Consider the following 115,343-nt stretch of genomic DNA (forward strand, 5'->3'; position numbering starts at 1 on the left):
TTTTGCTACTGGCATCCCTTCCCGTTCTTCTCCTTTACAGAAATTGCAGGTTCTCAAGCTTTTTACAAAGTTTCCAACTGGATAACATGCCAACCCAACACTTTCAAATTCTTCTATGGTTTCCTCTTTTCTATTCTCCGGAATTTCTATATAGAGTTGTTGAAAAGTAGTTAACTCAAGTTCATCATCTTCACTCATATATTTTGAGATTGTCACAAGTTGCTTGGGATTTAGTTTTGCCCCGAACCCTATTCCACCATTTACCGCGATTTTCGTTTTTTTGACATCGGTATTCATATTTCTCCCTCTTTTCATTAAAATTACCTTACATAGGAAGGGTATAATTTAATAAAAAAACCTCCCCAACATACCTAGTTATTAAATGTCAGCTATCTTACATTTAATAACTGCTTAATTTCATCCTTATTTCTCTCAAACCCTATCATGCTCTTCGGTTTTCTCCTCAAACCCAAAAGGGACGGCTTAGAAAATACGAGCCCCGGAACGATTCTATTTCCTGTTATCTTTATAAGATCCTTCTCTTTTAATGGTTGTTTTGCTAAATCATATTCTTTATGAGGAATATGATGAACTTGCAAGAATTTCTTCAAGTCTTGGCAATCAGAGCAAGTGGGCCTGGTGTAGACTTCAAGGTGAAAGTTTTTCACTCTACCCTTACCTCCCTTTAGTTTATAAAAATGCGCGTTAAAAATAGCCCCAGGTCAATTGCTATTGACCATAAAGGTACAAAATTTTGTTAAAAGGGGATCGCTCTGCGTAAGCACGATCATCCTACTTAGGCAACATCGTATCCCTGTTCTTCAATAACCTCTATAATATCTTTCAAATTCACTTTATCTGGATCAAAGATTACATCGACTTTTCCATCTTGCAAATGAACCTTTAGCGTTTCAACACCGTTCAGTTCTCCTACACTCTCCTCAATAGAGTTCACGCAATGTCCGCAAGACATGCCTTGTACGTTAAGTGTTTTATTTGTCATTTAAATTACCTCCTATTTTTAATTCTTTTTTACCTTACCATACCCCAGTTAGGTATTGTCAAGTGTAAAATTTATTTCGTTATCTCGAAGTTCTTTTGGTACGACTACCATTCCTAGTTCATCTAATTTACGGGGTAGCGTCAGGAAAATGCGGATTTACAACGTTAAGGAAATTCCCAAATTAAAAAGCCCAATTTATAACATATATATACGCCTTTTTCGTTACTCCGTTAAAGCGCCCGATACTAAAATATTATTAAAGCTACTTTTTACTTTAATAAGAACTTTCCTTTACCTTTTAGGCGAACTTATAAAATAAACAAAAGTCCGAACCCTGTTGCAGTGACGTAAGGTTAAAGCGTATAATATATATTACAAAATGAGTGAAATATATAAATACACATAATTTTAAAATTAATTAGAGGGTTTTCGAAATGAAAAAGCATATTTTTACTGTTAAAGATATTGTACGGATAACAGGTGTCACTGCTAGAACACTACATTACTATGATAAAATAGATTTATTAAAACCAATTCGCTTGTCTAATAATGGTTATCGAGCATATAGCCGTGAAGATTTGGAAAGCCTTCGAACTATTTTATTTTTTAAAGAAATGGATATTTCTTTAAAAGAAATATCAGATATTATGCAGCTATCGAAACAAGAACAACTACAAATTTTAAAAATACATGATCAAACACTGATCGAAAAACAACAACGTTTAGGTGCAATTATTAGTGACTTAGAGGATTATGTATCAGGAAAAGATATATTTAATTTGAATATCTTTAATAACTCACCAATTTTGCCACTATCAGAACAATATAGCCGTGAAGCCAAAATGGTATTTGGTGAAACAGAGAAATATAAAGAGTATGAGAAGAATATAGAAAAACTATCTGATAAGGAAAAAGAAAATTTATATGATGAATTTGCAAACAATATGGAAAAAGTATTTAAAAAATTAGCAGAACAAATACATAAACTTCCTTCTTCTAAGGATATACAGAAACTAATAGTAGAATGGAAAAATTACATGGAACAAAATATGACTTGTGATACAGAAATTTTAAAATGTATTGCTAATACCTATAAATCTGATAAGAGATGGAAAAACTATATCAACCAATTTAGTGATGAAGATTTGAGTGGATTCGTTTATCGAGCAATTATGTATTATTGCAAAACTATTAGGTAGTAATAAAGCATGCTGCACAATCAGCATGCTTTATTACATTAATTTAATTTTCAAAATAGCCAGATGCCTTTATGATTTCATCGCCATCAGTAATCGTAGCCTTTTCTATTGAAATACCAGGCTTTCTCAGATATGCCTGTACTGCATGATATCCTACAGCATAGCCTCCACAGAAAGGCATTCCGAAGTCTTGAGTCTCTGGCATCATTGGGTGCTCCCCGAATATATATTTACGAACTTCCATAAACCCTCTGACATCAAGTGATTTTGAAATTATTCTTCTCGCGGTTTCCAAATCCGCTCCTTGTACACCTGTTACCCAGGGGCCAATATGCTCTTCTCCAAACATACTAGCTGCAAAGCTTTCAGCCAAGCCTTCAATAGCAGGTATCTTCCAACTGTTATGTCAGTCATAAAATTCCAATTTGTATTATGGAAAAGCACATTGTGATGAAACTCGTGGGCAATACATGCATTCAGCTTTGGAAGATTCTTTTCGTTCGGATCTATCATTATTAATATATATCCAGGTATAGATCCCATACCCGTGTATCCTTCAAACATTGCTAAGTGTTCTGGGTCTCCTAAAAAGATTCCTACAACAACTTTTTCCGGTAAGGGAATGCCGGCATTTTCAAAGCGAGATGCTGCAGCTTCAATCGTCCTTTTTGCATTATTCCATGCATCAGTCTTTTCGAGCTTATCTAACATTTCTATCATCTTGGAATCGCGTCCAGAAATCTCAATACATCCCATGGCTTCAGGCATCTTAGGCATATGCATGATTTCAAACATCCTATTAAAAGGTTTAATTAACTCTTCGCTAAAAAATTCACTTCTCTCGCCTTCTGGTAACTTAAGCATGTCTTTATAAAGATTTAATGTATCTTGTATAATTATTTCCATTCAAATTATCTCCTTATTATTCAATTGAAAACGTGATATCACTTAGAACAATTTCGATTATAAGCTATGACGTTACGTCAATGTCAATTGTAATTAGAGGAGAAATATTATTCCACAAACTGGCTCTATAACAGAAGGAGCATTATTCAAATACAATCATTTCTCCAACATCTATAAACTCAAATGTCTTATAGGTTTTCTTCCCATCACTGAAGCCTGTAATACAACTGGTTTTTGTTTGATCCTCTGGTATTTAAAAGAAATTGAAACATTTCGCTGCCAAAGCCTTTATCTCTAAACGTTTCCTTTGTCATCACATCATAAATACCGAACTATCTTTGGTTTCTATTAATAAACCAGTACTTACAGTCATTTCATCAATGCTTCCAATAAACATTTGAACTGCTGCACCTAATTTTGCTTGTGAAAACTTGTTAACGCATCTTTTTCAGGTGAACCTGGCCCAACAATGGTGATTGGGACGCTGCTTTTATTCCAGAACAGCACCCGTTAACGGCATAACCGACAGCTTGTAAATTGCGTGTCACATAATATTAACACTGTCACCTATTTCACATTCAAAAAATTAATCCGTTATACCTGTCATGTCATTTATGATAAATTATTAACTCTTATGATCTATCACTGTACCTAAACCCGGGTAAGCTTATCTGGGTTTCGTACAATATAGATCTTGGCAAGTTTTCCGCGATGGAGTTGTAGAAATATTGCGGCAACAATTTCGTCCACCGAACGAAGTATTATACCAGTCTCACCATTTAAAGGGGCGACCTCGAAGTGAAGCTCATGATAATAGGGCTTTATGCTGTCGAACGCGCTGGCCAGGATGCGGGAAACATAATCGCGCGTTTGTATCGGACGCTTAAACGCGATTGTTTTTCCGCCTCCGTCGGAGACGAGCGTGACATCCTCGCTCAGCAAAGACATCACATGATCAACGTTCCCTTGCTCAAGGGATGTGATGAATCGGCTAACCCATTTCAAATCGGCCGTTTTGGCCGTGACTCGCTCCTCCTCGGATATTCCCACCTTGCTTCTCGCACGGCTCATCAGCTTACGGCAATTCGTCTCTCTCTTGTCAAGCAGATCGGCGATTTCGGGATAATTGAAACCCAGTGCCTCACGCAAGATGAAAACCGCCCGTTCTGTTGGCGTCAGCCGCTCCAGCAGTACAAGGATAGCGTAAGACAGCATATCGTGGCGTAAGACCGTTTGGAGAGTATCCGCTTTGGGTGTCCGAATCGGTTCGGGGAGCCACGGACCGATGTACACTTCCCTCCTCTTCCGCGCCGATTTCTGCAGATCGAGACAGCGATTGGTTACCATTTTGCACAAGTATGCCTTTGGCTCTTCCAAACGTTCGAGATGTATGTCATACGCCTTTAAAAACACGTCCTGTACCGCATCTTCCGCGTCAGTAGCAGAGCCTGTAAACTGATAAGCCAGCGTGAAAAGCAGTGCTCTATATTGATCGTACAGTTCTTCCATTCGCCTGTCTCTCCTTTTCCTGGCTGTTAGAAAGTATTGCAAGCTTGTCTCTTTGTTTCTATCGTAGCATGCTGGCGTAATCCTCTACCAGGTTCTTAATTTTCCCCGGAACCTTACCTGTCATGGTCATATCAAGTCCCCATTTGCGTATCCAAAAAAACCCGTTTTGCCCCAAGCCAATATTGAAGTAGTCCATATTTGATTTGACCGATTTGTGAATTGGCGCGGGACGGTCTTCCAAATCGGCCATCACGATTTTCCCCAGTCGAATCCCTTGCATTCCAGCTTCAAGACACGTCATCTGATCCGCTTTGTCCGTTCTTGGATCGATGATTCTCGCACAGTCACCAATGCTGTATACGTCCGGCATTCCCTGGACACGGTAACATTCATCCACCAGTACCTGGCCTTCAGTAGTAAGCGGCAAGCCCATACCTTGAAGGACCGGATTCGGCATCAGACCAATCGTCCATATACATAGGCCAGCCGCCAGGTAATCGCCATTGTTCAACATCACGATTCCTGTTTCCTCCCGCATTGCCTTACGATTGTGAAGCACTGTCACTCCACATTGGCTGAGCTTTTGATCCAACTTTCGTCCAACTTTCTCCGCCCCTTCTGGGGGGAGTCGTTCCTGTGCATTCAGCAAATAGACGGAGATATCAGCCGAATTCAGCCTTAGCGTCGCTGCTTCCTTCCGCATAGCGAGTGCCAGCTCGGCGGATGTCTCGATGCCACTGATGCCCGCCCCCGCGACCGTTATTGTCATCAGTCTTTTTCGTTCCTCAGGGTCCCTTTCGTCAACAGCCTTCCGCAGATTGGTACGCCAGTGTTCCCGGATGTCTTCTGCTGCTTGCGGTTCGATCAAGGCGATGCCGCCCTGCTCGGCATTCAATCGCCGAACGGTGCTACCCACTGCTACGACTAAAAGGTCATAACAAATTCGGGCTTCATTTCCTATTGCATTCGTATATCGAATTCTTTTTCCCCTACTATTCACGGACGTAACCGTACCTTGCACGAATTCGAATCCTTCTAGAAGCAATTGCTTCCAGGGGATCATAATCTCTTCCTCGGCCGTGGTCGGACGGAACAACCTTAATTTGCGCAAGTGACCGGGCTGCTTGTCGATCAAAACAAATCGAATCCGCCGTCCTTTTTTCTCCATGCCCCGGAATTTTTTCTTTATTGCCTTAAGCGCGGCAAGCCCCGCATAACCGCCTCCGATAATAATACATGTCAAATCCTTCATCGTTCCCCAGCTCCTTTTTACGTTTTACACTTATAACGATATAAGGCACTGATTTGTGACAGATGTCATAAACATAATGTCTGTTGGCACACTAGTCTGGGGTTGTCCTTTTTATCCATAATCTGTGTTGCTTTAAAATAAAGCTTATCGATCATTTACTGCATGAGTTATTCAATTTTTCGCGCCCTTTTCTTGAATAGTCTTTTCTGATATTAGTTGCTATTGTTAAAGTGCACGCTACAGCCATGCTGCATAAAAACCCCGACGGGGAAGTCTACAACCGCCTTTTATTATCATCATCAGCGATTATGAGATTAAATATATAAAGTTGGCCGCCTACACTTTGATGTTTTAACGATTGAAGCCGATGTTTAAAATTAATGTCAATTGTCCTATGTTCATTAGCATCAAGTTTTAATTGGTGGTCTTTCAGATTAATTATGTCCATTACATTGAAACTACTGTGATCATATTTTTGGTCTATTGAAACACGAAAAGAAACAGGATCGCTACTACACAATGGAGATTTTACAATTGCCTTCAACAATATCTGAATCATTTGTATCATATTCACAATTGCTTCCGTCCTGTTGGAATTCTAACGCATAAATACCATTTGCAAAGTTTGATTGCTACACGGTTGCAAACAAGTTAGTGGGTATGAGTATCATTGCAAGAAAGAAAACGAAAAATCATTTTACCGCTGTATCGTTTGACCAGAAAAAACAGACCTACGAATAATAGTATAAGAGAAATAATTCTAATATGAAAACCACTATTACCACCATTAGACCACGCAGTTACACCAATCAAGCCAAGCAACCGATCAACAACAGGTTCGCTATATATGAATTTCCACCTGAACAAAAAAGCAAAGGCGAGCAACACAAAACCTGTGATAGTAAATGGTCTTGTTTGCTTTTTTTTATCCATTCTTATCCCTCCTCTTTCTCAATTAAATGGCCCTATTGCTGAAAGATTAAGCACCCCACATACATTGCAGGGTGCATTCATTTACTTAATATATATTTCATTTGCATTTGAAGGTAATTTTCTAACATGTTTAAGGTATTTAGTCATGTTTCTATCATCTTTAATTGGATATGTGAAATTAAAATGTTCAGCAACATCTTGAGATAGAATTCTAAACAATTCACAAGTAACAAAGATTGATTCCCACATATTTGTATAATCAGAATTAGAATAGTTTCTTTGTACAACTTCCAAAAGATTCTGGAAGGTATTCTTTAAAATATTTCCCTAAATTTCCTGTAGTAATTTCAAAATCTTGCTGTATGCCAATCCACCAAGAAACCATTTTAACTAAAGAAGCTCTCATAGTATTTTCATACATTTGTTTTGCATATGGGAGTTCATCACGTCAAATGCTTTTCGCAACGTTTTGTGAACACCACCAGAAATCATTCGTAAAATGATCATATTCCTCTTTAGTTGGCTTGTCGACATGGTAATCTAAATCGGTAGTACTAGGGATTGAAGGTAAAAGATTGTCTTTATCCACTATTGGAAGAGTAAGCATATCTTCTCCATACCTATCTAACGTCATTTCTTTTGTTTCAAGAGTAAGATTTATTCGGTTTCCATCTATAAAGAGCATTAAAAAACCATAAGACTTAGTGAAATCGACATTCATCTCCCTGTTGACATCATTCTTGTCAGGTTCTTGCATCATGAGTATCTCTCCAAAAGCATGAACCCAACTCTTATCTTGTATAAAAGATGCTGTTTCTGTTACCACATAAACGATAACATAGTCCTGAAAAATATCTTTTGGCACATTAGAATTGGTTCGGGAACCGTTCATATATACGGCCCTAATTCGCTCATTATCCTTCGCTGTGTTTAAGATTAAGTTCATCATTTCTTGTTCATTTCTCATATTATATCCCTCCGAAAATTAATAATTTTAATAGATAGTTGATTCATGCTGGAGGGCCCTTGAATGATGTAAACCTAACCTTTCACATTGAGTTTATAATTTATCGAATCTCTTTTTCATGCTATTCTTCCTTTCTAATTAGGAATACTCCTTATTTACATTATTCTATATATAGACACCGATTCCTCCTAGGTAGTGCCAATGGCCACAATTCGTTATTCAACAAATAGCGCTTTTTTCAATATCGGGCCTCAATCCTTGTTCCACAATTTCTCCCCGATTGAGGAATAAACTAAATTAGTTTTTTCACAAAACAAATACACTCGTGAACTCGCTTAAATTTACTCTTCACACACTCTCTATCTTCACCAAGATAATGTGCGAATGCTTGGACTGGATACAATTTTGGAACCTCACTTTTTAGAACTGACTTTAATTCTTCTTTTTGATCCAAATATACATGCAGATACGATTCTACTTTTTCAAACTGATTAGCCTCATACCAACTATTTACCCAGTAATCTCTTGTCCATGCTTCAAGACGATTCAGGCCAATATCCTTGGACATTTCCTCAGCCTTTAGGAGTAGTTTTTTACCTATTCCTCTCCTGCGGAAATCTGGATGGACTGCTACATGCCATATCATTCCACCTATTCCATTTCCTCTTGAACAGACCGCCCCTTCTTTTGTCTCATATTCAATATCTATTAAACCAACAATTTCGTTATCAATCACCGCCACTAATTCAATTGATGGATTTTCATACTTTTCCTTTTCACTGAAAACGTTATCATAATATGCTGTATCCAAAAAAGAAAGCACTCTACATCGAACCCATCCCAATTCATCATCTACACTGTATTTCCTAATCTTCATAATTACTTCTCTCCTTAAATTGTTATTTTTTGTTAGATACTCTTGGAATAAATAAAGACCTCCGTTAATACGAAGGTCTTTTTAAAAAATAATTTTAAATTTTCAATATTATTAACTTCTTAATGAGGGGGCATAAACCATCGTATGGATTTTTGTTATAATTTTATAGTTTTTCATTTGAATCCCCTCCCTCACCTAATATCCAACAAATTTAATTATACAAATAATTCTTAAAAAAGGGAAGGAATGTCCGAATAACACATTTTCTAACTTGCAATTTCCATTTTGCTCATTTACTTCATGAAGCTAAAATATATTCTACGGGCACGATTGTAGAAAGTCAAAAATGATAATGATTGCTACTCTATCCTGTCGAACTAACTTACCGTTAACTCATTTCTATAAATGTATCTTCTATAAATTGGTATTCTCTGTCTAAGATACTCATAAATACATCTGTTTCATACTTACCTCAATTAAAGCTCCTTCTCTTTCTACACCTTCTTGAATAAAACCACACTTTTCGTAGCACTTTATTGCATGTTTATTATATTGAAGCACCCGCAAATCGACTCGATGTAGGTGAAGTTCTTAAAAAGCATACTGTAATACTAATTGTGTAATCTCTGTTCCTAATCCTAAATTCCAGACGGAGGGGTCAAATAAACCCACAGCATAACGTCACGATTATCAGCTTTATTAATTGATAGCCTTGCTTGTCCAACTAATCGTCCTTCAAATTCTACACACCATTCCAGCTTATTTGATTTTATGGCATCTATGAAATTTTTCGCTAGTTCCATAGTCTTTGGGGATATATTTTTTGTATCTCCACCGTACATTTTGACAAGTTCTTTGCTTACCTCAACATTAAAAAAATCCTCAACATCTTTCTCTATTGGTTGCCGTAAAAACACTTCATTTCCTTTAATTAGTGGAGCTACATTTATATTTCCCCTCCAAAGATTAGACTTTTCTTCAGCAACTGCGCCCTTATATTGAAATAAATGTATATTATGCTTTCTCCAATAATCTTGCAGCCTCAGCAGCTGTTGGAACTTCAAGCACGTTCTTTTCAGCAAACTCCTTCCCCTGTGGGTCTCCGCTTCTTTTGATCCATTTTGCAGCCATTTCAAAATCGTATGTCGTCCGACGAAATTCAACTCCCATTGGACTAAGTAGAAGCCAGTATGCTCCTGGTTCATCAGCGAATGGCATCCCTACACTACCAGCATTTAAAATACGTATATCACCTGCTTGTCTCTCAAATTGCATGTGAGTATGACCACAAACGACAATCTTTTGCTGGACATCTGAGAAAATATTGGTGATCCGTTCCTGCGAGGTAGGCGGCGTAAATATTTCTTCATCACTACTCGGCGTAGCATGACAAAATAAAACGTCGCCTAATCCACCAACGGGAAGCGTTATCGTTGTTGGTAATTCTGATAGAAAATCCCTTTGAGACCGGGTTAACTGACTAGCTACCCATTGTTGGTTTTCACGTCCCTTTTCCGACATAGCAGAGGGGGGTGGTTTACCATCAAAAGCCATCACCACTTCCCTGTCTCCATTTCCACGAATAAAATTAACCGTATCAGCCAATGATAAAACCCGTTCTAAAGACCGCCTAGGCATAGGTCCAGAAACTATATCCCCTCCAACGACAATTGAATCTGGTTTAATTTCTTTAAGTTCCTTTAGTACCGCACTCAACGCTGGTAAGTTCCCATGAATATCATAAAGTGCAGCAATTTTCATACTAAGTCCTCCAATCTAATGTTTTCGTTTTTTTTCGCTTTACTTATGTAAACGAATATTTCAAATAAAAAGATACGCCTTTGTTAAAATTCTCAATGAGGCCGCTGGAATCCTCTTTCACCAATCTAGCTCTACCCTTGAATAAGCAAATGAAATTATCTCTTTGGCTATATTTCAAGCAACAATATGCCTCTATTCAGGAATAACTACGACTTTGATTTAAAGTATATGATTTTAAAATTACCTTCATCCAAATCTTCAATATTAGCTTTAACAAGAGTCTTCATCTTTCCTTCTTTTTAGTTTTTCTCTAAATCCAATAGTCTTAATCTTTTTCTTTTACAGTTAGAAAATTCACCAACTCATCTAAGGTCCCAGTAAACTTTAAAACTTCTGATAAATGATAAAAAGTGCTTGACTATGCAAAGTCATTCCTTTGATCATTTGGTGAATAGAGAATAACTTTCTTATTTAGTCCTAGGGCTATCCCTAACTCAATATGGCTACTTTTTCCTGCTGGTAATAGAATCACTATAAAATCAGATTCAATCACAGCATTCTTTTCTTTTTGACCAATTTGTTTTAATTCTTTAAATGTCGAAGCTCTTTTATTTTTAGTCCAATCATATGTATGGATATAACCCTTATTTTTCAACTGTTCACTAACGTAACGTACTTTATCTATATTTTTGAAACTTGATGCAACATAAAACTTCATTTTGTTCTCCTCTCTTAAGAACAGCATTAAAATTTTATGATTCCCCACAATTAGTTATTCCAGAATCCCCTATTGCAAAATAACCTCCTTTTAGCAATCTGATTCGTTTCAACAATACTGAAAGCATATCCTTTCTTCCAGAAATGTACCCGCCAGACACAACGATTACCCAACAAATGTTAAAGCCAGCAAACTAACAGCAAGTGTAAGAATTGCAACCCCAATGATTATGTACATGACAGACTCAAAAGATGAAAGATTCCTATGCTTCTTCTTATTTGTCAAATCTCTTAAATACATAAAGGAGCTAAAAACTAATATTGCTAAAGCGACTACCAGCAATATTTCTGCAAAGAATATCAAACAAACTCCCCCTTAAATATTCATGGATTACATCTAAAGTTAGAAAATTGATTTAATTTATGAATCGCATGATTGTTTGATTTAAATTGCACCCTTCTTAGGGTGTTACCTATTTGCGATTCGTCCATTAATTTAAATTAACTCTAACAACATCCTTTTACCAATAAGGCTCTTCTTCATTAGACAAACTTAAAACAAATGGATACAAACCTAATACTAAAAATGAAATAAAAATGGCAATAATTAATGATGCGCTTACAGAAATTTCTAACCAAGCGTTTATAGGTAAAAACACTATAGGAATAAGCACGAACACGCCAGCTCTTGTTCTGGATGAAGCGGATTCGTATTGTTTTTTACCACAATATGGACATTTTAATCTAAAGGTAGTTCTAATGGTTTGTTTCCAAGACCATTTTTCACCGCAATTTTGACAAATTGGCATTTTTAATCCCCCTTTATATTAATCTTCACAAAGGAAATGACTGATTTCTTCCGCACGTTTGCTTAATAACAATTGGGCTTTTTTAGAAAGGAATATTTAGCAATTACAAATCATAACGACATTTCCGTCTGGATCTTTTATATTAAACCAGGCTGTATCGCCTACACGCTCTATTTCTCTCACAATTTCAATGCCTTTGTCTTTAATATATTTATACGCTTCCTCAATATTTGGAGCATATAAATTAAAAATTGGGCTTGGGCTTATACTATGTTTGAATTCAGGATCAAACGTATGGTCATCTAGAGTTAGAGAAGTTGTCCCGACTAAAGGTATATTATAGACTGGTGAAACGACTTTATCTAAATCAACATCTAACCCTAACAATTCCGTGTACCATTTTGTTGAGATCTTCAGATTAGTTACGTGAACAAACACCCCATTCATTTGGTTCTTAACTGGTAATGCTTTTTTCATTTTAAACTTCCTCCTTTTCCGCTCTTATTCAAGAAAGGCGCAGATACATAGTCGACGTTTAGCTGGTCATCTTTTCTTCCCTGACTCTTCGTATTGTAATAATTAGTCAGCATAATACCAGAATACTTGAATATTTTATGGTTCACTAATACCTACCGCAAGCAAAAGAAAATAAGCCACTGCTAAAATTGCGCTATTCAGTACGATTCCTGTTATCACAAACTACCATTTTTTAGATATTACAGCAAAAATAATCCCAAATACTGAAAGTCCTGCTTAATACATAGATAACTAGAATCAAGTTTGCATTAGGACCTCTTATTATTAAGAAGAAAAAAACACTCACTACCACTGTTGATAGTGATAGAATCCCCTATACATTCTTTGCTTTTACCTTATGCAAATTTGCAACCTCTTAACTTTGATAAAATCATCTAATCGCGTTTTAAACCTGTTTGTATATATCTAAAAACAGGGAATAAATCGCTCACAAATTCATTCTAATCCTAACCTACATTCTTGGTCTTTTATAAACACTAAAGATTACCAAGCAGATGGTTAATAATAAAATGGTCAGTACCAAAGGGTTATCTTTTCCGAATACACTCGCTAACAGATAACCAAACGTAGGGATTCCAAAGAAGGATAAAATGGACGGAATAATAAACATTCCTAATAAAATGCCAAGAATAAATATCAAAGAAGTTACCTTTTTCCCACTCAAATACATCCCCCTAGATATTCAAATTTATTTAGCAGTCTGTCCGCTTCTTAAGAAATACATTTTTCAATAATTTCTATCTAAAAAAAGAAGCAAATAACTTGCTGAGCAGAGAAAGATTGCAGCTTGAGTTAGGATATAAATAGATAATTCAATGAAAGTTAGCTTTCTTTCTCGCTTTATTTTCTTAAAATGTCTATAATAATAGAAAGAACATAGGAGTAGTAGTATCGCCGATAGTTGAAATATATTCTCCAACAGATTAATCAATAAACCATCTCCTCTGATTAGTCACATACATACCCCACTTTTAAAATAATTTTATAAATTAGCCTTTATCTAAAAACAAATTATTTTAAAATTCAACGTAAAAAGGGTGGCTTTTCTCATTTAAACTATATTGAATTCTCTGCTTGAAATTTTTCCAAGTTACTATTTCCAATGCTTTCTCGATAGGGAAGAAGTTGACTTCCAATGCTTCTGAAGTCGCAGTTAATTCTCCTCCTATTGGTTTACCTAAAAATAATGTATTACATATAGAAGCAGTGACATTTTGAAATACACCACAAAACTGTGTAACCTCAATATCTAAACCGCATTCCTCCTTTGTTTCCCTAACTGCCGCATTCTTTAAGGATTCACCTACTTCAACTTGTCCACCAGGTATTTCCCATCCTCTTTTAGGTCCTTTAATTAATAGTATTTCTTTATGGTCATTTAATACAATAACTGCTGCTGATATAATATGTTTCGGCGATGACATCTTTGATCCCCCGTTCTTAAATTTTAACACTCGATATAGAAAAGTAGTTATTTATCAATGATTATTTCTTGTTTACTAAACATCTCATAAGCAAAATATCTAAATAAATAACCTAATCCAGTTCCTAAACTAACTGTGATTAGTAAAAATACAGGGACAAATATGCCTGAAATTATGCTTATGCTACAACCGCAGAACATTCCTAAAGGTATTAAACTATCTAATAAATATTGAATGCTTTTTAATTTTTTCTTACCTAGGGTACCTTGGTTATATTTATATTTAAGTCTTTCAATTACAAATACTCGATTCCTCCAGCTATTACAACAAGTGCAATTGCCATAAAAAACCCCATTTAGAATCTCCTTCATTAAACTTTATTCTTTAAAATGCTATTTAGTTTAATAGTAACGTTTCGCTTAAAAGATAAATAGCCTGAATAGTAAAAAAGACTAGAAATATTCCAATAAATCCTAGTAAAAGTAAGATGCTACTGATGATGTATTCGCTTGCTAATATTATCCTCTTCTTTCATAACCTAGGCCAACTGAAGAAGGATGTTTCTTTTGCCAGAAAAAATGCCCAATTGCGACTTTATTTAGTTCGCTTTCTTAGATAACGTTATTATAAGCGCGAATAAGATTAAACCGAGTATAGAACCCAAAACAAATCCCCAAGAAAAATAATGAAAAATAAAATATAATAGCAACATCGTAATTAGATATCCTACTAGAATAGCTGGCAAAAACCTCTTTAAATTCATTGCTAATACCTCCTATAAAAAGCATCACTCTATTTCTGACGAAGGTTATTCCAGATATACGTCGATTGTTCTGTTTTAATTTGATTTTTCATCATATTATTGACCAATTTTTAAGTTATTCCACGATCTGTCCCGAGTCTTGAACAATCAAATAGCTTTTTAACATAGGATGCTAAAAGGGAGTACCAAAAGCTGCAACTAAAACATAAAAAAGCTGAACCAATAAAGATTACACTATAACCTATAGCCCAAACAAAGCTAATTATATATTCTTTTTCTTCCTCTATACCTTTTTTATATTCCATCACAGTACGAATACTCATCAGGATTGTTAGAAAACAAAACAATAATACATAAATTGCTATATAGGAAAGAGACAAAGCTGCTATAAGAACACTAAAGATAAAAACAATCAACAAAGTATTTTCTATCCATTTATGGGTATTATTAACCGGTTTATATAGACGGATACCAAAAACAATGTTATGTTTTTTCCTGATGAGTATGTCTAAGCTAAGAGTACCAACCAACCCTACAAGGATAAAGACCCAGCAAGTAATTGCTCATTAAACCTCCCCTTTACAGTTGAATTAATGAAATGTACCTTAAAAAGGGAAACGCTAAGTCGAAGACGAATTCAATAGAGGAGACAAGAAATTCTTCAAAAGATATTTTGAATCAGTTCCTAAAATTAAGTCTCGTATTCATTCAAACAGAAAATAAACCTTCATGTACAAGCCCATTATACTAGATCATCATCACTTCCAATAAATCCCAAATCTCTTTAGATATTTCACTTCTTACTTAACCTATTTCATATAGAAATGAGTAACCTTATCCTATGGTCGAGAACTCTCTAAAATGGACGACCAATTTATTCTGTTCCCTCTCTATTTTATAGCACAGCAGTTGATGAAAAAGGGGGTATTCCTAAAATTATTGTTTAGTATATCGAATCGAGGGGATATCACATTAAAAGAGTGGCACTTGCGCACCGATCGCAGAATAATATTACGCTTCTAACTTAACTGATATGGCTAATGTCCCCCATTCCTTTTCTTTTTCTGGAGTATATATTTTATATGTATTTTCCACCATTTCTTCAACAGACTCGCCAACCGTATCTAAATCGCTAGGGGAAATGTCTTCGTACATTTCTTTGAATGTATTATAATTTCTTAGACCTGTAACTTTCACTGTTACAGCATCGTTTTTGTCAGGGATTTGTACAAATTCAATTTTATCTCCAATATTTAACTTTCTTCTTTTTTCATCATATAAACGAACTTCAACAATTTTTCTACCTAATTTAATGGAGTTAAATGGTATTTCAAATAATCCCATCTTGTGAATCACGATTTCTTCACTCCTTACTAATTCTTGAAAAATACCCATTACTATATTTCAAACACAATCCTTTACCTGGTTCGCACCTTATTCTGAAACACCTAAAAATCGTGGAATAGCATTATTTAAGTCGGTTTTCCAAGGATTCAGTTGCCAGTTTAAGTGCAGTTAAGCGACGCTCATTTATTGTTTTTTGCGAACTGCCTTCTTTTGCTTTTGCTATCTGTTTTTCGATAGATGCAATAAAACCTTGTAAAGTATCCTTAGGGGCCAATATGATTTCTTCGTCATAAAAAAACGCTTCCCCTTTCCAATCGTCTTTGAAACTTTCTAAACCAATTTTTACTGCGTTTCGCCTTTTTTTAACAAGACTTATATTTGACACTTTTTCAGTCATGCTTTTATAAGCAGTTGAAAGTTTATTTAAAGTTGAGTCCAAGGATTTAATGGATAAATCTTGGATTTCTATGCTAGCAACCACCATATACGAACCTCACTTTCTTTTTTTAGTAATTCAAGAATCTGACTGTAAAGCTAATGAAGCTTTTTAAGAGCTGGATTTTCCTGCCCAAGCTCCTTGCATTTTACTTAGGAATACAATTTGCCCTATATGATAGGCGTCGTGCATTGCTAAACTCTTCAGTTCAAGCATTAATGAATTATCTTCTCCTGGAACCTTTCTATACAAATCCTCATGTTCTGATTTTGCTAATATTTTTCCAAGCTCACGATGAACATAAAAGTATTCTTGTTTTGTTTTCTTCCAATTATCTACCGTCTTCGTTGGTAATCGAAAAGTAGATTCATTGTTTTCTGCCTGTGGTTCATTCGCAGTTTCACCAAGAAATCGCATCAGAAATCTCTTTTCATAGAAAAGTAAATGACACACTAATTCCCAAATGGAATTCATTGCCCCATCAGTTGGTTTCCAAATTGCCTGTTCAAAAGTAATATCCTCTAGCGCTTTTTCAAGTGGCGGAAACCAGTCTCTTTCATCTAAGCAGCTTGCCCATTGTTGTAACAAAAGTGTCTTTGCCTCCATTTTCTATTCCCTCCAATTTATTCCTTTTAAAGATAATCCCTCAGGAAATCTCATTTTTGCAAAAATTCATTTTACAATGACTTACTCCAGAATATGGCTCTGTTCTCAAAAATCAGGGACAGTTCTATAATCGAGCATTGTACCCGATTACTTAAGATCGATCCTATTTATAAAGTCATAATGATTTTTATAGTATGTCATTCGGTAAAGATAGCGAGATTCTCCAGTGTGGACATTAAACCTGCATCGTGATCCTCCTTTCGTATTCCTTCAGGTACGTTTTCGCAAACGATAGTGACCTTTGTACCTTCTGAAATGGTTTCCAAAAACCATTTTTGTGTCATCTTACCTGAGAACTCTGGATCCTCGGAATCGAACGTTACGGATTGAACAATTCGCTTGTCTGGAACTAGTTCCAAAAATTTCCCTTGGGCTACATCGGTGTTTTCCGAAGTTTTTCCAGAATTTGAGTGATCCATTTCGTACGTAAGGGTTACTCTATAAGCTCCGCCTTCACGGGGGTCAAACATGTCAATATGACCCGCCATTCCTTTCGGTGGAAGCCAAGAAACCAATGCTTCCGGGTTTATGAATGACTGATAAATGGTTTGTGGTGAAGCCATAATCACTCTTGAAGCAGAATCTATTCTCTTATTATTGGATGGATTCGCCATGATGAAATCCTCCTTTTTTTCGTTATGTCACTGAGTCTTTTTTAGTTTATCACATATAAATGCTCGAAATTTCTTCTCGATTGCTTAAAAATTATCCATTAATCATCAAAATAGCCGTTTGACCCAGTTCTTATCCGAGGGAAGCACCCTATTACAGAATATAGATATATGTTGTAGCCAATAGAAAAGAGCGGCACCTTTACCGACTAATCCAGCAGTACGTGCCACCCTTTTTATTTACTGGGCTATTCCCATATTCTCAATATTATTCCTTTTCCAGTTCAACGTTCTTGACTGGGGAAAAGGTAGAAATCGCATGTTTAAAAATTAATTGTTGCTTCCCATCTGTTTCCATTAACACTGTGAAATTATCAAAAGCCTTAATAACCCCTCTTAATTGAAAACCGTTTGTTAGAAACATGGTAACCGAGATATGGTTCTTCCTTAGCTGATTTAAAAATTGGTCTTGAATGTTAACGGTTTGCGCCATCATACTTCCTCCTCATTTCTGTCTATATATATTAGTTTCTACCTATCTTTTAAGAATCCTGCAAGATCATACAAAATTTTTCTAAATTTTTCATTAATTGTTTCAGGTATGATTGAATACCAATCAACATTCATCTTGTTCCTAAACCAAGTATATTGCCGTTTTGCATATCTTCTGGAATTCTGTTTCAATGTTTCGATTGTTTCAGAGAGGGAGCTCTCACCTTCAAAATAAGGGATAAACTCTTTGTAACCAATTGCTCTCATTGCCTGTTCCTGTGCATACCCAGCTTGGTAAAGGGAACGAACTTCTTCAACTAATCCCTTTTCAATCATCTCGTTGACCCGTTGATTAATCCGGTCATATAACATGGTCCGATCCATTTCTAAACCAATCAGTTTTAAATCGTATGGCGATTCGGTTTGCTGTTGTTTTTGATAAGCTGTCATCGTCTTTCCTGTTGATTCATAGATTTCTAATGCTCTAATTACTCGCCGATGATTGTTTGGGTGAATCCTGCTTGCCTGTTGTGGGTCAATTTGCTGTAAACGCTGATAAGCAGGTTCAATCCCCATCATTTCGATTTCTTTTTCGATTCGTTGAATTATTCTATCATCCTTTTTATGCGTTGGGAAATTATAATTGTATAGAGCTGCTTGAATGTATAAACCACTTCCGCCAACAATAATCGGAATTTTATTTTTACTTGTTATGTGATCAATATACTCCATAACATAATGCTTAAAATCAGCAGCCGAAAAAGACTCATCTGGCTTTTTTATATCAATCAAGTAATGAGGCACCCCTTGCATTTCTTCGTGGGTAATCTTTGCTGTCCCAATATCCATTCCTTGATAAACCTGCATAGAGTCTCCGCTGATAATTTCCCCATTGTATTGCTTTGCAATTGCAATACTTAATTTTGTTTTGCCTACAGCCGTAGGCCCTACGACTGCAATAACCTTTTTTTTCATGAGTATTCCCCTATTTTTATCTCATTATTCATATGCAATGTAAGCTTTTAACATCCAAATATATTTCTCTAATTTCGCTTGAATACCGATAAGTAAATCCTCTGATGGAGCATCATTTAGTTGTCTCGCTTCAGGCAATCCTTGATTTCGAATTTCCGTAATTATTTGTTCAAAATCATGAATTAATTGGCTCATCAGCTCATTCTCTTTATCATCCGCACTGGCTTCCACTAGTGTTGCTTCTTTTAAATACTTTATCATCGTTGCAAATGGCTTCCCATTGATCATTAGAATTCGCTCAGCTACTTCATCAAGGTCTTTCGCCATTTCTTGATACATTTCTTCAAACTGGGAATGTAACTGGAAGAAATGACGACCTTGAACAAACCAATGATAACGATGGAGTTTCACATATAGTACAAATTGATTGGAAAGTAATTGATTCAGGAATTGGATTAATTTTTGGTTTTCCATAGCGTACACCTCACTTATTTTCTATTAGTGTTTGGAGGTGAAGCTATTTTTATACTTTACATGACACGTTTAAACATTTTTTCCAATTCATAGGTTGTAAAATGGACGATAATTGGTCTCCCATGCGGGCATGTAAATGGATCACTGGTTTTCCTCAGATCGTCAAGTAAATGGTACATTTCATCTTGATTCAGGTAGTGATTTGCTTTAATGGATCGTTTACATGACATTAATGTTGCAGCCTCTTCACGAATGGTTTCAACATTAATCTTCTCTTCATTCATAATTTGATCAACCATTTCTCGAATGACTTCTTCTTCAAATCCAGTTGGAAACCAATTAGGATGGGAGCGAATAATATATGTTTGTTGCCCGAATGACTCAAAAAATAAACCAGCAGCTTTTAATTCTTCTTTATACTGATCGATCCATATTGCTTCTTCTTTAGAAAAATCAAAAGTTAACGGGATAAGTAGCTCTTGTAATTCATTCGCTGGCTTTCCTAGTTTCTTTTTAAAGAATTCGTACTTTACCCGTTCTTGTGCTGCATGCTGATCAATCATATATAACCCATTTTCATTTTGTGCCAATATATAGGTCCCTTGTAATTGTCCAATGGGATACATGATAGGTATCCGTGGATCATGTGTATCTTGTATTGAAGGACTATCTTCTTGCTGATAAGTGAAGTCGTTTACCTTATTCCAATTGACATTGCTTTGCATTTCGTTCTGCGCTTCTTGACCATCCGTATACGTTTCTTCTTGAGGTTCTTTTATTATTGGAACTTCGGATTGATTGATCAACGGTTCATTTTGAACGAAAGAAGGTTGAACTGAATCAGTTGAAACATTGGATGCAGCATAGGAGTCATGATCATCAAAATGCATCCGGTGCTGTACGGATTTTTCTTTTGGTTCCGGCCTATGTTGAACCTCTGGAATTAAGGTCTGCTGTCTGAATTTGGAAATTATGGTATGTTCGATCGCTTGAAATAACTCCTTATCTTTACTAAAGCGAACTTCCAGTTTGGTTGGATGAACATTTACATCGACCAGTATTGGATCCATGTGGATCGATAAGACGACAATAGGCGAACGTCCAATTGGTAATAGCGTATGATATGCCCGCATGATCGCCTGGGTTAACGGGATGCTCTTAATATACCTTCCATTAATAATCGTAGAAACATAGTTCCTTGATGCTCTAGTCACTTCCGGCTTTGCAATATAGCCTTCGATTGTAAAATCCAATGTTTCATGTTTTACATAAAGCATTTGGCGCGCAACATTCATTCCATAAACTTGTGAAATAACCTGTAATAAATCGTCTGTTCCTGCCGTCTTAAATAATCCTTTTCCATTATGAGTCACTTCAAAACGAACCTCAGGATGAGATAAAGCCAATCGATTCAGTAAATCTGTAATGTGACCTAACTCGGTATGAATGGTTTTCATATATTTTAAACGAGCAGGTGTATTGAAAAACAAATCACGTATGGTGATTTCTGAACCTTGTCTGGCAGTGGTCTTTTGTTTCTGAGTAATTTTGCCGCCTTCCAATTCCAAATACGTACCTGCTTCATCACCAGTAGAAGTCTGGACCGTTAATCGGCTAACGGAAGCTATACTAGCAAGTGCTTCTCCACGAAAACCAAGTGTTTGAACATGGAATAAATCATTTTCGTTCTTTATTTTACTTGTGGCATGCCTGAGAAATGCATGTTCACAATCTTCTTCCGACATCCCTTCACCATTGTCTGTTACTTTAATTTCTTGTAAGCCTGCTTCCGCTATGTCAATTTTTATCCATGTACTGTTTGCATCTATACTATTTTCTACTAGTTCCTTTACCACAGAAGCAGGTCGCTCCACTACTTCCCCAGCAGCAATTTTATTAGCAAGTGCATCTGGCATCTGCATAATTTTCATGCAAACAATCCTTTCTACTTTCTAAGCTTCTTCTGCAATCGGTACAATTCATTCATGGCGTCCATCGGTGTCATATCAAATAAATCAATATCTTTTAAATCACGTACAATATCAGATTCTTCGGTTGTATGCTGTTTTGGTTTTTGTTTCCCTTCTTCTATAAAAAAGGATAGCTGTCCCGATTCCTCGGTTGCAGCTGTCTCTGACTGTTGAACAGATAGTTGTGACTTAGCTGTACCTTCTAATTCTTGTAATATCGAACTGGCACGTTCAATTAATGACGGTGGTAGTTCAGCTAACTTAGCAACATGAATGCCATAACTTTCATCAGCCGCTCCTTCTTTAATTTGGTGTAAGAAGACAACATTCCCTTCATACTCTTCAGCACGAACATGAATATTTTTCAACCTTGGCAAGGTTTGCTCCAGATCAGTTAATTCGTGATAATGTGTAGAGAAAAGCGTCTTTGCATGAATATGATTGTGGATATATTCAATAATTGCTTGTGCTAAGGCCATACCGTCATACGTACTAGTCCCTCTGCCAATTTCATCAAGCAAGATAAGGCTGCGATCTGTCGCATTCGAAATAGCATGATTTGCTTCAAGCATCTCTACCATAAAAGTACTCTGTCCAGCTACAAGATCATCAGCCGCTCCAATCCGCGTAAAGATTTGATCAAATAAAAGTAAATCAGCGGACGCGCAAGGAACAAAACAGCCAATTTGACCCATAATTACCGTTAGCGCCAATTGACGCATGAATGTACTCTTTCCGGACATATTTGGACCAGTTATTAATAGAATACTTTTATCCTCATTTAAGACAATATCATTTGGAACAAAGGTACCTTCTTTCATTACTTGTTCAATAACTGGATGCCTACTTTTTTCAATGGATAACTGATTCTCTACAAAAGTAGGACGTACATAATTATTCGCTTCACTTACCGTAGCAAATCCTTGTAAGACATCTACATAACTTACCGCTTCGGCTAATTGCTGTAATGCAGGGATATGTTCTTTCATCTTTTCACGAATATCAATAAATAATTGGTATTCTAACTCGACACTCTTTTCTTCCGCTTCTAATATTAATTGTTCTTTTTCCTTTAATTCTGGAGTAATATACCTTTCTGCATTTGTTAGGGTTTGTTTTCGTTCATATTTCCCCTCAGGAAGCAGATGTAAATTGGCTTTAGTTACTTCTATATAGTAGCCAAATACTCGATTATATCCTACCTTTAATGATTTTATATTTGTTTCTTCTTTTTCTTTCCGTTCGAGTTCCGCTATCCATTGTTTTCCGTTTCTCGAAGCATCACGATAAGTATCAAGTTGTTGGTGGTAGCCGTCTTTAATGATCCCTCCCTCTTTAATAGAAATGGGAGGATCCCCTACTAAACTCGTTTCTAATAAATCAACAACCGCTTCCGGGTAATTAAACTGATCTGCCAGATTTTGGACAACAGGCTGTGAAAATTGTTTTAAAATCGTTTTTAATCGAGGAACCTTTGATAATGATTCCTTTAATTGTAGGAGATCACGTGCATTCACGTTGCCAAATGCGATTCTTCCTGCGAGTCTTTCTAAATCATACACTGACTTTAAGGTCTCCCGTAAATCATCACGATCCATAAACTGCTGATAAAAACGATCGACGATTTCAAGTCTCTCTTCTATCAGCTGTTTGTTCAACAATGGGCGCTCTAACCATTTTTTAAGCATTCTTGCTCCCATTGCTGTTACCGTCTTATCCAATACCCATAACAAACTCCCGTATTTTTCTTTCTTCATCATTGTTTCTGTAAGCTCTAAATTCCGTTTGGAATACATGTCCAATGATAAATAGGAACTCAAATGAATTATTTCTGCTGGCTGCATATGTTCAAGTGATCGTTTTTGCGTATACTGTATATAATTTAACAGTCTACTTAGTGATGTTAACAGACGATCATCATGTAAATTCTCACAAAGACTGCGATATTCAGCATTAAAAGTTACTTCATCTTGATAAGATAGGGTGACATGAAGCCGTTCACGCAATTGGTTCTGCAATCCCTCGGGTAAATTGGAGGATATTACAATTTCTTTAATTGGCTGATGATATAATTCATGAAGGACGGCATCCCACCCATTTTCGAATAGAACCAAGCGATTTTCCCCCGTTGATAAATCACTATAAACGATCACGTAGGAATGATTAAAATGGGATAGGCTCGCTATAAAGTTATTTTCCTTCTCATTTAACATATTCTTTTCCATTACTGTTCCAGGTGTAATCAATTGAATAACTTCTCGTTTAACTACGCCTTTTGCAGACTTGGGATCCTCCACCTGTTCACAAATAGCAACCTTATATCCTTTATCAACTAATACTTTTATGTAATTCGCTGCAGAGTGATATGGAACACCACACATTGGGATCGGTTCTTGCTTGCCTGAATCTCGCTTCGTTAAAGTTATCTCTAGTTCTCTAGCCGCTTCAATCGCATCATTAAAGAACATTTCATAAAAATCGCCTAATCGAAAGAAAAGAAATGCATCCTGATGCTCCGCTTTAATTTTTAAATATTGTTCCATCATTGGTGTATTCTTTGTCATGTTTTATCCCCCAAAAATCCCAAGTATTCTTCTGCTATTATAGCATATAATATCGCAGACATTCGATGAATCGATACGATCGATCATTCACATTTCACAAAACAAAAAAATTACGAGGAATAGAATCCCTCGTAATTTTATTTAATCTTTATGAAGAAAATCTGGTTCTACTTCTTCGAGTTCATCATCGGTTAATTCATAATCCCAAACATGGTCATCGTCATCTTCAAATTTTTCCCGTTTAGGGTCTACACGAACGGCTATTTTCGTATCGCCAATTACTTGCACAATAAATTCCCGCTCAATTTCCGCCACAATTTTATGCCCTTTATTTTCAATATTACAGTTTAGACAATTAGGCTGTTGAATCACTTTCGCAATCACATCAAAGTCATCATTTAAACAGTGGTCATCTTTTACAGACAATGGAACCTTTTCGCAATAAGTTACACGCTCTGTAATTGCCTCTGTTTTTGTATTATCATTATACGAATACCAAATATTAATATCGTAGCTGCCATTGATTTCAACTGTGTCTTTGGACTTTTTCTTTGCATTGTATAAATGATTAATTACCCAGCATCCTAGAATACTTGAAGGTCTATGTGATGGCGAAATGGAATGTGTTTCTTGTGAGAATTTGCGACCTTTGCCACATACCGCTTTCGTAATGATCTCTCTATATTCATTATCTAGAAAACTCATAATTACCTTTACCTCCTCTTTTTTCATAGTCATTTTATGCAAGACAAATACCTAAAGTGCATAGCTATTTATGAAAAAGGAAGAAAGGATGGAAAAAAGACAGGAAATTATTTTCCTGTCCAATTGTTAATGGCTGCAGCCGGATTTGTTTTTTAGTTTAGACCCTGTTTCTCCAGCTAGGATATCGCCACCAGTTGATTCTATAACATTATTCGTAACCTCTCTTGCGATGGTTCCAGAAACAAGCTGCAATACATCATTTACTACCACTTGTGATTCTTTAAATTCCTGAACTACTGGAATAGCATCAATCTCAGCTTGAAAAATATCTATTTGCTCTTCTACTTGTTTTAAAGCTTCTTTTTTTCCATAAGCCTGTAAATTAACTGCTTGTTTTTGCAATGCTTTTATCTTTGTAATTAACTGCTGTACTTTTTTGTTTTCATTAATTTTAGCCTCGACTTGCTTAAAGCGGTCAATTTCTTCTGTGCTTGCAAGCATGCCTGCTAATTTCTTGGCCTCATCAAGTACTTGTTTTCGTGTGTATTCAGCCATACTACTCCACCTCAACTGTTTTTTCTACCATTATACCATTTAATGACCACGTTTTCGCTTCTGTTACTTTTACTTCTACAATCTTACCAATTGAAGACGTTGGTCCTTTAAAATTAACCAATTTGTTCTTCTCTGTATAACCGGCTAAAATATCTGGATCTTTCTTACTTTCACCTTCCACAAGGACTTTAACTACTTTATCTTGATACTTCTTCATTGATTCAGCAGATTGTTTGTTTACTAACTCGTTCAAGCGATATAACCGTTGTTTTTTTACTTCTTCTGGAACATCGTCTTTTTTACGTGCTGCTGGTGTTCCTTCACGTGGAGAATAAATAAAGGTATAAGCAGCTTCAAAACCTACTTCTTCAACTAAACTCATTGTTTCTTCAAATTGCTCTTCGGTTTCGTTTGGGAATCCGACAATGATGTCAGTTGTCAAGGTTGCATTAGGCATGGCTTCTCTTATTTTGCGAACGAGTTCCAAATAGGATTCTCTGGTATATTTTCTGTTCATTTTCTTCAATATTTCACTGCTCCCAGATTGGACAGGAAGGTGGATATGATCAAGAAGATTACCACCTTTGGCTAACACTTCGATTAGTCGATCATCAAAATCTCTTGGATGAGAGGTAGTAAATCGAATTCTTGGGATGTCAATCCGGTGAAGATCTTCCATTAAATCACCAAGGCCATATTCCATATCTTCTAAATCTTTTCCATAGGCATTTACATTTTGTCCTAACAAAGTGATTTCCTGATAACCTTGAGCTGCTAAATGACGTACTTCTTGAATAATATCTTCTGGTAAGCGGCTTCGCTCTTTTCCGCGAGTCATTGGTACGATACAATATGTACAAAACTTATCGCAACCATACATAATATTTACCCAAGCTTTAATCTTTCCTTTTCTAGCTTTCGGTAAATTTTCAATAACATCGCCTTCTTTTGACCATACTTCAACAATTTTTTCTTTACCGAACATTGCTTCTTTTACAAGGTGCGGCAGGCGGTGAATATTATGTGTTCCGAATATAAGATCAACATGTTGGTGTTTCTTCATAATCCGGTTTACAACGGATTCTTCCTGCGACATACAGCCGCACACTCCTAAAATCAAGTCAGGTTTTTCTAACTTTAGCGGCTTTAAATGACCAATTTCACCGAACACCTTATTCTCAGCATTCTCTCGGATTGCACAAGTATTCAATAAGATAATATCTGCCTCATTGGTTTCAGAAGTAGGTTCATAGCCCATTTCTGTTAATATTCCCGCCATTACTTCCGTATCATGCTCATTCATTTGGCAGCCATATGTACGTATTAAAAACTTTTTGCCTTTACCGATATTTTCCATATCTTCAGGAATACCAAAATCATAATGAACATTTACTTTATCGCGACCACGTTTTCTAGCTTTGTTTAAATTTGGTGGTTCATAGGTAGTTTCAAAATACTTCGCAAAATCTGCACTAGTCTTTTCACTTAAAGGTTTATCTTGACTGGATCTTTTGTCCATTGGATCGACCTGTTTAATTTGCGCTTGATGATTACGCTGTTCTTCGTTCATGATATATCTCCTTTCTATTGATTGGAAGATAATTTTCCCATTATTACAGTATAAACGTTTCTATTTATTTTAACAATATTAATCTGATGCCTTCCAATAAAAAGACATCTATAGATAAGTTATATCTCCTTATTGTCATAAAAAAAGTGCTACGATTAGTCGTAACACTTTTATTTTCTATTCTTCCGTCATATCTATCTAGGTTCTACAATTAATTTGATTGCGGTACGTTCTTCATCATCAATTAAAATATCAGTAAAAGCTGGAATACAGATAAGGTCTACTCCACTAGGTGCAACAAATCCTCTGGCGATTGCTACTGCCTTCACAGCTTGGTTTAGTGCACCAGCTCCGATGGCCTGAATTTCTGCTGATCCACGTTCTCTTAAGACGTTCGCAAGTGCACCTGCTACTGAATTGGGATTTGATTTTGCTGACACTTTTAATACTTCCATTACTAGTACCTCCTTCATTTACTATTATAGTTCTATACCTACTATATTCCTGGAGATGTTAGCTTATTACCCTATTATGCATTAATAATTCAAAACATTCAAATAATCAAATGAAAAACGGATGGTCATCATTAATTAAAATACGTTCTACACTTTTTGCCCTTCCCGTTTTATCATCAATGGTAACAAAAAAACCATTTAATTGACTTCTTCCCTTTTTTGTAATTTCAAAACGTACTGGCATAGAAGTTAAAAAACGGTTCATTACCGATTCTCTATCAACTCCCAGTATACCATCATACGGGCCTGTCATTCCTACATCAGATATATATGCGGTTCCTGCTGGTAATATACGTTCATCTGCTGTTTGTGTATGGGTATGGGTACCTACTACAGCACTTACTCTACCATCAACATACCAGCCCATCGCTTGTTTCTCACTGGTTGCCTCACCATGAAAATCGATAAAAATGATGTTTGTTCTTTGTTTTGCTTCTTCTATTAATTCATCAGCCTTTGTAAAGGGATCGTCAATTGGCGGCAAAAACGTCCTTCCTTGTAGATTAATTACCGCAACTTCCACACCATTAATATTGATATAAATGATTCCTTTTCCTGGATTGTTTTCAGGGAAGTTTGCTGGTCTAATCATATTCGAAGCATCATCGATGAAGTCATATATTTCCTTTTTATCCCAAGTATGATTACCCATAGTTACTACTTGAGCTCCCCAATCTAATAACTGTTTATATATTTTCTCGGTAATCCCTTTTCCTGAGGCTGCATTTTCTCCATTTACGATTGTTAGGTTTGGTTTGTATTTTTCTTTTAATTTTGGTAGGTATTCTTGTACCATATTTCTTCCTGGAGATCCAACGATATCTCCTATAAATAATATCTTCATTTATTCAATCATCCTATCTATTATAGTACTTTCAGTTTTCCACAATGGGTATGTATTGTCAAAGCATAGCTTGATTCCACCGCAAAATAAAAAGCGGCCCTCAGACCACTTTTTATTTTGCGTATTCAACTGCTCTCGTTTCTCTAATTACAGTTACTTTGATATGACCTGGATAATCAAGTTCTCCTTCGATACGCTTACGAATATCTCGTGCGATTCGAACAGATTCTACATCATCAATTTCATCTGGTTTCACCATAATTCGAATTTCTCTACCAGCTTGAATAGCAAATGATTTCTCTACACCTGTGAACGATTCCGAAATTTCTTCTAATTTCTCTAATCGTTTAATATAATTCTCTAGCGTCTCACTTCTAGCTCCAGGTCTAGCCGCAGAAAGCGCGTCCGCTGCAGCTACCAACACGGAAATAATCGAAGTAGGCTCTTCATCACCATGGTGAGAAGCTATTGAATTAATAACAACCTCATGCTCCTTGTATTTAACAGCCAACTCTTTACCAATTTCAACGTGGCTTCCTTCTACTTCATGATCGATTGCTTTTCCGATATCATGCAGTAAGCCAGCTCTTCTTGCTAATGTTTCATCTTCACCAAGTTCAGCAGCAAGCAAACCTGATAAGTATGCTACTTCCGTTGAGTGCTTCAAGACATTTTGTCCATAGCTTGTACGATATTTTAAACGCCCAAGAATCTTAATCAAATCGGGATGTAAGCCATGCACTCCCACTTCAAATGTTGTTTCTTCCCCGATTTCACGTATATATTCGTCGACGTCGCGTCTTGCTTTATCCACCATCTCTTCAATACGAGCCGGGTGAATACGCCCATCTTGTACGAGTTTCTCTAACGCTATACGAGCAGTTTCTCGACGAATTGGATCAAATCCAGATAGTATTACTGCCTCCGGTGTATCATCAATAATTAAATCAATTCCTGTCAGCGTTTCAAGTGTTCGAATATTACGACCTTCACGACCAATAATACGTCCTTTCATCTCATCATTAGGAAGATTAACAACCGATACGGTTGTTTCAGCAACGTGGTCAGCAGCACAGCGTTGTAAAGCTAATGATAGAATGTTTTTAGCTTTCTTATCTGCTTCTTCTTTTGCACGATTTTCTGCTTCTTTGATTAATAATGCTGATTCATGTGCAACATCTTGTTCAATTCGTTCTAAAATAATCTGCCTAGCCTGGTCTGTAGTATATCCCGAAATGCGCTCAAGCTCCGTTTGCTGCTCTTGTATCATAGCTTCCACTTTGCTTTCCATTTCTTCAATTTGTTGTTGTTTTTCTGTTAGAGACTGTTCTTTCTTTTCTAACATAAGCTCACGCTTATCTAGTGACTCACTTTTCCTGTCTAGATTTTCTTCTTTTTGCATCAGACGATTTTCTTGCTTTTGAACTTCATTTCTCCGTTCACGAAGTTCGTCTTCCGTTTGTTGACGAAGCTTATGGTTTTCATCTTTTGCTTCAAGAAGCGCTTCTTTCTTGGAAGCGTCAGCATTTCGATGTGCTTCATCAACGATTTGCTTTGCTAATGTTTCTGCACTAGAGATTTTTGCTTCTGCAATAGATTTACGAATCAGATAACCAACAACAATACCGACGATTAGGATTACAAGCAAAATGGAGATGAGTATAAGACTGTCCATGATTTCACCTCCTATTGCTATAAAATTGTACAATTCATTATTGTCGGCATGTAACAGTTTTAATGCGTGTAATAACAATAAATTATATCATTGATATGATAAATCTATACAAATTTAATTTTAATTGTGTACTATACGAATGTCAAGGAAACGTCACAACTTCACCTCATATTGATTGAAAATATTGGTAATACATTATTCTTATAGTAAAAATCCCCTTGCTTCTATCGCAAGGGGATGTAAATAGCATTATACATCTAAGCTTTCTTGACCAACTTGTTGTTCTTCTTCTTTCGGCTCTTCGTCTAAACCATAGTGCTCTCGAATTGCTGCATGTATTTCTGCCATCATATCAGTATTTTCTTTTAGGAACTGCTTGGCATTTTCCCGTCCTTGACCAAGACGTTCTTCATTATAAGAATACCAAGCACCACTCTTGTTTACAATATCTAAATCGGAGCCAATATCAATAATTTCGCCCTCTTTAGATATCCCTTCACCATACATGACATCTACTTCTGCTTGTTTAAATGGCGGGGCAACTTTATTCTTAACTACTTTTATTCTTGCTTTATTTCCTACCATTTCGTTCCCTTGCTTCAACGTCTCTGCTCGTCGTACTTCTAATCGAACGGAGGAATAGAATTTCAGCGCCCGTCCACCAGGTGTAGTCTCAGGATTTCCAAACATAACGCCAACTTTCTCACGAATTTGGTTAATAAATATCGCCGTCGTTTTTGATTTATTAATTGCTCCAGATAATTTACGTAAGGCTTGTGACATTAACCTAGCTTGTAACCCAACATGGGAATCACCCATTTCACCTTCAATTTCAGCTTTTGGCACAAGGGCAGCAACTGAATCCACCACAATAATATCGACTGCACCACTACGCACAAGTGCTTCAGCAATTTCTAAGGCCTGTTCGCCAGTATCTGGCTGTGAAAGTAAAAGTTCTTCTATATTAACACCTAAAGCACGTGCATAAGTAGGGTCTAACGCATGTTCCGCATCAATAAAAGCGGCTTGTCCCCCTTGACGTTGTGCTTCAGCTATAGCATGTAACGCTACGGTTGTTTTACCAGAGGATTCCGGACCATAAATCTCAACAACTCGGCCACGAGGATACCCACCAATTCCAAGAGCTACATCTAATGCTAATGAACCACTAGGGATGGTTGCCACTTTTTGTTCTGCTTGTTCGCCTAGTTTCATAATAGACCCTTTACCGAACTGTTTCTCTATCTGTCTTAACGCCATATCTAAAGCTTGTTTTCTATCACTCAAAGCGTCGTCCTCCTTTAATAATCTAGTTCTATCATACATGCTTTTTCATCGTTTGCCAAGCAATAAATCGAATAAATGTTCCCTTTTTCTGAAGCGGAAATGAGATAAAAATAGATTTACAGCTAACCCAAGTAATGAAATTATTTAAAATGATAATCATTTAAACTTATATTTTATGATTTTAGCCATTTGTAGAGAAGTTCCATTCCCTTTAATACGGCTCTATTTCTAATCGTATTACGATCACCTTGAAACATCCATTTTTCTACTTGTTCTTTTCCATCATCATAGATAGCGATATACACGGTCCCTACAGGTTGTCCCTCAACCTCATCCGGTCCAGCAACACCAGTAAATCCTATTCCAACAGGCACTCCTAGCTTAGCAGCAACATTTTTAGCCATGGCAAGTGCACATGCTTCACTAATGGTACCCTTGTCGGTCAATGTCTCTTCCGAAATATCTAATACATGTTGCTTAACATGCGCAGCATAACTGACGATTCCACCTTCAAAAACAGAAGAAACGCCAGAAACAGAAGATATTTTCCCTGTAAATAAACCTCCAGTTATACTTTCAGCTACTGCAAGTTTTTTCTGTTTCTTTATTAGAAGGTCGATCACTTTCCCTTCTAACGTGTCTTGATCAGATCCATAAAAATATGAGCCTACTCGATTTATTATCTGGTCTTCTGTATGTTCAATTAGTTGACTAGCTTGAAGATCTGACTCACTCTTAGCAGTTAAGCGAATGACAATCCCATCATCCTGAGCTAGCGGGGCAATCGTTGGATTTGTTTGAGCTTGAATAATATCTTTCAATTCATGCTCCAATTTAGATTCTCCAATACCAATAAACTTCAACACTTTCGACTTAATAATTTCATTTTTTCCTACTAATTGTTGAACGAGCGGGAACAGATGCTCCGTTGCCAATGCTTTCATTTCTCTTGGCACACCAGGTAAGAAGATCCATGTTCTATTTTGAAAAGACACACACATCCCCGGAGCCATACCAGCATTGTTTAACCAAACCTCAGCACCTTCAAATACTCTTGCTTGTTTCCGATTATTTGGCGTCATTGTTGCTTGTTGTTTGGCAAAATATGCTGTTATCTTTTCCATGGATGGTTGATGTTCGATCATGGAAAGTTGGCTGATGTTTTGAAAAGCTTCCCGAGTTAAATCATCATCGGTTGGTCCAAGACCACCAGTTACAATAATCAGATCAGATCGCTGCTGTGCCTGATAGAACGATTCCTCCACACGCGTGAGGTTATCACCAACAACCACATGGTTATAGACATTAATTCCATAGTTGGCTAATTGCTGAGAAAGCCATTGAGCATTCGTATTTGCAATTTGTCCAAGCAATAATTCGGTTCCAACCGCAACAATTTCTGCTTTCACTTGTTTTATCATTTAGAATCCCTCATCACATGCCAATTTTTCACAAAATAGTCAACACCAGATATGACAGTGAATAGAAGACTAATATATAGCATCACTTCTCCAAAAGGGAAGCCAATATAGGAAAATGGAAAATTATGAAGCAGTAAAACAGCAATTGCCACCATTTGTGTAGCTGTCTTTAATTTCCCCATGCTACCCGCTGCTAACACAATTCCCTCACCCGCAGCAACAAGTCTGAGTCCAGTTATAGCAAATTCTCGACTAATAATGATGATAACAACCCATGCAGGGGCTACCCCCACTTCAACTAAAATAATTAGTGCTGCGGATACAAGTAATTTATCTGCTAGCGGGTCTAGGAATTTCCCTAAATTCGTTACTAAATTATATTTTCTGGCATAGTGACCATCTACCCAATCTGTTGCTGCTGCTATAATGAATAACAGCCCAGCTATAAAATGAGATACGGGTAGCTCTGCTTCTCCAATATTCCATGTTCCCCAATTAAACGGTACACTCATAAGAATGATAAAGATTGGAATTAATAGGATACGAGAAATGGTAATTTTATTCGGTATATTCATTTGTTTTTATCCTCCTAGTATTTCAACGAAAAGTGATAAACCCTTCCAAAAAGTTGAAAGGAAGGGTCAATTGATTTATTCAGCTTCTTGATTCAATTCTATCCAAATATTTTGTCTTACAGTACTTGAATCCACAGGATATTCCATCTCAACCCCATTAACCGTAATCGTTAATACAGAAGCATTACCGATTTTGAAAAATACACGCTCTTGTCCTGTTAGATCGATTTCAAGTGGTGACTTTTCTTCATTGAACATAGCTTCTTCAAAGAAAATTTCATCACTTTCCGATTTCACTCCAAGCCAAGTATCTCCTTCTGCTTCTAAGGTTGCAGTAACTTCTTCACCTGCATAATTATATGCTACAATTGATTCAGGCGTATTTCCTGTTCCCTTTTCTACAGTAGAAAATTCACCCTTCGGTTCTGTTTCCTCTTGACTTGCTTCATCATCAATAGATGCATCCTCCGATTTTTCATTCGCTGCACTGTCCTTGTTTTCTTCGTTTTCGTCACTAGCTGTTTCGGAGTCCTGCGTTTGACTTGTGTCATCATTAATAATGACATCCTCATCCCCATCTTGATTAATAGGCTCATTTTCTCCCTTACCAGACATACTTTGAGAAATAAAAAATACGGCAACAAGAATAATACCGACAATCAATAATACTACAATTACGGTAGGAAATAAGGAAAAGTTAGATGATGGCTTATCGGTATTGTTATTTTTACGCGATCGCTGCATCCGACTGTAATGCTCCTCCGTCGGTTCTTCCGTTTTTGGAACTTCTTCTTTGAATTCTTCCATTAGTTCATCTGGATCTACCCCTACTGCATTGGCATACTCTTTTATGAAAGCTCTTGCGTAAAATTTTCCAGGAAGAATATGTAAATTGCCTTCCTCAATTGCAATTAGATATCTTTTCTGTATCTTTGTTGTTTCTTGTAGGCTTTCCAAAGAGAGGTTTTTTGCCTCCCTTGCCTCTTTTAGTCTTGCTCCAATTTCCATTCCAAACACCATCCAATTTAAAAATCAAACATCGAAAAACCATCTTCTTGACCAAATTGTTGTCTTTGAACAGGTTCATAAGTAATTTCTTCTTCTTCATGACTTCGTAATTCAATAATATAGTCAAAATCATCCATTTTGTATTCTGTTGATTGTACAAATATATCTGGATGTTCTACCACTTTAATAGCAGGAAGCTGCATGACTTCCCGAATTAATTGCCAGTGCTGCTCATTCGCTCGTCTTGTCGACACCATTCCATCGATAATATAAATATTATCAGGGTTATACTCCCCTTCAATTAATTTGCTACGGACGGTCTGTTTTAATAAGGTACTGGATACAAACAACCATCGTTTATTTGCACATACACTTGCGGCAACAATTGATTCTGTTTTACCTACTCTGGGCATTCCTCGAATACCAATTAATTTATGACCATCTTTTTTATAAAGTTCTGCCATAAAATCGACCAACAGGCCAAGATCATCTCGTACAAAACGAATCGTTTTGCGATCATCTACGTCTCTATGTATGTATCTTCCATGACGTACTGCCATCTTATCTCGAAGCTTAGGCTTCCGCAGTTTTGTGACCTGAATCATGTCCATGGTTTGCAAAATGGATTTTAATCGTGTTATGTTTTCGTCATACTTGGAAAGTAAAAGCATTCCTCTACGAGCATTTTCCACACCGTTTATCGTAATAATATTAATGGATAGCATACCTAATAAAGAAGATATATCACCTAATAGACCAGGTCGATTAATTTGAATTTCATATTCAAGATACCACTCTGTTTTTTCCATATAAAGCTCCTTTACCGAGACTTTACTTATGAGCCTTCTTTTTTGATACTATCTAAATATATAATAAAGGATTTTCCCTAATGTGAAAAGTGATTATCCAAAAAATTAAAAAGAAGCTGCTTTTGAACAGCTTCTTTCAGCGTATCGACATATTGTTTACTGTTGGTTTCCTTGATTTTGAACAAATTTAACCATTGTGTTTGCGATCGCTTGTTGCTCATCTTCAGATGCTGCATTCCATAAATCACGTAACACTGCTTCTTCATTATTTTTAGCATCTACATTCTGTGCAAGATAATCGCCTACTTCTTGGGCTACATTTTGAATGGTCTTGTCGCTCATTCCTTGCTGCTGCGCCTGTGTAAGTTTGCTGGAAAGAAAGCTTTTCCATGAATCAAAGTTATCAAGAACTGACATACTTTTCTCCTCCTTCTCAATTTATACATGCATAGTATTTGAAATACTTCCTAGTTTATACATGTAGGCAGAAGAAAATTACCAGCCGCCTGTAATATTAATTACTTCTCCTTGGATATAATTGCTTTTATTCGATAATAGGAAAGATACCATGTCAGCAATTTCTTGCGGCTTTCCAGCACGGTTCATTGGTATATCAGCAAATATTTCGGCTTTTTCTCCTGGCAATAAATGCTGATTCATCTTCGTATTTATAAAACCTGGACTAATTGCATTAACAGAAATACCACTAGGTGCAACTTCTTTTGCCAGTGCTTTAACAAAACTATTTTGACTGCCTTTTACAGAAGAATAGATCACTTCATTACTAGCGCCCTGTTCACCCCATATAGACGTTATAAATATAAACTTCCCAGCCTGCTGCTTGATCATTGCCGGTAAAACTTGTTTGGTAATCATCCATGGGGATTTCACATGCAATTGTATCATGTCGTCCATAACGGTTTCATCTGTGTTTTGAAATAACCCGTATTCTCCTCTGCCACTTGCAAACACTACCCCATCAATTGTAAATACAAGGTGGTTAAGAAAATGTTTACAACCTGCTTGAGAGCTTAAGTCTGCTTCAATCATCGCTACAATTGAAGTCGGATATTCTGTTATAATCCGATCTACTTCTTGTTTATTACGATGATAATGAAGCAGCAATTGATAACCTTCCATAACTAATTGGTTAGCTATTGCCATTCCAATATCACCGCTTGCCCCAACGATTAAAATATTTTTCCCCATGACTTATTACTCCGGAGCAATCGTGCATACTGCCAAACGCTCTTCATCTATCCATTGCTTCACAAATTGCTGAGCATCTTCTAATGTTAGATTTCTGACTGCTGGCAGAATGGAGAAAAAATCGATTCCTGCTGCATGATAATGTGTAAAAGCATTAGCTACATTTTCTAAGCGGTTCATGGAACGAAGCAATTGACCGATTTTTTTCTTTTTCATACGATCAAATTCTGCTTGTGAAAGTGTCGTGTTTTTCATTTCTAGTAACATTTTTTTCAATAATGATGCAAATGCTTCAGGTTGCTCGGTGTTACTACCAATTAAGGTATAACCAAAGTCACGATCTAAATTGGTTTCAAAAAAGAAGCTATCATCAATTAGTTGCTCGCTATAAAGCTGTTGATAAAATGCGCCACCTTTCGAAAAGAAGTGGTCCATGATCATGTCTTGGAGGATATCTTTTTTTAAGAACGCATCACTTGAAAGACCATTAGCTAGATTTTTAATGCCCACCGTACATTTAGCAATCGAGACAGGCATCGTAATTTTCTTCGTTTTCGCAGCAACTGCAGAAGGTTCCTCTGGGAACTCTCGTTTTAATGATTCCATTTCCTTAAATGATTTTTTCGCTTGATTTCGCTCAATTAACTTCATCATATCTTCTGGGTTAAAATTCCCAGCAACAAACAAAATCATATTTTCTGGATGATAAAACGTATTGTAACAGGTATACAAATCATCTTTTGTAATCTGATTAATTGAATCTACTGTACCAGCAATATCAACATTTACTGGATGATTCTTAAACATTGCTTTAATCGTTCCCATAAACGATTGCCAATCTGGCTGATCATCGTACATTTTTATTTCTTGTGCGATGATTCCCTTTTCTTTTTCTACGGATTCTTCCGTAAAATAAGGATCTTGAACAAAATCGATTAGCGTTTCTACATTCTTTTCAATTTGATCTGTGGCCGTAAATAAATAAGCCGTTTTCGTAAATGATGTATACGCATTTGCAGAAGCTCCTTGCTTTGAAAAATCAGCAAATACATCCCCTTTCTCACTTTCAAACAGCTTATGTTCTAAAAAGTGGGCAACCCCTTCTGGCACAGAGATAACCTGTTCTTTCCCGATGGGAGTAAAATGTAAATCGATGGAGCCATAATTTGTTGTAAATAATGCATGTGTTTTAGCCATTTCAGGTTTTGGCAGTAAACACACGGTAAGACCGTTATCTAATTTATTCGTATACAAAGTTTCATCCATATCTTGATACGTATGTTTATTCATGGGTATCTCCTTTCGCAGAAGTTAATAAGTACAGTGTATCCTCTTGGATTTGCTGGGCAACATGAAGGACATCTTCTTTGGTTACTTGTTTAATTTTTTCAATAAATGTTAATGGCTCTACTTGCTTGTCGGATAATACTTGCTGGTATAAGAATTCAATTGTGCCTTGTGGATGATCCATGGTTTCTAATAATTGATTCGTTATTAACGCTTTCGTTTCCTCTAATGCCTCTGTTGTAAAATCCCCTTGTTTCATCGCAACCATTTGTTCTCGAATAATTTCTCTTGCTTTTTCAAAATCACTAGGAGCAATGCCGCTAAATACAAGTAATAATCCTTTATGACTTTCCATTCGAGAAGCAGCGTAGTATGCTAGACTATTCTTTTCACGTACGTTTATAAATAGTTTTGAACTAGGAAAACCGCCGAAAATACCGTTAAATACATGCAAGGCGTAATATGCCTCATCTTCAAATGTAACATTCGTGCGATACCCAATATGCAATTTCGCTTGTTGAATCTGATCGGTTTCGATGACTTCCTTTGGTTGCTTATCACTAGAAACAGAAGATGTCCTTGTCTTTTTAACGATTGAATTATTTGATGTTAAGCGTTCAAAGACTGTAGTTATTTTTTCTTCCATCAGCTGCTCATCCATATCACCTTGCATATAGATATCTATTCGGTCGGATACGAGCATCTCTTGATAGTAAGTATAAAGCGTTTCCGGAGTAATATCCTTTAAGTCTTCTAAATAACCATGTACATGTAATTGATAGGGTTCACCCTCACACATTACATCCATTAATCGCATATTTGCATAACTCATCTTATCATCTTTAATTGCGTGTATTTTTTGTTTTAGTGTATCCTTTTCTCGATTAAAAATGGTTGGTTCAAATCCTGAGCCTTCGATATTTGGATTAAATAAGACTTCGTGTAATAAATGAATGCCTTCATCTACAATCGTAGACGCATCTTTGAGAAATTTAGGATTCGCTATTTCCAGACGCAGACTTATAATATGATTCTCACCTTTTTTGGCACCGTCAATGGAAATAGAAGCCCCGTATAATTCATCAAGCTTGAGTTGCAATTTTTGCTTGGTAGGATATTTCTCTGTTCCCTGCTTGAGAATATATGGAAGCAGCGCACGTTTAGTTATTGTTTCTTTCGTTAATGGTGCTTTTAATTTAATCACTAAAGTTATGGTTTTATATTTTTTATTGGGAATAAGATGAAGCTGTGATCCATCCATGTCCTTTACAATTTCGGTGATTTCACGCATAACCATCCTCCTGTATACTTGATAATTTTTTACTTATTTATTCTTCACAAATTTTCCATTTATCATCCATTATAAAGTAAAAAAAAGCGGCTTGCGAATATAATACGCAAACCGTAAATGTAATAACTTATCTACTTCCCTTAATATAAGGTACTCCATTCCCTCGCGGTGCTTCTGCCCGGCCAATAAAACCGGCTAATGCTAATATCGTTAGGACATATGGTGCGATTAACAGAAATACTTGTGGTACATCTGCAAGGAAAGGAATTCCGGCTCCAATAACACTTAGACTTTGTGCAAACCCAAAGAAAAGAGCAGCGCCCATTGCTCCTAATGGATGCCATTTTCCAAAGATAACAGCTGCTAACGCCATAAAACCTTGCCCTACAATAGTAGCATGAGAGAAATTTAGAGCGATCGTTAAAGCAAACACAGAACCGCCTAGTCCCCCCATTGCACCAGAAATAATCACGGCAATGTACCTTATTTTATAAACATGAATACCGTTTGTATCCGCTGCCATCGGATGTTCACCTACTGCTCGAAGTCTTAAACCAAAAGGCGTTTTATACAATACATACCATGCAAAAAAAGCTAGGATGATCGCTACATATGAGGTAATATATATCCCTTCAAAGAAAATCGACCCAATAATTGGAATATCTGCTAGTAATGGAATGTCAGTTGTATAGAATGGTTGACTTACCATATCTGTTTGTCCCTTGTCATACCATTGCTTTGTTAAAAATACACCCAATCCCAATGCGAGAAAGTTAATTGCGACCCCACTAACTACTTGATCTGCGCGAAATGAAACAGATGCCACGGCATGAATAATAGAAAACAGTGCGGAAACGATCATAGCGACTATAATCGACACCCAAGGTGTCCAAGCTCCCAACACATCCGCAAATGTCAGATTAAATACAATTCCAACAAAAGCCCCCATGACCATTAATCCTTCTAAACCGATGTTCACGACGCCGGAGCGCTCACTAAATACTCCGCCTAAAGCTGTGAAAATTAAAGGTGCAGAATAAAATAATGCAGTTGGGATAATCGATTGCAATAATTCAATAACCCCCATTTATTTCTCCTCCTTTTTAAAGCGAAGTATTATCCACCGAATAATATAACTAGATGCTACAAAGAAAATAATCAATGCAATAATAATATCTACTAATTCATTTGGGACGCCAGCATGTGTTGGCATATTAAGCGCTCCAACTTTTAATGCACCAAATAAAAATGCTGCCAGTACCACACCAATTGCCGTATTTGCTCCTAAAAGAGCGACAGCAATACCATCAAAGCCAATATTGGAAAAACCAGAGCTAACGGTCATATTACCATAAGTACCTAACCCTTCCATTGATCCTGCTAAACCTGCAAAAGCCCCTGAGATAACCATTGCTAATACGATATTCCGTTTTACACTCATCCCTGCATATTTAGATGCATGTTGATTATAACCAACCGACTTAAGTTCATAACCGATATTTGTTCGTTCTATAATAAACCACATAATCACTGCTGCAAATAAAGCAATCATAATTCCATAGTGCATGCGAGAAAAGTATGTTAATCCTTCTAACCATTCAGATGCCAATGATGCACTGGAAGCAATGGTCTCAGTTTTATCTGCACTATCTGTTAATACACGACGAATAATGGCATTGGCGCTATATAAAGCAATATAATTCATCATAATAGTAACAATAACTTCGTGAACACCTAAGCGTGCTTTTAATAAACCTGGGATGAATCCCCAAAATGCTCCGGCCAATGCTGCTACGAATAAGGCTAATGGAAGGTGAATATACATAGGTGCTTCCATTGAGGTACCTATCCAAACAGCTGCTAACCAGCCTACTATTACCTGGCCTTCTGCCCCGATATTAAATAACCCCGCTCTAAAAGCAAAAGCGATCGCAAGTCCAGTTAATATATACGGCGTTGTTTGACGAATTGTCTCTCCAAAGAAATACAGGTCACCAAATGCCCCATTAAATAAAGCGACATAGCCTTGTATCGGGTTATATCCGGAGACAAGCATAATAATTGCACCAGACAATAGTCCAATGATGACAGAAATAATTGGAACCAAAATGTTAAACCATTTATTCGAATGCATGATGATCACCTGCCTCTTTGGTTTTACTGCCAGCCATTAATAAACCTAATTCCTGTTCGCTGGTTTCATCAGGATGAACATCTGCTACTATCTTTCCATCAAAAATAACAGCAATCCGATCACTCACATCTAATATCTCGTCTAATTCAAAGGACAGTAGCAAAATTGCCTTTCCCTTATCCCGCTCTTCAATTAATTTTTGATGAATAAATTCGATAGCTCCTACATCAAGGCCCCTAGTAGGTTGGGCGGCGATCAGCAGATCGGGAGAACGATCCACTTCCCTTGCAATAATAGCTTTTTGCTGATTTCCCCCGGATAACGCCCTTGCTTTCGTATACACACTTGGCGTACGTACATCATATTCAGCAATTAGTGTTTTAGCTTTTTGGTAAATTTCTTTATAATTCAGCACCTTATATTTGGAATACGGTTTTTGGTAATACGTTTGCAACACCATGTTCTCACCAATTGGAAAATCAAGTACAAGTCCAAATTTATGCCTGTCTTGAGGGATATGGCCAACTCCGCTTTCTGTTACTTTTCGAGGTGAGAGGTTCGTTATTTTTTTATTATTTAATTGAATGCTACCTGAACTAGATTTTGCTAAGCCAGTAATGGCTTCTATTAAATCCGTTTGACCATTGCCATCAATTCCGGCAATACCTACAATTTCCCCAGCTCGCACATCTAAATTCAGCCCTTTTACCATTTCTACTTTCCTTGTATCTTTTACAATTAAATTCTTAATTTCAAGTACCGTTTCCTTTGGTTCCGCGGGTTTTTTTTCTGTTTTAAAAGAAACTTCTCTACCAACCATCAATGATGCTAACTCATTAACATTGGTATCTTCGACATTGACGGTACCAATCCCTTTCCCTTTACGGATTACAGTGCACCGATCACACACTTGCATGATTTCTTTTAGCTTATGCGTAATTAGAATAATCGATTTACCTTCAGCCACTAGAGCATGCATAATTTCAATAAGCTCGGTTATTTCTTGAGGAGTTAACACCGCCGTAGGCTCGTCAAAAATTAACACATCTGCTCCTCGATAAAGTGTTTTTAATATTTCAACTCGCTGCTGCATACCTACCGAGATATCGCTTATCTTCGCAGTCGCATCGACTCGCAATCCGTATTTATCGGATAATTCTTGTACTTCTTTTTCTGCTTTTTTTAGATTAATTTTCCCTTTTTTTGTTGGTTCACTTCCTAAAATAATATTTTGGGTGACTGTGAACGGTTCTACCAACATAAAATGCTGATGGACCATTCCTATCCCTAGATCATTTGCGACGTTTGGATCTGAAATGTTTACTTTTTTACCTTTTACATGTATTTCTCCTTGTTCAGGTTGATACAATCCAAATAACACATTCATTAAAGTTGATTTTCCAGCACCGTTTTCTCCTAATAGTGCATGTATTTCACCAGATTTTAGTTGAACAGTAATATTATCATTGGCAACGATTCCAGGAAATTCTTTTCTTATATTTAACATTTCGATGACGTATTCCATTCAATTGCTGCCCCCTTTTTAAAAGACAAATGATTGCTATTTTTCCGAAAAAATATGTACATATAAAGAGGCTGGCTATCCAGCCTCCGTTTTATATTATAAGCTTTCTTCGAATTCCTTTAATTCATCTCTCGTTTTTGGAACGGTCACATCGCCATTCGTAATTTTTTCTTTCCATTCATCAACAGCGGATATGATATCATCACTCATTGCTTCTTCATTTGTTTTTGCAAGAGACACCCCATCATCTACTAAACCAAACTCAAGCACTTCACCACCAGGAAATGCATCTTTTGCTCCCATATCGCTGACTTCCTGAACCGATAAATCGACACGTTTTACCATAGATGTAAAGGTAACATTATGTTCACCGATTTTGCCCTCTTCATGTTGATCACGATCAACACCAATGACCCAAATTTCACGATCTGGATCATTCTGTTTCAAGTCTTTAGCTTGAGCAAACACCCCATTACCAGCTGCACCTGCAGCATGATAAATAATATCCGTATCATTTTCGTACATGCGGGTGGCAATTAGCTTACCATCAGCCGCCGAGCTAAAGTTACCTACGTATTGTATATCCACTTCAATATCCGGATTCACTGATTTTGCTCCTGCCTCAAAACCTGCCTCAAACTTATTGATTAAGTCTGAATCCACTCCTCCAATGAAACCAAGCTTATCTGTTTTTGTTTTCATAGCAGCAGCTACACCTGCCAGAAAAGATCCTTCATGCTCAGCAAATGTTATACTTGCAACATTTGGCGCTTCTACTACCGTATCAATAATAGCGTAATTCGTATCTGGATTTTGCTCAGCTACTTTTGTAACTGCATCTTGTAATAAAAAGCCCACTCCAAAAATAAGATTATAACCATCTCTCGTTAACCGAGTTAAATTCGGAAGATAGTCGGATTCATCAGAAGATTGCGCGTAGTCAAATCCGTTCCCTTTCGATAATCCTTGTTCCTCTCCCCATGCTTTCAAGCCTTCCCAAGATGATTGATTAAAAGATTTGTCATCGACACCGCCTTCATCCGTAACAATCGCTACTGAATAATCTTCGGACTCACTCTCATTTGCAGCTGCATTATCTTTGTTACTACTTTCGTTTCCACCACAAGCGGAAAGAACGACAGCGACACTCGCCATAATTGCAAATAGTAAAATAAATGTACGATTCTTCACTTAAAAGCCCCCCTGTTATGTTTTTTCATCTTACGTTTGAATCATCTAATCCTTCCTATCAATTATGTAAGATCACCTCCTTAATTTTTAAAAAATTAGGAAAAATATATTTAAAAAAATGGAAGCCGTTACATATTGAGTAAAGCTTCATTTTTTTAATCGGGGATTCAGTAGAGTCGTTTTCGTAAAACATGGAAACTGAACATATCGGATCGAAAATAGTTCGCAGAATAAAGTACGGGTTCATCATCTTCGGTATAATGCATTTGCTTTAATAATAAGAGCGTTTGTTCCGGATGACAGTTCAGTATATCGTATATTCGATCATGGTAACCTATTGCTTCAATATATGTGACAGCATAAGCAACTCGTTTATTTGCGTATTCTTCCATCAGACGAAAGATAGAATCCGATTTATGCACCCTATCCATTGGTATATAGTTTTCGGGTATTTTATCGATACAAAAAACGACAGGTTGGTCATCTGCGGTACGAACCCTCTCAATTTTTGCTAATCGATTCATACGTTTTGGGCCAAATTTACGCTTATCTTCATTTGTTGGGTCAATGATTTCTGTTGATAAATATTGTGAACCAGCAGATTTACCAGATTGTTCAATCATGTGCGTTACACTGGTTAACTGCTCTATACCTGAAGAAAAAACTGGCTTTGGGTTAACAAACGTCCCAACACCGTGTCTGCGATTAACAATGTTGTCTTCTTCTAGTATTCGTAATGCTTCTCTTAATGTTGCACGGGACACACCTAATTGCTTTGATAATTGAAATTCAGAAGGTAGTTTTTCTTTCTCTTTATACTTACCGTTTTCAATATCACGTTTAATTTCATCAATTACTTGTAAATATAAGTGCCTCGAATCGGTTTTGATAGACAAGCTGTATCCCTCCTTACAAAATCATTTCTTACATCAAGAAATCCGACATCTGACGTTTGACTGGTTTATTCGTCATAAATCATATCATGTATTACTTAATAAATAAATACTTCTAGGACAAATTCCTTAAAAATTTTCTTCCAATTTTGACATCCATCGACAAAAAGACCCCGAATGTATAATCGTATGAAAGAAAAAATATAAAAACAGTATAATACCAGCACTGGTATTATACTGCCCTTTCTAAGAAGACTGCTCTTCTGTCGGCTGACTAACGAGAACTGTACGAGGTTTACTACCTTCATATGGCCCTACAATTCCACGTTGTTCCATGGCATCAATTAATCGTGCTGCACGTGTATAACCAATTCTAAATCGCCGTTGTAGCATGGACACACTTGCACTTTGCATCTCCGTAATCAATTGTACGGCATCATCAAATAATTCATCATCTACCTCATCAACGACCTCGTTTGTTTCCTCTGGGATCATTTCTTCTTGGTAGGATGCTTTTTGCTGCTCAATACAATGATCAACGATTCGTTCTACTTCTTCATCGGACAAGAAGGCTCCTTGAACACGAGTAGGCTTGGATGCACCAACTGGTAGGAATAACATATCTCCTCTTCCTAATAACTTCTCTGCTCCTCCAGAATCAAGTATCGTTCTTGAATCTGTTGATGAGGATACACTAAAAGCAATTCTTGATGGGATATTTGCCTTAATCACACCAGTAATAACATCTACAGAAGGCCTTTGAGTTGCAATAATTAAATGAATACCAGCTGCCCTGGCCATTTGAGCCAATCGTGTAATCGCGTCCTCCACATCATTAGAAGCAACCATCATGAGGTCTGCGAGTTCATCTACAAGAACAACAATATATGGTAGATTCGGTTGCGTATCGCCCTCACGTTGATTATGCTTCCGAATATATTCGTTATAACCTTCAATATTCCTGGTCCCTGTGTCAGAAAATAATTCATACCTTCTTTCCATTTCGGAAACAACTTTTTTCAATGCTCTAGATGCCTTTTTCGGATCCGTTACAACTGGTGCCAATAGATGTGGAATCCCGTTATACACATTCAATTCAACCTTCTTCGGGTCGATCATCATCATTTTTACTTCATGTGGTTTGGTACGCATTAAAATGGTAGTGATAATTCCATTCACACATACACTCTTACCGCTACCAGTAGCACCTGCGATAAGTAAATGCGGCATTTTATTTAACTCTGAAACTATCGCATCTCCCGAAATATCCCTTCCTAAAGCGAATAATAGTTTTGACTCCTTACTTCCCATACTATCAAGTACTTCTCGTAATGAAACCATCGCAACTTCTTGATTCGGTACTTCAATTCCCACTGCTGATTTCCCTGGTATTGGTGCTTCAATACGTATATCCTTTGCTGCTAAAGCTAGTGCTAAGTCATCATGAAGACTGACTATTTTACTTACTTTAACTCCTGCTTCTGGATAAACCTCATACTTGGTAACTGCTGGTCCAACATGTACCTTGGTTACCCTCGCCTTAACCCCAAAACTAGTAAATGTACGCTCTAATTTTCTAACTGTCGCCTGGATTTGTGATTTTTCTTGCTGCTGTGAATTATGAGCAGGTTCCGCCAGCAATTTCATTGATGGCAATACATATTCATAGTTTTCTGTTTCTGTCATTGGCATGTTTTCAAGAGCATCCTCTGTTTTCTCTTGATTTGGCGTCACATCAACCGGTTCTGATGGAGTGGGTGACTCAGGTACAGGTTCCTGACCTGAATAGGCTACATCCGTAAAATCTTGAATTACCGGCTCTTCATCTATATGATAGACGACCTCATCATCTGCTTGCTCTTCTACTTCTTTAGAAGGAGTTTCTGATTTAGCTTGCCTTGCTTCTCGTTTTTCCCTTCTAGCTTCATTTGCCTGCTTCATGGTTGTCGATATTCGTTTCCAAAACTTAGAAAAGATATCACCAACAGATAGTTCTGTCATAAAAATAATCCCAATACCAATGGAAAAGACAGCAACTATTTTTGCACCAGCAAGTGAAAATAAATAATAAGAAAATGTTAGTAATAATGCACCAACCATCCCCCCACCTAAATATCCAGAGGTTAGTTGGCTATTTAGAAATTCTGAATAATTCTCCCAAGTGGTGCCGATAATCGAAAGGTTTGAATTTGTTGCTATTGCTTCATCGAACATTTGAATATGCGTTAATAATAGTATACCTGCAAAAACAATATAAAACCCAATTAATTTTTTATTCGCAAAGTCTGGAAATCTACGCTTGACTACAAGAATAAAACCGGTAATAAGTAATAGTACTGACGCAACAAAATACCATATTCCTAATAAAAACCGAAATAAATGTTCTAGCCCTCCAGGTATTGCGCCATCACTGATCGCACTGGCTCCACTACCAAATATTCCCAAAAAAATAAACACTAAACCAATCAACTCTAGTTTCAGCTGTTTTTTAAATTTGGTTTTGCGTTTCTTGCGTTTTTTTGCCATTATCTCACCTCAATCTATCTTGGCAACTATACAAGAAGAATAAACCCCTGCCCAAAAAATGGCAAGGGTCCTACACAGCATTTACTTTTGATTATATCATAAAACAGCTGTATGAAAATATTGGATATCGTGATTTACGATAAAATTGTTCCAGGTTGATATTTTTCGTTTAAAAAATCTTGTGGATCGGTAGAAAGCAATTGTAATACTTCATAAGATCCATCCGTCTTTTGTTCACAATACATATGTCTGCCTTCATAAGCAATCGTAAGCCGATTACTATTATCATTAGCCGGTGGAAAAACATCCTCATTTGCAAGTGGTGTATATAAAATCATTGAATCACCTGTGCTTCTTGGTTACCATTTCCATTTTCTTTAATAAGTTCATTTACTTTTTCCATTGCTTCTTTTACCCCACCGACACCATCAATTAATCCATACTCAACTGCATCTTTTCCTACTACATTTGTACCAATATCCCTTGTTAAGTTCCCTTTAGCAAACATTAAATCTTTGAATTTCTCTTCTTTAATATTAGAATGGTTTACTACAAAATCGACAACACGATTCTGCATTTCATCAAGGTACTCAAACGTTTGCGGTACACCAATTACCAAACCTGTCAATCGGACAGGGTGAATCGTCATTGTTGCTGTTGGAGCAATAAATGAGTAATTCGTTGCTACAGCTATTGGCACCCCGATAGAATGACCGCCTCCCAGTACGATAGATACTGTCGGTTTAGAAATGGAAGCAATCATTTCAGATAATGCCAATCCCGCTTCTACATCCCCACCAACTGTGTTAAGTAAGATAATTACCCCTTCAATCTTAGGATTTTGTTCAATGGCAACGAGTTGAGGCAATAAGTGTTCGTATTTGGTTGTTTTATTTTGAGGTGGCAATTGTACATGACCTTCTACTTGTCCAATAATCGATAATACATGGATATTGGAATCTGGAGCTTGAGGTACATTGGATTGTCCTAATTGTTGAATCTTTTGAACCAAGGCAGAAGAATTATTCTCTTGATTTTGGTCATCTTTCTTTTCCGGTTCTTTATTCATTTATGCACACTCCTTAATTGTTATAACTTCCATTAGTATGAGCGTAAATAACAACCTGCATGCATTTAAATTCCAGAAAGTATTATTCCTATGTAGTGTAGACAGAAAAATACCGACTAATATTAGTCGGTATTTTTTATTACCATTTTTAATTGTTGTATTTCTTGATCAGAAAGCTCGACTAGCGGTAACCTTAAGCCGCCAGTTTCAATCCCCTTCAGGCGCAATGCTGCTTTTACTGGCGAAGGCGAAGGAGCTGAAAATAAGCCCTTCATTATCGGTAACAATTTTCGATGCAGGCGTGCTGCTTTTCTTACATTACCTCCTTTAAAAAATGTTACCATTTCTTGCATTTCTTTTCCGATAATATGTGAAGCAACAGAAATAATACCTGAACCACCGATAGAAAGCATTGGCAATGTCATACTGTCATCACCACTATAAACACTAAAATCATGTTCTGTACCTTCTATGATTTCCGAGACCTGATCTAAATCTCCACTCGATTCTTTAATAGAAACGATATTACTCAGTTTACTTAATGCAATTGTCGTTTCTGCAGTTAGGTTAATGATCGATCTACCTGGAATATTATAAAGCATGATCGGTAATTCAGTTTGCTCGGCAATCGTACGAAAATGTTGATATAAACCAAGTTGATTTGGTTTATTATAATATGGTGTCACTAACATTACTGCATCGACACCACATTGTTGTGCTTCTTTCGATAATTCAATCGAAGCTTTTGTATTGTTACCTCCAGTCCCGGCAATAACAGGTACACGTTTATTAACTGTTTTTACAACATGGTTATACAGGTTGATCTTTTCATCCGCTGTTAAAGTTGGTGATTCTCCTGTTGTACCTGCAATTACTAAACCATCTGTGCCATTACTTAGCAAATATTCAATAAGCACCGTTGTTTGGTCATAATCGATATTTCCATTAGCATCAAATGGTGTAACCATCGCTGTTAGTACCTGACCAAAGTTCATTCTTATCACCTTTTTTCAGTTAATTAGCAGGACTGCCTGCATCACTTAATTCAAAAACATCATGTAACGCATTAACTGCTGTCTTCAAATCTTTATCTTGTACTAATACCCAAATGGTAGTATGACTATCTGCGGATTGAAGAATTTGGACATTTGCATCCGTTAATGCTTGCACAATCTTAGCAGCAACACCCGGTACTCCAGTCATTCCTGCACCTACGGCAGAAACTTTCGCACAGTTCTCTGTTATCTCTGGGTGAAAACCAAGCGTTTCTAATATATGGACTGCTTTTTCAGTAAAAGCATTAGGTACTGTATATATTACCCCTGTAGGAGAAATCGTAATGAAATCAACAGATATTCCAGCTTCTGCCATTGCTTTAAATACATCTGATTGCATCCCATACGCTTCTTCTTTTGTCTGCACACGTATTTGCGTGATAGAGGAAATATGAGCGATCCCAGTTATTAATCGATCAATAACATCCATCCCATCTACTCGCGATGAAGTTACTAACGTCCCTTCCTCTTGTGAATAAGTTGAACGAACACGCATCGGTATCTTTGCTTGCATCGCTATTTCAACCGCTCTTGGATGAATTACTTTCGCTCCTTGATAAGCTAAGTTACAGATCTCCGTATAGGTTACGATATCGAGTGGCCTAGCTGATTCCACTACACGTGGATCTGCGGTCATAATTCCATTTACATCAGTGAAAATTTCAATACGTTCTGCATCTAATGCAACTCCAAGCGCAGCTGCTGTTGTATCACTACCTCCTCTTCCAATGGTTGTGATATCACCTTCGGGAGTAATTCCCTGAAAACCAGCAACAACGACAACATCATGTGATTCTAACTCTCTTAAAATTCGATCCGGCTGAACCTCTTTTATTTTTGCCTGGGTATGATCATCTGTCGTAACAAAGCCTGCATGAGCACCAGTTAATGCTGTGGCAGTTATATGATGCTTTTGCAATTCATTTGATAATACGACAGATGAAATAATCTCTCCACAAGACATGAGCATATCTAATTCACGAGTTGAATTCTTATTTGCTGGAAAGTCAACTAAACCTAATAGCGTATCCGTAGCATAAGGATCAGGTTTTCTCCCTAATGCTGAAACAACAACCACCAGTTTATATTCTTTCATTAATGCATCTTTTATATGTTTAATGACATGTTCGCGATTTTCTTCTGATTGTACGGAAGTACCGCCGAATTTTTGGACTAATATTCCCATGGTAACACCTCTATCGTTGCAGCCAATTATTTTCAATTAATGTTTGAGCAATTTGAACCGTATTCCATGCTGCACCCTTCAATAAATTATCGGATACAACCCAAAGATGGAACCCATTTTCTTGGTCTGGATCTTTTCGAACACGGCCGACAAATACATCTTCCTTATCCGTCGCACTTAAAGGCGTTGGATAGACCTGTGAAGTCGGATCATCTTCTACAACCACACCATCTGCATTTTCAAGCTCTTTCCATATTTTAGGAACAGTTAATCCTTGCTTATCTACTTCAATATAAACACTTTCCGCATGCGAGGTGAAGAATGGCAGACGTACACAAGTAGCTGCTACAGGCAATTCTTTCGAATGTAAGATTTTTTTGGTTTCATTAATCATTTTCATTTCTTCAAAGGTATATCCATTATCTTGAAACACATCAATTTGTGGTAATGCATTAAACGCAATTTGAAAATGCTTTTCATCACCTTTAACCGGAAGAATATTCGCTTCTGTCTCATTGCCATCAAGATAATCTTTTGATTGCTGTGCTAACTCGTTATTTGCTTCATTACCTGCTCCTGAAACAGCTTGATAAGTAGAAACGATAACACGTTTAAGGCCAAATGCATCCTGCAATGGTTTTAGAGCTGCTACCATTTGAATGGTTGAACAATTTGGATTAGCAATAATCCCTTGGTGCTTAAGGAGATCATCTTTATTCACCTCAGGTACTACTAATGGCACATCTTCATCCATGCGAAAGGCACTCGTATTATCAACAACGACAGCTCCATGTTTCACCGCTTCCGGTGCTAATTTCTTAGATACAGAGCCTCCAGCTGAAAATAACGCAATATCCACCCCAGCAAAACTTTCAGGAGTAGCCTCTTCGACTGTAATTTCGGTTTGTTTAAATAATTGTTTTAATCCTGCTGAACGTTTGGAAGACAACAGCTTTAATTCATTTATTGGAAAATCCTTCTCTTCTAATAATTGGATTATTTTTTGCCCAACTGCACCTGTTGCTCCTACTACCGCTACATTATATGCTGATTTTTGTGGCATCTCTCCTATTGCTCCCTTCAAATACAAGTTTAATAGACTTCTAGCTTATCATTTTATCATAGATCAGCTGTTATGAGGAACAATAACCGGCTGAAGTTGTTTAAATTCCAATGCAGATTCAATTGTTTCAGATAATAGATCCATTTTAGCTACAAGTGAATTTGGTTTTTTATATGGATCATCTTGCCCGTAAGGAACAAAATAAATAAATTTACTTGCCATTAGACGCATTAAATTAACTCCATTTAATCCAAGTGCATCATTGGTAGATATCCCCAACACAACTGGTTGTTGGTTTCTCATCGTTGCTTTAGCGGCCATGAGTACGGGACTATCCGTTAATGCATTTGCCATTTTACTTAAAGAATTACCTGTTAGAGGTGCAATAACCATACAATCTAACGGATATTGCGGCCCCAATGGTTCTGCTTCAGGCATTGTAGTAATCACACGTTTACCAGTAATTGATTCAATTTTTTCGATATGGTCTGCTGCTTCGCCAAACTTTGTATCAGTAGTACGCACAGTATACGTTACAATCGGTACAACTTCTGCCTTTTGCTTTACTAATCGTTCAATCTGCGGAAAAACTTGATCATATGTGCAATGCGATCCTGTTAAACCAAATCCAATTCTTTTACCTGCTAAATCCATCTAATCGCCTCCCAAAAGGTTTATCATTCATCTAGTGTGAGTGACATAAAACTTCATTCAGAATGGCTTTAATACAGCCTTTCTGAATGTTCGTTATTATGTTTTTAAAAAGCAATTTAACTCTTATTTCGTTATAAATTGTTTGATAACATCTGCTAGAATTTTCCCTGAGGTTTTTGGAGCAACAATACCCGGTAAGCTTTTAGCCAATATTGCTTTTATCCCACGTTGATTTGCATATTGAAAATCTGTACCACCAGGTTTTGATGCCAAGTCAATAATGACAGCATGGGATGGTAAATGCTTCATTGCATCTTTTTCAACGACTGGAGCAGGAATCGTGTTAATTAATAAATCACATTCCTGCATATGATCAGCTAATGCTTCTAATGGTACTGCTGTTAACCCCATTTCTGTAATACGTGCTAAATCTTTAATCCTTGTTGCGCTTACAGATACTTTTGCACCTAAAGAAGAAAATTTATTAGCTACGGTGTTGCCAACTCTTCCAAAACCGACAACCATTACCCGAGAGGAATGGATGGTAAAATCAGTATGCTCAATTGCCATCATTATGGTACCTTCTGCTGTAGGTATCGAATTATAAATAGCAACATCATCTCGATCTAATAATGGTATCAATTGAATGGAAGCTTTTTCTGCTGCTTCGGTTAAATAGCTATTCGTAATCCCAGTAAATACGAGCGTTGACTCTTGCAATTGTTGAAACCAGTCAGATGTTAAATAAATTGGTTTTTCAGAAAAAACAGCTTCTACACGCCCTGCCTGATCAATACCAGTTATTGGTAACACAACAGCATCTAGCTTACTTGGTTCGACATCATATATATCTAATTGTTTAAGACCAGTAAACCCTTGTTCTAATTTATCAAAACCAACAAGCACAATTGTGGTTTCAGTCAAGGCTTGAAGCTGCCGAATTAATTCTAGATAACGGGCATCTCCACCAATAACTGCAATTGTTTGACTCATTCTTGTGAACACCCTCCAAACGTACAATTTTAATTCATATTTCTTTATAGCTTATGTGCCTGAAGCATGTTAGTGATTAGGTTTTCGTATATGGACAAGAAAAAAGGCTAGTATCCCCTGTCGGGACACCAGCCTATAAAAGATTTTATGTTTTTCTCATTCTTTTTTAGTTTATTTTCTCCGTATCAATAATAATCATGTCTTCGCCAACTTTTTTAATTGCATTCCAGCGAATCTTTGTTTCTTCTCCTTCTTTTTTCAAACCAAACCATTTATAATTCGGAATAATGAATGCTTCGATTTGACCGGTATTTTCATTTATTTCTAGGTCAGTTTGTCCTAAAACACCTAATCGTGATCCTTCATTTACATTAACAATTTCTTTGCCACTTATATCTTTATACCGCAAACCGCTCTTCACCCCTTCTTAACGTGGTTATTACCAAGTATATGCAAAAAAAATCAACCTATGTTGATATAGGTTATTTTTATCGACTTGGAGCAATTAAAGCGATGGAGGGATCTTGTTTAAATAACGTTTCCATTACTTGCTGTATGGAGCTATGATTTACCGCATCGATAACCTGTACCATCTCGTCCAATGTACGATGTTCATGTAAGATTAATTCATTCTTCCCATTCCTACTCATGCGGCTGTTTGTGCTTTCCAAACTTAATAATAAACTCCCTTTTAATTGTTCTTTACTATTTTGTAATTCTTTATCGGTTAACCCATTTGAAATAAATGTTTCGATTGTTTTATTTATGACGTCGGTTAAACGTTCTAATTGATCGTTCCCTGTTCCTGCGTAAATCGTTAATAAGCCATTATCTATGAAAGAGGAATGGTAAGAAAAAACGGAATACGCCAATCCTTGTTTTTCTCTTACATCTTGAAATAGCCTTGAGCTCATACTACCTCCCAAGACATTATTCATAATAATTAAACTATAAATATTTTCATCATCAACAGCTAGACCATCATATCCCATACACAGATGTGCTTGTTCCGTATCTTTTTGACGCTCGATTTTCCCACTGATAAATGTTGGTTTTGTAATTTCCGTAGGTTGATTCGAGGTTTGATAACTGCCAAAAAATGATTCGATGGACTGTATAAATGAAGAATCAACATTTCCAGCTACTGAAACCACAATATTCTTTGGTGTATATCGTTTATTCATATAATTTCTTAGCTTTTCTGGTGTAAATGACTTTAAATGCCCTTCTGTCCCTAGGATTGGATACCCTAAAGGATGGCTACCATATGACGCTTTTGCTAAATAGTCATGTACAATATCATCTGGTGTATCTTCGTACATTTTAATCTCTTCATATACTACTTTCTTTTCTTTTTCCATTTCATCTTCATCGAATGTGGAATTAAAAAACATATCTGCAAGGATTTCTAATGCAGCATCTTTATGTGTATCCAAAACTTTTGCATAAAAGCATGTATATTCTTTAGACGTGAAGGCGTTTACTTGTCCACCAATTGCGTCAAACTCTTCTGCGATATCTTGAGGGGAACGATTCTTAGTTCCTTTAAAGAACATATGCTCTAAAAAATGAGAGATGCCATTATTTTCTTCTGTTTCATTTCTAGATCCAGTTAACACCCATATACCAATGGTTACTGAACGAACTGCTGGTACACGTTCTAATACGACACGTAAACCGTTTTTACACGAATGTTTTTCTATCAAGATTTTTCCTCCTAAGTGATTAGCTAGATGTTATCGTTGGGATTCTATAAGCTTCTCAATCGTATTGATTTTTAAATCTTTCGCTTTAATTGCCTTAATAAGCGAATCAAGACCTCGTTCTGTAGCTTCTGTAGGATGCATTAACACCGTTGCACCTGGATGGATTTTAGTATTAACTCGGTTAATCATAACAGAAACGGATGGGTTCTTCCAATCAATTGTATCGACGGTCCATAGTATCGTCTGCATGTTTAATTCATGACTAACTTGAACCACATGTTCATTAAAGCTGCCACTTGGCGGTGCAAACCACTTTGGGCTTTTACCAATTATTGCTTTAATAATATCATTCGTTTGAACGATTTGATCCAAAATTTGCTGATTTGTCATTCTAGACATATCTGGATGATTATATGCATGATTCCCAATGACATGCCCTTGTTCATGAATCATTTTTACTAACTCAGCATTATTCTTTGCCCATTTTCCTTCAATAAAAAACGTAGCTTTTACATTATTATCTTTTAATACAGATAAAATTTCAGGTACATATTCCTCTCCCCAAGAGACATTAATTAAAAATGCAACCATTTGTTTTTCTGGATGACCACGATAAATAGGCGATGCAGGTAATTCCTCTAAATTTTTTTCAGGAGTAACTTGATCAAACACCAATAATGACTTATCGAATTCCCCTTTATCTTTCATCTTATCATAGGACTTTTCAATATTGACTTGTAAACCATTTCTTCCAGGTGTTTTTTTCCAAACTCTATCAATATAAGCATTTTGGGGCGCTTCTTCAAATTCCCTCGCCTTTGCTTCAATTTCCTTATATAACACATCTTCTGTTTTCACGGCTTCCATTATTTCTGGTGTTTCTTTTATATTTGCAACAGGAGTTGTCCCTAAATCAAACGTTAATCCGACTAAAATGATAAATACAAAAAAATGAATCAATTGCCGATATCTGTACATCCATATCCCTCCCTTGACTCATATATATGAGTAAGAGGGACAAGGTATGATTAACTTTGTAGCGTTTGTATGCATCTCCATTTTTAAAAAATAAAAAGAAACTGGGCGGCCAGCTTCTTGTTTTCGTTCATTATTAGGATTGAGATTCTGCAGCTTCTTTTCTTTCCCGCTCTTCTTTTAACACAGCTTTTCGAGAAAGGTTAACCCGGCCTTGATTATCAATTTCTTTGACTTTAACCATTATTTCATCGCCAATTGAAACGACATCTTCCACTTTATTTGTTCGCTCCTCGGCCAATTCTGAAATATGGACGAGCCCATCTTTTCCTTTAAATAATTCAACAAATGCTCCAAATTTCTCAATACGCTTCACTTTTCCAAGATACATTTGTCCAACTTCTACTTCTCGTACAAGATCTTCGATAATCTTTTTCGCCTTATCGTTCATCGTTGCATCTGTAGATGAAATGAACACACTGCCATCTTGTTCAATATCAATTTTAACACCAGTTTCATCAATGATTTGGTTTATTTGTTTACCACTTGGGCCAATAACATCACGAATCTTATCTGGATTAATTTTCATCGTTAAAATCTTAGGAGCGTATTCAGATAGTTCATTTTTTGGTTCTTTAATCGTTGCAAGCATGGAATCAAGGATTTGCATACGTCCGTGTTTTGCTTGAGTTAATGCTTCTTCTAATATTTGTTTAGAAAGACCTTCAATCTTAATATCCATTTGTAATGCAGTAACACCCTTAGCAGTTCCAGCTACTTTAAAGTCCATGTCTCCTAAGGCATCTTCCATTCCTTGAATATCAGTTAAAATTGTGTAATCGTCTCCTGATTTAACTAACCCCATAGCTATACCTGCAACAGGTGCTTTGATTGGAACTCCAGCATCCATCATCGCTAACGTAGATGCACAAATACTAGCCTGTGATGTCGAACCGTTTGATTCTAACACTTCAGAAACAAGACGAATAGTATAAGGGAAGTCTTTATCAGAAGGAATGACTTTCTCTAAAGCACGTTCACCTAATGCACCATGACCAATTTCTCTACGACCTGGTCCTCGAATCGGTCCTGTTTCACCTACACTGTATTGAGGGAAGTTATAGTGATGCATAAATCGTTTAGACTCTTCTAAATCAAGCCCATCTAATATCTGAACATCTCCGAGAGCGCCTAATGTACAAACACTCAACGCTTGGGTTTGCCCTCTTGTAAATAATCCAGATCCATGTGTTCTTGGTAATACATTAATTCGTGAAGACAATGGACGAATTTCATCAATTTTACGTCCATCAGGGCGAATTTTTTCTTTCGTTATTAGTCTGCGTACTTCTTCCTTAACGATTTTGTCAAGAACAGCCTTGACTTGTGTATATTGTTCCTTGTCTTCTTCATCATAAGCTTCGAGAATTTCGTCTTTCACCGCACTGATTGCCTCTTCACGCGCATGCTTCTCTTTCACCTGAATTGCATTGAGCAGTTTTGTGGAAGCTTCAGCTTCAACTTTTGTAGCCAGCTCATCATCAACTTCAAATAAAATAACTTCTTTTTTAGCTGCTCCAACGGCTTGTACAATTTCTTCTTGGAAGGAAACTAAACGAGCAATTTCTTGATGACCAAACATAATTGCTTCTAACATTACCTCTTCAGGTACTTCGTTAGCTCCTGCCTCTACCATATTGATGGCATCCTTCGTACCAGCAACGGTTAGTTCAATATCACTTTGTTCTTCTTGTTCGATGGTAGGATTAATTACAAATTCACCATTAACACGACCAACGTTTACGCCAGCAATTGGTTCCGCAAAAGGGATATCAGAAACGCTTAATGCAATCGATGATCCAATCATCGCTGCCATTTCAGATGGACAATCCTGATCTACACTCATAACGGTGCTAATTACTTGTACTTCATTTCGGAAGCCATCTGGAAATAATGGACGAATCGGACGATCAATTAATCGTGATGACAAAATAGCTTTCTCACTTGGTCTTCCTTCTCGTTTAATAAACCCTCCTGGGATCTTGCCAACTGCATATAGCCGTTCTTCATAATTTACCGTTAACGGGAAGAAGGGCAGGTCCTTTGGTTCGTTTGACGCAGTTGCTACAGACAATACAGACGTATCACCATAATGTACCATACAAGCGCCATTTGCTTGTTTTGCTAACTCGCCTATCTCGACGGTAAATTTTTCACCGGCAATTTCGGTAGAAAATAGGTGTTTTTCTTCTGCCATTAGTTTAAGTACTCCTTTCAATTAACCATTCTAACCTTCATTCTATAGTTTATAAGCATGATTGTAAATTTTATGTAGATAATTAACTATTTTTATGATTACACACCTTTTAAACAATCACCCATGCACTATTTTATACAAATAGGTGCAAGAAAGTAAAAGAAAAGGATAAGATCCATACGATAAAATGTCAATCTTCATGTAAAAAAGCTTACACAGTAACTATCTGCCATCTAATTTCTTACCAACGATCTAAACATGTTTTAAGACAAAAGCGGGTTAGATAGAGAATGTTCTTAATGTATAAAAAAAGCAGGATCTCTCCTGCTTTTTACATCTATCGGCGTAGGCCAAGATTTTTAATTAGTTCACGGTAACGTGTAACATCTTTATTACGTAAATAATTTAATAAATTACGACGTTTACCAACCATTTTCAAAAGACCACGACGTGAATGATGATCTTTCTTATGAACACGTAAATGTTCGTTTAATTTGGTAATTTCTTCAGTAAGTACAGCAATTTGTACCTCTGGAGAACCAGTGTCCGTATCATGAATTTTGTATTCATTAATAATTTCATTTTTACGTTCTTGTGTAATAGCCATCTGGCTCACCTCCTAATATTATTTTTATCCCCATTCCCCTAGCAAACGTCGGAGTTACGTTTTGCCAAGCGATGGTTCCACGTACCTTATCGTACAATTTTTTTAGCAAAAATGCAAGTAATTTCGTTAATGCGGCTTGGAAAAAAAACTACGACTTATTACTTCATCCTGATCTAATTCTGTGATCAATTGCTCTATGCTAGCAAATTTTTCTTCATCACGTATGAATTTATGAAACTCTACAAACAATTCATCACCATATAAGTCATTATTGTAATCAAAAATATTCACTTCGAGTACAGGTTCGGTTAAACCGGTATCAAAGGTAGGGTTGAATCCAAGGCTTGCCATTCCTTCATATTTTTCATTCTTATATATAACTTTTACCGCATATATTCCTGGTTTGGGTAGCAATGCTTCTGTATTTGTATCAATATTCGCAGTTGGATACCCCATTTCTTTTCCCCGCTGTTCCCCTTTAACAACGATACCATCCACTGTCAGTGGGCGACCAAGCAATTCATTCGCCTTTTCAACATTTCCTATGCTTAACAACTCACGAATTCTTGTAGAGCTGACTTTTTTATCATCTAATTCTACTTTACTAATTGTGGTAGTTGTAAACGCATTCGCAGCGTGTTCTGCAATTGTATCCATGTTTCCTTTCCCTTTATGACCATAGGAAAAATCAAACCCAGCTACAACATGTTTGATGTGAAGGCCTTTAATAAAATGATCAACGAAATCCTGTGGTGATAGAGCTGCTAAGTCATGATTAAAATTAATGATATAAAGTCGATCGACACCCAGCCTTTTAAGAATTTCCTTTTTCTCACGCAAGGGAGTTATGTATCTGACGTGCTGTACATCTTTTTTTAATACGACAGTGGGATGCGGATAAAATGTAATAACAGCACTTTCCATACCTTTTTCTTTTGCTTTTGAGACAGCAGTTCGGATAACATGTTGATGTCCTTTGTGTATGCCATCGAAGAAACCAATTGCTGTTACAGTCTCTGGTAGATCTGCCAAAACTAAAGAATGCGGGTATTTTAATTCAAATGTTCGCACCGTGTTTCACCTGCACTTTTATTATTTACTGAAAACCCGAACTGGCTTTATATACGCTGGTTTTTCAGGATGAACCTGGTATATAGCTAGAACCCTATCTTGATACATTACCGTAAATGGATCCGTATGCATTTCATTCGTACGGATTAGTTTTTGTCCATGAAGTACTTTTTCCATAAGCTCATGGTTTACATAAAGGCAATCAAGATGAGAAAGCCCTTTTTGTAAGGGATATAAAAGTTCAGATTCTTTCTGTTGTTCGACTGCCTCTTCTATTGTAGCAAATGTAACTGCATTTTTCTTTGAAAATGCACCGGTTTTTTCTCTTGTTAATGAGACCATATGAGCAGGATATCCAAGTGATTTACCAATATCAACGCAAAGCGTGCGTATATAGGTACCTTTTGAACATTCAACCCGAAAAGATATGCAATTCTCTTCTTCTTCTTGCTGAATAAGTTCTAACTTGAATATAGTTACATCTCTCACAGGCCGTTCAACAACTTCATTTGCCCGAGCATATTCGTATAATTTTTTGCCTTTTACTTTTACTGCAGAATACATTGGTGGTTTTTGTTTAATGGAACCAGTATATCCTTGAAAAACCGCTTTTGTTTGACCTGAGCTTGGAAACGTAGTTACCTTTTTTTTATCTACAATATCGCCAGAAGCATCTTCCGTTTCGGTTGATATGCCTAATTTTAACTTACCCGTGTATGTTTTTCTGGTGTCTGTTAAGAAGGGTACAATTTTAGTAGCTTGTCCAATACATATTGGCAATACACCTTCTACATCTGGATCCAATGTGCCAGTATGACCAACCTTTTTCGTTTGGAATAATTTCCTTACTTTAACCACACAATCATGAGAAGTTAATCCTTTCGGCTTCCATAACGACAATATTCCATTCATCTATTATTGTACCTCCATTTTCTTTACTGGGATGAAGGAAAAATCTGACCTATCATAGGTCAGATTTTTTGAAGACATTATTTATTTAAATCGCGAAGAATGGTTTCAATTCGATTTCCATATTCGTAAGCTTCGTCAAATTCAAACATTAACTCTGGTGTCTTTCGCAAACGAATCCGTTGGCCTATTTCAGAGCGGATAAATCCTTTTGCCTTTGCTAAGCCTAATAATGTGTCCTGCTTTTGTTTTTCATCCCCTAATACAGATATGAATATTTTAGCTTGCTGCAGGTCACCAGTAACTTCCACATCAGTTACCGTCACAAATCCCACGCGTGGATCTTTGATCTTTCGAGTTAAAATTTCACCAAGCTCTTTTTTCATTTGTTCAGCTACTCTGTTTGAACGTAAATCTGCCATTTCCATCACCTCGTCATTGAACTCCTTACAGAACAAGGGAGCTGTAAGTTAGATTTTTTCCACATCGGTAATTGTTCGTTCAAGTTCAGTATATGAATCAATTACGCGTAATACTCCCTGAATCACTTGTTCTGCATGTTTCTGCTCGGTAGAAATTGTCACAATGCCAAGCTTTGTGCGTTGCCACAAGTCATGATAATCCAATTCAGTAACAGCTACATTAAAATCATGCTTTAACTTCGAGATTAACCGTTTAATAACGGAGCGCTTTTGCTTTAAAGAACGTCCCTCATACAACATGCACTCTACTTCAGCATATAGGATCATTTGCGCTCAATTTCTTCCATTACAAATGCTTCAATGACATCTCCTTCTTTAATATCATTGAAATTTTTGATTGTTACGCCACACTCGTAATTTTGGGCTACTTCTTTGACGTCATCTTTAAATCGTTTTAATGCTGCGATTTCGCCTTCGAATAACACAACACCATTGCGAATGAGGCGTACACCTGAATCTCTGGTTAGTTTTCCATCTGTAATATAACTACCCGCAATCGTACCTATTTTCGAAACTTTAAATGTTTCTCTTACCTCAGCTTGGCCAATTACTTTTTCTTCATATTCTGGATCAAGTAAACCTTTCATCGCTGCTTCGATCTCTTCGATTGCTTTGTATATAACTCGGTGAAGCCTTACATCTACTTTTTCAGATTCGGCAGCCTTCTTCGCATTTGCATCAGGTCGTACGTTAAATCCGATCACGACCGCATTTGAAGCAGCTGCAAGAATAATATCTGATTCCGTAATTGCACCGACCCCAGTATGAATAATCTTAATATTGACGCCTTCTACTTCAATTTTTCGTAAAGAAGAAGCAAGCGCCTCTGCAGAACCTTGTACGTCTGCTTTAATAATGATATTAATTTCTTTCATATCACCTTGTTTAATTTGTTCAAATAAATCATCTAGACTAACTTTCGATTGTTCACTTCGATTTTCTTGAATATGTTTTTGTTGACGGGCCTCCCCAATTTGACGCGCCTTTTTCTCATCTTTAAAGACAAGGAACTGATCACCTGCTTGAGGAACATCGTTTAATCCAGTGATCTCCACTGGTGTCGATGGCCCAGCATCTGTAACACGTTTACCAAGCTCGTTTACCATCGCTCGAACACGCCCATGCGTATTTCCTACAACAATCGAATCACTTACATGTAATGTCCCGTTTTGAACAAGTAGGGTAGCAACAGAGCCTCTCCCTTTATCAAGTTGGGCATCAATAACTGTTCCAAATGCAGTAGTATTCGGATTGGCTTTTAATTCTTCTACTTCTGAAACAAGTACAATCATTTCTAGTAAATCATCAATACCTTCCCCTTTTATTGCTGAAAGGTTCACAAAAATAGTATCTCCACCCCAGTCTTCGGGAACCAGTTCATATTCTGTTAATTCCTGCATCACACGATCTGGGTTAGCCCCTTCTTTATCCATTTTATTTACAGCGACGATAATCGGTACTTCTGCAGCCTTAGCATGGTTGATCGCCTCAACGGTTTGCGGCATAACACCATCATCAGCGGCTACTACTAGAATTGCTACGTCTGTTACTTGCGCACCACGTGAACGCATGCTAGTAAAGGCAGCATGACCAGGTGTATCAAGAAACGTGATTTTTTTGCCATCATTATCTACTTGATAGGCACCGATATGCTGTGTGATTCCACCAGCTTCCCCTGCAGTTACTTTTGTATGACGGATGGAATCCAAGAGTGTCGTTTTCCCGTGGTCAACATGCCCCATAATAGTGACAACTGCTGGTCTTTCTACCAAATCCTCAGGCTTATCTTCTTTAATATATTTATCAAAATCAGTATCTTCTAAAATAATTTCTTTCTCAACTTCTACCCCAAATTCATCGCATATAAGTTCGATTGAATCATCATCAAGATCCTGGTTTTTAGTAGCCATTACACCTAGAAACATTAATTTTTTAATTATTTCCGAAGCCTCTTTATTCAATTTCTCTGCTAATTCACTTACCGTTAACGTACCATGGTAAGTAATTTGCTTCGGTGTCTCTTTCTTTTCAGGTTGCTGCTGTTGTTGTTTACCAGCAGGCTTATTACTCCCTTTGCCTTTTTTACCTTTTTGATTTTTCCCATGAGGTTTTTGCTGATGTTTATTTGGCTTATTTGATTTTTTCTTTTGATCTTTTGGTGCCTGTTTCTGTTTGTTCTGCGTATTATGAAAACCATTCTTACCAGCCGGTTTTGCATCTTGTTGTTTCGGCGCTTCCTTTTGTTCTGGCTGTTTAGCTTTCTTAAATTGATTATCTAATTTTGTTACCACTTCTGTAGATATCGTTGACATGTGATTTGTTACTTCTTCGCCTTGCTCTTTTAAAAAGGATACTACCTCTTTACTGGATATGTTATTTTGTTTTGCATATTCATATACACGCATTTTACTCATACGTTCACCCCCGAATTTATTACCCGAGTAACGACCTTATCTTATCAGCAAACCCTGCATCTAAAATGGCAATTGCTACTCTATGGGTTTTTCCAATAGCATTAGACAGTGTATCTCTATCATCAACTATGGCAAATGGAACATTATAGGATTTGCATTTGTCTGTTAGTTTCTTTTTTGTTTGAGGACCAACATCATTTGCAATCAAGACAAGCTTTGCACGATTTGATCGGATATGTTTAAGAATGGAGTCTTCTCCAATTGAACATTTACCCGCACGAAAAGCTAAACCTATAAGATTTAAATATTTATTTTGATTCATTTTGATTACTCACAAACTCTCGTAACTCATCAAACAATGAAGCATCCACTTCCGCATTGAGATGTCTACTAAGAATATTTGAAGTTTCAGCTTTGTCAATTACGCCTATATCTTTGGATAGGTAAGCGCCTCTCCCATTTTTCTTTCCTGTTGGGTCAACAAAGACTTCTCCTTCTTTGTTACGCACAATGCGTATTAAATCTTTTTTTGGTTTCAATTCATTTGTAACTACACATTTCCGAGTAGGGATTTTTCTTTTCTGTGCCACGTCATATCCCCCTTATTCAAAAATGTCTTCTTCGTTATTAGAGTAGGCTTCTTCTTCATTTAGAAGCCCCTCTTCACGCGCTTCTGATTCACTCTTAATATCAATTTTCCAGCCGGTCAATTTAGCAGCAAGCCTCGCATTTTGACCACGTTTCCCAATTGCTAATGATAGTTGATAATCAGGAACAATTACGGTTGTTGCTTTTTCTTCTTCATCAACTAATACTTCAACAACTTTGGACGGACTTAGCGCATTTGATACATAGACGGTCGGATCCTCTGACCATTCGACTACATCTATTTTTTCGCCTTTTAATTCATTCACAATCGTTTGTACACGTTGTCCTTTTTGTCCAACACAAGAACCAACTGGGTCTATTTCAGGATCTGGCGCATGCACAGATATCTTTGAGCGGTCTCCAGCTTCTCTTGCAACAGATTTAATCTCAACAATACCATCATATATTTCAGGCACTTCCATCTCAAATAGACGTTTTAATAGACCTGGATGCGACCTAGAAATATAAATTTGTGGACCTTTACTCGTGTTTTCTACTTTTGTAACAAATACCTTAATTCGGTCATGTATATAATATTCTTCAGTTGGCATTTGTTCCGCTTCGGCAAGTTTAGCTTCAATCTTTCCTAAGTTCACATAAACAAATCGAGAATCTTTCCGCTGGATAATACCAGTCATTACATCTTCTTCTCGATCTGAATATTCCGAGAAGATGACACCGCGTTCAGCTTCTCTTACTCGCTGTGTAACTACTTGTTTAGCAGCTTGAGCAGCAATTCTCCCAAAGTCTTTCGGTGTAACTTCAACTTCTACAACGTCATCGACTTCATAATTAGGATTTATTTCTTTTGCTTCATCAACGGTTATTTCTTCTTGATTGTCATCTACCTCTTCAACAACCGTTTTTCTGGAAAACACACCCATTTTACCAGTCTCTTCATTCAACTCAACACGAACATTAGTCGCTGATTTAAAGTTCTTTTTATAAGCAGAAATTAGAGCTGCTTCTAACGCTTCCAATAGAATATCCTTATCAATACCTTTTTCTTTTGCTAAATGATCAATTGCATCAAACAACTGCGTGCTCACCTTTTTTCTCCCCCTTTAGAACGTAACAGCAAGTCTGGCTTTAGCCACCTTGTCATATGGAATTTCTACTGATAATTTACGCGTTTTTGATTTATATTCAATGGTTAATACATTGTTTTGAAAATCCTTAAGTATTCCTTCATACACTTTCTCGCCATCGATTGGCTCATACAGTTTAACATAAACATTTTGATTTACATGTTTTTCAAAATCTTCCTTCGTTTTTAACGGTCGTTCCACACCAGGTGAAGATACTTCTAGGAAATAAGCATTCGTAATTGGGTCTGCTTGATCTAACTTCTCACTTAGTTCCTCAGATACCTCTCCACATTCTGTAATATCGACACCACCATCCTTATCAATATAAACTCGGAGAAAACGATTTTGACCTTCTTTTACATATTTAATATCAACTAACTCAAGATTCTTTTGTTCCAGGATAGGAAGAACTAATTCTTCAGTTGTTTTAATAACTTGAGAACTCAACTCATATCCTCCTTTATGCTGTTTTTACATACTAGTATAGACAACTATTTGTATTTTCATTTTCATAACCTTATTTCAATATAAAACCCCTGCCGAGAGTTGTGGCAAGGGGGGCAATAAACAAAAGTTGAAAAGAGGTATGAAGAAAGAGTGGGCATAGACCCACTCTTTCAAAAAGTTCGTATCATTACTTACCAAAATAAGTATACCATACGGTTACAAACCACGCAAGCTTATCAGCTCTATTATCACTATTTCCAAGTTCGGCTTATAATAAACATGGTTTTTTCTACTAATCTATGCTTCCTATTTAAAAAAGAGATAATTGATTTTGTTCTGCCATTCCTTCTAAACATCCATGATTATCTAGATACTCTAATACCGTTTTAGATATTTTACTACGCTCACGAAGATCTTCTTTTGATAAGAATTCTCCTTCTTCCCTTGCTTTTACTATATTAATAGCAGCATTCGTTCCTAAGCCATCTACAGCATTAAATGGCGGAATTAGTTTATCACCATCAACAATGAATTCTGTAGCGCTAGAGTTATATAAATCAACTTTGCTGATGGAGAAGCCTCTTTCACACATTTCTAATGAAATTTCTAAAACGGTTAATAAACTTTTTTCTTTTGGAGATGCATCGTTTCCTTTAGCAGCAATCCCTTCCATACGCTTACGAATAGCTTGAGAACCCTTAATCATCGTATCTAATTCAAAATCATCAGCACGAACAGTAAAATATGCAGCATAAAAGAAAATCGGATGATGTACTTTGAAATAGGCAATTCGTACAGCCATTAAAACATAGGCGGCAGCATGAGCTTTCGGGAACATATATTTAATCTTCTTACAAGATTCAATATACCAATCTGGTACATCATGTTTCTTCATTTCTGTTATCCATTCATCCTGCAAGCCTTTCCCTTTTCGTACAAATTCCATAATTTTAAATGCTAATGAAGCGTCCAACCCTTTATGCATGAGATATACCATTATATCATCACGACATCCGATAACGTCAGGTAATTCACATATCCCATCATTTATTAACTCTTGCGCATTACCTAGCCATACATCTGTACCATGCGACAACCCGGAAATGATCACTAATTCTGCAAATGTATTTGGTTTCGTATCTTCTAACATCTGTCGTACGAATTTTGTTCCAAACTCAGGAACACCCAATGTTCCTGTTTTACAATTAATTTGATCTGCAGTTAGCCCAAGTGCTTCTGGACCCGAAAAAATCGTCATGACATCAGGATCATCTGTGGGGATGGTTTTAGGATCTATTCCGCTTAAATCTTGAAGCATCCTAATTACGGTTGGATCATCATGTCCTAAAATATCTAGCTTTAACAAATTGTCATGAATCGAATGGAAATCAAAATGGGTTGTTCTCCATTCACTTGTACGATCGTCAGCAGGAAATTGAATTGGTGTAAAATCAAAAATTTCTTTGTCTTCCGGTACCACAATGATTCCACCAGGGTGCTGCCCAGTCGTTCGCTTCACCCCAGTACAACCTTGAACTAGTCGATCTACCTCTGCATTTTTATAGACGAGCTGTTTATCGGACGCATATCCTTTCACATAGCCATATGCTGTTTTCTCAGCTATTGTACCTATTGTTCCTGCACGGTAAACATTTTCCACCCCAAACAGCTCTTTTGTATAATTATGGGCGCGGGGTTGATACGTACCAGAAAAATTCAAATCGATATCTGGAACCTTATCCCCTTTAAATCCAAGAAACGTCTCAAAAGGTATGTCTTGACCATCTTTTGTAAGTGGTGTTTGACAGTTAGGACATTCTTTATCCGGTAAATCAAATCCACTACCAACTGAACCGTCCGTAATAAACTCATTATAATGGCAGGTTTCACATACATAATGTGGAGGTAATGGGTTCACCTCTGTAATCTCGGTCATCGTTGCTACAAAAGAAGATCCAACCGATCCACGTGAGCCTACTAAGTAGCCATCATCTAACGATTTTTTAACAAGTTTATGGGAAATCAGGTAGATTACTGCAAATCCATGACCGATAATACTTTCTAATTCTTTTTCTAATCGATTCGTAACAATTTCGGGAACAGGTTCCCCATAAATTTTTTTCGCACGCGCATAACATAAATCACGCATTTCTTGGTCTGCACCTTCAATCGTAGGTGTGTACAAGCCATCTTTCACTGGCGAAACAGATTCAATTTCTTCCGCGATCAGTGATGTATTGGTAACAACTACTTCTTTCGCTTTCTCTGCACCGAGAAAATGAAAAGCTTCTACCATTTCATTTGTTGTTCGGAACGGTGTTTCCGGTAATGTTACTCGATTCAATGGATTTCCAGCTTGAGAAGCTACTAAAATTTGTCGGTAGACTTTATCATGATCATCAAGGTAATGCACATTACCTGTTGCTACCACACGTTTTTCTATGCGTTCCCCTAATTTAACTAATTTTTTAATAATATCCATGATTTGTGCTTCATTTTGTACGAGGTCTTTTTCAATCAAATGGGAATAGTTTGCTGGTGGCTGAATCTCAATATAATCATAGAAATCAGCAACACTTTCAGCTTCTTCTTCGGATTTTTGCATCATCGTTTCGAAAACTTCGCCTTGATCACATGCTGATCCAATAAGAATCCCATTCCTCATTTTTTGTACTAACGACCTCGGGATTCGTGGAACGCGATAAAAATAATCAATATGTGCATGTGATACTAATTTATAAATATTTTTAAGCCCTTCTTGTGTTTGGGCCAGTAAAATACAGTGAAATGGCCGGGATCGTTGATAAGCATTTCCTTCTCCCATATGATTATTAAGTTGATTATGATTTATAATTTCTTTTTTCAACAATGCTTGTACTAGTTTCCACAATAAATAGCCCGTTGCTTCAGCATCATAAATGGCTCGATGATGCTGGGTAAGTTCAATGTCTAAATGCTTACATAATGTATTTAATCGATGATTTTTTAATTGTGGGAATAAGAATCTTGCCAATTCCAATGTATCAATAACAGCATTGCTAGCTTTTTCATAATTTATTTTTTTAAAACCTTGATTTAAGAAGCCCATATCAAAGCTAGCATTATGTGCTACGAGAATACCATCACCCATCCACTCATGAAAGTCTTTTACTACATCGTCTACTTCAGGTGCATTCTCTACCATATCATCTGTAATCCCAGTAAGGTCTATCGTCGTTTGTGATAGTGGATGATGTGGATTAGCAAAAGATTCGAAACGATCTATGATTTCACCTTGGTGAACTTTAACTGCGGCAAGCTCAATAATAGTGTCATACACTGCAGATAATCCAGTAGTTTCTACGTCAAATACAATATATGTACCTGTTTCTAAATCCAAATCACTTTCGTTATAGGCGATAGGTACACCATCATCGACTAGGTTTGCTTCTACTCCATACAGCACTTTTATATCATGTTTCTGACCTGCTGCATATGCATCGGGAAATCCTTGTACTCCACCATGATCCGTAATGGCAACTGCTTTATGTCCCCACTTCGCTGCTTGACTAATTAAATTTGCTGGTGAGACTACCGCATCCATTTGACTCATTGTCGTATGAGCATGCAACTCAACTCTCTTTTCATCATCTGGAGCAAGATCCTTACGGGGGGCTACTTTTACTTCATGTATATCATTAGCCATCATGGCTAATTCATTTGTGTACATATCTGTTTGAATACTGCCCCTTGCTTTAACCCACATGCCTTCCTTAACAGCTTCAAATTTTTCAGCATCTTCATCGCCTTTAGAGAACATTTTAATTTGTAGTGAATCCGTATAGTCTGTAGCCTTTATAATTAGTAGACTACGACCTGAACGTAATTTTCGAATCTCAGCGGAAAATATATAGCCTTGCACGGTAATTCTACGCTCTTCTTCAAGGATTTCTTCCATCGAAATCGGCTCATCTTGAATTTTATAGCCAAGCATAACTGGCTTATTGTCATTTTGCGTTTTATTCTGATCACGCTTTTCCTTCTCTTGAACAGTTTTACGAACGAGTTGCTGATCTTCTAATGCTTTTTGCTCTTTAAACTTTTGAAAATCTGCTTCTTCGGTTTTGACCTCAATTCGTAAAGAATACGTGGACAAGCCTGCCTTGGAGCAATACTGCCTAAATGTTTCCTCTAAACGTTTTTTTAAAGCCGTAGCCTCAGCTTCATTTCTTGCAGTTAACATAATATTATTATTTTCAACCCGAGGAGTTTGGTTCTGGACCATTTCTTTGTAGGCAGGTGAAAGGTTGGTAAATGATTGTATAAAATGCTGCCAGTACTTTGAAGTTGTTTCTACATCACATGTTTTATCTTCTGCTTCAATAAATAAATCCACTTCCGCTATTTGCTGAAAGCTCTCTTTTAATTTACTACTAAAAACTTGATACACTTCCCAAGGAAGTACTTGTTTTGTATAAATATGAAAATGCCATGATTTCGTCTGTTTATACACTTCCAATTTATTTAAATAGCTGCCAGAGAAATAAGGTAAATGATCATCTGAGATCTGTAATTGTTCTAACAGTACATCCATTTTCTCGTTCCTTGAAATACTCATTTTCATCCTCCTGTACCGTCAACGAATCAAATGATTCTCTAGTCTTAAAATAACACATCTATTATAAAGATGGAAAACCCCTGCCTGCACATCTTTGACAAGGGTTTTCTCGTTTCAATTGTTATAAAAATAATCGTTGAATGTCGTTCCAAGTTACAATAATCATGAGTAGCATTAACAATGCAAAGCCCACAAAGTGAAAGAGACCTTCTTTTTCGGGAGAAATAGGTTTTCCCCGCACCGCTTCCAGGCCAACAAATAATAAGCGCCCACCATCTAACGCTGGTAATGGTACTAGGTTGACGATTCCTAAGTTAATGCTTAACATCGCTGTCCACATCAGGAAGTTCATAAAGCCAGTTTGCACTATCTGATCCGTTGCATCGTAGATTCCAACAGGACCAGAAAGCGTCTCGATCGGTAATTGTCCAGTAATTAACATTCCTAGATTTGTCAGGATTAGTTTTGTTGTATCAAAAGTTTGTGTAAAACCATATGTGACCGTACCTAAAAGTGACTTTTCAAACGCTTGGTAAACACCAATTTGGCCAAATGCCGGTTGTCCTTCCGTAGCTGGTACTTCTTTAGGTACTACTGTTAATGGTACTTCATCTCCTTCACGTTGAACAACTATATCTAACTCTTCACCAGGATTATCTCGTACAATCGTAGTGAATTCTTCCCATGTTGAAATAGGTTGATCTTCAATTTGAATTATCTCGTCATCGCTTTTTATACCTGCTTCTTGTGCAGGGCTATCTGGTTGTATTTGTCCCATTTTCGCTTCTTCAACAGGGACACCTTGAATAACACCAAGGATTAAAAAGATAACAATCGCAAGCACAAAGTTCATCATTGGACCAGCAAACAACTGCATTGCCCTTTGTCCAACTGATTTAGAAGCAAATTGACGGTCATAAGGAGCTATTTGTGTTTCCCTTTCGTCCATCACAAATGATGCTTTTGGATCAACTTCAAAACATAACCTTTCCTCTTGATCATCTACATCATAACCATTAATTTGTAGTTTATGATCTAAATCTGATTCTTCAATCTCAATAATTCGAGCATTTGGATGCTTTGATTTATGATTGACGATTATCTTATCTACTTTTCCAGATTCATTAAACTCAAGACCGACATGATGACCTGGCTTTAAGTCTATAATTTCTGGATCCTCACCAGCTACTCTTACGTATCCACCAATCGGAAGGAGACGAATGGTATATACTGTTTCATTTTTGGTGAACGAGAATATTTTCGGGCCAAATCCAATTGCAAATTCACGAGCCAGCATTCCAGCGCGTTTAGCAAAAATTAAATGGCCCCATTCATGAATAAATACAAGTAGCCCGAACATCAATATAAACGCGATAACTGTAGTCAAATAGAGCACCTTCCTTTAAAGAAGTATTAATCTTTTATAGCTTCATTCTCATTATATTCCCTTGCAACTCTAAATATTTGTCATTGCTTAGTTAAAAAATCCAACGAAATGTAAAATAGGCATCACAAATAATAAGCTATCAAATCGGTCTAAAATCCCTCCATGACCAGGAAGAACATTGCCGGAATCTTTCACGCCATAATGCCGCTTAAACGCAGATTCAACTAAATCACCAATTTGCCCAAAAACCGATGCCAATATGGATACACAAATAATTCCAATGAATGTGTTCTCGACTGGGTAAATAAACTGAAAAATAACACCGACTAGTACTGCGAGTGCTACACCACCTAATGCACCCTCTACTGTCTTATTTGGACTTATTTTTGGCCATAGCTTATGTTTACCGAAAGCTCGTCCAAAAAAATAAGCTCCTGTATCTGTTGCCCATATAATTAAAAAGATGTATAAGATTGTAGCTAAGCCCTCTATCCCTTCTCCTCTAGCAATAGTTAAATAATAAAAACCCATTCCTAGGTAGATGGCAGAAAGTAAGACAACACCTGCATGATCAAAGGTAAACTTGTTTTTAACTAAGACGGTGTACGATAATAGTAAAAGTACAATTAACATAAGGATGTCTGATTTTGTTAACCAAGCTAAGTCTATACGTTCACTTAATAAAAAGGTCCATAAAAGACCGATTCCTAATAAAGAAGGGATCGAGTACTTTGCAATACTCCCCATTCTAATTAATTCCAAAAAACCAATTGTTGCCATTACATAAACAAAGAGATTAAACGGCGTCCCTCCAATGATGACAAAGGGTACGAACAAAATTAGTGCTATGATAGCTGTTATAATCCGTTGTTTCATACGATTCTCACCTAAATTCCGCCATAGCGTCGTTGACGTTGTTGATATTCCTCAATTGCTTGTTGAAATACTTCCTCAGAAAAATCTGGCCATAGAACATCTGTGAACCAAAACTCTGTATAAGCTAACTGCCATAGCAGAAAATTACTTAACCGCTGTTCTCCGCTCGTACGGATTAATAGATCAGGGTCACTAAGCCCTCGCGTATACAGATACTTTGAAAAAACTTGTTCATCTAAGGAATCAATTGAAATTTTTGCTCCATTAACATCTTCCATAATTTTCTTGATCGCATGCATAATTTCGTCTCTACTTCCATAGTTTAAAGCAAAATTAAGCAATAATCCATCATTATTCTTCGTTTTATTCATTGCATGTTGAATGGTGTCCTTCGTATGCTTGGGGAGAGCCTCAAAATCCCCTATTGTTTGAATCCTCACATTCTTCTCCATTAATTCCGGTAAATGAACATGCAGGAATTCCTTCGGCAATTTCATTAAGAAATCAATTTCTTTTTTTGGCCTTTTCCAATTTTCAGTAGAGAATGCATAGAGTGTTAACACTTTTATATTGCATTGATGAGCTGCCCTTACCACCTTTACAACTGAATTAACACCTTCTTTATGCCCAGCAATTCTCGGTAAAGATCTTTGTTTTGCCCATCTTCCGTTTCCATCCATGATGATAGCTACATGATCTGGAGTATTCTCTTTATCAATTGTAGTTAATTGACTTAGTTCTTTTTGTTTATTTTTTATAAAAGGAAGTCTTATTGACATTTTTTGTCCTCCGAATGCTGTTGATTATCCATGTCATTTCTACCATATTATCTATATGTCGTAAATGTTGATTCTATGAAATCCATTGGATAAATCATCGTTATTCACTCAAATCATTTAATATTATAACGATTTTTGCGTAAGAATACAAAAGCCCCCTTAAACAAGAGGGCTAATACATCTTATTTTACATGGTCTTGGACTAAACTTCCATAATTTCTTTTTCTTTATCTTTAGCTAGTTGATCTATTTTAGCTATGTGGTTGTCTGTTGCTTTTTGTACATTATCTTGTGCACCACGTACATCGTCCTCAGAAAGCCCATCCGCTTTTTTCAATTGATCATTTGCTTCTCGGCGAATATTTCGGACCTGTACTTTTGCTTCTTCTGCATACTTGCCTACCACTTTAACTAGATCTTTACGACGGTCTTCCGTTAACGTCGGGATATTAATCCGAATGATATTACCATCACTTGATGGTGAAATTCCCAAGTCAGCCTTTTGTATCGCCTTTTCAATATCTGAAATCGCTGATTTATCAAATGGGGTAATTACAAGTAATCTCGCCTCCGGAGCTGTTACAGACGCCAACTGATTTAGCGGTGTATTCATTCCGTAGTATTCTACAAAAACACTATCTAATAAATTCGGGTTCGCTCGACCTGCTCTAACCGTAGCTAAATTTTTTGAAAAAGCTTGAACAGCTTGTTCCATTTTGTCTTTCATTTGCTTCATAATGTCATCAGACATCATTATTTCCCCCTTATTGTGGTTCCAATAACTTCGCCTTGGACCACGCGTTTAATATTTCCTTCTTCCATGATTGAGAACACAACTAATGGGATATCATTATCCATACATAATGTGGAAGCAGTAGAATCCATGACACCGAGCCCTTCATTAAGCATTTCCATGTAAGATAGGTTTTCATACTTCTCTGCATCTTTATTAATCTTAGGATCGTCGGTGTAAACTCCATCCACATTATTTTTAGCCATTAAAATAACCTCTGCTTCTATCTCAGCAGCACGTAATGCTGCAGTTGTATCTGTTGAAAAGAATGGATTTCCAGTACCAGCAGCAAAAATGACAACACGCTTTTTCTCCAAATGACGAATTGCTTTTCTTCGTATGTATGGCTCTGCTACTTGTCGCATTTCAATTGATGTCTGTACTCTAGTAGGAATGCCAATATTTTCAAGTCCATCCTGAAGGGCGAGCGAATTCATGATTGTTGCCAACATTCCCATATAATCAGCAGTAGCACGATCCATACCCATTTCACTGCCAACTTTGCCACGCCAGATGTTGCCACCACCTACAACAATAGCAGTTTCTACACCTAGTTCTGCGACTTCTTTGACTTGATTAGCGATGGACTGAATTATTTTAGGCTCAATGCCATACCCTTCTTCGCCACTCAAAGCTTCTCCACTTAATTTAAGTACGATTCTACGGTAACGAGCTGTTGTCATAATAACCTCCATAGAAAATATTTTTTTGTAGTTGATTGTTTTGAGGATATATGGAGAAATAGGGAACAACAAACAAATGTGCTCCCTACCTGACCAATAATTTACTTTTTGATTTGATTCATTACTTCATCTGCGAAGTTTTCTTCTCGTTTCTCCATACCTTCGCCTACTTCATAACGAGTAAAGGTCTTCACAGAGGCACCTTTATCCGCTACGTATGTTTTCACTTTTTGATCAGGGTCTTTTACAAAGTTTTGATCGAGCAGACAAATTTCTTCAAAGAACTTGCCGAGACGGCCTTCAACCATTTTTTCAACAATTTTTTCTGGTTTACCTTCATTTAAAGCTTGCGTTTTCAGTACTTCACGTTCTTTATTGACTTCTTCTTCAGATACTTCATCACGAGAAACATAACGAGGATTTACTGCAGCTACATGCATAGCAACATCTTTAGCTACTTGATCATCCGTTGTTCCCTCTAGTAATGTAAGTACGCCAATACGTCCACCCATATGCAAGTATCCACCAAAGGCATCATTGTCTGTTTTCGTTAAGACAGTGAAACGACGAAGGGAAAGTTTTTCTCCAATTTTTGCAACTGCAGAATTAATAAAGTTTTCGACAGTTTCTCCGCTGCCTTCCATTTCTTGTTGCATCGCTTCTTCAACCGTATTTGGCTGTTTGTTAAGCAATTGTTTTCCTAAGTCATGAAGCAATTGTTTAAACTGATCATTCTTTGTTACGAAATCCGTTTCACAGTTTACTTCAAGTAATACAGCAACATTACCATCAACAGCGATGTGTGTAGCCCCTTCAGCAGCAATGCGATCTGCTTTTTTGGCAGCTTTAGAAATACCTTTTTCACGTAAATAGTCAACGGCTGCTTCAATATTTCCATCTGTTTCTTGTAGTGCTTTTTTACAATCCATCATTCCTGCGCCAGTTTTTTCACGTAACTCTTTTACTAATTTTGCAGTAATAGCCATTCAAAAATCCTCCTTAAGAAATAGACAATGTTTTCTTTAAAAAGGGTGATAAAAGGCTCTCATCCTCTTATCACCCTCACCTTTCAATTGAATTACTCTTGTTCAGTTTCAGAAGCAGTAGCTACCACTTGCTCTTCTTCAGCTTCAACTACTTCTGTTTCTTCTCCTTGTTTCACTTCTAAAATAGCATCCGCCATTTTTGAAGTCAAAAGCTTGACTGCGCGAATTGCATCGTCATTAGCTGGAATGACATAATCAATTTCATCAGGATCACAGTTGGTATCCACAATTCCGATAATTGGAATGTTTAACTTATGTGCTTCTGCAATCGCAATACGTTCTTTACGTGGATCAATAACAAACAACGCATCAGGTAATTTGTTCATTTCTTTAATTCCACCAAGGAATTTAACTAAACGATCTTTTTCTTTTAACAAATCAACGACTTCTTTTTTCGGTAGTACTTCAAAAGTACCGTCCTCTTCCATACGCTCAATGTCTTTTAGACGGTTAATACGTTTACGGATTGTTTGGAAATTCGTAAGTGTACCACCTAACCAACGTTGATTCACAAAGAACATTCCAGAACGCGTTGCTTCGTCGCGAACAGAATCTTGCGCTTGTTTCTTCGTTCCAACAAACAAGATGGTTCCGCCATCTGCAACAAGTTCCTTCACATAATTGTATGCTTCATCAACCTTCTTCACTGTTTTTTGTAGGTCAATGATATAGATTCCGTTACGTTCTGTAAAGATGTACTTTTTCATCTTTGGATTCCAGCGACGTGTCTGATGTCCAAAATGCACACCAGCTTCAAGCAGCTGTTTCATTGAAATTGCTGACATTAAAAATTCCTCCTAATTGGTTTTTATCCTCCGTTCAGATCATCTTCATAAACAGACCTTTCAATCAAAGGCACCCTAATTATAAATTACTGAACGTGTGTAATTACGTACTTGTTCTTTCTATGAACATAGTATTCACACCAAAAAATAATATATCATAATGCATGAAGGTTATCAAGTAGTAATGACAAATTTTCGTAATAAATGGCATTATTTAACGAATGGATTGGTGATACTGAAATTTAATTATCAATTCTGCCTCTGTTTTTCCACAATTTAACTCTCTAGCAATTTCAGTAATTGATTTTCCATTTGAATACATTTGTAATACTCTTGCTTGTAGCGAGGCTTCTACTTGATCCATTTCGCTTATAGGCAAGTCTATATTTTCTTCATTTGATTGTTCACCTGCTGCATCCGGGTTAGCAGCTATTTGCTCTTTCGAATAATTGGCCTCATTTGTAACTCCCTGTGATAGCTGTCTTTCTAGATGCTGATTTTCCGTTTTAATTTCATCTAGATAAGATGCCAATAGTGTTTGTAATTCATTGGCATTCACTTGTTGGGATCGACTTAACTTTAACAAATAATAGATGGTGATAAAAGAGATACCATGTAACAGAAAACTAATAATTAATAAGAATGAAGTCATTAAATCCTTCCCTTTGAGCTTTATTTCTATACTATTATGTGTAAACAAATTTATCGCAAGCGATTAAGATAAGGCTTGTATCTTTTGCAAAGTCGCTCGTAACTTTACGATCGATTTTTTGTGTATTTGTGAGATTCGAGACGTGGTTAATCCGAGTACTTGTCCAATTTCCGTCAACGTCAATTCTTCGTGATAGAAAAGACTAATAACCAGTTGTTCATTGTCATTCAACGAAGTAATTCCTTCCATTAATTCCTCTTTTAATTCATTTTTTAGTAATTCTTCCTCAGGAGTAGTTGCTGTGCCATCAGGGATCGTGTAACCAATTCCTTCTTTTAATTTCAGTTTCTGATCATTCGGTTTTTCTTCAATTGAAAGGATATTCGCTACAAGTGAGTCACGAATAGCAGCTTCTACTTCTTTAATTGACATTCCTGTTCCCTCTGCAATTTCTGCTACGCTTGGATTGTGATTTTTTTCCTGCTCTAATCGTTGAGATACTTGTTCAATTCTTTTGGTTTTATCCCGTAATGATCGCGGTAACCAGTCTTCCCTTCTCAATCCATCCATGATTGCGCCTTTAATTCGAAAAGAGGCATATGTATCAAATTTCAGTTCTCTGCTTACATCGAATTTCTTTAATGCATCGTATAGCCCAATTAACCCAAAACTCCTTACATCTGACTTTTGAACATTACTCGGCAAATGACTTGCAATTCTCTCCACATGGAAACTTACTAGATACATATATTTATCAATTAGCATATTAGCAGCATTTTGATCTTGATCATTTACCCAATAATCCCATAGTTTCTGTTCATGAAGAGTTTCATTTACGGTCATTCCATTCACTCCTCTTACAATATACTTAGCAATTATATATAGACAGCCTCACAATTTACCTTTCTTATCTTCAACTTACTTGTTGCTGGATCAAATTCTATCGTTCTTCCAGTGTTACCACCTACATCAGAAGAAATAATTGGAATATGAAGGTCACTTAATTGTGTTTGAACAGCTTCTGTATTCCTAGAACCAATACTCATTAAATTAGACCCTTTAGAGAACTGAAACATTTGCGCTCCTCCAGCAATCTTTGCCTTTAAATAATCTTTTCGGGCACCATTTGCCACAAGTTGATGAATTAAAGATTCAATAGCTGTATCCGCGTATTTATATGGGTTGGCATTACTTTGTCTAGCAAGCTTTGAATTGGGTAATAAGATATGCGCTAAGCCAGCCACTTGTATACCCTCATCATAAATCACTACTCCAATACAAGAACCTAGACCAGAAGTGCGTATTATATTCGGAACTGTTATAACATGTAAATCAGCAATGCCGACTTTAATTACATTCTCTGTTTTATTCATGTTCATTAATTCCTAAGGACTGAAATAGTTCATGGAATGCATCTGGATCGGGAACAAATAGAAAGCTACCGTTAATTTCATCCTGTAAAGTAGAAGGGTTCATTTTTGTATCAATAATAATCGCGCAGTCAGTAATTTGTGATAACTCTACTAAGCCTGCTGTTAATATTGCTCCAGCCATATCTAAACTAAAATAAGGGACAGATGGGTACATATTGATCTGTGTCAAATCAGATAAAGCTGATATATAAGCACCTGTTAGTATATTACCTACTTCTTCTAAGACCGAAATGGCTAATGTATTAGATGGCGAATCCGATAATTTCACTTCTGGCTTTTGAATGATCTCTTGAATTAAGTTTTCTGCTTCGTTAACCGATAAGATGAAATATACTGTTCCTGGTGCCTCCCCTTCTATTCGAAAAACAATTGCCGTTATAATTTCTTCAGGTCCGCCTATCAAACCCATTATTTCTTCATAATTCACCATTTTGATTACCGGGGCTTGCATGTCAATCCTTCTATTAACTAACTTAGAAAGAGAAGTTGCCGCATTTCCTGCTCCAATATTACCAATCTCACGCAGAACATCTTTTTGTAACATGGTTAAGTTTGATATTTCCATTTCTACTATCCTTCAACAGATTTTAATTCGTGAATTTCATCTTCTGTTAATACACTCTGTAAATCAAGAAGTATAAGTAGACGAGTTTCTAGTTTGGCTACACCTTCAATATAATCCGCATCAACGGACCCTATTACTTCTGGTGCTGGCTCTATTTCACTTTCCGGAATATCGATCACATCATTTGCTGCATCAACGATTAAGCCAACCTCCATGTCATCTACATAAACAATAATAATTCGTGTAGATTCATTAAAAGCGGATTCCTCCATCCCAAAGCGCAACCGCAAATCGATAATGGGCGTGACTACTCCTCTTAAATTAATGACACCTTTCACAAAATTTGCTGTTTGCGGAACTCTGGTAATGGGAATCATTCTTTCTATTGATCCTACTTGTAATACAGATACTGCATATTCCTCATTTCCTAGTTGAAAAACAATTACTTTTCGATTACTCATTACTTCATTTTCCATGTTAATCCCTCCATCTTATTTAATTAAAGAGTTACTATCAATAATTAGAGCAACTTCCCCATCTCCAAGAATGGTTGCTCCTGAGATAGCGAATGTATTGGATAAATAGTTTCCTAATGATTTTAGTACAACTTCTTGCTGTCCAATAAAGGAATCGACAATTAACCCTGTCAACTTCTCCCCTTTTTTAACAATTACTACAGAAAGGTACGGGTCTTCTTCATCTGTAGTAGGTACCTCAAAAATATCATTAAGAAAAGAAAGCGGGACGACTTTCCCACGAAAGTCAATTACTTTTGTGTTATGTGCATGCATAATGTCATCTCGATGTATAATTGCCGTTTCAATAATTGAGGATAGTGGTATCGCATATTTTTCTTGTTGCAATTCAATCAGTAAAACGGAAATGATTGAGAGTGTTAATGGCAGCTGAATGGAGAATGTCGAACCTTGATTTTGCTTAGCATCGATTTGAATTCGACCGCCTAATGACTCAATCGTATTCTTAACCACATCTAGCCCCACACCTCTTCCTGATATATCTGAAACTGTATCAGCTGTAGAAAATCCGCTAGCCATAATTAACTCAAACACCTGTTGATCCGTTAATAATTCAGCTTGATTTTCTGTAATAATCCCCTTCTTCAATGCTTTTGATAAAACTTTCTCCTTATTAATGCCGACCCCGTCATCTTTTATCTCAATAAATACATGATTTCCACTATGATATGCTTCTAGCTTTATGGTTCCTTTTTCTTGTTTCCCTTTTGTTAGTCGCTCTTCAGGCTTCTCAATACCATGGTCAATTGCATTTCGAATTAAATGAACCAAAGGATCCCCAATCTCATCAATGACGGTTCGATCTAATTCTGTTTCTGCACCAATAATTTCTATGTCCACGTTTTTCTGTAAATCTCTTGCTAATTGTCTTATCATTCTTGGGAATCGATTAAATACTTGTTCAATTGGCACCATACGCATCGTTAGGATAATATTTTGTAAATCATTCGATACACGTGACATATGTTCTACTGTTTCTTGTAAATCAGCATGTTCTAAATCAACTGCTAATTGCTCTAATCTTCCTCGATCCACAACAAGTTCTTCAAATAAATTCATTAGTATATCTAATCGTTCAATATTTACACGGACTGTTTTATGCGTAGCAGTCTTCGTCTGGTTCTTTGTCCCATCAGTGATATCCTTGGTTGTCTCTTTCTCTTGATTTCTCAGTTCCTTCGACTTTTCCAGATTTTCTTCATAAGCTGTAACAGAGAAAGGACAAACATCCACTTTTTCAATCTCCGAGACTTTGTTGATACTGCTCGCAATATACGCTTTTGAATGTTCCGATATGAATAAAACGGTAAATGATTGATCGAATTCCTCTTCTTCTAACTGATTAACACTAGGCTCCGATTTAATAATCTCTCCCATTTTTTCGAGTACCTCGAAGACCATAAATACTCTCGCACCTTTTAATAAACAGTCTTCTCTTAATGTTACTGTTATTTCAAAATTCGTATATCCACGATCAGCTGATTCTTTTAATATGGTTAACTCAAATTCATCTACTTCCTGCAAATATTGCTTCTTTTTTTCAATGGTTGATGTTTTACTTGTACTGGATATTGTCACTGCTTCATCTGTTTCAATCCGCTTTAATTGATCAACAATTTGTTCTACATTACGGGATCCATCTCCCCCAGTAGAAATATGTTCTACCATTGCATTCAGATGATCAACTGCATCAAATAAAATATCAATTACTTCGGCATTGACGACTACGTTGCCCTCTTTAATTGCATCAAACACATTTTCTAACTTGTGTGTTAAATTAGCTAGATCATTGTAACCCATCGTGGCAGACATCCCTTTTAATGTATGAGCAGCACGAAATATTTCTTCAACAATCGATTTATCCTGCGGTTTCTTTTCTAACACTAATAATTGATTATACAAAACTTCTAAGTGTTCGTTACTTTCATCAATAAAGACACCCAAGTATTCCGTTGTATCCACCTATTTCCCCTCCATTTATACTAATTTGGTAATTAACCTACTTATTTCTAGTAAAGGCAATTCTTGATTAACTAAATTTGTCCGAACCGCTGCTTTTGGCATTCCATGTACAATCGCCGTCTCTTCAGACTCCGCGATAACCATCGTGTTTTCGTCTGTTTCCTTTAATTTTTTTATTCCTTTCGTCCCATCACTTCCCATTCCCGTTAGAATAATCGCTAGTTTATTCACGCTTTCTATTTCAGCAAGCGAATGAAATAACGTATCAACAGCGGGACGATGTCCATTTACCACCGCTTCTTTCGTAAGAACAATTGAGGTAGTTGCTCCAACGACTTTAAGTTTCATATGTAAATTACCAGGTGCTATATATACGGTGCCATTCACTATAACTTCACCGTGAATCGCCTCTTTTACCTTCAGTGCAGATGATTGATCTAATCGTATGGCAAGTGACTTTGTAAACCCCGCAGGCATATGTTGTACGACAAGGATCGGAGCATTAATTGTTGCTGGTAAACGAGCGATAATTTGTTGTAACGCTCGCGGGCCGCCAGTAGAAGTTCCGATTGCTACAATATTTTTTTTGTAGTTCGTAGAGAATGCTTCTAATTTTGAAACAGTCATTCTATTGTTTTTACTTCGTTCACCGACTGGAAAGGTTATTCTTGAAGCCATAACCACTTTTTGAATAATATCTTGTTTCATTGACTCAATATCTAAAGATATTGGACCAGAAGGTTTTTCGATAAAATCTACTGCGCCACTTGAGATGGCTTGGACTGTTTGTTTCGTAGAATCATTCGTAGCACTGGACAACATAACTACAGGGACTGGATATAGATTCATCAACTCCTTTAGCGTTGTAATCCCATCCATAATTGGCATCTGAATATCCAGCGTGACAACATCAGGGCGCAGCTCTTTTACTTTTTTAAGCCCATCCTCTCCATTTCTAGCTGTACCAACTACTTCTATTCGATCATCGCTGTGTAACATGTCTGTAAGGACCTTACGCATAAACGCAGAATCATCAATAATAATAACTCGTATGAAGTGCATATAAGATTACCTTTCTTTCACGATCTGTTTTAACTTCTGTAAAAAAGAGGAGGAAGTGAAATCCTGTCTATTATTCTGTGTTTTAAGATAATCGCCTGCCATTTTCCTCATCGCTTTAGAAATAGTAGACCTTTCTTTTTCAACGAAAAACGGTGTCTGGTTAATAACTGCCTGATTTACCGTTTTATCATATGGAAGTACACCTAATGCACCAATTTGAACATGAAGAAATTGATCGACAACCTTTGTAAACCGTTCTAACAGCTTCCAACCTTTGTTCCCTGATTGGGAGCGGTTCATTATAACCTGTATAGGAATGGTATGATTATAATGAAGAATATGTTTTATCATACTGTATGCGTCAGTAATAGCTGTTGGTTCTGGTGTGGTTACAATAAAACATTCGTCTGATGCTAACACGAAAGACATTGCATCCCGGGTGACTCCAGCCCCCATATCGAATATAACGTAATCATAAAGACCTATAACTTGGCCATATTGATTGAAAAACAGTTGTTTATGATGATCCTTCATGGAAAAAATAGAAGATAAACCTGAACCTGCTGCGATATAGTCAAGGTTTCGGGGGCCGGTCTGAATAATTTCAAAAAGAGAAAGATTATCCTCGAACATATCAATCATTGTTTTTTCTACCTGCAACCCCAATAAAATATCACTATTCCCCATTCCTATATCCATATCAACAACCAGAACTTTTTTACCGCTCTCTATTAGCGCCAAGGAGAAATTAACGGTTATATTCGACTTTCCAACTCCATCTTTTCCGCTTAGTACAGCTATCGTTTTTGAGTTATACGGTTGGTTGAACGTTTGCATCTTTTGACGAAGTATCGCCGCTTGATCATATTTCATTATGTTCACCTAAGATAAAGTTGGAGATCATTTTGGCATCAGGTCGCGTTATGTCATCAGGTACATTTTGCCCGTTCGTAATATAGGCAATCCCTATTTTTCTTCCTAAAGTAATATTTAATAAACTTCCATATTGTCTCGTCTCATCCATTTTCGTAGCAATAACTGCTTTTATTGCGATACTTCTGAATTGATCATAGATATCTAGAATGTCCTTTGGTTTAGCGGATAAGGATAATACTAAAAATACTTCGGATGCTTCGTTCGTTGGTAAACCTTCTTGGAAGTTAATTACATCTTGATCATTTCGAAAATTCCTACCTGCAGTATCAACAAATATGAGATCATAGGCAGCGAATTTCATAATCGCTTTTTGTAATTCTTCATTTGAATACGCTACTTCTAAAGGTACATTTAATAATTGAGCATACGTTTTTAATTGTTCTACAGCAGCGATTCGATACGTATCTGTTGTTATAAAGGCAATACTTTTATGCTCCTGTAATTTGGATGTTGCAGCAATTTTTGCTAATGTTGTAGTTTTGCCAACACCAGTTGGCCCTACAAAATAGATAATTTGACTTTGTTCTGATATACCTTCAAAATGAGTGGATTGCAACCGCCTTTCAATCTCCTTATTCACTTCTTCAGCAAGCTCAGAAGATGAATGATGTATCTTTGCTGTTTTTTCTCGCTCGATAACTGCTTCCATGATGGAGGTTGCTATTTCAACCTCAACTTCTTGCTCAAGTAATTGATTATATACTACTTGAAAATCAACTGGGTATTGGATACCTTGAAGCGAAGATTGAAATAAAAGCTTTTTTACTTGTTGTAATTCCTCTAATACATTTGAGTTAGATTCTTGTTTTGGTTCCTTCGCCTGCCGTTTCTCTGCAGTCAATCCTTCTTGACGGGTTTGGTTATAAATCAGCGGGTCAGAATCTTTCGCAGCTACAACTTCAATTTTCGTTTTTTTGCCAAGCCCAAAGATACGGCTCCCCCGCTTCACCTCTCGAGAATGTAGAATAACTGCGTCCTTACCTAACTCTTTTCTGATTTGTTTCATAGCTTCCGGCATCGAATGAGCCACATATTTTTTCACCTTCAAGCAATATTCACCACCCCAACACTTTGTACTTGTACATTCGGTTCTAACTCATTAAAGGATAAGACAACCACCTGTGGTAAAAAGCGTTCGATTAATTGTTTTACATACATACGTACTGCTGGTGAACATAGGAGGAGTGCATTTTCTTCTTGCAACGTTAGCTTTTCTACCTCTCCTTGTGTCTGCTCAATCAACTTCTGTTGGATATCTGGTTCCATTGATAAATAGCTGCCATGCTCTGTTTGCTGAATACTATCAGCGATTGCCTTTTCAGCCTGCGCTGACAGTGTCACTACTTTTAGGCTTTTATCTGCTTCGGTATACTGCTTGGTAATCTGTGCAGATAAGGATTGCCTGACATACTCTGCTAGTAATTCGGTATCATTCGTTAACTTTGAAAAATCTGCAAGTGTTTCAAAAATGATAGGTAAATTTCTTATGGAAACTTTTTCTTTTAATAATTTGCTTAATACTTTTTGTAATTCGCCCACTGCTAAGGGCTCTGGGGTTACTTCTTCTACCAAAATTGGAAAAGATTCTTTTAAATGATCAATTAACTGTTTTGTTTCTTGTCTACCTAGTAGCTCATGCGCATGTTGTTTAATTACCTCGGTTAAATGAGTCGATACAACGGACGGTGGGTCTACTACGGTGTATCCCGATAATTCAGCTTCATCCTTTACCTCTTCATTTATCCATTTTGCAGGAAGACCAAAAGCTGGTTCTGTTGTGTTTACCCCTTCCATGTCATCATTTTCAATATCAGGTGCCATGGCTAAATAATGATCAAGTAGCAATTCACCATGAGCGACTTCATTGCCCTTAATTTTAAGACGATATTCGTTTGGATTTAACTGAATATTATCTCTAATTCGTACGACCGGTATTACAATTCCTAGTTCAATTGCTAATTGCCTGCGAATCATGACAATTCGATCAAGCAGATCTCCACCCTGGTTCGCATCTGCAAGCGGGATTAATGAATAGCCAAATTCAAACTCAATTGGATCCATATTTAATAAATGTACGACATTTTCTGGAGACTTCATCGCAGAGCTCTCTGTCTGATCCTCTTCCTCTACATCAGGTTGAATAACTGTTTCAGATTGTTTTAATAACATGTATCCGCTTAAAGCGAGTAAACCAGCTAAGATCGTTGTTAAAAAGAAATTAATTGGCGTTAAACCTAGTAAAAAGACGGTACCCGCAGCAATAAATAATAACTTAGGATATTGCATAAGCTGTCCAGTAACATCCGTACCTAAATTGCCTTGTCCAGCCGTTCTGGTCACCACAATACCCGTAGCAGTAGAAATAAGAAGTGCTGGTATTTGACTAACTAAACCATCCCCTACGGTCAAACGCATAAAGGTATTAATCGCTTCTTGAAATGACAGATCCATTTGAACCATGCCGATAATTAATCCAAAAATAATATTAATTAAAACGATAATAATACCTGCAATAGCATCCCCTTTAACAAACTTACTGGCACCATCCATGGACCCATGAAAGTCCGCTTCTTTCTCTATTTTTTCACGGCGCTCCTTTGCTTGTTGTTCTGAGATTAACCCTGCATTTAAATCAGCATCGATACTCATCTGTTTACCTGGCATCGCATCTAAAGTGAAACGCGCAGCAACTTCAGAAACTCTCTCTGATCCTTTGGTAATTACAAGAAATTGAATAATCACTAAAATAACAAAAACAACGAACCCAACAAGGGGGTTTCCACCTATAACAAAAGAACCGAATGTATCAACAACACCTCCAGCATCTGCCTCCGACAAAATGGATCGAGTGGTCGAAACATTCAGACCTAAACGAAATAATGTTAATAGCAAAAGAAGTGTTGGAAATACAGAAAACTGCAGAGCTTCTTGTGTATTCATTGATACTAAAATTACAATAAGTGCCAAAGAAATATTACATAGAATAAGTACACTTAGCATCCATCCTGGTAATGGAATAATTAACATAATAATAATTAAAATAACACCTAAAAGGACGGATAAGTCTTTTGCTTTCATTGAGGTCTCTCCTTAATGCCTAAACTTTGTTCTCCAGCTTGTATACATAAGCTAATATTTCTGCAACAGCTTTAAAAAATTCTTCGGGAATCACTTCACCGATATCCACCGAACCATATAAGGAACGGGCAAGCGGCTTGTTTTCTACAGTAATAATCTCATTTGCCTTAGCTATTTCTTTAATCTTCCAGGCGACTTCATCTGCACCTTTAGCAAGAATATAAGGTGCACTTGCCTTTGCTTCATCGTATTTAATCGCTATCGCAAAATGAGTTGGGTTTGTTATAACTACATCAGCTTGCGGAACTTCACTCATCATTCTACGAGTTGCCATTTGCCTTTGTTTTTCTTTTATTTTAGATTTAATTAAAGGATCCCCTTCAATATTTTTATACTCGTCTTTAATATCTTGTTTTGACATTCTCAGGTTTTTTTCATAGTCGTAACGCTGATAAACATAATCAAGCACAGATAGAACTAGTAGAACAATTGTAGCCGTAATCCCCATCACCATCGTTACCTGACCAAAGAAAGCAAGGGCGCTATCGGCCGTTTTAAAAGCAAGCATCATCATATCATCTTTGTAAATCCAAATAACCGCAAACGTAACTGCACCAATACAAACAATCTTTAATAATGACTTTAGTAATTCTACTAAAGCGCGCACGGAGAAAATCCGCTTCGCTCCCTGAATTGGGTCAATTTTCTTTAAATCAAATTTTATCGATTCTGTAGTGAACAGAAATCCGATTTGCAAAAAGTTGGAGGCAATTCCTGCAATTAATGCAATCAGCATAATTGGCGCTAAGATTTTAGCAATTTCAACAGTAGCCCCAGTAAACAATTGATGTACCGTTGCCTCTGTAACATCCCAATGAATGAATTCTGTAAATGTATGTTCAAATAAGGAAGTCATTCCATCCTTCATCGAGCTTCCAAACACAAAAAGAACGATAAATGAAAATAATAATAAAATCGCGGTATTTACATCTTGGCTTTTAGCTACCTTACCCTTTTTACGTTCATCTTGTCTCTTTTTTGGAGTGGCCTTTTCAGTCTTTTCCCCAGCAAAAAACTGTAAATCTATTTTTAGCTGCATGCTATCCACCTCCGAATAATTGCATTAAACCTCGAATAGTAGTGAATAGTATTTCGAATAAATGCTTTACTAAAACAACGTATAAGCTCATAAAAAACAATAAAGCTACAAAACTAACGAATATTTTTAATGGGAGACCAACAACAAATACATTTAATTGTGGTACAGTTTTTGCCACAATGCCCAGGGCTACATCTACAAGAAATAAGCAGCCCACAATAGGTATCGCTATTTGAAAAGCTATTAAAAACATTTGATTAAACGTTTCTATTACAAATTGAGCAATGTTTTCGTTTTGAAAAGGAATGAACCTATCGATAGGTATAAAATGATAGCTATTTACTATTCCATCTATTAATATGTGATGGCCATTCACCGATAATAAGAATAATAAAGCAATAATATAAAAATACTGGCCGGTTAACGGACTCTGAGCGCCTGTTTGCGGATCAATTACATTAGCAATTGCAAATCCCATCTGAAAATCAATAAAACCACCAGCAATTTGTACAGCGGAAAGAATGATATAGGCAATTAAACCGATTAGAAGGCCCACTAGCGCCTCTTTCATAATCAAAAACAAATAGGTCCCATCAAAGGCAATACTTCCTCCATCTACTGTATAAAATATGAGGAAAGCCAAGAAGAAGCTAAGACCAAGCTTAAACGGTCTAGGAATAGTACGATATGAGAATAATGGCATCGTTGCAAAAAAGGCTACAACACGTACTAAAATTAATAAAAAAACTGGAAGACTATTAACATCAATAACATCTAACATACATTACCCTACAAACTGATTTATATTTTGAAATAAATCGGAAGTAAACTCTACCATTTCCGTCAGCATCCATGGTCCAAAGAAAATCAGGCCAACTAATACAGCAACAATTTTCGGGATAAAGGCCAAGGTCTGTTCTTGTATTTGTGTTGTCGCTTGGAAAATACTCACTAACAATCCAACCGCCAATGCTAAAATTAATAATGGACCTGTCACTAACAAGATTGTAAATACGCCTTTTTCAGCAAGACTTAAAACAAACTCACTGCTCATCGAATAGATCCCCCTTTAATGCTTTCTTAAAAACCATCTAGTAGTGAATGCGTAATTAAATACCAGCCATCCACTAAGACAAATAATAAAATCTTAAATGGTAATGAAATCATTACAGGAGGTAACATCATCATTCCCATTGACATCAAAACACTAGCTACTGCCATATCTATAATTAAAAATGGTACAAATATCATAAACCCCATTTGAAACGCCGTTTTTAATTCACTAATGGCAAATGCCGGTACTAACGTAGTAAGTGGAATCGCTTGTACTGATTCTGGCTGCTCCAATTCAGCATAATTCAAAAACAGTGCCAAATCCTTTTGTCTCGTATGTTCAGCCATAAATTCTTTAATGGGTAAACTAGCCCCTTCATAGGCTTCATCTAGCGAAATTTCTTCTTTAAATAATGGTTCTAAGGCTTCGTCGTAAATCTCATTAAACACCGGAGCCATAATAAAAAAGGTTAAGAAAAGAGCTAAGCCAATTAACACTTGATTCGGTGGCATTTGTTGCGTTGCTAAAGAAGTTCGTACAAATGACAGTACAATAATGATTCTAGTAAAACTTGTCATTAAAATTAAAATACTCGGAGCAAGTGACAAAATTGTGAGTAAGAGTACAAGCTTAACCGAAGTTGCTACATTTGTCGGATCGGAACCAGAAAACATATCGATAAATTCATTCATGCTTATCTTCCTTTTGCTTGTTGAATTGTTTTATTAAGTCAGTTCGATTTTGCTTGAGTTTATCCAGTTCCTTTGCAAAAAGACCATCAAAACTTTCTTTTCCTTTTGAGCTATGGGGTCTCCCATTTACTCCTATTTTATGAAACAATGAAAAGAATCCATCATCCGAATTGGAGCTATTTCTTCGAGTTAATTCATCAATAAATGATTGGTCTGTAATTTCTCGTAATAACTCCACATTTTCGCCTACACCGATTAAATAATAGTTATTACCTACGCGAATAATTTGTATGGACTTATTCTGCCCAAGTGATATACCACCAAGATTCTCCAACGTCTTCACTTGACTGAATAAAACATTTCGTTTTTTGATAAATCGTAACAGGAGATAAATCAGTCCCAATACGAGCAATAATGCAAATACTAACTTCACCATACTTAACCATAATGGGTCAGTCTGTGTCTTCACTTCACTCTCATTTTCCGAATTCGACGTAGGTGCTTCTTCTGTTTGTTCACAATCTTTCTGTTGTTCAATACAATCATTTACAGATGTTGTTTCTGCAGCTATTTCTCTTGGTGTCAGTATCAGAATAAAGAAACATAAAATGATGCTACAGAAACAGATATATTTTCTCAATATTCTTCACTCACTTTATTCATGCAATGCCTTTTGAATTGCTTCAATCACGCGTTCTGCCTGGAATGGCTTAACAATAAAATCTTTTGCTCCTGCTTGAATGGCATCAATGACCATTGCCTGTTGTCCCATGGCTGAGCACATAATGATTTTTGCGTTTGGATGTTTTGCTTTTATTTCTTTCAAAGCACTTATTCCATCTTTCTCTGGCATGGTAATATCCATGGTGACTAGATCAGGTAAAACATCCTCGAACTTCTCTACCGCTTCGCCTCCGTCTTGCGCCTCAGCCACTACTTCAAATCCATTCTTTGTTAAGATATCTTTAATCATCATTCGCATAAAAGCTGCATCATCTACAATTAAAATACGATTTGCCATTTTAACTTCCTCCTATGAATCTATTCATTGATTATTTTAATTTCATTATTCGATCTGTCGGACTAGCAATATCCGTAACTCGCACGCCAAAGTTCTCATCAATAACGACAACTTCACCAGTTGCAATTAATTTCTCATTTACTAAAATATCTACTGGCTCACCGGCTAGTTTGTCTAGTTCAATAATTGATCCAGAGGATAATTCTAAAATATCTTTAATAGAACGTTTGGTTCTTCCTAACTCGACAGTAACTTTTAGTGGAATATCTAACAGCATGTCTAGATTACGTTGTGTTTTATTAGATAATTGGATTGGTTCAAATTCAGAAAAATTCGCTTGCTCGATCGATTGTTGATAAGTTGTTGCATTCCCTAAAACATGCGTTTCATCTTTTTGTTCGGATGTAAGTGATTGACTTTGTTCGTGATTAAACATAGGCACCTCCACTTGCTCCAACGCAGCTGAAGATTCTTTCTCCGCTGGTTCTTCATGTAATAATTGATTAACAAGTTCCTTAGCAAACTGGACTGGCATTAGTTGCATAATATTCGAATCTATTAAATTACCAACCTTTAATTGAAACGATACTTTAACAAATGGGTTTCCATCTAAGGCAATTTCCGATTGATTATCAGGATTTTCTAAATGAATGGTTGGAGGTGAGATATCTACTTTTTTCTGAAAGACCGTAGACATACTCGTAGCAGCGGCCCCCATCATTTGATTCATCGCTTCCTGTACCGCACTAATATGAATTTCGTTCAATTCATCTGTGGGGTTCGTACCATCACCACCAAGCATAATATCGGAAATAACTGCAGCATCCTCGGCTTTAATTACAAACACATTTTTCCCAGTGAAGCCTTCCACATAGTTCACTTGAATACTAACTGGTTCAAATGTAAAAGCTTCTAATTCTTGCTGCTCCATCACAGAGACTTTCGGTGTAGTAATTTCAACTTTTTGATTTAATAACGTTGATAAAGTAGTTGCAGAGCTACCAAATGAAATATTTCCAATTTCACCGAGTGTATCTTCTTCTATGCTCGTTAAATACTGCACTGTGTCGGATTTATTGTCAGATTCATTATCTTGTTCTGCACTAACTTTCAATAGTGCATCAATTTCTTCTTGAGAAAGCATTCCATCATTCATGACCTTCGTTCACCTCTTTAAATTCTTCCATTATCTGTACAGACAATCTATTTTTATAAGTACCTGGTTGTACGAAGAATTTTGGTTGGTTGTTTACTGCTAAAGTAAGTGGACTTTCTATCGTATTATTTAAACGAATCACATCATCTTTATTTAGCTGTAAAAATTCCTCTATCGAAATATCGGTTTCACCAAGTACAGCTTTTAATTCTATGGCTGCTTGCTGAACATTCTTTGTTAATTTCTCGTATGCAGCCTCATCTCTGTCCTTACTAGATGTTTGCATCCAATAATGTACAGAAAGTTTAGAGATAATTGGTTCTAAGACAATATGAGGAATACATATGTTAATCATCCCTGTAGCTTCTCCAATCGTTGTATTTAATGAGACTACAACCACTGTTTCATTTGGAGATACCATTTGTAAAAACTGCGGATTTACTTCAAATTCTTCAAGGACCGGATCAATCTCTACAATAGATGCCCAGGCTTCTTTCAGTTTTTCACTTGCTTTTTCAAACAGCTGTGACATTAAAATGGTCTCAATTTCTGTTAAGTTCTCTACTTTATTTAGACCACTTCCTGCTCCTCCAAGTGTGCGGTCAAGCATGGCATAAGCTATATTAGGGTTAACTTCCATTACTAGTCTTCCTTCTAATGGATAAACGCTATATGTATTAAGAATCGTCATTTTCGGTATAGATCGAATGAATTCCTCATAAGGGATTTGATCAACGGATGCAACTGAAATATGAATATATGTTCTTAATTTTGCAGATAAGAAAGTGGTCAGTAAACGTGCATAATTCTCATGAATTCGCGAGATACTTCGAACTTGGTCTTTAGAAAACCGTAAGGCACGCTTGAAATCATAAACTCGAACTTTTCTTTCCTTATCTTCCTTCTTTAATTCTTCGGCGTCCATTTCTCCTGATGTAAGAGCGGATAACAGTGCATCAATCTCGTTTTGAGAAAGAACTTCATCTGCCAATTGATTTCACCTCCATTATGGAGTTCAAATACGTAATTTTATTGCAAGATTTTATTAATTGTATAAACATCTGTGACCTTCCCTGACGTCATTACTTCATTAATTTTGGTTTTTACTTTTTCTTCTAAGTTTGTTAAACCTGTTTTGAAATCTTCCTCTTCCATTGTAGTTAGTTCTTTGATCAGTATATTTTTTAATTGAAAATCACGGTTACCCAACTCCTCCTTTGCTTCTTTGCTATCTGTAATGACTTGAAATTGAATGCGAACAAAGCTGTCATCATTAAGATCCGTTGTAATTTCGGGAGTCTCATAAGCATAATCTTCTATTTTTTTTATAGATGCTGCACTCCCTTTGTGGTTATTCGGATCCATATTCCAAAAGATCATGAACGCAGCGATTCCGCCAATAGCTAATATAGCTACTGAAATCATCATCGTTTTCACCAAACTACTCACTTTGGTCATTGACCTCCTTCTGTGTAACTACGAGTCCGATTTGCTGATAGTAATTCTTGACTAACTGGAGTACCTCATCTTGTTTATTGTTAACAACCAATTTCTTTCCATTTGTTAACGTAATCGTAGTATCAGGAAATTCCTGAATTTGTTCAATTAGAATTGCATTTAATGTAAAAACTTCTCCATTTAAACGTGTTAACGAAATCATCTTATAGGCGGGAGTGTCTTTTAAAACACCCCCTCCCCCCTTACTAACGTTTTAGATTTACTAATTCTTGAAGGATTTCATCAGAAGTTGTAATAATTCTCGTATTTGCTTGAAAACCACGTTGGGCAGTAATCATTTCCGTGAATTCTTCGGATAAGTCAACATTTGACATTTCTAGAGCTCCACTAACGATCGAAGCAGTACCCTCTGTTTCAGGTGTCGTTATGCCATTATAGCCGGCATTTTCACTCGTTAAGAAAAGGTTGCTTCCTGCTTTTTCAAGACCGGCTGGGTTCGAAAAATTTGCTAAAGCAATTTGACCAGCTTCTTGACTTTCCCCATCTGCATTAATATAACTAACGGTACCATCAGATTGGATACTGAAACTCTTCGCATCTTCTGGAATAGTTATCGCTTCATTGTTCATATCTTGAAGGTAGTAACCATCTGCATTCACAATAGCTCCATTATCATCTAAGTAGAAATTTCCAGCACGTGTATAATAAGTCGTTCCATTTCCCTCTAATACGAACATGCCATCACCTTCTAACGCTAGATCGAGTGGGTTATTTGTTGTTTGACGGAAGCCTTGTGTGTGTATGTTGTCAATGGACCCTAGCTGAGAGCCTAAACCAACTTGTGAAGGATTTACTCCTCCTCTACCAGCTGTCGGTCCTTGAGCACCTGCGGTAGTTTGACTCATCATGTCTTGAAACGTTACTCTACCTTTTTTAAACCCGGAAGTATTAACATTGGCAATGTTATTACCAATCACATCTAACTTCGTTTGAAATCCTTTCATACCTGAAATACCTGAATACATTGAACGTAACATCTTCGTAACCCCTTTTCGTTATTTTTTAACTACACTGTATCCATCAGTCAACAGCTAATTGGCTTCCCAATAGGGTCCAGCCTATTCTTCAATTAAGATTGTTCCATTTATATTGGTAAAGATTCTATTCATTGCATCATTTCGATCCATCGCGGTGACTACTGTATTATTCTTTGTACTAATTAGCAGAGATGCTTGTTCCAGCACAACAAGAGAATCAGTAATCCCTTTTTCCTTCGCTTCAGCTACCTTGTTTTCGATCATTCTCCACTGTTTTTCGGTTATTTGAATATTTCTTTCCTGTAATCGATCTGTTGCATGCTTACTAATAGTCAGCCCTTTGATTTCTTGCTGCTGTGAAGCAAGAATATCCTTAAAGCTTGCCCCCTCCGTTCGTTTATCTGTTTTATAAAGAGGTTGCATTGCATGTTTTGAAATTTGGTGAATCCGATGATCCACATTACTCATTTGCTTCATCACCTTAATTATTATTGCTTTCAGAGTCGGTTGGATCTCTTACTTCAAGTGCAGCATCGGCATAGATTTTTTCTCCATTATCAAGTTCTAATATCGCCCATCCATCTTGCTGACTCACAGCCACTACCTTACCTGTTTCAATATCAAGTTTTTCTCCTGTTTCCTCATCATAAGCTTGATAAGATATTTGTTTACCAATCATGTGGCTGTACTTTATTACTGGAGAGACAAGCTGACTTTGAACGAGCGTGTCAATAGAATTCGTCATATTCATCATCTGTTCCAACGAAGAAAACTGTGCCATTTGAGAAATAAACTCACGATCGTCCATTGGATTGGTTGGATCCTGGTTTTGTAATTGAGTCATTAATATCTTAAGAAACTCATCCTTCCCAAGATCGGGACTAGGAGTTCTAGTTGCTTGGTTGTTTAAATATAATGAAGGATCAATTTTCGCCATTTCTTACACCTCCTATGCTTGTTCGTTTATTAGTAATTCCTTCAATTGGGTATCAAAATCATCATTAAATGGATGTTCCTGTTGTTCCTGTTCCAGGTTTTCCTTTGGCTGGTCTTGATCTGAATATTGTTCTGAATTCGTATCAGGCTGTTTTTGCATATGTTGTGATGGTTGTTGCGACTGGAAGTCCTGTTTCTCGACAACAACTTGCTGTGGAGAAAACATATGGCGCAATTGCTGCATATTTGATTCAAGCATGTCTTTCGTTGCTTGTGAACTTACAAGTATTCGAACCGTCATTTCTCCCTCAACTTGCGTTAAACGGATGATCATTTCCCCTAAGTTCTGAGGTCTTATCGATATATTGAGTTGATTCGTACCATTAGGCATAGCCATAAACCGACTGGACTTAATAATATGTTGAAACTGTTCCATGAATTGTTTTCCCGTGCTGTTTGAGCTCTGTTGAGTCGGATTGATATAAATTGCATGTTGTTCAATTTTCGCACTAGGAACCGTTGATGAATAAGCTAATCCTCCAACAGTATCCTTCATTCCTTGTTGTTCTAACGTATTCGATAACCACTTTGCCACATCTTGAACCGTCACTTTTGCGTCGCTATTATATTGCTGTTTTTGGACTAATTGGTTTCGTTTTGCAAAAGCTTGGACGAAATTTTGCCAAATAGCTGCTTCTTTGGAGTTTGTTTTAGACAGCAAAGGTATTTGGTCTTTTGAAATGTGGGCCCCATTTTTATTTACTTCATTTGTCCATTTCTGTAAAAGCTGAAGTACTTTTGGAGCAACTTTGGAAGTTTCTTGTATCGTTGTTAAAGACCCAAGTATTTCCTTCACCTCAGCAAATAATTGCATAAATACATTATCTGATTGGATATGCTTCCATTTTTCAGACGACCCATTGACATGTCCCATCCATTCGACTTGTTCAGAAGCACTTTCCATTTCCAAAGTCAGATTCTTATTAACCTGTTTAGAACTTTCTGATTGGATATCCTCCCATTGTTTCGCAGTTATCATTAAGGGTAATTCACCCATAACTTGCTGCGGTGCTTCGCCCTTAGCAAATGCTTGTTTTGTTAGCGTATCATCAGAAGCATGATGGTTACCTAGAATTTGTTGAAACAGAAATGGCCGCGCTTCATTCGATAATTGACTGTTTTTTGATGGATTCATCAACTTCGGTGACGATTGTAATTGCTGAAATATGTGAGCAGCCCCATTGTTCATGCCTTCACCTCCTTTCACCTTCATCAAAAGTTAATTTTCACTTTGAATAAATTGCTGCGTTAATGCAGCAGCTGCCTTGGAATCCATTGCCTCAAGGATTTCTCCACGTACTTCATTGGATACTTCTTTTAATATGGCTAAGGCAATCTCATTATCTAAATTTTGAATAATTGATGCAGCTTGCTCTTTATCCATATCTTTAAACGAATTAGCCATTGTTTTAACAGAACTTATTTCTTCTTCACCTTGAGCAGTTTCTGATTCTTTATTTTCTTTCTGACTATTTTCCAGTTTAAGAATTTCTTGCTCTAATTGTTCGACCGCAGCTTCTTTATCATTAAGATCTGATTTAAGTTGCTTCATTTCTGCATCTTTCTTGTCTAATTGGTTCTGGATGCGTTCTTGTTCATGCTGTATCGTTGCTTCATCTTCTGTGTCAATTACATTCGAAACAACCGGAATCCCATTCGCTTTTTCCTTCATCCATCCTGTTACATCAATTCCAGCGACACTTAATATGATTAATACAAGTGTAATTGTGACAGTAATCGGAATGACAATTGCAAATAAAAACCAAAGAACAGGATTCATTTTTTTCTTATCCGTATCGTATTTTTTGACCATGCACTTCACCTATTTTTATGATTTAAGAATTGATAAATCGATAATTCATCCATTGATGCTTTTTCTTTTCTTTGCTGTATTTCTATTTCATTCTTTTCTCTCGTTTCAATCAGTTTCTCAAACTTCTTCATCTCGATATGCGCATTCGTTAACTGCTCTTGTTTTGACTCCATATTATTTCTTGCTTGATTAACCTCTTCCTGCAAGCGGACAATATGATGATTTAATTCTTCAATATATCTAACCTGTTCTCTTAACTTTTCAAGTGTTGTCATATCCGAAAGTGATGCTTCATAAGACGCCTCTGCTGCTTCTTTCTTTTTTAATAACTCGTATAGTTGTGTTCCAATTGCTTCAAAGAAATCAATCGATTGCTGATATACTTTTTGAGCAGCGATTTTTTCCCTTTCTCGGACATGTAATAGTTTATTTAGAACCACGGTTTCTGCCATTCATGTTTACCTCCCGTTTAGTACATCCATCATTTGTTCAATAGACTCCGATAGCGAACTTTTGTCATAGATATCTTGGTTGAGAAACGACTGTATCTTTGGATAATAAGAAATGGCTCGATCTATTTCCTTATCTGTACCTCGTTTGTAAGCACCAATTTGAATCAGTTCCCTATTTTCTTCATATGCTGCAATTAGAGACCGTACTTCATTAGCTGTTTGTTTATGTGTGCTATTAATAACTTGATTCATTACTCGACTAATCGATTTTAAGATATTAATTGCCGGGTAATGACCACGCTCTGCTAATTTACGGTCCATGACAAAATGACCATCAAGAATCCCTCTAACTGTATCAGCAATCGGTTCATTCATATCATCGCCATCAACTAATACGGTATAAAAGGCAGTTATCGTTCCTTTTTCATTAGTTCCCGTACGTTCTAGTAACTTTGGTAATGTAGCAAATACAGAAGGAGTATACCCTTTAGTAGTTGGTGGTTCCCCTGTAGCTAGCCCTACCTCTCGTTGTGCCATAGCAACCCTTGTTACCGAGTCCATCATTAAATTCACCCGATATCCCTGATCACGAAAGTACTCACTGATTGCTGTAGCAGTATAGGCACCTTTGATTCGCATTAACGCTGGTTGATCAGATGTTGCAACAACGACAATTGATTTTTGTAATCCCTGTTCTCCGAGGTCTTTTTCAATAAATTCCCTTACTTCCCTACCTCTTTCCCCAATTAATGCAATGACATTTATATCGGCGCTGCTATTACGAGCTATCATCCCTAATAATGTACTCTTACCAACGCCGCTTCCAGCAAAGATCCCAATTCGTTGGCCTTCTCCAACCGTTAATAACGAATCAATTGCCTTTACACCTACTTGTATCGGCTTCTCAATAGGCGGCCGAAGCATTGGGTTTGGCGGAGATTGTTCAGTCAAATAATGAGTCAATCCTTTTGGTAACGGCGTTTCATCTAAAGCATTTCCTAAAGAATCAACTACCTTTCCAATCAAACCTCTGCCAATTTTTACAGTTAATGGTTTTTTGGTAGATTCTACAAGACAGCCCGGTCCAATTTCTGAAACTTCAGAGTATGGCATTAATAGAATTTTTTCATTATTGAAACCGACAACTTCTGAGATGATTGGGGAATTACGGTTTTTGGCTGGATGAATATAGCAAACTTCTCCTACATTAGCAGCTGGTCCCTTGGATTCGATCATAATTCCCACCACACGTAAAACTTTCCCATAACGCTTGTATGGGTCAGCCATATCAATAGCATCTAAATATGTCGACACGTTCATTGATTCTTTTCACCCACAATTTCATATAGCACTTGTCGAAGCTCTTGCAGTTGTGTATCAATACCTGCATCCATTTGTCCGAATGGATGTTTTATTTTACATCCATACTCATCCAATTCTTCATTCACATAAAAGGATAGCTTTGCATCATTCTCAAGAATAGATTTCAATTCATCTTTATGTTGAAGTACAAATTCAAATTGATTGGGATGAAGGTAGATGGAAATAATGGATTGATCTTTTAGCTCTTTGATTGCTGACTTAATAATAGGAAGGAATGATGTGGGATGTTGGTTAATCATTTGCTTCATTATTTTTTCAGCTGTATGTATCGCAAGTGTTAAAATGGCTTCTTCATTTTCATCAATCAACGAGTGGTAGTCTCTTCTGGCTGCTGTAATAATTTGATTTGCTTTCTCTAAATCAGTTTGATACTTGCTTCTACTCTCCTTTTCACCAGTAGAGAACCCTTCTTCATATCCTAGTTTCTTCGCTTCTTCTATATAGGACTGACGTTCATGCTGCCACAATTCTTTTTCTTTATTAATTTGTTCCCGAGCTTGCCTCAGTAACTCTTCACTTTCTACCTTTATGTGTTCTAATTGTGCTTGGGCTTTATGAACTTCCTCGTTAACATCTGTCTGCATTCTCGCTAATTCATCCGTGGTTGATGTTTGATTTGTTAGTAAATGGACCGGCTTGATTTTAATTTGCCTAGTTGATTGGTTCGTATCGTCAGACAATAATATCGTCACCTCCACCTCTAGCAATTACAATTTCGCCAACATCCTCCAACCTTCGGATAATCCCAACAATCCTTGTTTGTGCCTCCTCTACATCACGAAGACGTACTGGCCCCATATATTCCATTTCCTCTTTAAATGTTTCCGCCATTCGTTGAGACATATTTTTAAATACAATATCCTTTACTTCATCACTTGCAACCTTTAATGATAACCGTAAGTCTTCATTTTCCACCTCACGGATAACCCGCTGAATGGCTCGGTTATCCAATATAACAATATCTTCAAACACGAACATTCGTTTCTTGATTTCCTCAGCTAACTCCGGATCTTGAATTTCTAATGCATCCAAAATGGTTCTTTCCGTACTCCTATCTACACCATTCAATACTTCAACAACGGCTTGGATACCACCAGTTTGTGTATAATCTTCCGTCAGGGAGGTAGATAAGTTCTTTTCTAAGACTTCTTCAACTTGAGAAATAATCTCCGGTGATGTAGAGCTCATCGTAGCAATTCGCTTCGCGATATCCGCTTGCATTTCCTGTGGCAATGAAGATAATATTTGCCCGGATTGCTCAGCATCTAAATAAGAAAGTACTAATGCAATGGTTTGTGGATGCTCACCTTGAATAAAATTTAAAACCTGGTGAGGATCCGCCTTTCTAGCAAAATCAAATGGACGCACTTGCAAGGAAGATGTTAGCCGATTAATAATATTAGAAGCTTCCTGTTTACCAAAAGCTTTTTCTAAAACCGTCTTGGCATAACCTATCCCGCCTTGCGATATGTAATCCTGTGCTACAGCAATTTGATGAAATTGGTCTAATACTTCATCTTTTAATTCATTATCTACTTTCTTTACGGAGGAAATTTCTAGGCTTAATTTCTCAATTTCCTCCTCTGATAAATACTTATAGACTTGTGCGGAAACATCTGGACCCAGGGAGATTAAAAGTATTGCTGCTTTTTGTTTTCCTGTTAATACGCCTCTCTGTCTTACCATATCAACTACCTCCTAATCTTCTCCGATCCAGCTTCTTAATAGTTTCGCAAAATCTTCCGGTTTTTCTTTTGCAACTTTTTCTAATTGTCTTTTTCTAACCATTGACTCAGATTCTTCTTTTTCTGGTATATTTGGAACATTAATTGGTTCCTCGCTGTCAATTTCTTCCTCAACCTCTTCTGCTTTTCTGTTGCGAAGTAATTTAATCACAAGAATAATGATTGCTAGAAGTACAATTCCTCCTACGATATAAACCCACGCAGGAATAACTGGTGTTGTAGCTGATGATGCCGTTTGCTTACCTGTGAATTCTTGAAAAACAATCGATACTTTCTCTTCAGGTTCTATATTTTCTACATATTCTCTATCGATAGAAGTAGTAATAATGGAATTCATAATGGAATTCATTCCTTCTTCCACCGTCGCTTCCTCTTGTTGTGTTAAGTACTCTACTTCACTGCCATTCTCATTTTTCACAGCGTTCACAGCCACTTGTATTCCTAAGTCTCTTACTTTGTATGGACTCTCAACAATATTCTTTCGAATTCGATTGAACTCATTGTTGATCGTCTCTTTCACCATCTCATACTCGCCATTATCCCCTTCGTCTGTACCTTGAAAAGTCTGAATATCTCCTTCATCAGCAGGTGACCCAGCTGCAGCCGCACCGTCACCTGTATATGTTTCTTGGATGGTTTCAATACTTACAGGAAGACCTTCCATATTTTCTAAATCTACAGGATCGACAATTTCTTCTGTACGATTCTCTTGCGTAAAATCAATATCAGAAGTAACCGACACGATCACATTTTCTAGTCCCACCATGGCACCTAACATTTGTTGTAGACGTTTTTGAATATCCTGCTCAATATCTTGCTTAACCTGCTGTTGATATGTATAAGTGTCTTGTACATTTCCAGTCGTGTTACCAGGTTCAAAACTCTCAAAATATTGATTTGTTATCGCTATATTTTCTATTGGTAAATTTGGTACTGCTTTGGATACCATATGATACAAACCATTAATTTGCCCTTCTTGAAATTGATAACCAGGCTTTGTATTCAATACAATCGAAGCACTTGCATTTTGTTGTGTATCATTAACAAAAACCGCTTCCTCTGGCATATTGATCATCACTTGAGCATCATTTATACCGTCAATTCCCTTCATTAAATTTGCTAATTCTGTTTGCATTGCATCCAGCTTCATCACATTAAATTCATTCTCGGTAACACCCCATGAAGCATTCTCACTAAAGAATGAATAATCAATATTGCCGCTATTAGGGATCCCTTGACCTGCTAAATCAACTAGCAAGCTATCTACTTGTTCATCAGGAACCAGTATTGTTGTTCCATTCTCTTGTAATTCATAAGGAACACCTCGTGTATCTAATTCCGCTTTAATCTGCCCTGCTTCTTGAACGGATAAGTTGTTGTATAACGGTACGAACTTAGAATGAAAGGCAAATAATAAAATTGCCGTAATAAGTAGTACAATAATGATCATAGTTCCTATAAAAATCCGCTTCTGACTTTTGGTACGATCGGTCCAGAAAGCCGTAGTAGTGTTTTTGAATTTTTTTATTTTCTCGTTCATGACTTCCCCCACTAACGTGCTAAGTGTAAATACCCTTTCTGACTGTTTGTGAACAACTAAACTTGCATGCTCATCATTTCTTTATAGGCATCTACTACCTTCTTCTGGATTTGTACGGTCGCTTCTAATGTTATACTAGATTTTTGTGCTGCTATCATCACATTATGTAAATCGTCTACACTGCCATTAGCTAAAGCTTTTGTTTGCTGGTCAGAGGCGACTTGTGTTTGGTTCACTCCATCAATGGCCTTTTTCAACATAGACGCAAAATTAGCTTGTGCTTCTCCCACCGTTGCCTGAGCTTCTAACCCATTATTATGTACTGCTTGCTGCGGTATTTGATTATTAATAGACTGAATCATTACGAATACTCCTTTCGATTATTTTCCTATTTCCAACGCCTTCATTAACATTGATTTACTCGCATTTAATGCCGTAATATTCGCTTCATACGATCTTGTGGCACTCATTAAATCTACCATTTCTTTTAAAGGCTCGACATTTGGTAATTGAACGTATCCATTCTCGTTCGCATCTGGATGTGAAGGATTATAAACGAATTTAAACGGCGTCTCGTCTTCCGTTATATCTGTTACCTTTACTCCTCCTGGCTGTCCAGAATTCTTCGCACGGTTTAACAAAGACTTAAAGTTGGTTGATTCAGACTGCATTGTAACCATTTTTCTTCGATATGGTTCATAATCCCCATTTTCATTTACCGTTGCTCTCGTAGATTGAGCATTAGCAATATTCGAGGAAATGACATCCATTCGTAGTCTTTGAGCAGTTAGTGCGCTTGCACTAGATTCGAGTGCGTGGAATATGGACATCTTAGCTTCCTCCTCTTAACGCTGTTTGTAAACTATTAAATTTCCCATTAATCCGATCGGTTAACGCCTGGTAATAAATTTGATTCTCAGCAAGCTCCGACATTTCTTTATCTACATCAACGCTATTGCCATTATGGTTATAAGATGTAGCAGAATTAGTAACTGTTTGGTATACGCTAGTAGATTCTTGGTTAAACGGTATGTGCTTTGAATTTGTTTGTCTTGCTTGCAATGGTGAATCTAATGCATCCGACAAAACTTTCTTGAATGCTACATCTTTTGCTTTGTAATTAGGCGTATCGATGTTTGCAAGATTCTGTGCAATCACTCGATTCTTTGCTGTAGCGTAATTTAACGAATTTTCTAGTGTATGTATTGTTCCACTAAATAAACTCATAACATAACCTCCCAAAATGTACCTGTTTCAAATTGTTAACAACAGCCAAAAAAAATCAATTATCTACGAACAGTTTAAGTCATATATTTAACAAAGTCTATTACTTTTCGACATTTTCCTCAGAAAGAACAAAATATGGTTAATTTATAATAGGTAATATTTACTATTTATCTACCTTTTTTTACTAATCATTAAATATTCACTTTTAAAGTGTAAGTGAAATTGCCTTTTTTATGTTAAAAACGAAAGAAAAATTGATTTTCTTTTTGTTTGCTAGTTCATATGTAACAGAAATCCCTTATATAAAAAGTCCTGAAATATTCATAAATTCGACACTAAAATTATGAACGACAAAAAAGCCAGAGCATTCTATGCTCTGGCTAAAATTAAATGTAATTTTACAACTTATCTTGAACGTAATTTTTCTAATTCTACTAGGAAATTGTTGTTAAGTACTTTAATGTACGTACCTTTCATACCTAAAGAACGAGACTCAATTACTCCTGCGCTTTCCAGTTTTCTTAATGCATTTACGATAACTGATCTTGTGATACCAACACGATCAGCGATTTTACTTGCCACTAGTAATCCTTCATTGCCATTCAATTCTTCAAAAATATGGTCAATTGCTTCTAGTTCACTGTATGACAAGGAGCTAATTGCCATTTGTACAACAGCTTTGCTTCTAGCTTCCATTTCAATTTCTTCCGTCTTTTCATGAAGAATTTCCATACCAACTACCGTTGCACCATATTCTGCTAGTAGTAAATCATCTTCACTGAAACTTTCTGTGAGACGTCCAAGCACTAGTGTGCCTAATCTTTCCCCGCCACCGATTATTGGAACAATCGTCGTTAAACCAGATTTAAATAACTCACGGTTTTCTACAGGGAATACAGTTTGAGGACTGTCAATATCAAGGTTCGCTGTCGTCTCATGAATATTGTATAATCCTTCTGTATATTCTTGAGGGAACTGACGGTCTTCTAGCATTGATTTCATTCGCTCATTTTCGATCTCTTGATTAATTGCAAACCCTAATAGTTTACCGCGTCTGCTAAGAATATAAACATTCCCCTTAATTACTTCCCTTAGCGAAGCAGACATATCATTAAAATCAACTGACTTTCCGGTAGATTTTTGCAACATAGCATTAATTTTTCTTGCACGATTTAATAGTTCCATAAGGATCCTCCATTCGATCTTTGTAATTATAATATATATTGGCTTAAATCTTTATTTTTAGCGATAGTACTTAATTTTTCGTCAACATAAGCTGGAGTTATGTCAATTGTATCCATATTTACTTCAGGTGCTTCAAATGATAGATCTTCCAATAGTTTTTCTAAAATTGTATGAAGCCTTCTTGCACCAATGTTATCCATTTCTTGGTTTACTTCATAAGCAATTTCGGCTAATCTATCTACAGCATCGTCTGTAAACGTAACATTTATACCTTCCGTTTTCAATAAAGCTTTATATTGTTTAATTAATGCATTTGAAGGTTCCTTCAGAATGCGCTTGAAATCTTCGGTTGAAAGTTTGTCAAGTTCTACCCGTATTGGAAATCTTCCTTGAAGCTCAGGAATCAAATCAGAGGGCTTAGACATGTGAAAAGCCCCAGCTGCTATAAATAACATATGGTCTGTTTTCACAGCACCATGCTTGGTTACAACTGTTGAACCTTCAATGATAGGAAGGATATCACGCTGCACACCTTCGCGAGAAACATTTGCACTGTTTTCTTGTTTGCCAGCAACTTTATCTATTTCATCAATAAATAATATACCTGACTGCTCTGCACGCTGAATGGCTTCCTGTGCAGCTTCTTCCATATCAACAAGCTTACTAGCTTCTTGTTGTGTTAAAACCTTCCTGGCTTCTGATACTGGTAATTTTCTTTTCTTTTTCTTCTTTGGCATAAACTGACTAAATGCATCCTGCATATTCATGCCCATTTGTTCCATTCCTGAGCCTTGAAGCATATCGAACATCGAAGGACTTTGTTCTTCGATTTCAATGGTTACGATATGATCCTCCAGCTCCCCTAATGCTAATTGGTGTTCGGTTCGCTGCCGCTTATTACGAATTTCTTCTTCTTTAGGTTCGTTTTCTTCATCACTTTCATCATTAGACTGTGATGGAAATAACATTTCAAAAGGATTTCTTGCATTATTGTCTTTTTTCGCTTGTGGGACCAACAGTTTAACTAATTTCTTGTTCGCTTCTTTTTCAGCTTTGCCCATAACTTCTTTCATTTTTTCTTCTTTTACCATACGCAAAGCCATTTCTACTAAATCTCTTACCATTGATTCAACATCGCGACCAACATAACCTACTTCGGTAAATTTGGTAGCTTCCACCTTAACAAAAGGGGCTCCAACTAGTTTCGCCAACCTTCTTGCTATTTCTGTTTTACCAACACCCGTCGGACCAATCATTAAGATATTCTTGGGAACAATTTCATCTTTTAAAGACTCTTCTAACTGCATTCTTCGATATCTATTTCGTAAAGCTACAGCTACGGAACGCTTCGCGCTGTTCTGTCCAATAATATACTTATCTAACTGTCCAACAATTTGCTTCGGTGTGTAATCAATACCCATATGCCAAAAGGCCTCCTTTTAATCAAGCACCTCAAGTGTGATATGATCATTCGTATACACACAGATTTCTCCCGCAATTTCTAATGCTGATTGAGCTATCTCTTTTGCTGTCATTTGACTAGAATATCTAGCTAGCGCTCTACCAGCACTAAGTGCATAATTCCCACCAGACCCAATCGCTAATATCCCGTCATCCGGTTCAATTACTTCTCCTGTACCTGAAACTAAAAACATATTGTCTTTGTTCATTACAATGAGCATTGCTTCTAGTTTTCTTAATACCTTATCACTTCGCCATTCCTTTGCAAGTTCAACCGCTGCTCGAGGAAGGTTTCCATTAAATGCCTCTAATTTACCTTCGAATTTTTCAAATAACGTAAATGCATCTGCTACAGAACCGGCAAAGCCTGCTAGCACCTGCCCTTTATATAAAGTACGGACTTTTTTAGCTTTATGTTTCATAACAACTGCATTTCCTAACGTTACTTGACCGTCACCACTCATTGCACATTGATCGTTATGCCTTATGGCAAAAATTGTGGTGGCATGCATTTCATTGGTCACACCTCTCACCTCTTTCGCTCCATAAATTAATCATTTGCTCTTGGGTGACTTTTCATATATACGCTGCGCAAATGATCCTTTGTTACGTGGGTATAGATTTGTGTAGTAGACAAATTTTCATGACCTAGTAATTCCTGAACGCTTCGGAGATCGGCTCCCTCATTCAAGAGATGTGTAGCAAATGTATGGCGTAATTTATGCGGATGTACATGCACAGTAAGAGCCGCCTTTTCTACCATTTTATTCAACAAATTGCGAATACCTCTAGTAGTAATAGGCGTACCACGATGATTCAGGAAGACAGCATTCGTTGCTTGGTTTGATTTCGACAGTAACGCTTTTCTACCATCCTGTATGTATGTTTCCAGGGCAATTTCGGCAAACTTACCATAAGGAATATAGCGTTCCTTTCTGCCTTTACCTTTAACAAATACGGTGCCTATAAAAAAATCAATGTTGTCTATGGTTAACTGTTGACATTCGCTTACTCGCATTCCTGTAGCATACAGAAGCTCTAAAATTGCTTGGTCGCGTTGACCTAGTGGTTTAGTAAGATCACTGACTTCAAATAATTTCTTCAACTCTTCTTTATATAGGAAACCCGGTATTGCCGTATCTGTCTTCGGTAAATGAATATGCACAAATGGGTTACCTGCGCTTAGGTTTTCCCTTTCTAGATATTTAAAGAAAGTACGAAGCGTTGATATTTTTCTTGAAACGGATCTTCTACTTAACCTCCTGTCATACAATAGATTAAGGAATAAACGAACAACCCTTTGGTCTACATCTTTTAAATCAGCTATACCTTCTGAATTCAGGAAATCGAAAAATATTTCCAGATCATTCAGATAATATTTAACAGTATAAGGCGAAGCATTTTTTTCTATTTGCAAATACTCCTTAAAGGATTGCCAATAATTCATGTAATTATTCAAAATTTCACCCCGTTAAGCAGCGAATAAATCATAACATAGAAAATAGTGATAAGCAATAAACTTAACTAAATTGTAACAAAATTCTGAATTGATGTCACCCCAAGCTATTTACTAACATGCTTGATGAATTTATTTTGACATACTTCCATTTTCTTACTGTCAAGTAATTATCCTTACCAATGCGTAATTATATCTGTTTCGAGATAGTAAGTCAACAATTTACATCTATAATGAAAAAAAGAAATTTTCTACACCTTACCGAATCCGTCTACTCCCTCTATTTTGCTACTTTAAAATGCCTAACTCATCTATTTTTGCTTTCGTTTCAATTGTCCCTAAACGGTATAATTCTTGATAAATTTTCACTAAATATTCACTATACCCATCACGTTCGTCATCTGCTCCCCATTCATCAAAAGGCTTCGCTAAATACTCAACAGCATTAACAGCGTATTTATCCTTATTCATAAATAACTTTTTCATTTCTTCAATATCACTTGTATCTGCAATGATTTCATATTCTACACCACTTCCAGGCACGGAGAACTCTCGAATATCTTGGGTATCTACAGTTATAAAATAATGTTTTTTATCCGCCATGTTTAGCGCCTCCCTTATTAGCTATGTATCCTTTTTTAATTAAACTCAAACTTTTGAAATGAATGTGTATATTTTTGCAAAAAGAAAACTGCTCGTGTAGTACGAGCAGTTAAGTTTGAGCTTCTTCTTTATACTCACAATTTGTGCATTGAATCTGTGTACCTTTTTTAGCTTTTTTCTCTACAAGCATGGAGTCACATTTTGGACAAGGACGAGCTATTGGTTTATCCCATGATATAAAATCACATTCTGGAAATCGATCGCAACCGTAGAATACGCGGCGTTTCTTTGATTTCCTTTCTACTACATTTCCTTCTTTACACTTCGGACATTTTACACCAATTTCTTTGAGAATCGGCTTGGTGTTTCTGCATTCAGGAAAATTAGAACAGGCAAGGAATTTCCCGTATCGTCCCATCTTATATACCATTTCATGGCCGCAATTTTCACATTCAATTCCTGCCGGTTCATCTTTTATCTCTATTTTTTCCATTTCCTCTTCTGCTTTTTTTAATCGTTTCTCAAATTCTTTATAAAATTGATCAATAATGATGAACCATTCGGTTTTCCCTTCTTCAACAGCATCTAAATCACCTTCCATTTTTGCAGTGAAATCGACATCGATGATCTTTGGAAAAAATTCTTCCATCACTTCTGTGACGATGGTACCAAGTTCTGTTGGGCTAAACCGTTTATTATCAATACTTACATAACCTCGTCGTTGTATTGTATCTAAAGTAGGTGCATACGTAGACGGTCTACCAATGCTTAATTCTTCCATTGTTCGTACAAGTCTAGCTTCGGTATATCTTGGAGGAGGCTGTGTGAAATGTTGATTCGGCTTAATTTCCTTCGCTTCCACTTCCATCCCTTCAGATAAAGCAGGGAGAAATTTATTCTCTTCTTTTTTCTTATCATCCGTACCTTCTATATAAACTTTCATAAACCCTTTGAATTTTACTTTTGACCCAGTTGCTCTAAATTCAACATGATTATTTAATAAGTGCACGGTCATTGTATCCATGATTGCTGGTGCCATTTGACTTGCTAAGAAACGTTCCCAGATTAACTTATAAAGACGAAACTGATCTCTGGATAAACTAGCTTTTAGCGATTTTGGATCTCTGGCAACCGAAGTGGGACGAACTGCTTCATGCGCGTCTTGCGCCCCCTCTGATTTTTTCTGTTTCTTATTTACACCAAGGAATTCCTTTCCATATTGTTCATTAATATATGTTTTTGCTTCATCTTTTGCTGCATCAGATACACGTGTTGAATCCGTACGCATGTACGTAATTAAACCATTAATTCCTCCTGCTTTTTTGCCCAAATCTATTCCTTCATATAATTGCTGCGCAACCATCATCGTTTTTTTCGCTTTAAAATTTAACTTTCTAGCTGCTTCTTGTTGCAAGGATGAAGTAGTAAAAGGCTGCGCTGGATTACGCCGACGTTCCTTCTTGTTCACTTTATTAACAGAGAATGTCTTCCCTTTTATTAATTGAAGTATTTCTTGAACATCCGCTTCTGTTTTCAATTCTTTCTTTTTCCCATCTACGCCGTAAAAAGATCCTTCAAAAGCATCTTTGTCTTTTTGAAATTGTCCTTCAATGGACCAATACTCTTCTGGTTTAAAGTTCTCTATCTCTTTCTCTCTATCAATGATTAGTTTTACTGCTACAGATTGAACCCTTCCAGCACTAAGCCCTTTTTTTATTTTCTTCCATAGTAAAGGACTAATATTATATCCGACTAAACGATCCAAGATTCTTCTGGCTTGTTGCGCATCGACAAGGTCCATGTCAATCGAACGTGGATGTTTAAACGAATTCTTGATAGCATCCTTGGTAATCTCATTAAATACTACACGGCATTCAGATTCCCCATCAATATTCAAAATATGAGCAAGATGCCACGCAATCGCTTCACCTTCTCTATCAGGGTCGGCTGCAAGGTATACTTTTTTTGCTTTCTTTGCTGCTGATTTTAATTCTTTTACAACATCGCCTTTACCACGTATCGTAATATACTTAGGAGCATAACCATTTTCTGTATCAATGCCCGTTTGACTTTTTGGTAAGTCACGGACATGTCCCATTGAAGCTTTCACTTTATATTTTTTTCCTAAATAACGTTCAATCGTCTTTGCTTTTGCAGGTGATTCGACGATTACTAGATAATCTGACATAACATTTCCTCCCAAAATGAGGTTATCAATAGAAAACCATGAACTATCACATAGAACTATAAGGTGATAGTATAATCTTATTTCATTTATTACTGGATTGTTTCTACAATATAACTATTTTATATGCAAACCCATTCAATCGAAAAAATTTAGAAATCTTCACTAATATTAAATATATACAGTACATTTGTCAAACATACACATATAAAAGTAACGCAAATTTGTAAAGATTTTCCTTTTCTAAATCCATTGTTGTCAAAGGATTTTAAGGGTTCATTAGAATATATTTTATTTTTTATCCTTTCATCATCATTACGGTTATACGTATGCATGTTTCATCGTTTCCCATTCTTCATAAATATCTTGTGCTTTCGTTACTAGTTTCGCACCATCTTGAATCATTTTGTGACAGCCTGTGGATTGTAAGCTTAATGGAGAACCTGGGACGGCAAAAACTTCTCTTCCTTGATCTAATGCCTGCTCAACCGTAATCAATGTCCCACTCTTTTCTTTAGCCTCAATCACTAATGTGCCAAAACTCAAGCCACTTATGATTCGATTTCTTTCAAGAAAATGGTATTTTGCAGGAGGGGATTCAGGGGCGTATTCAGAAAGAACTAATCCACGATTACTAATTTGTTGAAATAAACTTGTGTTCTCCTTTGGGTAAATATGATGAAATCCACCACCTAATACAGCTATTGTATACCCATTTTTATTCAAAGTAACCTCATGTGCATAACTGTCTATTCCTTTGGCCATTCCACTGACAATCACCCATTCTTGTAGCAGTAAGGGATGTAATATTTTAATTACCTTCTTCATTGCTTCACCTGATGGCAGTCTCGTACCGATTACACTTAATAACGGAAGCTGATTTATTAATGAGAGATTTCCGGATGCGTATAACACAAGTGGTGCATCTTTAATAGCTTTTAACATAGGGGGATAATTATCGTCAAGTATTGTAATTACCTGATAATTGGCTATATCTTTTTCAATTTGACGTAAGAGGGGATAGTGATGTAGATCATTTTGAAGCACAATAGCGTTCTTTAAAGGCATTTGAAAATCATGGCAAATTTGTTGAGGTGTTAGGTGATATAACTCTGTTAAACAGAGATCATCCCACCATTTGCGTAACCACGCTCGCGAGACACCTCGACATCTGCTCAGATGAAGAAGTCGAATTTGTTGATCATTCAATTTGACACTTCCTTTTCCAATAGTATAGAGGGAACCCAACCTTGATTGAGTTCCCTAATGTTTTCTTAATGTGTTTTACACTTTTCTTTAATGCCATTTTCTTCAAGAGCTTTAATCATCGTTTCGCCCATTACAGAAGGCGTTTCTGCTACTTTAATGCCACATTCTGTCATGATACGAATCTTTTCGTCAGCAGTACCTTTTCCACCTGAAATAATGGCACCAGCATGACCCATACGTTTTCCTGGAGGAGCAGTAGCACCACCGATAAATCCGACAACTGGTTTTTTCATATTTGCTTTTACCCATTCAGCAGCTTCTTCTTCCGCTGTTCCACCAATTTCACCGATCATAATTACAGCATATGTTTCTGGGTCTTGGTTGAACGCATCTAGTACATCAATAAAGTTCGTACCATTTACTGGGTCCCCACCAATACCAACGGCAGTAGACTGTCCGTATCCTTCCTCAGATAGCTGATGAACAGCTTCATAAGTTAATGTTCCTGAACGAGAAACAACACCTATATGACCTTTTTTATGAATATAGCCTGGCATGATACCAATTTTACTTTCATCAGCAGTAATTACTCCTGGGCAATTCGGTCCAACTAAACGTGTCTTTTTCCCTTCCATATAACGTTTCACTTTTACCATGTCCATTACGGGAATATGCTCAGTAATACAAATTACTAAATCAAGTTCTGCATCCACAGCTTCTAAGATAGCATCCGCAGCAAATGGGGCTGGTACATATATAACCGAAGCTGTAGCACCAGTTTCGTCAATTGCATCCTGTACAGTATTAAATACAGGGACACCTTCTACCTCAGTACCACCTTTTTTTGGAGTAACACCACCAACAATTTTCGTGCCATAATCAAGCATTTGTTTGGTGTGAAATTTTGCAGTACCACCAGTAATCCCTTGGACAATTACTTTTGTATCTTTATTAATATATACACTCATCTTCGTCCGTCCTTTCCGCAAGATCTGATAATAACGTCAATCGTATTCTATTTATTACTTCACCATGGAGACAATTTTTTCTGCTCCATCAGCCATTGAATTCGCTGATGTAATATTTAATCCAGACTCCTCAAGAATTTGCTTCCCTTTTGAAACATTCGTACCTTCAAGACGTACGACTAATGGAATTTCAAGTCCAACTTGTTTCGTAGCTTCTACGACACCTTCAGCAATAACATCACATTTCATAATACCACCAAAAATATTCACAAAAATTCCTTTGACATGGGTATCTGAAAGAATGATTTTAAATGCTGCCGTTACTTTTTCTGCTGTTGCACCGCCACCAACATCTAGGAAGTTTGCTGGATCGCCACCATAATGTTTAATAATATCCATGGTAGACATAGCTAAACCAGCTCCATTTACCATGCAGCCGATGTTTCCATCTAGCGGAATATAACTTAAATCATATTTGGAAGCTTCGATTTCTTTTTCATCTTCTTCGTCTAGATCACGTAAATCAACCACATCCTTTTGACGGAATAAAGCGTTATCATCAAAATTTAATTTCGAGTCTAGAGCTAGTACTTCTCCATCTCCTGTTGTCACTAATGGATTGATCTCTGCAATTGAACAATCTTTATCAACAAAAGCATTGTATAAGCTTGTCATAAACTTGACAGCTTTACCAATTAATTCATCTGGAATATTAATATTGAATGCAAGTCTACGAGCTTGATAGCCTGATAATCCAACAACTGGGTCAATTACTTCTTTGAATATTTTCTCTGGAGTTGCTGCTGCAACTTCTTCAATTTCTGTTCCGCCTTCTTCTGATGCCATCATAACAACACGAGAAGTTGCGCGATCAAGTACAACCCCAACATAGTATTCCTTTTTAATATCGCAGCCTTCTTCAATTAAAAGGCGTTTCACTTCTTTTCCTTCTGGTCCAGTTTGATGTGTTACCAATGTTTTACCTAGTATTTCATTTGCATATGTACGCACATCATTTAAATTTTTTGCGATTTTTACCCCACCGGCTTTACCACGTCCACCAGCATGAATTTGTGCTTTTACTACTGTGACGTCACTTCCTAATTTTTTTGCAGCTTCTACAGCTTCGTCAACCGTATATGCAACATATCCATTAGGAACATTAACACCATATTTTCGCAAAATATCTTTGCCTTGATACTCATGAATGTTCATCCTTAATCCTCCCATCAAATTTCACTGCATTTCCATTGTATAAAAAAACAATAAATTTCACAAGAATTACCGAAATTTATTGTCAATGTTATGTCGAATATTGTACCTCCTATTAGTATTTACTGCTCTAGCTGTTGATCCATTCGATAAATAAAGGCAAATACTTCTGCTACGGCCTCGTATAATTCCTCAGGAATTGATTCATTAATATTCAGCTGTGCTACTAATTCTACTAACGTAGCATCTTCTAATACAGGGACATTATATTCTTTTGCCTTTTCTATGATGTCGTCTGCTACCCACCCTTTACCTACTGCTGAAACAACTGGAGCTGCTTGTTTCGTTTCATCGTATCGAAGAGCTGCTGCCTTGCTATATTTGCCAGTCATACTTTGTAATCCACTCCTTGAGTATGGTAAACCTGCCTATCTAATGATTGCTTGTTGTCTTCGGCATTTTCAATAGGTTTAAATGAAATAGAAGTTAGCGTATACTTCATCTGTTGTAATCCGGTTTTTAATAACGGTTGGAGAGATTTTGAAAGTTCATGCAGTTTTTTATGATTATTAAATACCGTGATTGCAATATGTCGATTTTGAATATGCATTTCAATCATCGTTTCCTTCATCTGCATGAGATCGAGAACAAATAGTATTCGACAATGATCAGGGTCAATCTTACCCTGTTTCGTTTTTCTCCCCTCTATGTTTAGTTCTATATCATTTTTGAACCCTAATTTACTTCCGGGAACGATTAAATGGGATTGCAAGAAACTACTTTCTAACTCCATTACGGATTGTACTTGTATGCCATTTATTCCATGGAGTATTTGCTGTATACGCTCATGAAATATACCTTCGCTGTTACGCAACAGGGATAGCAAGTTTCCTTTGATGCTTGCTTCTTGCAGCTTATTATTAACTAAGCCATGTTCATAATCCATCCCAGATACATGTAAGTACTGGTTTAATAAAGATAAGAATTGTTCCTTTGGAAATGGCAAATGATTTGGTCTTTGAATCAGTAGCAAGACATCTTTTAATTCTGAATATACATCTTGCTTTTGCAACAACCTTAAAGTATCTAAAACCCGCCCTTCAGCAATATCACCTGTAGAGTTGATGTTTTGCAGTTGTGGAAATGACTCCATAACTTGTTGCTTGAATTGTTGCCATTCTCCTTTGGTGAAAACAGATGGATTATTCTTAGAAAGTATAAGTTGCTTTTCCCAGTTATTTAGAATGGATGCTGCTTTATCTATGTTTAAACCTTTATCTATAATTAATCCATATAAGTTAGAAATTAAATTACTCCTATTCAAACGCTCATTGTTTGTAAATCCTATATGCTGTAACAATACATGTACGTTTGGTTGCTTTGCT

123 protein-coding genes and 2 pseudogenes (2 of these 125 only partly in view) are annotated in these 115,343 nt (G+C 36.7%); 1 reads left to right on the forward strand and 124 read right to left on the reverse strand.

Annotated features, from left to right (window positions below):
• The 3 genes from M948_RS36485 to copZ all read right to left on the reverse strand — a co-directional run.
• Positions 1-297, reverse strand: the beginning of a protein-coding gene (locus M948_RS36485; protein WP_021291474.1) for a nitrite and sulphite reductase 4Fe-4S domain protein. Its footprint begins 321 nt before the window's first position; the window shows 297 of its 618 coding nt (coding positions 1-297); it begins with the start codon at positions 295-297; its stop codon lies off the left edge, out of view.
• 92 nt (positions 298-389) lie between these two features.
• Positions 390-668 carry a glutaredoxin family protein gene (locus M948_RS36490; protein ID WP_021291475.1) on the reverse strand — a complete coding sequence of 93 codons (279 nt, stop codon included), beginning with the start codon at positions 666-668 and terminating at the stop codon, positions 390-392.
• 128 nt (positions 669-796) lie between these two features.
• Positions 797-1,003 (reverse strand): copper chaperone CopZ, encoded by a 207-nt coding sequence (copZ, locus tag M948_RS36495; protein ID WP_021291476.1) that lies wholly within the window; start codon positions 1,001-1,003, stop codon positions 797-799.
• A gap of 434 nt (positions 1,004-1,437) precedes the next feature.
• Here copZ and M948_RS36500 point away from each other — a divergent pair, with 434 nt between their 5' ends.
• Positions 1,438-2,202, forward strand: coding sequence for a MerR family transcriptional regulator (locus M948_RS36500; RefSeq protein ID WP_021291477.1), 765 nt, complete (start codon positions 1,438-1,440; stop codon positions 2,200-2,202).
• 43 nt (positions 2,203-2,245) lie between these two features.
• Here the strand turns inward: M948_RS36500 and M948_RS43865 are convergent, their stop codons facing one another.
• The 121 genes and pseudogenes from M948_RS43865 to M948_RS37090 form a co-directional block, all read right to left on the reverse strand.
• A complete protein-coding gene (locus M948_RS43865; protein ID WP_155974814.1) occupies positions 2,246-2,575 on the reverse strand; it encodes a DUF2268 domain-containing putative Zn-dependent protease in 330 nt (109 codons plus the stop codon).
• Positions 2,518-3,108 (reverse strand): DUF2268 domain-containing putative Zn-dependent protease, encoded by a 591-nt coding sequence (locus M948_RS43870; RefSeq protein ID WP_031335577.1) that lies wholly within the window; start codon positions 3,106-3,108, stop codon positions 2,518-2,520. Before M948_RS43870 ends, M948_RS43865 begins: the two co-directional genes overlap by 58 nt.
• A 142-nt stretch (positions 3,109-3,250) precedes the next feature.
• Positions 3,251-3,544: pseudogene (locus tag M948_RS44035) on the reverse strand (GNAT family N-acetyltransferase); the annotation flags it as partial.
• Between the two features lie 215 nt (positions 3,545-3,759).
• Complete coding sequence (gene sigJ, locus M948_RS36505) at positions 3,760-4,617, reverse strand: RNA polymerase sigma factor SigJ (RefSeq protein ID WP_021291478.1); 858 nt, start codon at positions 4,615-4,617, stop codon at positions 3,760-3,762.
• 58 nt (positions 4,618-4,675) lie between these two features.
• Positions 4,676-5,869 (reverse strand): NAD(P)/FAD-dependent oxidoreductase, encoded by a 1,194-nt coding sequence (locus tag M948_RS36510; RefSeq protein WP_021291479.1) that lies wholly within the window; start codon positions 5,867-5,869, stop codon positions 4,676-4,678.
• Positions 5,870-6,520: 651 nt separating this feature from the next.
• The gene (locus M948_RS36520) at positions 6,521-6,802 is read right to left on the reverse strand and encodes a hypothetical protein (protein ID WP_021291481.1); all 282 of its coding nucleotides are present in this window, start codon (positions 6,800-6,802) and stop codon (positions 6,521-6,523) included.
• A gap of 81 nt (positions 6,803-6,883) precedes the next feature.
• Positions 6,884-7,769: pseudogene (locus tag M948_RS36525) on the reverse strand (aminoglycoside 6-adenylyltransferase).
• Between the two features lie 292 nt (positions 7,770-8,061).
• On the reverse strand, positions 8,062-8,646 hold the full coding sequence (locus M948_RS36530) for a GNAT family N-acetyltransferase (protein WP_021291483.1): 585 nt from the start codon (positions 8,644-8,646) through the stop codon (positions 8,062-8,064).
• Positions 8,647-9,284: 638 nt separating this feature from the next.
• Entirely contained in the window at positions 9,285-9,728 is a 444-nt protein-coding gene (locus tag M948_RS43705) for a GNAT family N-acetyltransferase (RefSeq protein ID WP_231378688.1), read from the reverse strand.
• Positions 9,661-10,407 (reverse strand): metallophosphoesterase family protein, encoded by a 747-nt coding sequence (locus tag M948_RS36540; RefSeq protein ID WP_021291484.1) that lies wholly within the window; start codon positions 10,405-10,407, stop codon positions 9,661-9,663. The genes M948_RS43705 and M948_RS36540 overlap by 68 nt, the downstream gene beginning before the upstream one ends.
• 418 nt (positions 10,408-10,825) lie before the next feature.
• Positions 10,826-11,125, reverse strand: coding sequence for a hypothetical protein (locus M948_RS36545; RefSeq protein WP_021291485.1), 300 nt, complete (start codon positions 11,123-11,125; stop codon positions 10,826-10,828).
• A gap of 520 nt (positions 11,126-11,645) precedes the next feature.
• Positions 11,646-11,933: a TIGR04104 family putative zinc finger protein gene (locus M948_RS36555; protein ID WP_021291487.1), complete on the reverse strand. Its 288-nt coding sequence runs from the start codon at positions 11,931-11,933 to the stop codon at positions 11,646-11,648.
• A gap of 96 nt (positions 11,934-12,029) precedes the next feature.
• Entirely contained in the window at positions 12,030-12,410 is a 381-nt protein-coding gene (locus M948_RS36560; protein WP_021291488.1) for a VOC family protein, read from the reverse strand.
• A gap of 511 nt (positions 12,411-12,921) precedes the next feature.
• Positions 12,922-13,134, reverse strand: coding sequence for a hypothetical protein (locus M948_RS36565; RefSeq protein WP_021291489.1), 213 nt, complete (start codon positions 13,132-13,134; stop codon positions 12,922-12,924).
• A gap of 63 nt (positions 13,135-13,197) precedes the next feature.
• A complete protein-coding gene (locus tag M948_RS43710; protein ID WP_074436658.1) occupies positions 13,198-13,401 on the reverse strand; it encodes a hypothetical protein in 204 nt (67 codons plus the stop codon).
• An 85-nt stretch (positions 13,402-13,486) separates the two neighbouring features.
• The gene (locus M948_RS36570; RefSeq protein WP_021291490.1) at positions 13,487-13,894 is read right to left on the reverse strand and encodes an NUDIX hydrolase; all 408 of its coding nucleotides are present in this window, start codon (positions 13,892-13,894) and stop codon (positions 13,487-13,489) included.
• A 598-nt stretch (positions 13,895-14,492) separates the two neighbouring features.
• Positions 14,493-14,657, reverse strand: a complete 165-nt coding sequence (locus M948_RS43270; protein WP_021291491.1) for a hypothetical protein — start codon at positions 14,655-14,657, stop codon at positions 14,493-14,495.
• 110 nt (positions 14,658-14,767) lie between these two features.
• Positions 14,768-15,187 carry a DUF4181 domain-containing protein gene (locus tag M948_RS44040; protein WP_196806074.1) on the reverse strand — a complete coding sequence of 140 codons (420 nt, stop codon included), beginning with the start codon at positions 15,185-15,187 and terminating at the stop codon, positions 14,768-14,770.
• Positions 15,188-15,668: 481 nt separating this feature from the next.
• Complete coding sequence (locus M948_RS36580; RefSeq protein WP_202406539.1) at positions 15,669-16,001, reverse strand: ASCH domain-containing protein; 333 nt, start codon at positions 15,999-16,001, stop codon at positions 15,669-15,671.
• A 124-nt stretch (positions 16,002-16,125) separates the two neighbouring features.
• Positions 16,126-16,488: a hypothetical protein gene (locus M948_RS36585; RefSeq protein WP_021291493.1), complete on the reverse strand. Its 363-nt coding sequence runs from the start codon at positions 16,486-16,488 to the stop codon at positions 16,126-16,128.
• 63 nt (positions 16,489-16,551) lie between these two features.
• Positions 16,552-17,046, reverse strand: coding sequence for a DinB family protein (locus M948_RS36590; RefSeq protein ID WP_021291494.1), 495 nt, complete (start codon positions 17,044-17,046; stop codon positions 16,552-16,554).
• 197 nt (positions 17,047-17,243) lie between these two features.
• A complete protein-coding gene (locus M948_RS36595; protein WP_021291495.1) occupies positions 17,244-17,720 on the reverse strand; it encodes an SRPBCC domain-containing protein in 477 nt (158 codons plus the stop codon).
• 265 nt (positions 17,721-17,985) lie between these two features.
• Positions 17,986-18,210, reverse strand: a complete 225-nt coding sequence (gene hfq, locus M948_RS36600; RefSeq protein WP_021291496.1) for an RNA chaperone Hfq — start codon at positions 18,208-18,210, stop codon at positions 17,986-17,988.
• 38 nt (positions 18,211-18,248) lie between these two features.
• The gene (gene miaA / locus M948_RS36605; protein WP_021291497.1) at positions 18,249-19,184 is read right to left on the reverse strand and encodes a tRNA (adenosine(37)-N6)-dimethylallyltransferase MiaA; all 936 of its coding nucleotides are present in this window, start codon (positions 19,182-19,184) and stop codon (positions 18,249-18,251) included.
• 24 nt (positions 19,185-19,208) lie between these two features.
• Entirely contained in the window at positions 19,209-19,658 is a 450-nt protein-coding gene (locus M948_RS36610) for a Dps family protein (RefSeq protein ID WP_021291498.1), read from the reverse strand.
• Between the two features lie 56 nt (positions 19,659-19,714).
• Positions 19,715-21,589 (reverse strand): DNA mismatch repair endonuclease MutL, encoded by a 1,875-nt coding sequence (gene mutL / locus M948_RS36615; RefSeq protein ID WP_021291499.1) that lies wholly within the window; start codon positions 21,587-21,589, stop codon positions 19,715-19,717.
• A 14-nt stretch (positions 21,590-21,603) separates the two neighbouring features.
• Positions 21,604-24,192 carry a DNA mismatch repair protein MutS gene (gene mutS, locus M948_RS36620; protein WP_021291500.1) on the reverse strand — a complete coding sequence of 863 codons (2,589 nt, stop codon included), beginning with the start codon at positions 24,190-24,192 and terminating at the stop codon, positions 21,604-21,606.
• A gap of 141 nt (positions 24,193-24,333) precedes the next feature.
• Positions 24,334-24,897: an outer spore coat protein CotE gene (cotE, locus tag M948_RS36625; protein WP_021291501.1), complete on the reverse strand. Its 564-nt coding sequence runs from the start codon at positions 24,895-24,897 to the stop codon at positions 24,334-24,336.
• Positions 24,898-25,023: 126 nt separating this feature from the next.
• Positions 25,024-25,452 (reverse strand): RicAFT regulatory complex protein RicA family protein, encoded by a 429-nt coding sequence (locus M948_RS36630; protein WP_021291502.1) that lies wholly within the window; start codon positions 25,450-25,452, stop codon positions 25,024-25,026.
• A 1-nt stretch (position 25,453) separates the two neighbouring features.
• Positions 25,454-27,022: a tRNA (N6-isopentenyl adenosine(37)-C2)-methylthiotransferase MiaB gene (miaB, locus tag M948_RS36635; protein WP_021291503.1), complete on the reverse strand. Its 1,569-nt coding sequence runs from the start codon at positions 27,020-27,022 to the stop codon at positions 25,454-25,456.
• A gap of 194 nt (positions 27,023-27,216) precedes the next feature.
• Positions 27,217-27,477 carry a stage V sporulation protein S gene (locus tag M948_RS36640; protein ID WP_021291504.1) on the reverse strand — a complete coding sequence of 87 codons (261 nt, stop codon included), beginning with the start codon at positions 27,475-27,477 and terminating at the stop codon, positions 27,217-27,219.
• Between the two features lie 106 nt (positions 27,478-27,583).
• Positions 27,584-28,381, reverse strand: a complete 798-nt coding sequence (locus tag M948_RS36645) for a TIGR00282 family metallophosphoesterase (RefSeq protein WP_021291505.1) — start codon at positions 28,379-28,381, stop codon at positions 27,584-27,586.
• Between the two features lie 112 nt (positions 28,382-28,493).
• Entirely contained in the window at positions 28,494-30,056 is a 1,563-nt protein-coding gene (gene rny / locus M948_RS36650; protein WP_021291506.1) for a ribonuclease Y, read from the reverse strand.
• Positions 30,057-30,305: 249 nt separating this feature from the next.
• A complete protein-coding gene (gene recA, locus M948_RS36655) occupies positions 30,306-31,343 on the reverse strand; it encodes a recombinase RecA (RefSeq protein WP_021291507.1) in 1,038 nt (345 codons plus the stop codon).
• A 173-nt stretch (positions 31,344-31,516) separates the two neighbouring features.
• Positions 31,517-32,764, reverse strand: coding sequence for a competence/damage-inducible protein A (locus M948_RS36660; protein ID WP_021291508.1), 1,248 nt, complete (start codon positions 32,762-32,764; stop codon positions 31,517-31,519).
• Entirely contained in the window at positions 32,761-33,339 is a 579-nt protein-coding gene (gene pgsA / locus M948_RS36665; RefSeq protein WP_021291509.1) for a CDP-diacylglycerol--glycerol-3-phosphate 3-phosphatidyltransferase, read from the reverse strand. The genes M948_RS36660 and pgsA overlap by 4 nt, the downstream gene beginning before the upstream one ends.
• Positions 33,340-33,414: 75 nt before the next feature.
• Positions 33,415-34,347, reverse strand: coding sequence for a helix-turn-helix domain-containing protein (locus M948_RS36670; protein WP_021291510.1), 933 nt, complete (start codon positions 34,345-34,347; stop codon positions 33,415-33,417).
• A gap of 17 nt (positions 34,348-34,364) precedes the next feature.
• Positions 34,365-35,156 (reverse strand): DUF3388 domain-containing protein, encoded by a 792-nt coding sequence (locus M948_RS36675; RefSeq protein WP_021291511.1) that lies wholly within the window; start codon positions 35,154-35,156, stop codon positions 34,365-34,367.
• A 156-nt stretch (positions 35,157-35,312) separates the two neighbouring features.
• Positions 35,313-35,573: a DUF3243 domain-containing protein gene (locus M948_RS36680; protein ID WP_021291512.1), complete on the reverse strand. Its 261-nt coding sequence runs from the start codon at positions 35,571-35,573 to the stop codon at positions 35,313-35,315.
• A 78-nt stretch (positions 35,574-35,651) separates the two neighbouring features.
• Positions 35,652-36,365, reverse strand: a complete 714-nt coding sequence (gene ymfI / locus M948_RS36685; RefSeq protein ID WP_021291513.1) for an elongation factor P 5-aminopentanone reductase — start codon at positions 36,363-36,365, stop codon at positions 35,652-35,654.
• A gap of 6 nt (positions 36,366-36,371) precedes the next feature.
• Positions 36,372-37,655 (reverse strand): EF-P 5-aminopentanol modification-associated protein YfmH, encoded by a 1,284-nt coding sequence (gene yfmH, locus M948_RS36690; RefSeq protein ID WP_021291514.1) that lies wholly within the window; start codon positions 37,653-37,655, stop codon positions 36,372-36,374.
• Entirely contained in the window at positions 37,648-38,943 is a 1,296-nt protein-coding gene (yfmF, locus tag M948_RS36695; RefSeq protein ID WP_021291515.1) for an EF-P 5-aminopentanol modification-associated protein YfmF, read from the reverse strand. The genes yfmH and yfmF overlap by 8 nt, the downstream gene beginning before the upstream one ends.
• Before the next feature lie 127 nt (positions 38,944-39,070).
• Entirely contained in the window at positions 39,071-40,030 is a 960-nt protein-coding gene (locus M948_RS36700; protein ID WP_021291516.1) for an ABC transporter permease, read from the reverse strand.
• Positions 40,031-41,077, reverse strand: coding sequence for an ABC transporter permease (locus M948_RS36705; RefSeq protein ID WP_021291517.1), 1,047 nt, complete (start codon positions 41,075-41,077; stop codon positions 40,031-40,033). It abuts the gene before it with no gap.
• The gene (locus M948_RS36710) at positions 41,064-42,602 is read right to left on the reverse strand and encodes an ABC transporter ATP-binding protein (RefSeq protein ID WP_021291518.1); all 1,539 of its coding nucleotides are present in this window, start codon (positions 42,600-42,602) and stop codon (positions 41,064-41,066) included. The genes M948_RS36705 and M948_RS36710 overlap by 14 nt, the downstream gene beginning before the upstream one ends.
• 96 nt (positions 42,603-42,698) lie before the next feature.
• Positions 42,699-43,793 (reverse strand): BMP family lipoprotein, encoded by a 1,095-nt coding sequence (locus tag M948_RS36715; RefSeq protein ID WP_021291519.1) that lies wholly within the window; start codon positions 43,791-43,793, stop codon positions 42,699-42,701.
• A 167-nt stretch (positions 43,794-43,960) separates the two neighbouring features.
• Positions 43,961-44,689, reverse strand: coding sequence for a GntR family transcriptional regulator (locus M948_RS36720; protein ID WP_021291520.1), 729 nt, complete (start codon positions 44,687-44,689; stop codon positions 43,961-43,963).
• 243 nt (positions 44,690-44,932) lie between these two features.
• Positions 44,933-47,212, reverse strand: a complete 2,280-nt coding sequence (locus M948_RS36725) for an FtsK/SpoIIIE family DNA translocase (protein WP_021291521.1) — start codon at positions 47,210-47,212, stop codon at positions 44,933-44,935.
• 134 nt (positions 47,213-47,346) lie between these two features.
• Positions 47,347-47,550, reverse strand: coding sequence for a YlzJ-like family protein (locus M948_RS36730; protein WP_021291522.1), 204 nt, complete (start codon positions 47,548-47,550; stop codon positions 47,347-47,349).
• Complete coding sequence (locus M948_RS36735) at positions 47,547-48,281, reverse strand: ClpP family protease (protein ID WP_021291523.1); 735 nt, start codon at positions 48,279-48,281, stop codon at positions 47,547-47,549. The genes M948_RS36730 and M948_RS36735 overlap by 4 nt, the downstream gene beginning before the upstream one ends.
• A 122-nt stretch (positions 48,282-48,403) precedes the next feature.
• Positions 48,404-49,276 carry a 4-hydroxy-tetrahydrodipicolinate synthase gene (gene dapA, locus M948_RS36740; protein ID WP_021291524.1) on the reverse strand — a complete coding sequence of 291 codons (873 nt, stop codon included), beginning with the start codon at positions 49,274-49,276 and terminating at the stop codon, positions 48,404-48,406.
• A 19-nt stretch (positions 49,277-49,295) separates the two neighbouring features.
• Positions 49,296-50,522, reverse strand: coding sequence for an aspartate kinase (gene dapG, locus M948_RS36745; RefSeq protein WP_021291525.1), 1,227 nt, complete (start codon positions 50,520-50,522; stop codon positions 49,296-49,298).
• A gap of 10 nt (positions 50,523-50,532) precedes the next feature.
• Positions 50,533-51,585 carry an aspartate-semialdehyde dehydrogenase gene (locus tag M948_RS36750; protein ID WP_021291526.1) on the reverse strand — a complete coding sequence of 351 codons (1,053 nt, stop codon included), beginning with the start codon at positions 51,583-51,585 and terminating at the stop codon, positions 50,533-50,535.
• A 63-nt stretch (positions 51,586-51,648) separates the two neighbouring features.
• The gene (gene dpaB / locus M948_RS36755) at positions 51,649-52,239 is read right to left on the reverse strand and encodes a dipicolinate synthase subunit B (protein ID WP_021291527.1); all 591 of its coding nucleotides are present in this window, start codon (positions 52,237-52,239) and stop codon (positions 51,649-51,651) included.
• Positions 52,240-52,362: 123 nt separating this feature from the next.
• Positions 52,363-53,232: a dipicolinic acid synthetase subunit A gene (dpaA, locus tag M948_RS36760; RefSeq protein ID WP_021291528.1), complete on the reverse strand. Its 870-nt coding sequence runs from the start codon at positions 53,230-53,232 to the stop codon at positions 52,363-52,365.
• Positions 53,233-53,398: 166 nt separating this feature from the next.
• Entirely contained in the window at positions 53,399-53,641 is a 243-nt protein-coding gene (locus M948_RS36765) for a YlmC/YmxH family sporulation protein (RefSeq protein WP_021291529.1), read from the reverse strand.
• Positions 53,642-53,720: 79 nt separating this feature from the next.
• Positions 53,721-54,938: a M16 family metallopeptidase gene (locus M948_RS36770; protein WP_021291530.1), complete on the reverse strand. Its 1,218-nt coding sequence runs from the start codon at positions 54,936-54,938 to the stop codon at positions 53,721-53,723.
• A gap of 30 nt (positions 54,939-54,968) precedes the next feature.
• On the reverse strand, positions 54,969-55,916 hold the full coding sequence (locus tag M948_RS36775) for a polysaccharide deacetylase family protein (protein ID WP_021291531.1): 948 nt from the start codon (positions 55,914-55,916) through the stop codon (positions 54,969-54,971).
• 133 nt (positions 55,917-56,049) lie between these two features.
• A complete protein-coding gene (pnp, locus tag M948_RS36780) occupies positions 56,050-58,170 on the reverse strand; it encodes a polyribonucleotide nucleotidyltransferase (protein ID WP_021291532.1) in 2,121 nt (706 codons plus the stop codon).
• A 337-nt stretch (positions 58,171-58,507) separates the two neighbouring features.
• Positions 58,508-58,777 carry a 30S ribosomal protein S15 gene (gene rpsO, locus M948_RS36785; protein WP_021291533.1) on the reverse strand — a complete coding sequence of 90 codons (270 nt, stop codon included), beginning with the start codon at positions 58,775-58,777 and terminating at the stop codon, positions 58,508-58,510.
• 126 nt (positions 58,778-58,903) lie between these two features.
• Positions 58,904-59,848, reverse strand: a complete 945-nt coding sequence (locus M948_RS36790; protein ID WP_021291534.1) for a bifunctional riboflavin kinase/FAD synthetase — start codon at positions 59,846-59,848, stop codon at positions 58,904-58,906.
• 21 nt (positions 59,849-59,869) lie between these two features.
• On the reverse strand, positions 59,870-60,760 hold the full coding sequence (truB, locus tag M948_RS36795; RefSeq protein ID WP_021291535.1) for a tRNA pseudouridine(55) synthase TruB: 891 nt from the start codon (positions 60,758-60,760) through the stop codon (positions 59,870-59,872).
• 77 nt (positions 60,761-60,837) lie between these two features.
• Complete coding sequence (gene rbfA, locus M948_RS36800) at positions 60,838-61,179, reverse strand: 30S ribosome-binding factor RbfA (RefSeq protein WP_031335584.1); 342 nt, start codon at positions 61,177-61,179, stop codon at positions 60,838-60,840.
• Positions 61,180-61,227: 48 nt separating this feature from the next.
• Positions 61,228-61,506: a DUF503 domain-containing protein gene (locus M948_RS36805; RefSeq protein WP_021291537.1), complete on the reverse strand. Its 279-nt coding sequence runs from the start codon at positions 61,504-61,506 to the stop codon at positions 61,228-61,230.
• Entirely contained in the window at positions 61,503-63,653 is a 2,151-nt protein-coding gene (gene infB / locus M948_RS36810; RefSeq protein ID WP_021291538.1) for a translation initiation factor IF-2, read from the reverse strand. The genes M948_RS36805 and infB overlap by 4 nt, the downstream gene beginning before the upstream one ends.
• A 19-nt stretch (positions 63,654-63,672) precedes the next feature.
• Positions 63,673-63,975, reverse strand: a complete 303-nt coding sequence (locus M948_RS36815; protein WP_021291539.1) for a L7Ae/L30e/S12e/Gadd45 family ribosomal protein — start codon at positions 63,973-63,975, stop codon at positions 63,673-63,675.
• Positions 63,962-64,243, reverse strand: a complete 282-nt coding sequence (rnpM, locus tag M948_RS36820; protein WP_021291540.1) for an RNase P modulator RnpM — start codon at positions 64,241-64,243, stop codon at positions 63,962-63,964. The genes M948_RS36815 and rnpM overlap by 14 nt, the downstream gene beginning before the upstream one ends.
• 12 nt (positions 64,244-64,255) lie before the next feature.
• The gene (nusA, locus tag M948_RS36825) at positions 64,256-65,350 is read right to left on the reverse strand and encodes a transcription termination factor NusA (RefSeq protein WP_021291541.1); all 1,095 of its coding nucleotides are present in this window, start codon (positions 65,348-65,350) and stop codon (positions 64,256-64,258) included.
• A gap of 15 nt (positions 65,351-65,365) precedes the next feature.
• Positions 65,366-65,836 carry a ribosome maturation factor RimP gene (gene rimP / locus M948_RS36830; RefSeq protein ID WP_021291542.1) on the reverse strand — a complete coding sequence of 157 codons (471 nt, stop codon included), beginning with the start codon at positions 65,834-65,836 and terminating at the stop codon, positions 65,366-65,368.
• A 310-nt stretch (positions 65,837-66,146) separates the two neighbouring features.
• Complete coding sequence (locus M948_RS36835; RefSeq protein WP_021291543.1) at positions 66,147-70,433, reverse strand: PolC-type DNA polymerase III; 4,287 nt, start codon at positions 70,431-70,433, stop codon at positions 66,147-66,149.
• Between the two features lie 121 nt (positions 70,434-70,554).
• Positions 70,555-71,820 carry an RIP metalloprotease RseP gene (gene rseP, locus M948_RS36840; RefSeq protein ID WP_021291544.1) on the reverse strand — a complete coding sequence of 422 codons (1,266 nt, stop codon included), beginning with the start codon at positions 71,818-71,820 and terminating at the stop codon, positions 70,555-70,557.
• 87 nt (positions 71,821-71,907) lie between these two features.
• Positions 71,908-72,696, reverse strand: a complete 789-nt coding sequence (locus M948_RS36845; protein WP_021291545.1) for a phosphatidate cytidylyltransferase — start codon at positions 72,694-72,696, stop codon at positions 71,908-71,910.
• Positions 72,697-72,707: 11 nt separating this feature from the next.
• On the reverse strand, positions 72,708-73,475 hold the full coding sequence (locus tag M948_RS36850; protein WP_021291546.1) for an isoprenyl transferase: 768 nt from the start codon (positions 73,473-73,475) through the stop codon (positions 72,708-72,710).
• A 202-nt stretch (positions 73,476-73,677) separates the two neighbouring features.
• Positions 73,678-74,226, reverse strand: coding sequence for a ribosome recycling factor (frr, locus tag M948_RS36855; RefSeq protein WP_031335588.1), 549 nt, complete (start codon positions 74,224-74,226; stop codon positions 73,678-73,680).
• A 2-nt stretch (positions 74,227-74,228) separates the two neighbouring features.
• The gene (gene pyrH / locus M948_RS36860; RefSeq protein WP_021291548.1) at positions 74,229-74,951 is read right to left on the reverse strand and encodes a UMP kinase; all 723 of its coding nucleotides are present in this window, start codon (positions 74,949-74,951) and stop codon (positions 74,229-74,231) included.
• 101 nt (positions 74,952-75,052) lie between these two features.
• Positions 75,053-75,937, reverse strand: a complete 885-nt coding sequence (gene tsf, locus M948_RS36865) for a translation elongation factor Ts (protein WP_021291549.1) — start codon at positions 75,935-75,937, stop codon at positions 75,053-75,055.
• A 92-nt stretch (positions 75,938-76,029) separates the two neighbouring features.
• Positions 76,030-76,782: a 30S ribosomal protein S2 gene (rpsB, locus tag M948_RS36870; RefSeq protein WP_021291550.1), complete on the reverse strand. Its 753-nt coding sequence runs from the start codon at positions 76,780-76,782 to the stop codon at positions 76,030-76,032.
• A 214-nt stretch (positions 76,783-76,996) separates the two neighbouring features.
• Positions 76,997-77,434, reverse strand: a complete 438-nt coding sequence (locus tag M948_RS36875) for a DUF6115 domain-containing protein (RefSeq protein ID WP_021291551.1) — start codon at positions 77,432-77,434, stop codon at positions 76,997-76,999.
• Between the two features lie 63 nt (positions 77,435-77,497).
• Positions 77,498-78,277 (reverse strand): FliA/WhiG family RNA polymerase sigma factor, encoded by a 780-nt coding sequence (locus M948_RS36880; RefSeq protein ID WP_021291552.1) that lies wholly within the window; start codon positions 78,275-78,277, stop codon positions 77,498-77,500.
• Positions 78,278-78,309: 32 nt separating this feature from the next.
• Positions 78,310-78,807 carry a chemotaxis protein CheD gene (locus tag M948_RS36885; RefSeq protein ID WP_021291553.1) on the reverse strand — a complete coding sequence of 166 codons (498 nt, stop codon included), beginning with the start codon at positions 78,805-78,807 and terminating at the stop codon, positions 78,310-78,312.
• Positions 78,800-79,432, reverse strand: a complete 633-nt coding sequence (locus M948_RS36890) for a chemotaxis protein CheC (protein WP_021291554.1) — start codon at positions 79,430-79,432, stop codon at positions 78,800-78,802. Before M948_RS36890 ends, M948_RS36885 begins: the two co-directional genes overlap by 8 nt.
• A 5-nt stretch (positions 79,433-79,437) precedes the next feature.
• Entirely contained in the window at positions 79,438-79,908 is a 471-nt protein-coding gene (locus M948_RS36895; protein ID WP_021291555.1) for a chemotaxis protein CheW, read from the reverse strand.
• Between the two features lie 15 nt (positions 79,909-79,923).
• The gene (locus tag M948_RS36900; RefSeq protein ID WP_021291556.1) at positions 79,924-81,930 is read right to left on the reverse strand and encodes a chemotaxis protein CheA; all 2,007 of its coding nucleotides are present in this window, start codon (positions 81,928-81,930) and stop codon (positions 79,924-79,926) included.
• A 15-nt stretch (positions 81,931-81,945) separates the two neighbouring features.
• Positions 81,946-82,992: a protein-glutamate methylesterase/protein-glutamine glutaminase gene (locus M948_RS36905; protein ID WP_021291557.1), complete on the reverse strand. Its 1,047-nt coding sequence runs from the start codon at positions 82,990-82,992 to the stop codon at positions 81,946-81,948.
• A gap of 6 nt (positions 82,993-82,998) precedes the next feature.
• Positions 82,999-83,865 carry a MinD/ParA family protein gene (locus tag M948_RS36910; protein WP_021291558.1) on the reverse strand — a complete coding sequence of 289 codons (867 nt, stop codon included), beginning with the start codon at positions 83,863-83,865 and terminating at the stop codon, positions 82,999-83,001.
• The gene (flhF, locus tag M948_RS36915; protein WP_231378699.1) at positions 83,855-84,970 is read right to left on the reverse strand and encodes a flagellar biosynthesis protein FlhF; all 1,116 of its coding nucleotides are present in this window, start codon (positions 84,968-84,970) and stop codon (positions 83,855-83,857) included. The genes M948_RS36910 and flhF overlap by 11 nt, the downstream gene beginning before the upstream one ends.
• Positions 84,971-84,972: 2 nt before the next feature.
• A complete protein-coding gene (gene flhA, locus M948_RS36920; protein WP_021291560.1) occupies positions 84,973-87,006 on the reverse strand; it encodes a flagellar biosynthesis protein FlhA in 2,034 nt (677 codons plus the stop codon).
• 19 nt (positions 87,007-87,025) lie between these two features.
• On the reverse strand, positions 87,026-88,105 hold the full coding sequence (gene flhB / locus M948_RS36925) for a flagellar biosynthesis protein FlhB (protein ID WP_021291561.1): 1,080 nt from the start codon (positions 88,103-88,105) through the stop codon (positions 87,026-87,028).
• Position 88,106: 1 nt separating this feature from the next.
• Positions 88,107-88,886, reverse strand: coding sequence for a flagellar biosynthetic protein FliR (fliR, locus tag M948_RS36930; RefSeq protein ID WP_021291562.1), 780 nt, complete (start codon positions 88,884-88,886; stop codon positions 88,107-88,109).
• Between the two features lie 3 nt (positions 88,887-88,889).
• Positions 88,890-89,159 (reverse strand): flagellar biosynthesis protein FliQ, encoded by a 270-nt coding sequence (gene fliQ / locus M948_RS36935; protein ID WP_021291563.1) that lies wholly within the window; start codon positions 89,157-89,159, stop codon positions 88,890-88,892.
• Between the two features lie 26 nt (positions 89,160-89,185).
• Positions 89,186-89,851, reverse strand: a complete 666-nt coding sequence (fliP, locus tag M948_RS36940; protein WP_021291564.1) for a flagellar type III secretion system pore protein FliP — start codon at positions 89,849-89,851, stop codon at positions 89,186-89,188.
• Entirely contained in the window at positions 89,844-90,491 is a 648-nt protein-coding gene (locus M948_RS36945) for a flagellar biosynthetic protein FliO (protein ID WP_021291565.1), read from the reverse strand. Before M948_RS36945 ends, fliP begins: the two co-directional genes overlap by 8 nt.
• Positions 90,492-90,506: 15 nt before the next feature.
• Entirely contained in the window at positions 90,507-90,872 is a 366-nt protein-coding gene (locus M948_RS36950; protein WP_021291566.1) for a response regulator, read from the reverse strand.
• 31 nt (positions 90,873-90,903) lie between these two features.
• Positions 90,904-92,028: a flagellar motor switch phosphatase FliY gene (gene fliY / locus M948_RS36955; protein WP_021291567.1), complete on the reverse strand. Its 1,125-nt coding sequence runs from the start codon at positions 92,026-92,028 to the stop codon at positions 90,904-90,906.
• Positions 92,021-93,019 carry a flagellar motor switch protein FliM gene (fliM, locus tag M948_RS36960; protein ID WP_021291568.1) on the reverse strand — a complete coding sequence of 333 codons (999 nt, stop codon included), beginning with the start codon at positions 93,017-93,019 and terminating at the stop codon, positions 92,021-92,023. Before fliM ends, fliY begins: the two co-directional genes overlap by 8 nt.
• Before the next feature lie 38 nt (positions 93,020-93,057).
• Entirely contained in the window at positions 93,058-93,486 is a 429-nt protein-coding gene (gene fliL, locus M948_RS36965) for a flagellar basal body-associated protein FliL (RefSeq protein WP_021291569.1), read from the reverse strand.
• A complete protein-coding gene (locus M948_RS36970; RefSeq protein WP_021291570.1) occupies positions 93,470-93,688 on the reverse strand; it encodes a flagellar FlbD family protein in 219 nt (72 codons plus the stop codon). Before M948_RS36970 ends, fliL begins: the two co-directional genes overlap by 17 nt.
• A gap of 43 nt (positions 93,689-93,731) precedes the next feature.
• Complete coding sequence (flgG, locus tag M948_RS36975) at positions 93,732-94,523, reverse strand: flagellar basal body rod protein FlgG (protein ID WP_021291571.1); 792 nt, start codon at positions 94,521-94,523, stop codon at positions 93,732-93,734.
• A gap of 81 nt (positions 94,524-94,604) precedes the next feature.
• A complete protein-coding gene (locus M948_RS36980) occupies positions 94,605-94,991 on the reverse strand; it encodes a TIGR02530 family flagellar biosynthesis protein (RefSeq protein WP_021291572.1) in 387 nt (128 codons plus the stop codon).
• A gap of 13 nt (positions 94,992-95,004) precedes the next feature.
• Positions 95,005-95,460 carry a flagellar hook assembly protein FlgD gene (flgD, locus tag M948_RS36985; protein ID WP_021291573.1) on the reverse strand — a complete coding sequence of 152 codons (456 nt, stop codon included), beginning with the start codon at positions 95,458-95,460 and terminating at the stop codon, positions 95,005-95,007.
• 12 nt (positions 95,461-95,472) lie between these two features.
• Positions 95,473-96,708 carry a flagellar hook-length control protein FliK gene (locus M948_RS36990; protein WP_021291574.1) on the reverse strand — a complete coding sequence of 412 codons (1,236 nt, stop codon included), beginning with the start codon at positions 96,706-96,708 and terminating at the stop codon, positions 95,473-95,475.
• A gap of 30 nt (positions 96,709-96,738) precedes the next feature.
• On the reverse strand, positions 96,739-97,332 hold the full coding sequence (locus tag M948_RS36995) for a MotE family protein (RefSeq protein ID WP_021291575.1): 594 nt from the start codon (positions 97,330-97,332) through the stop codon (positions 96,739-96,741).
• A gap of 5 nt (positions 97,333-97,337) precedes the next feature.
• Positions 97,338-97,784, reverse strand: coding sequence for a flagellar export protein FliJ (fliJ, locus tag M948_RS37000; RefSeq protein ID WP_021291576.1), 447 nt, complete (start codon positions 97,782-97,784; stop codon positions 97,338-97,340).
• A 6-nt stretch (positions 97,785-97,790) separates the two neighbouring features.
• A complete protein-coding gene (gene fliI, locus M948_RS37005; protein WP_021291577.1) occupies positions 97,791-99,104 on the reverse strand; it encodes a flagellar protein export ATPase FliI in 1,314 nt (437 codons plus the stop codon).
• On the reverse strand, positions 99,101-99,847 hold the full coding sequence (gene fliH / locus M948_RS37010; protein WP_021291578.1) for a flagellar assembly protein FliH: 747 nt from the start codon (positions 99,845-99,847) through the stop codon (positions 99,101-99,103). Before fliH ends, fliI begins: the two co-directional genes overlap by 4 nt.
• The gene (gene fliG / locus M948_RS37015; RefSeq protein WP_021291579.1) at positions 99,840-100,853 is read right to left on the reverse strand and encodes a flagellar motor switch protein FliG; all 1,014 of its coding nucleotides are present in this window, start codon (positions 100,851-100,853) and stop codon (positions 99,840-99,842) included. Before fliG ends, fliH begins: the two co-directional genes overlap by 8 nt.
• Positions 100,854-100,865: 12 nt before the next feature.
• Positions 100,866-102,452 carry a flagellar basal-body MS-ring/collar protein FliF gene (fliF, locus tag M948_RS37020; RefSeq protein WP_021291580.1) on the reverse strand — a complete coding sequence of 529 codons (1,587 nt, stop codon included), beginning with the start codon at positions 102,450-102,452 and terminating at the stop codon, positions 100,866-100,868.
• A 56-nt stretch (positions 102,453-102,508) separates the two neighbouring features.
• Entirely contained in the window at positions 102,509-102,814 is a 306-nt protein-coding gene (fliE, locus tag M948_RS37025; RefSeq protein WP_021291581.1) for a flagellar hook-basal body complex protein FliE, read from the reverse strand.
• A gap of 18 nt (positions 102,815-102,832) precedes the next feature.
• On the reverse strand, positions 102,833-103,282 hold the full coding sequence (flgC, locus tag M948_RS37030) for a flagellar basal body rod protein FlgC (protein WP_021291582.1): 450 nt from the start codon (positions 103,280-103,282) through the stop codon (positions 102,833-102,835).
• Position 103,283: 1 nt separating this feature from the next.
• A complete protein-coding gene (gene flgB / locus M948_RS37035; protein ID WP_021291583.1) occupies positions 103,284-103,679 on the reverse strand; it encodes a flagellar basal body rod protein FlgB in 396 nt (131 codons plus the stop codon).
• Between the two features lie 405 nt (positions 103,680-104,084).
• The gene (gene codY, locus M948_RS37040; RefSeq protein WP_021291584.1) at positions 104,085-104,864 is read right to left on the reverse strand and encodes a GTP-sensing pleiotropic transcriptional regulator CodY; all 780 of its coding nucleotides are present in this window, start codon (positions 104,862-104,864) and stop codon (positions 104,085-104,087) included.
• A 26-nt stretch (positions 104,865-104,890) separates the two neighbouring features.
• Entirely contained in the window at positions 104,891-106,285 is a 1,395-nt protein-coding gene (hslU, locus tag M948_RS37045; protein ID WP_021291585.1) for an HslU--HslV peptidase ATPase subunit, read from the reverse strand.
• Positions 106,286-106,303: 18 nt separating this feature from the next.
• The gene (gene hslV / locus M948_RS37050) at positions 106,304-106,849 is read right to left on the reverse strand and encodes an ATP-dependent protease subunit HslV (protein ID WP_021291586.1); all 546 of its coding nucleotides are present in this window, start codon (positions 106,847-106,849) and stop codon (positions 106,304-106,306) included.
• A gap of 26 nt (positions 106,850-106,875) precedes the next feature.
• Positions 106,876-107,772 carry a tyrosine recombinase XerC gene (gene xerC / locus M948_RS37055; protein ID WP_031335593.1) on the reverse strand — a complete coding sequence of 299 codons (897 nt, stop codon included), beginning with the start codon at positions 107,770-107,772 and terminating at the stop codon, positions 106,876-106,878.
• A gap of 297 nt (positions 107,773-108,069) precedes the next feature.
• A complete protein-coding gene (locus tag M948_RS37060; RefSeq protein WP_021291588.1) occupies positions 108,070-108,384 on the reverse strand; it encodes a hypothetical protein in 315 nt (104 codons plus the stop codon).
• 109 nt (positions 108,385-108,493) lie between these two features.
• A complete protein-coding gene (topA, locus tag M948_RS37065) occupies positions 108,494-110,572 on the reverse strand; it encodes a type I DNA topoisomerase (RefSeq protein WP_021291589.1) in 2,079 nt (692 codons plus the stop codon).
• Positions 110,573-110,890: 318 nt separating this feature from the next.
• The gene (gene dprA / locus M948_RS37070) at positions 110,891-111,778 is read right to left on the reverse strand and encodes a DNA-processing protein DprA (RefSeq protein WP_021291590.1); all 888 of its coding nucleotides are present in this window, start codon (positions 111,776-111,778) and stop codon (positions 110,891-110,893) included.
• 65 nt (positions 111,779-111,843) lie between these two features.
• A complete protein-coding gene (gene sucD / locus M948_RS37075; RefSeq protein ID WP_021291591.1) occupies positions 111,844-112,746 on the reverse strand; it encodes a succinate--CoA ligase subunit alpha in 903 nt (300 codons plus the stop codon).
• A gap of 54 nt (positions 112,747-112,800) precedes the next feature.
• Positions 112,801-113,961 carry an ADP-forming succinate--CoA ligase subunit beta gene (gene sucC / locus M948_RS37080; protein WP_021291592.1) on the reverse strand — a complete coding sequence of 387 codons (1,161 nt, stop codon included), beginning with the start codon at positions 113,959-113,961 and terminating at the stop codon, positions 112,801-112,803.
• Between the two features lie 119 nt (positions 113,962-114,080).
• On the reverse strand, positions 114,081-114,350 hold the full coding sequence (locus M948_RS37085; protein WP_021291593.1) for an EscU/YscU/HrcU family type III secretion system export apparatus switch protein: 270 nt from the start codon (positions 114,348-114,350) through the stop codon (positions 114,081-114,083).
• A protein-coding gene (locus tag M948_RS37090) for a hypothetical protein (protein ID WP_021291594.1) crosses the window boundary here: on the reverse strand, positions 114,347-115,343 show its 3' portion. 653 nt of this gene lie beyond the right edge of the window; 997 of the gene's 1,650 nt are visible here — the last part of the coding sequence; its start codon lies off the right edge, out of view — the gene reads right to left on this strand; the stop codon is at positions 114,347-114,349. The genes M948_RS37085 and M948_RS37090 overlap by 4 nt, the downstream gene beginning before the upstream one ends.

It is taken from the genome of Virgibacillus sp. CM-4 (assembly GCF_000445495.1).
GTDB classification, from domain to species: domain Bacteria; phylum Bacillota; class Bacilli; order Bacillales; family Amphibacillaceae; genus Virgibacillus; species Virgibacillus salexigens.

Excerpts from the sequence above, each read along its gene's own strand:
- flgC (WP_021291582.1), bottom strand. The coding sequence starts at position 103,282 with ATGTCCATATTCCACGCACTCGAATCTAGTGCAAGCGCACTAACTGCT.
- M948_RS36730 (WP_021291522.1), bottom strand. The coding sequence starts at position 47,550 with ATGATTTTATATACACCACTTGCAAATGAGGATGTTTTTCCACCGGCT.
- M948_RS36970 (WP_021291570.1), bottom strand. The coding sequence starts at position 93,688 with ATGATTTCGTTAACACGTTTAAATGGAGAAGTTTTTACATTAAATGCA.
- fliI (WP_021291577.1), bottom strand. The coding sequence starts at position 99,104 with ATGAACGTGTCGACATATTTAGATGCTATTGATATGGCTGACCCATAC.
- M948_RS36585 (WP_021291493.1), bottom strand. The coding sequence starts at position 16,488 with ATGGTGGTTGCTAGCATAGAAATCCAAGATTTATCCATTAAATCCTTG.
- infB (WP_021291538.1), bottom strand. The coding sequence starts at position 63,653 with ATGAGTAAAATGCGTGTATATGAATATGCAAAACAAAATAACATATCC.
- M948_RS36610 (WP_021291498.1), bottom strand. The coding sequence starts at position 19,658 with ATGGAAAACCAAAAATTAATCCAATTCCTGAATCAATTACTTTCCAAT.
- dpaB (WP_021291527.1), bottom strand. The coding sequence starts at position 52,239 with ATGGATTTAGCAGGTAAAAGAATTGGATTTGGTTTAACAGGATCGCAT.
- sucD (WP_021291591.1), bottom strand. The coding sequence starts at position 112,746 with ATGAGTGTATATATTAATAAAGATACAAAAGTAATTGTCCAAGGGATT.
- M948_RS36510 (WP_021291479.1), bottom strand. The coding sequence starts at position 5,869 with ATGAAGGATTTGACATGTATTATTATCGGAGGCGGTTATGCGGGGCTT.
- M948_RS36545 (WP_021291485.1), bottom strand. The coding sequence starts at position 11,125 with ATGAAGTTTTATGTTGCATCAAGTTTCAAAAATATAGATAAAGTACGT.
- yfmF (WP_021291515.1), bottom strand. The coding sequence starts at position 38,943 with ATGCGTGAAATCACCGAAATTGTAAAGGACATGGATGGATCACAGCTT.
- rpsB (WP_021291550.1), bottom strand. The coding sequence starts at position 76,782 with ATGTCAGCAATTTCAATGAAACAGCTGCTTGAAGCTGGTGTGCATTTT.
- flgG (WP_021291571.1), bottom strand. The coding sequence starts at position 94,523 with ATGTTACGTTCAATGTATTCAGGTATTTCAGGTATGAAAGGATTTCAA.
- fliG (WP_021291579.1), bottom strand. The coding sequence starts at position 100,853 with ATGGTAAGACAGAGAGGCGTATTAACAGGAAAACAAAAAGCAGCAATA.
- fliF (WP_021291580.1), bottom strand. The coding sequence starts at position 102,452 with ATGAACGAGAAAATAAAAAAATTCAAAAACACTACTACGGCTTTCTGG.
- M948_RS36590 (WP_021291494.1), bottom strand. The coding sequence starts at position 17,046 with ATGGAGGCAAAGACACTTTTGTTACAACAATGGGCAAGCTGCTTAGAT.
- M948_RS36630 (WP_021291502.1), bottom strand. The coding sequence starts at position 25,452 with ATGGCTGAATACACACGAAAACAAGTACTTGATGAGGCCAAGAAATTA.
- M948_RS36700 (WP_021291516.1), bottom strand. The coding sequence starts at position 40,030 with ATGGGGGTTATTGAATTATTGCAATCGATTATCCCAACTGCATTATTT.
- M948_RS36805 (WP_021291537.1), bottom strand. The coding sequence starts at position 61,506 with ATGATCCTATATGCTGAAGTAGAGTGCATGTTGTATGAGGGACGTTCT.
- tsf (WP_021291549.1), bottom strand. The coding sequence starts at position 75,937 with ATGGCTATTACTGCAAAATTAGTAAAAGAGTTACGTGAAAAAACTGGC.
- M948_RS36980 (WP_021291572.1), bottom strand. The coding sequence starts at position 94,991 with ATGAGTAATGTGGATCATCGGATTCACCAAATTTCAAAACATGCAATG.
- miaA (WP_021291497.1), bottom strand. The coding sequence starts at position 19,184 with ATGAAAAAAAAGGTTATTGCAGTCGTAGGGCCTACGGCTGTAGGCAAA.
- rpsO (WP_021291533.1), bottom strand. The coding sequence starts at position 58,777 with ATGGCTATTACACAAGAACGTAAAAATGAAATTATTAATGAATACAAA.
- cotE (WP_021291501.1), bottom strand. The coding sequence starts at position 24,897 with ATGAGTTTTCTAGATAATGAATATAGAGAGATCATTACGAAAGCGGTA.
- M948_RS36875 (WP_021291551.1), bottom strand. The coding sequence starts at position 77,434 with ATGACTTCATTCTTATTAATTATTAGTTTTCTGTTACATGGTATCTCT.
- hfq (WP_021291496.1), bottom strand. The coding sequence starts at position 18,210 with ATGGCGCAAACCGTTAACATTCAAGACCAATTTTTAAATCAGCTAAGG.
- yfmH (WP_021291514.1), bottom strand. The coding sequence starts at position 37,655 with ATGAATAAACATACGTATCAAGATATGGATGAAACTTTGTATACGAAT.
- M948_RS36670 (WP_021291510.1), bottom strand. The coding sequence starts at position 34,347 with ATGGAAATTGGAGCAAGACTAAAAGAGGCAAGGGAGGCAAAAAACCTC.
- fliQ (WP_021291563.1), bottom strand. The coding sequence starts at position 89,159 with ATGAGCAGTGAGTTTGTTTTAAGTCTTGCTGAAAAAGGCGTATTTACA.
- flgD (WP_021291573.1), bottom strand. The coding sequence starts at position 95,460 with ATGGCGAAAATTGATCCTTCATTATATTTAAACAACCAAGCAACTAGA.
- flgB (WP_021291583.1), bottom strand. The coding sequence starts at position 103,679 with ATGAGTTTATTTAGTGGAACAATACATACACTAGAAAATTCGTTAAAT.
- M948_RS36530 (WP_021291483.1), bottom strand. The coding sequence starts at position 8,646 with ATGAAGATTAGGAAATACAGTGTAGATGATGAATTGGGATGGGTTCGA.
- xerC (WP_031335593.1), bottom strand. The coding sequence starts at position 107,772 with ATGAATTATTGGCAATCCTTTAAGGAGTATTTGCAAATAGAAAAAAAT.
- M948_RS36835 (WP_021291543.1), bottom strand. The coding sequence starts at position 70,433 with ATGAGTATTTCAAGGAACGAGAAAATGGATGTACTGTTAGAACAATTA.
- pgsA (WP_021291509.1), bottom strand. The coding sequence starts at position 33,339 with ATGAATATACCGAATAAAATTACCATTTCTCGTATCCTATTAATTCCA.
- hslU (WP_021291585.1), bottom strand. The coding sequence starts at position 106,285 with ATGGGTATTGATTACACACCGAAGCAAATTGTTGGACAGTTAGATAAG.
- fliJ (WP_021291576.1), bottom strand. The coding sequence starts at position 97,784 with ATGGCAGAAACCGTGGTTCTAAATAAACTATTACATGTCCGAGAAAGG.
- M948_RS36750 (WP_021291526.1), bottom strand. The coding sequence starts at position 51,585 with ATGCCACAAAAATCAGCATATAATGTAGCGGTAGTAGGAGCAACAGGT.
- M948_RS36895 (WP_021291555.1), bottom strand. The coding sequence starts at position 79,908 with ATGGAAAATGAAGTAATGAGTAATCGAAAAGTAATTGTTTTTCAACTA.
- M948_RS36905 (WP_021291557.1), bottom strand. The coding sequence starts at position 82,992 with ATGCACTTCATACGAGTTATTATTATTGATGATTCTGCGTTTATGCGT.
- dapG (WP_021291525.1), bottom strand. The coding sequence starts at position 50,522 with ATGGGAATATTAGTCCAAAAATTCGGCGGTACTTCCGTACAATCAGAA.
- M948_RS36775 (WP_021291531.1), bottom strand. The coding sequence starts at position 55,916 with ATGTACAGATATCGGCAATTGATTCATTTTTTTGTATTTATCATTTTA.
- M948_RS36660 (WP_021291508.1), bottom strand. The coding sequence starts at position 32,764 with ATGATAAAACAAGTGAAAGCAGAAATTGTTGCGGTTGGAACCGAATTA.
- flhB (WP_021291561.1), bottom strand. The coding sequence starts at position 88,105 with ATGCAGCTAAAAATAGATTTACAGTTTTTTGCTGGGGAAAAGACTGAA.
- mutS (WP_021291500.1), bottom strand. The coding sequence starts at position 24,192 with ATGACAAAGAATACACCAATGATGGAACAATATTTAAAAATTAAAGCG.
- M948_RS36640 (WP_021291504.1), bottom strand. The coding sequence starts at position 27,477 with ATGGAAGTATTAAAAGTGTCAGCAAAATCAAATCCCAATTCAGTAGCA.
- M948_RS36540 (WP_021291484.1), bottom strand. The coding sequence starts at position 10,407 with ATGAAAATTGCTGCACTTTATGATATTCATGGGAACTTACCAGCGTTG.
- M948_RS43270 (WP_021291491.1), bottom strand. The coding sequence starts at position 14,657 with ATGAATTTAAAGAGGTTTTTGCCAGCTATTCTAGTAGGATATCTAATT.
- M948_RS37085 (WP_021291593.1), bottom strand. The coding sequence starts at position 114,350 with ATGACTGGCAAATATAGCAAGGCAGCAGCTCTTCGATACGATGAAACG.
- M948_RS36880 (WP_021291552.1), bottom strand. The coding sequence starts at position 78,277 with ATGACCGTAAATGAAACTCTTCATGAACAGAAACTATGGGATTATTGG.
- M948_RS36520 (WP_021291481.1), bottom strand. The coding sequence starts at position 6,802 with ATGGATAAAAAAAAGCAAACAAGACCATTTACTATCACAGGTTTTGTG.
- fliR (WP_021291562.1), bottom strand. The coding sequence starts at position 88,886 with ATGTTAGATGTTATTGATGTTAATAGTCTTCCAGTTTTTTTATTAATT.
- dpaA (WP_021291528.1), bottom strand. The coding sequence starts at position 53,232 with ATGAGTCAAACAATTGCAGTTATTGGTGGAGATGCCCGTTATCTAGAA.
- M948_RS36555 (WP_021291487.1), bottom strand. The coding sequence starts at position 11,933 with ATGCCAATTTGTCAAAATTGCGGTGAAAAATGGTCTTGGAAACAAACC.
- fliL (WP_021291569.1), bottom strand. The coding sequence starts at position 93,486 with ATGACCAAAGTGAGTAGTTTGGTGAAAACGATGATGATTTCAGTAGCT.
- rny (WP_021291506.1), bottom strand. The coding sequence starts at position 30,056 with ATGGACAGTCTTATACTCATCTCCATTTTGCTTGTAATCCTAATCGTC.
- codY (WP_021291584.1), bottom strand. The coding sequence starts at position 104,864 with ATGGAACTATTAAATCGTGCAAGAAAAATTAATGCTATGTTGCAAAAA.
- fliY (WP_021291567.1), bottom strand. The coding sequence starts at position 92,028 with ATGAATGATGGAATGCTTTCTCAAGAAGAAATTGATGCACTATTGAAA.
- miaB (WP_021291503.1), bottom strand. The coding sequence starts at position 27,022 with ATGAACGAAGAACAGCGTAATCATCAAGCGCAAATTAAACAGGTCGAT.
- fliE (WP_021291581.1), bottom strand. The coding sequence starts at position 102,814 with ATGATTCAGTCTATTAATAATCAAATACCGCAGCAAGCAGTACATAAT.
- frr (WP_031335588.1), bottom strand. The coding sequence starts at position 74,226 with ATGTCTGATGACATTATGAAGCAAATGAAAGACAAAATGGAACAAGCT.
- rbfA (WP_031335584.1), bottom strand. The coding sequence starts at position 61,179 with ATGGCAGATTTACGTTCAAACAGAGTAGCTGAACAAATGAAAAAAGAG.
- M948_RS36990 (WP_021291574.1), bottom strand. The coding sequence starts at position 96,708 with ATGAACAATGGGGCTGCTCACATATTTCAGCAATTACAATCGTCACCG.
- flhA (WP_021291560.1), bottom strand. The coding sequence starts at position 87,006 with ATGAAAGCAAAAGACTTATCCGTCCTTTTAGGTGTTATTTTAATTATT.
- M948_RS36580 (WP_202406539.1), bottom strand. The coding sequence starts at position 16,001 with ATGGGATTATTTGAAATACCATTTAACTCCATTAAATTAGGTAGAAAA.
- topA (WP_021291589.1), bottom strand. The coding sequence starts at position 110,572 with ATGTCAGATTATCTAGTAATCGTCGAATCACCTGCAAAAGCAAAGACG.
- M948_RS36910 (WP_021291558.1), bottom strand. The coding sequence starts at position 83,865 with ATGAAATATGATCAAGCGGCGATACTTCGTCAAAAGATGCAAACGTTC.
- M948_RS36675 (WP_021291511.1), bottom strand. The coding sequence starts at position 35,156 with ATGGAAAAAACAGAGTGGTATCTTGAATATGAAATTCAAATTAATCGA.
- M948_RS36560 (WP_021291488.1), bottom strand. The coding sequence starts at position 12,410 with ATGAAAAAAGCATTACCAGTTAAGAACCAAATGAATGGGGTGTTTGTT.
- ymfI (WP_021291513.1), bottom strand. The coding sequence starts at position 36,365 with ATGGGGAAAAATATTTTAATCGTTGGGGCAAGCGGTGATATTGGAATG.
- M948_RS36885 (WP_021291553.1), bottom strand. The coding sequence starts at position 78,807 with ATGAATAAAACAGAGAATGTAATTAAAGTCGGCATTGCTGATTTACAT.
- M948_RS36995 (WP_021291575.1), bottom strand. The coding sequence starts at position 97,332 with ATGGTCAAAAAATACGATACGGATAAGAAAAAAATGAATCCTGTTCTT.
- sigJ (WP_021291478.1), bottom strand. The coding sequence starts at position 4,617 with ATGGAAGAACTGTACGATCAATATAGAGCACTGCTTTTCACGCTGGCT.
- M948_RS36725 (WP_021291521.1), bottom strand. The coding sequence starts at position 47,212 with ATGGCAAAAAAACGCAAGAAACGCAAAACCAAATTTAAAAAACAGCTG.
- dapA (WP_021291524.1), bottom strand. The coding sequence starts at position 49,276 with ATGAACTTTGGTCAGGTACTAACAGCGATGGTTACACCATTTGATGCT.
- M948_RS36890 (WP_021291554.1), bottom strand. The coding sequence starts at position 79,432 with ATGGAAATATCAAACTTAACCATGTTACAAAAAGATGTTCTGCGTGAG.
- M948_RS37060 (WP_021291588.1), bottom strand. The coding sequence starts at position 108,384 with ATGGCGGATAAAAAACATTATTTTATAACTGTAGATACCCAAGATATT.
- M948_RS36735 (WP_021291523.1), bottom strand. The coding sequence starts at position 48,281 with ATGAATAAAGAACCGGAAAAGAAAGATGACCAAAATCAAGAGAATAAT.
- mutL (WP_021291499.1), bottom strand. The coding sequence starts at position 21,589 with ATGAAAATTATGCAGATGCCAGATGCACTTGCTAATAAAATTGCTGCT.
- M948_RS36500 (WP_021291477.1), top strand. The coding sequence starts at position 1,438 with ATGAAAAAGCATATTTTTACTGTTAAAGATATTGTACGGATAACAGGT.
- M948_RS36845 (WP_021291545.1), bottom strand. The coding sequence starts at position 72,696 with ATGAAACAACGGATTATAACAGCTATCATAGCACTAATTTTGTTCGTA.
- M948_RS36595 (WP_021291495.1), bottom strand. The coding sequence starts at position 17,720 with ATGGCGAATCCATCCAATAATAAGAGAATAGATTCTGCTTCAAGAGTG.
- M948_RS36570 (WP_021291490.1), bottom strand. The coding sequence starts at position 13,894 with ATGTCATCGCCGAAACATATTATATCAGCAGCAGTTATTGTATTAAAT.
- sucC (WP_021291592.1), bottom strand. The coding sequence starts at position 113,961 with ATGAACATTCATGAGTATCAAGGCAAAGATATTTTGCGAAAATATGGT.
- pnp (WP_021291532.1), bottom strand. The coding sequence starts at position 58,170 with ATGGCAGAAGAAAAACACCTATTTTCTACCGAAATTGCCGGTGAAAAA.
- M948_RS43870 (WP_031335577.1), bottom strand. The coding sequence starts at position 3,108 with ATGGAAATAATTATACAAGATACATTAAATCTTTATAAAGACATGCTT.
- pyrH (WP_021291548.1), bottom strand. The coding sequence starts at position 74,951 with ATGACAACAGCTCGTTACCGTAGAATCGTACTTAAATTAAGTGGAGAA.
- M948_RS36705 (WP_021291517.1), bottom strand. The coding sequence starts at position 41,077 with ATGCATTCGAATAAATGGTTTAACATTTTGGTTCCAATTATTTCTGTC.
- M948_RS36815 (WP_021291539.1), bottom strand. The coding sequence starts at position 63,975 with ATGAATCAAAATAAATATTTAAATCTTATAGGTTTAGCTTTTCGTGCG.
- fliP (WP_021291564.1), bottom strand. The coding sequence starts at position 89,851 with ATGAATGAATTTATCGATATGTTTTCTGGTTCCGATCCGACAAATGTA.
- M948_RS36710 (WP_021291518.1), bottom strand. The coding sequence starts at position 42,602 with ATGGAATACGTCATCGAAATGTTAAATATAAGAAAAGAATTTCCTGGA.
- M948_RS36645 (WP_021291505.1), bottom strand. The coding sequence starts at position 28,381 with ATGAAGATATTATTTATAGGAGATATCGTTGGATCTCCAGGAAGAAAT.
- M948_RS36850 (WP_021291546.1), bottom strand. The coding sequence starts at position 73,475 with ATGTCAATAAGACTTCCTTTTATAAAAAATAAACAAAAAGAACTAAGT.
- M948_RS36950 (WP_021291566.1), bottom strand. The coding sequence starts at position 90,872 with ATGGCAAATCGTATTTTAATTGTAGATGATGCAGCTTTTATGCGAATG.
- truB (WP_021291535.1), bottom strand. The coding sequence starts at position 60,760 with ATGAATGGAATATTGTCGTTATGGAAGCCGAAAGGATTAACTTCTCAT.
- M948_RS36680 (WP_021291512.1), bottom strand. The coding sequence starts at position 35,573 with ATGTCAGTTCTTGATAACTTTGATTCATGGAAAAGCTTTCTTTCCAGC.
- copZ (WP_021291476.1), bottom strand. The coding sequence starts at position 1,003 with ATGACAAATAAAACACTTAACGTACAAGGCATGTCTTGCGGACATTGC.